General features: G+C 37.0%; 85 protein-coding genes and 1 other RNA gene (1 of these 86 running past the window's edge). 33 read left to right on the top strand and 53 right to left on the bottom strand.

From position 1 onward, the window contains the following. Both K322_RS0103660 and K322_RS0103655 read left to right on the top strand, forming a co-directional pair. Positions 1-61 carry the end of a sensor histidine kinase gene (locus K322_RS0103660; RefSeq protein WP_026625669.1) on the top strand. The gene continues 1,247 nt to the left of window position 1, outside the view, so the window shows 61 of its 1,308 coding nt (coding positions 1,248-1,308); the start codon falls outside the window, past its left edge; its stop codon occupies positions 59-61. Between the two features lie 344 nt (positions 62-405). Then, positions 406-1,536 (top strand): universal stress protein, encoded by a 1,131-nt coding sequence (locus K322_RS0103655; protein WP_026625668.1) that lies wholly within the window; start codon positions 406-408, stop codon positions 1,534-1,536. 115 nt (positions 1,537-1,651) lie between these two features. Here K322_RS0103655 and K322_RS0103650 read toward each other — a convergent pair whose 3' ends face one another. From K322_RS0103650 to K322_RS0103595, 12 genes are all read right to left on the bottom strand, one after another. After that, a complete protein-coding gene (locus K322_RS0103650) occupies positions 1,652-3,658 on the bottom strand; it encodes a glycoside hydrolase family 97 protein (protein WP_035331279.1) in 2,007 nt (668 codons plus the stop codon). Positions 3,659-3,665: 7 nt separating this feature from the next. Next, positions 3,666-4,787, bottom strand: a complete 1,122-nt coding sequence (locus tag K322_RS0103645; RefSeq protein ID WP_026625666.1) for a glycoside hydrolase family 26 protein — start codon at positions 4,785-4,787, stop codon at positions 3,666-3,668. A gap of 9 nt (positions 4,788-4,796) precedes the next feature. Beyond that, positions 4,797-7,115 carry a glycoside hydrolase family 3 N-terminal domain-containing protein gene (locus K322_RS0103640; RefSeq protein ID WP_026625665.1) on the bottom strand — a complete coding sequence of 773 codons (2,319 nt, stop codon included), beginning with the start codon at positions 7,113-7,115 and terminating at the stop codon, positions 4,797-4,799. 144 nt (positions 7,116-7,259) lie between these two features. Next, positions 7,260-8,417 (bottom strand): AGE family epimerase/isomerase, encoded by a 1,158-nt coding sequence (locus K322_RS0103635; protein WP_026625664.1) that lies wholly within the window; start codon positions 8,415-8,417, stop codon positions 7,260-7,262. Positions 8,418-8,423: 6 nt separating this feature from the next. After that, positions 8,424-9,860 (bottom strand): MFS transporter, encoded by a 1,437-nt coding sequence (locus K322_RS0103630; protein ID WP_026625663.1) that lies wholly within the window; start codon positions 9,858-9,860, stop codon positions 8,424-8,426. A gap of 74 nt (positions 9,861-9,934) precedes the next feature. Continuing rightward, positions 9,935-11,101, bottom strand: a complete 1,167-nt coding sequence (locus K322_RS0103625; RefSeq protein WP_026625662.1) for a glycoside hydrolase family 130 protein — start codon at positions 11,099-11,101, stop codon at positions 9,935-9,937. Between the two features lie 213 nt (positions 11,102-11,314). Further along, complete coding sequence (locus K322_RS0103620; RefSeq protein WP_260201748.1) at positions 11,315-13,087, bottom strand: acetylxylan esterase; 1,773 nt, start codon at positions 13,085-13,087, stop codon at positions 11,315-11,317. After that, positions 13,087-14,049: a glycoside hydrolase family 5 protein gene (locus K322_RS0103615; protein WP_026625660.1), complete on the bottom strand. Its 963-nt coding sequence runs from the start codon at positions 14,047-14,049 to the stop codon at positions 13,087-13,089. The genes K322_RS0103620 and K322_RS0103615 overlap by 1 nt, the downstream gene beginning before the upstream one ends. A gap of 87 nt (positions 14,050-14,136) precedes the next feature. After that, entirely contained in the window at positions 14,137-15,267 is a 1,131-nt protein-coding gene (locus K322_RS0103610) for a glycan-binding surface protein (RefSeq protein ID WP_026625659.1), read from the bottom strand. Positions 15,268-15,300: 33 nt separating this feature from the next. After that, positions 15,301-17,073 (bottom strand): RagB/SusD family nutrient uptake outer membrane protein, encoded by a 1,773-nt coding sequence (locus K322_RS0103605; protein WP_026625658.1) that lies wholly within the window; start codon positions 17,071-17,073, stop codon positions 15,301-15,303. A gap of 71 nt (positions 17,074-17,144) precedes the next feature. Beyond that, positions 17,145-20,336, bottom strand: a complete 3,192-nt coding sequence (locus K322_RS0103600) for a SusC/RagA family TonB-linked outer membrane protein (protein WP_026625657.1) — start codon at positions 20,334-20,336, stop codon at positions 17,145-17,147. A 434-nt stretch (positions 20,337-20,770) separates the two neighbouring features. Continuing rightward, positions 20,771-21,652, bottom strand: coding sequence for an AraC family transcriptional regulator (locus K322_RS0103595; protein ID WP_026625656.1), 882 nt, complete (start codon positions 21,650-21,652; stop codon positions 20,771-20,773). Positions 21,653-22,444: 792 nt separating this feature from the next. Here K322_RS0103595 and K322_RS0103590 point away from each other — a divergent pair. After that, on the top strand, positions 22,445-22,870 hold the full coding sequence (locus K322_RS0103590; protein WP_026625655.1) for a cupin domain-containing protein: 426 nt from the start codon (positions 22,445-22,447) through the stop codon (positions 22,868-22,870). A gap of 90 nt (positions 22,871-22,960) precedes the next feature. Here K322_RS0103590 and K322_RS0103585 read toward each other — a convergent pair whose 3' ends face one another. The 11 genes from K322_RS0103585 to K322_RS0103535 all read right to left on the bottom strand — a co-directional run bounded on the left by K322_RS0103585 (position 22,961) and on the right by K322_RS0103535 (position 42,327). Further along, positions 22,961-23,821 carry an endonuclease/exonuclease/phosphatase family protein gene (locus K322_RS0103585; protein ID WP_026625654.1) on the bottom strand — a complete coding sequence of 287 codons (861 nt, stop codon included), beginning with the start codon at positions 23,819-23,821 and terminating at the stop codon, positions 22,961-22,963. 107 nt (positions 23,822-23,928) lie between these two features. Beyond that, complete coding sequence (locus tag K322_RS0103580) at positions 23,929-25,395, bottom strand: RagB/SusD family nutrient uptake outer membrane protein (protein ID WP_026625653.1); 1,467 nt, start codon at positions 25,393-25,395, stop codon at positions 23,929-23,931. 68 nt (positions 25,396-25,463) lie between these two features. Continuing rightward, complete coding sequence (locus tag K322_RS0103575) at positions 25,464-28,529, bottom strand: SusC/RagA family TonB-linked outer membrane protein (RefSeq protein WP_026625652.1); 3,066 nt, start codon at positions 28,527-28,529, stop codon at positions 25,464-25,466. A 300-nt stretch (positions 28,530-28,829) separates the two neighbouring features. Beyond that, complete coding sequence (locus K322_RS0103570; RefSeq protein ID WP_026625651.1) at positions 28,830-31,625, bottom strand: triple tyrosine motif-containing protein; 2,796 nt, start codon at positions 31,623-31,625, stop codon at positions 28,830-28,832. A 229-nt stretch (positions 31,626-31,854) separates the two neighbouring features. Next, positions 31,855-35,115 carry an Ig-like domain-containing protein gene (locus tag K322_RS18430; RefSeq protein WP_051290612.1) on the bottom strand — a complete coding sequence of 1,087 codons (3,261 nt, stop codon included), beginning with the start codon at positions 35,113-35,115 and terminating at the stop codon, positions 31,855-31,857. 61 nt (positions 35,116-35,176) lie between these two features. After that, a complete protein-coding gene (locus K322_RS0103560) occupies positions 35,177-36,133 on the bottom strand; it encodes a fimbrial protein (protein ID WP_026625650.1) in 957 nt (318 codons plus the stop codon). A gap of 16 nt (positions 36,134-36,149) precedes the next feature. Then, the gene (locus tag K322_RS0103555; protein ID WP_260201715.1) at positions 36,150-37,445 is read right to left on the bottom strand and encodes a FimB/Mfa2 family fimbrial subunit; all 1,296 of its coding nucleotides are present in this window, start codon (positions 37,443-37,445) and stop codon (positions 36,150-36,152) included. Positions 37,446-37,475: 30 nt separating this feature from the next. Next, positions 37,476-38,447: a FimB/Mfa2 family fimbrial subunit gene (locus K322_RS0103550; RefSeq protein ID WP_026625648.1), complete on the bottom strand. Its 972-nt coding sequence runs from the start codon at positions 38,445-38,447 to the stop codon at positions 37,476-37,478. Between the two features lie 79 nt (positions 38,448-38,526). Next, positions 38,527-40,110: an Mfa1 family fimbria major subunit gene (locus K322_RS0103545; RefSeq protein WP_026625647.1), complete on the bottom strand. Its 1,584-nt coding sequence runs from the start codon at positions 40,108-40,110 to the stop codon at positions 38,527-38,529. Between the two features lie 168 nt (positions 40,111-40,278). Next, the gene (locus tag K322_RS0103540) at positions 40,279-41,730 is read right to left on the bottom strand and encodes an OmpA family protein (RefSeq protein ID WP_026625646.1); all 1,452 of its coding nucleotides are present in this window, start codon (positions 41,728-41,730) and stop codon (positions 40,279-40,281) included. Between the two features lie 6 nt (positions 41,731-41,736). Further along, entirely contained in the window at positions 41,737-42,327 is a 591-nt protein-coding gene (locus K322_RS0103535; protein WP_026625645.1) for a DUF3575 domain-containing protein, read from the bottom strand. Positions 42,328-42,831: 504 nt separating this feature from the next. Between K322_RS0103535 and K322_RS0103530 the strand changes: the two genes are divergently transcribed. Next, on the top strand, positions 42,832-44,295 hold the full coding sequence (locus K322_RS0103530) for a tetratricopeptide repeat protein (protein ID WP_026625644.1): 1,464 nt from the start codon (positions 42,832-42,834) through the stop codon (positions 44,293-44,295). A gap of 405 nt (positions 44,296-44,700) precedes the next feature. Here the strand turns inward: K322_RS0103530 and K322_RS0103525 are convergent, their stop codons facing one another. Continuing rightward, positions 44,701-45,195: a nucleotidyl transferase AbiEii/AbiGii toxin family protein gene (locus K322_RS0103525; protein WP_026625643.1), complete on the bottom strand. Its 495-nt coding sequence runs from the start codon at positions 45,193-45,195 to the stop codon at positions 44,701-44,703. 231 nt (positions 45,196-45,426) lie between these two features. Between K322_RS0103525 and K322_RS20785 the strand changes: the two genes are divergently transcribed. Then, positions 45,427-46,383 carry a hypothetical protein gene (locus tag K322_RS20785; RefSeq protein ID WP_026625642.1) on the top strand — a complete coding sequence of 319 codons (957 nt, stop codon included), beginning with the start codon at positions 45,427-45,429 and terminating at the stop codon, positions 46,381-46,383. On the opposite strand, the gene K322_RS21325 is transcribed toward K322_RS20785, so the two are convergent. The 6 genes from K322_RS21325 to K322_RS21015 all read right to left on the bottom strand — a co-directional run bounded on the left by K322_RS21325 (position 46,300) and on the right by K322_RS21015 (position 51,453). Continuing rightward, positions 46,300-46,494, bottom strand: coding sequence for a TIGR04149 family rSAM-modified RiPP (locus K322_RS21325; protein ID WP_084158501.1), 195 nt, complete (start codon positions 46,492-46,494; stop codon positions 46,300-46,302). The two genes, K322_RS20785 and K322_RS21325, sit on opposite strands and share 84 nt — an antisense overlap. A gap of 10 nt (positions 46,495-46,504) precedes the next feature. Beyond that, positions 46,505-46,819, bottom strand: a complete 315-nt coding sequence (locus K322_RS0103515) for a S41 family peptidase (protein WP_026625641.1) — start codon at positions 46,817-46,819, stop codon at positions 46,505-46,507. After that, a complete protein-coding gene (locus K322_RS0103510; RefSeq protein WP_026625640.1) occupies positions 46,788-47,876 on the bottom strand; it encodes a S41 family peptidase in 1,089 nt (362 codons plus the stop codon). The genes K322_RS0103515 and K322_RS0103510 overlap by 32 nt, the downstream gene beginning before the upstream one ends. 55 nt (positions 47,877-47,931) lie before the next feature. After that, positions 47,932-48,693 carry a galactosyltransferase-related protein gene (locus K322_RS0103505; protein ID WP_026625639.1) on the bottom strand — a complete coding sequence of 254 codons (762 nt, stop codon included), beginning with the start codon at positions 48,691-48,693 and terminating at the stop codon, positions 47,932-47,934. Beyond that, a complete protein-coding gene (locus K322_RS20110) occupies positions 48,684-49,721 on the bottom strand; it encodes a glycoside hydrolase family protein (protein WP_051290611.1) in 1,038 nt (345 codons plus the stop codon). Before K322_RS20110 ends, K322_RS0103505 begins: the two co-directional genes overlap by 10 nt. Positions 49,722-51,165: 1,444 nt before the next feature. Beyond that, on the bottom strand, positions 51,166-51,453 hold the full coding sequence (locus tag K322_RS21015) for a Mu transposase domain-containing protein (protein WP_051290610.1): 288 nt from the start codon (positions 51,451-51,453) through the stop codon (positions 51,166-51,168). Between the two features lie 583 nt (positions 51,454-52,036). On the opposite strand from K322_RS21015, the gene K322_RS0103490 reads away from it, so the two are divergent. Next, a complete protein-coding gene (locus K322_RS0103490; protein WP_026625637.1) occupies positions 52,037-52,852 on the top strand; it encodes a helix-turn-helix domain-containing protein in 816 nt (271 codons plus the stop codon). Between the two features lie 83 nt (positions 52,853-52,935). Further along, positions 52,936-53,253 (top strand): carboxypeptidase-like regulatory domain-containing protein, encoded by a 318-nt coding sequence (locus tag K322_RS21320; RefSeq protein WP_084158500.1) that lies wholly within the window; start codon positions 52,936-52,938, stop codon positions 53,251-53,253. On the opposite strand, the gene K322_RS0103485 is transcribed toward K322_RS21320, so the two are convergent. From K322_RS0103485 to K322_RS0103480, 3 genes are all read right to left on the bottom strand, one after another. After that, a complete protein-coding gene (locus K322_RS0103485; protein ID WP_026625636.1) occupies positions 53,199-53,732 on the bottom strand; it encodes a hypothetical protein in 534 nt (177 codons plus the stop codon). The two genes, K322_RS21320 and K322_RS0103485, sit on opposite strands and share 55 nt — an antisense overlap. Positions 53,733-53,872: 140 nt before the next feature. Then, positions 53,873-54,269: a transfer-messenger RNA gene (gene ssrA, locus K322_RS20535) on the bottom strand. A 505-nt stretch (positions 54,270-54,774) separates the two neighbouring features. After that, a complete protein-coding gene (locus K322_RS0103480; RefSeq protein ID WP_026625635.1) occupies positions 54,775-59,079 on the bottom strand; it encodes a hybrid sensor histidine kinase/response regulator transcription factor in 4,305 nt (1,434 codons plus the stop codon). Between the two features lie 275 nt (positions 59,080-59,354). On the opposite strand from K322_RS0103480, the gene K322_RS0103475 reads away from it, so the two are divergent. The 5 genes from K322_RS0103475 (at position 59,355) to K322_RS0103455 (ending at position 68,198) form a co-directional block, all read left to right on the top strand. Beyond that, positions 59,355-62,543: a SusC/RagA family TonB-linked outer membrane protein gene (locus K322_RS0103475; protein WP_026625634.1), complete on the top strand. Its 3,189-nt coding sequence runs from the start codon at positions 59,355-59,357 to the stop codon at positions 62,541-62,543. Between the two features lie 22 nt (positions 62,544-62,565). Beyond that, positions 62,566-64,566 carry a RagB/SusD family nutrient uptake outer membrane protein gene (locus K322_RS0103470; protein ID WP_026625633.1) on the top strand — a complete coding sequence of 667 codons (2,001 nt, stop codon included), beginning with the start codon at positions 62,566-62,568 and terminating at the stop codon, positions 64,564-64,566. A 99-nt stretch (positions 64,567-64,665) separates the two neighbouring features. Continuing rightward, on the top strand, positions 64,666-66,069 hold the full coding sequence (locus tag K322_RS0103465) for a glycoside hydrolase family 88/105 protein (protein WP_026625632.1): 1,404 nt from the start codon (positions 64,666-64,668) through the stop codon (positions 66,067-66,069). 363 nt (positions 66,070-66,432) lie between these two features. Further along, complete coding sequence (locus tag K322_RS0103460) at positions 66,433-67,416, top strand: DUF4421 family protein (RefSeq protein WP_026625631.1); 984 nt, start codon at positions 66,433-66,435, stop codon at positions 67,414-67,416. A 206-nt stretch (positions 67,417-67,622) separates the two neighbouring features. Beyond that, entirely contained in the window at positions 67,623-68,198 is a 576-nt protein-coding gene (locus K322_RS0103455; RefSeq protein WP_026625630.1) for a porin family protein, read from the top strand. A 98-nt stretch (positions 68,199-68,296) separates the two neighbouring features. Here the strand turns inward: K322_RS0103455 and K322_RS0103450 are convergent, their stop codons facing one another. Further along, entirely contained in the window at positions 68,297-69,172 is an 876-nt protein-coding gene (locus K322_RS0103450) for a helix-turn-helix domain-containing protein (protein WP_026625629.1), read from the bottom strand. Positions 69,173-69,649: 477 nt separating this feature from the next. On the opposite strand from K322_RS0103450, the gene K322_RS0103445 reads away from it, so the two are divergent. The 10 genes from K322_RS0103445 to dgt all read left to right on the top strand — a co-directional run bounded on the left by K322_RS0103445 (position 69,650) and on the right by dgt (position 82,075). Then, positions 69,650-71,230 (top strand): DEAD/DEAH box helicase family protein, encoded by a 1,581-nt coding sequence (locus tag K322_RS0103445; protein WP_026625628.1) that lies wholly within the window; start codon positions 69,650-69,652, stop codon positions 71,228-71,230. A gap of 20 nt (positions 71,231-71,250) precedes the next feature. Then, positions 71,251-71,649, top strand: a complete 399-nt coding sequence (locus tag K322_RS0103440) for a phospholipase D-like domain-containing protein (RefSeq protein ID WP_026625627.1) — start codon at positions 71,251-71,253, stop codon at positions 71,647-71,649. After that, on the top strand, positions 71,646-72,950 hold the full coding sequence (locus K322_RS0103435; RefSeq protein ID WP_026625626.1) for a DUF3440 domain-containing protein: 1,305 nt from the start codon (positions 71,646-71,648) through the stop codon (positions 72,948-72,950). The genes K322_RS0103440 and K322_RS0103435 overlap by 4 nt, the downstream gene beginning before the upstream one ends. Positions 72,951-73,087: 137 nt before the next feature. After that, a complete protein-coding gene (locus tag K322_RS0103430; protein ID WP_221406994.1) occupies positions 73,088-73,603 on the top strand; it encodes a ParB N-terminal domain-containing protein in 516 nt (171 codons plus the stop codon). A 466-nt stretch (positions 73,604-74,069) separates the two neighbouring features. Continuing rightward, complete coding sequence (locus tag K322_RS0103420) at positions 74,070-75,149, top strand: LacI family DNA-binding transcriptional regulator (RefSeq protein ID WP_026625624.1); 1,080 nt, start codon at positions 74,070-74,072, stop codon at positions 75,147-75,149. A gap of 226 nt (positions 75,150-75,375) precedes the next feature. Continuing rightward, positions 75,376-76,191 (top strand): SDR family oxidoreductase, encoded by an 816-nt coding sequence (locus K322_RS0103415; protein WP_026625623.1) that lies wholly within the window; start codon positions 75,376-75,378, stop codon positions 76,189-76,191. 166 nt (positions 76,192-76,357) lie between these two features. After that, entirely contained in the window at positions 76,358-77,530 is a 1,173-nt protein-coding gene (gene uxuA / locus K322_RS0103410; protein WP_026625622.1) for a mannonate dehydratase, read from the top strand. Positions 77,531-78,255: 725 nt separating this feature from the next. Then, complete coding sequence (locus K322_RS0103405; protein ID WP_026625621.1) at positions 78,256-79,314, top strand: prolipoprotein diacylglyceryl transferase; 1,059 nt, start codon at positions 78,256-78,258, stop codon at positions 79,312-79,314. A gap of 105 nt (positions 79,315-79,419) precedes the next feature. Next, entirely contained in the window at positions 79,420-80,622 is a 1,203-nt protein-coding gene (locus K322_RS0103400; RefSeq protein WP_026625620.1) for an FprA family A-type flavoprotein, read from the top strand. A 124-nt stretch (positions 80,623-80,746) separates the two neighbouring features. Further along, a complete protein-coding gene (gene dgt, locus K322_RS0103395; RefSeq protein ID WP_026625619.1) occupies positions 80,747-82,075 on the top strand; it encodes a dGTP triphosphohydrolase in 1,329 nt (442 codons plus the stop codon). Here dgt and K322_RS20100 read toward each other — a convergent pair. From K322_RS20100 to K322_RS0103340, 11 genes are all read right to left on the bottom strand, one after another. Further along, positions 82,061-82,696 carry a YiiX/YebB-like N1pC/P60 family cysteine hydrolase gene (locus tag K322_RS20100; protein ID WP_051290609.1) on the bottom strand — a complete coding sequence of 212 codons (636 nt, stop codon included), beginning with the start codon at positions 82,694-82,696 and terminating at the stop codon, positions 82,061-82,063. The two genes, dgt and K322_RS20100, sit on opposite strands and share 15 nt — an antisense overlap. Then, the gene (locus K322_RS0103385; protein WP_026625618.1) at positions 82,665-83,006 is read right to left on the bottom strand and encodes a DUF4878 domain-containing protein; all 342 of its coding nucleotides are present in this window, start codon (positions 83,004-83,006) and stop codon (positions 82,665-82,667) included. The genes K322_RS20100 and K322_RS0103385 overlap by 32 nt, the downstream gene beginning before the upstream one ends. 60 nt (positions 83,007-83,066) lie before the next feature. Next, positions 83,067-85,358, bottom strand: a complete 2,292-nt coding sequence (locus tag K322_RS0103380) for an NADP-dependent malic enzyme (RefSeq protein ID WP_026625617.1) — start codon at positions 85,356-85,358, stop codon at positions 83,067-83,069. Positions 85,359-85,769: 411 nt separating this feature from the next. Then, positions 85,770-88,604, bottom strand: coding sequence for an excinuclease ABC subunit UvrA (gene uvrA, locus K322_RS0103375; RefSeq protein ID WP_026625616.1), 2,835 nt, complete (start codon positions 88,602-88,604; stop codon positions 85,770-85,772). 96 nt (positions 88,605-88,700) lie between these two features. After that, positions 88,701-89,675 (bottom strand): lytic transglycosylase domain-containing protein, encoded by a 975-nt coding sequence (locus tag K322_RS0103370; RefSeq protein ID WP_026625615.1) that lies wholly within the window; start codon positions 89,673-89,675, stop codon positions 88,701-88,703. 122 nt (positions 89,676-89,797) lie between these two features. After that, complete coding sequence (gene cdaA, locus K322_RS0103365) at positions 89,798-90,595, bottom strand: diadenylate cyclase CdaA (RefSeq protein WP_026625614.1); 798 nt, start codon at positions 90,593-90,595, stop codon at positions 89,798-89,800. 25 nt (positions 90,596-90,620) lie between these two features. After that, positions 90,621-91,469 carry a dihydropteroate synthase gene (gene folP / locus K322_RS0103360; RefSeq protein ID WP_035331240.1) on the bottom strand — a complete coding sequence of 283 codons (849 nt, stop codon included), beginning with the start codon at positions 91,467-91,469 and terminating at the stop codon, positions 90,621-90,623. Beyond that, positions 91,463-92,647 (bottom strand): M24 family metallopeptidase, encoded by a 1,185-nt coding sequence (locus tag K322_RS0103355; RefSeq protein WP_026625612.1) that lies wholly within the window; start codon positions 92,645-92,647, stop codon positions 91,463-91,465. The genes folP and K322_RS0103355 overlap by 7 nt, the downstream gene beginning before the upstream one ends. A 45-nt stretch (positions 92,648-92,692) precedes the next feature. Continuing rightward, positions 92,693-93,268, bottom strand: coding sequence for a nicotinate (nicotinamide) nucleotide adenylyltransferase (gene nadD, locus K322_RS0103350; protein WP_026625611.1), 576 nt, complete (start codon positions 93,266-93,268; stop codon positions 92,693-92,695). Then, positions 93,265-93,828, bottom strand: a complete 564-nt coding sequence (gene gmk / locus K322_RS0103345) for a guanylate kinase (RefSeq protein WP_026625610.1) — start codon at positions 93,826-93,828, stop codon at positions 93,265-93,267. Before gmk ends, nadD begins: the two co-directional genes overlap by 4 nt. Before the next feature lie 50 nt (positions 93,829-93,878). Further along, positions 93,879-94,751, bottom strand: coding sequence for a YicC/YloC family endoribonuclease (locus K322_RS0103340; RefSeq protein ID WP_026625609.1), 873 nt, complete (start codon positions 94,749-94,751; stop codon positions 93,879-93,881). A gap of 211 nt (positions 94,752-94,962) precedes the next feature. Here K322_RS0103340 and K322_RS0103335 point away from each other — a divergent pair, with 211 nt between their 5' ends. Both K322_RS0103335 and aldA read left to right on the top strand, forming a co-directional pair. Beyond that, positions 94,963-95,460, top strand: a complete 498-nt coding sequence (locus K322_RS0103335) for a hypothetical protein (protein WP_026625608.1) — start codon at positions 94,963-94,965, stop codon at positions 95,458-95,460. Between the two features lie 164 nt (positions 95,461-95,624). Beyond that, positions 95,625-97,061: an aldehyde dehydrogenase gene (gene aldA / locus K322_RS0103330; protein ID WP_026625607.1), complete on the top strand. Its 1,437-nt coding sequence runs from the start codon at positions 95,625-95,627 to the stop codon at positions 97,059-97,061. An 86-nt stretch (positions 97,062-97,147) separates the two neighbouring features. On the opposite strand, the gene K322_RS0103325 is transcribed toward aldA, so the two are convergent. Continuing rightward, positions 97,148-98,341: a saccharopine dehydrogenase family protein gene (locus K322_RS0103325; protein ID WP_026625606.1), complete on the bottom strand. Its 1,194-nt coding sequence runs from the start codon at positions 98,339-98,341 to the stop codon at positions 97,148-97,150. A 1,007-nt stretch (positions 98,342-99,348) separates the two neighbouring features. Between K322_RS0103325 and atpD the strand changes: the two genes are divergently transcribed. The 9 genes from atpD to K322_RS0103280 all read left to right on the top strand — a co-directional run bounded on the left by atpD (position 99,349) and on the right by K322_RS0103280 (position 106,579). Further along, positions 99,349-100,872: a F0F1 ATP synthase subunit beta gene (gene atpD / locus K322_RS0103320; protein ID WP_026625605.1), complete on the top strand. Its 1,524-nt coding sequence runs from the start codon at positions 99,349-99,351 to the stop codon at positions 100,870-100,872. Positions 100,873-100,880: 8 nt separating this feature from the next. Continuing rightward, on the top strand, positions 100,881-101,129 hold the full coding sequence (atpC, locus tag K322_RS0103315) for an ATP synthase F1 subunit epsilon (RefSeq protein WP_026625604.1): 249 nt from the start codon (positions 100,881-100,883) through the stop codon (positions 101,127-101,129). 3 nt (positions 101,130-101,132) lie between these two features. Then, on the top strand, positions 101,133-101,546 hold the full coding sequence (locus K322_RS0103310) for a hypothetical protein (RefSeq protein ID WP_026625603.1): 414 nt from the start codon (positions 101,133-101,135) through the stop codon (positions 101,544-101,546). Then, positions 101,539-102,627, top strand: a complete 1,089-nt coding sequence (gene atpB / locus K322_RS0103305) for a F0F1 ATP synthase subunit A (RefSeq protein WP_026625602.1) — start codon at positions 101,539-101,541, stop codon at positions 102,625-102,627. The genes K322_RS0103310 and atpB overlap by 8 nt, the downstream gene beginning before the upstream one ends. Positions 102,628-102,702: 75 nt before the next feature. After that, complete coding sequence (gene atpE, locus K322_RS0103300; RefSeq protein ID WP_026625601.1) at positions 102,703-102,957, top strand: ATP synthase F0 subunit C; 255 nt, start codon at positions 102,703-102,705, stop codon at positions 102,955-102,957. Between the two features lie 16 nt (positions 102,958-102,973). Next, the gene (gene atpF / locus K322_RS0103295; protein ID WP_026625600.1) at positions 102,974-103,474 is read left to right on the top strand and encodes a F0F1 ATP synthase subunit B; all 501 of its coding nucleotides are present in this window, start codon (positions 102,974-102,976) and stop codon (positions 103,472-103,474) included. A 5-nt stretch (positions 103,475-103,479) separates the two neighbouring features. Next, positions 103,480-104,034 (top strand): F0F1 ATP synthase subunit delta, encoded by a 555-nt coding sequence (locus K322_RS0103290; RefSeq protein ID WP_026625599.1) that lies wholly within the window; start codon positions 103,480-103,482, stop codon positions 104,032-104,034. A gap of 42 nt (positions 104,035-104,076) precedes the next feature. Beyond that, on the top strand, positions 104,077-105,663 hold the full coding sequence (atpA, locus tag K322_RS0103285) for a F0F1 ATP synthase subunit alpha (RefSeq protein WP_026625598.1): 1,587 nt from the start codon (positions 104,077-104,079) through the stop codon (positions 105,661-105,663). Between the two features lie 7 nt (positions 105,664-105,670). After that, a complete protein-coding gene (locus tag K322_RS0103280) occupies positions 105,671-106,579 on the top strand; it encodes a F0F1 ATP synthase subunit gamma (protein WP_026625597.1) in 909 nt (302 codons plus the stop codon). Positions 106,580-106,725: 146 nt separating this feature from the next. Here the strand turns inward: K322_RS0103280 and gap are convergent, their stop codons facing one another. The 7 genes from gap to K322_RS0103240 form a co-directional block, all read right to left on the bottom strand. Then, positions 106,726-107,730, bottom strand: a complete 1,005-nt coding sequence (gene gap / locus K322_RS0103275) for a type I glyceraldehyde-3-phosphate dehydrogenase (protein WP_026625596.1) — start codon at positions 107,728-107,730, stop codon at positions 106,726-106,728. Positions 107,731-108,110: 380 nt separating this feature from the next. Continuing rightward, the gene (locus tag K322_RS18410) at positions 108,111-109,085 is read right to left on the bottom strand and encodes an endonuclease I family protein (RefSeq protein ID WP_157279378.1); all 975 of its coding nucleotides are present in this window, start codon (positions 109,083-109,085) and stop codon (positions 108,111-108,113) included. A gap of 94 nt (positions 109,086-109,179) precedes the next feature. Further along, positions 109,180-110,460: a serine hydroxymethyltransferase gene (gene glyA, locus K322_RS0103265; RefSeq protein WP_026625595.1), complete on the bottom strand. Its 1,281-nt coding sequence runs from the start codon at positions 110,458-110,460 to the stop codon at positions 109,180-109,182. 89 nt (positions 110,461-110,549) lie between these two features. Then, positions 110,550-111,620 (bottom strand): chorismate synthase, encoded by a 1,071-nt coding sequence (gene aroC, locus K322_RS0103260; RefSeq protein WP_026625594.1) that lies wholly within the window; start codon positions 111,618-111,620, stop codon positions 110,550-110,552. Between the two features lie 542 nt (positions 111,621-112,162). Next, a complete protein-coding gene (locus tag K322_RS0103250) occupies positions 112,163-113,044 on the bottom strand; it encodes a hypothetical protein (RefSeq protein ID WP_134437411.1) in 882 nt (293 codons plus the stop codon). A 24-nt stretch (positions 113,045-113,068) separates the two neighbouring features. Continuing rightward, positions 113,069-113,911: a hypothetical protein gene (locus K322_RS0103245; RefSeq protein ID WP_026625592.1), complete on the bottom strand. Its 843-nt coding sequence runs from the start codon at positions 113,909-113,911 to the stop codon at positions 113,069-113,071. Between the two features lie 48 nt (positions 113,912-113,959). Then, complete coding sequence (locus tag K322_RS0103240) at positions 113,960-114,829, bottom strand: hypothetical protein (protein ID WP_026625591.1); 870 nt, start codon at positions 114,827-114,829, stop codon at positions 113,960-113,962. Positions 114,830-115,343: the final 514 nt, after the last annotated feature.

Below are 115,343 nucleotides of genomic sequence, written 5' to 3'. Positions count from 1 at the left end.
TAACTGGCAAATAAAATATCAATATATCGATAATATGCACCGTTTTGAAGTATTGTTTTGATTTGCATTTATATATGTCCTATTTTTCCGACACATTATTATAGATAAAGAAATATAAGCAAAACTAAGACAACAACAAGAAGGCAGTATTCACCTTATCAATAGAATAGCTTGTTCTTTTGAATTCTGAAAACAGAACATTTCAATGGAACTATCTGCATCGCTAAATTATTAATACGGTAATAATTACCAAAGACTGAAAAACCATATCAAATGTCCTATTTTTCCTCTTAATTTAGGCTGAAGTATCATAAAATATTCTATTTTTGTATAGACGAAAGCTAAAAAAACCTACCTTTATTACAGAGAGCTGTAAATTTAATTATAACCAAATTATAAAGAGATATGGAAGATAAGATTATAACTTTAGCTATACATACCAAAGAAAAAGCCTTTAAGCTAAAAGAAGTTCTGGAAAGCAGAAACATTCCGGTTTATCTGGAAGAATTAAGCCAGAATGATTATGTAGGCGATACTGCAAAAGGATATGCTGTAAAGATTAAAGAATCGCAGATCTCAAAGGCATTGACAATTATCGAAGAGAATAAATTATTCAGTTACAATGATATGCAAACCCTGAAAATGGATGATGGGCGTAAACGGATACTTGTAGCTGTCGATTTTTCGACCTATTCGATGAAAGCATGTCAGACAGCCTTCAGCATAGCAAAGGAATTAGATGCTAAGGTAAAGATATTGCACATTTATAACAATATCTATTTTCCGACTCAAATTCCATTCGCAGATGCACTAAAGAATGATGGGGACGTCAGTATTCTGGATAAATCAAGAAAACAGATGCTTGATCTGTGCGTCGAAATAGACAAAAATATCGAAGCAGGTAAATTCCCGTCGGTTAACTATTCTTATTCGTTAAGGGAGGGAATAGTTGAAGAAGAAATAGAAAGCTTTATAGAAGAATATAAACCCATGCTGTTAGTACTTGGTAAAAGAGGTACAAATGACAACAGAACAAATATTTTGGGGAGTGTTACCGCCGATATCATAGAAATGACGGATATTCCCGTTTTGGCAATTCCTGAAAATTCTTCATTTGAAGGAGCAAAAGATGTCAGACATATCGCCTTTTTCACGAATATACATCGTCGGGATATATATTCGTTTGACTATCTGGTAAATCATCTGCTACCTTACAAAGGTCTCAAAATTACCTTAGTTCACATAATTACCGATGCACGCAATGGTAAATGGTCTGAGTCGGACTTATTAAAACTGCAAGAGTCTTTCACTCAGAAATATTCAGATATGAACATTAGCTATAAACTAATTAATGAGACCGACTTTGTACAAGGAATAAAAGACTTTATCGAAACGGAAAAAGTAGACATAGTAGCTGTAAACACCCAACGTCGGAGTTTATGGGGCAGAATGTTTTTACCTAGTAATTCCCGAAAGATACTAGCCTCTTTAAATGTAGTGCTGCTAACCTTGAGAGGAGAAAAAGGATTGTTCTGATAAAGAGCAATAATACTAAATAAAAATAGCTCATAATGTATAGTTATTCATTATGAGCTATTTTATACACTTTACTCCAAACCAGTCACTTCTATTGAGATGAAAATCATAGACTTCAAATCTTCGATATCTTCATGGCATAGCCACCACCGGGAGCCATATTTATCTTCAATTTACGATCGGAAGGCACAGGAATCTCTATCTTTTTATAGTCTGATGCTACCCTATGAGCATTTTTTCCATCCTGAAACACTTCAGCTTTGAAGTTTCCTTCTCCCAGAAAAGACAAATCTAAAATCAGTTCTCTCTGATCCCAATTGGTTAAAGCTCCCAAATACCAGACATCACCCTTTCGGCGTGCTAACGTCAAATATTTAGCTATCTCTCCGTTCACACTTACCGTCTCATCCCAAACTGTCGGGATATTTGCTATAAATCGGGTACACTCATCTTCTTTCATATAATTAGAAGGATTATCGCAAAGCATATTCAATGGAGATTCGAATATAACGTATTCAGCCAATTGACGGGTTCTCGTTCCTTGGCTCATGGGCTCTGAGTTTACCGGAAAGTAATTGTCTTTGGTAGCATTCCTCATAGCCCCCTGAGTATAATCAATAGGACCTGCGACCATACGGATAAAAGGCATAGTAACATCATACGTCACCTGATCGACCGATGACGGAGACCATTTCATCTGCTCAAGCCCGTGAACACCTTCGAAGTTAATAACATTAGGATACGTTCTTTGCAATCCTGTTGGCTTATATGTACCGTGAAAATCGACCAACATCTTATATTGGGCAGCTACCTGTGCCGCCCGATGATGAAAATCCACCATTATCTGATCATCCCTGTCCATAAAGTCGATCTTAAACCCTTTGATTCCCATTTCGGAATAATGTTTGCATACACGTTCCAAGTCTTTATTAAAGGCATAATAACCTGCCCATAGTATAAGGTCTACATTCTTGCTTTTAGCATATGCCACAAGTCCGGGCAGATTTATTTCGGGTACTACCTGAAATAAATCGGACTGAAGATTCACAGCCCATCCCTCATCCAGAATAACATATTCAATACCATATTTCGAAGCAAAGTCAATGTAATATTTATAAGTATCATTATTCACTCCTGTATAGAAATCAACATTTTTCAGATTCCAGTCATTCCACCAGTCCCAAGCTACTTTTCCGGGTTTTACCCACGAGTAGTCTATGCTTTTATCAGATTCAGAGGCCAATTTGTAGACCATATCGCTGTTTGCCAGCTCTGCGTCTTTTTCCGAAACTATTACCGCTCTCCATGGAAACGAGGTCTGTCCTTCACACTTTGCAATATACGATTCATGCGATATAACCTCATCTTGCAACATATTATGCCCTCCTTGCTTTGTAGTGGCGGGATATGGAGCATAGACTCCTATCAAACCATCTGCACCATCTTTATTATACAGGAACATACCCGGATAATTTAAAAGATCTGACTCAGCAATACAGACTTTTTTGCCGTTTACACCCTCCACTACCAGAGGTGAAAAAGCCAGCCGTTTTTTATTCCATTCAGCTAAAGGAATATGTTGATATGTGTTTTCAAAGGAGTTATAATACTGTTTTTCGAATGTATCTTTAGCTCCATTGCGGTCATCTACATAAGGAATATATGCTTTAGAGTCATCAGGAAAGTTAAACTCAGCTTGCTCGTTCTGTACAATAAAGGCTTGTTTCTTATTCGACACAAACCGATAAGCTACACCATCATTATAAGCCCTGAAGATTATCGAATAATCACCTTTAAGACGAAGAGTCAACTCATTATAGTAATCAACAACCTTACTCTTTTTATAAACAGGAGCATCTATAATGGTATTCACTGAACGGGCAGAAGATGCTGCTAATTTAGAATCGATACCAAAAGATGTTCCATCCGCCAAATTCATAGATATAGCAGAAGGTAATAACATTACGTCACCCTGATGCGATACCGAATAATGAATTGTCTTACCAACAACAATATCTGCACTAAGCTTCGAATCCGGAGATTTCAGCTGAAAGTTCTTCTGAGCATGCACTGCCATAAATGACAGAGATAAAAGTAAAAGGAATAAATTAAGTCTTTTCATCATTAATTCACTTTATATCATTGTTCATTAATATATTCTTCTGATCGACGAATTGTTTGAAATCATTTTCCGCAGGATGCCCTTTGAAGGGAACATAATAATGATGAGTACTGTTTCTTTCCCATGCATTACGCCAAAACAGTATCCACGCAATCTTATACTTACTGATAATAGGATGAACCACCTGAGTGAAATAAGTAGTGTCGGGAATGCTTTCCATTCCGGTTTCTCCGATTGTTGGAAGTTTACCCGATTTCAAAGCATAAGACGTTACTGTATTCAGATTACGTTCCATTGCCAGTTTATAACTTTCGATCGATGCGGAATCCTTACCAGGCACATAACAGTCATATCCTACTATATCGACATAATCGTCTCCCGGATATCTTTCCAAAAAATGAGCTTCATCATTTGTCTCTGATGGTGAATATGCATACAGCAGGTTATGCACTTTTTTTGTATCTCGCAGATAATCAACGGTCATAATCCAAAGTTTTTTATATTCTTCAGGAGTACATTGCTTTGCTCCCCACCAAAACCAATCTCCGGTATGCTCGTGATACATTCTGAAGATAACAGGTATAGCATTGCCGTCATCATCTTTTAAACCCAGAAAGAAATCGGCGACCCGATCCAACCATGTCAAATACTTGGCATGGTTAACTCCCTCCAGTAAAACAGACCTCACAACCGAATCCTGAGCACAATCCCACGCTGTATTACCGGTAACAATATTATCGCCGTGCCAGCTTGCTGTGGTTATACCGCCTCGTTTATAAGTCTGTTCAATATACTTTTTCATATCCGAAAAATAAATAGAATCTAGATTTACTTGAGCTCCAATCTCTATGTGTCCGAGTTCCCAACCGATGACTGCAGGATAATCGCCGGTCACATCTTTAACATCAGACCGTCCGTTTTCTTTGTACCACCCATGCCCATATGCCAGATCATCCTGATGCCCGAGCATAATGCCTTTATCCATACCATCAAAAAGTTTGTTGTATAATGCAACCGTTTCGGTTGTAGCATTACTATCAATGGGCTGTTTGGAGAATGTCTTGCCTTGTGGTTTACATGCCATGATAGCAGTACATAAAATCGAGAATATTATTAGTTTTTTTTTCATGCAAATTTGTTATTCAACTGTAAGAATCACTTTATCTTTAATATCATTAGAAGAAGCTCCTATCTGTAGCTCGAAGTCTCCGGGTTCGATTACCCTCTTATTATTCATATCGATATACGATAAGTCTTTCGTTTTCAGTTTGAATGTTACCGTTTTGGTTTCATTCGGATTAAGTGCTATTTTCTCAAAACGTCTCAATCTTTTTGTATCAGGTATAACACTTGCATATAAGTCACTCGAATACAATTGAACTACTTCTTTACCTGCTACTTTCCCTGTATTTGTAACATCGATGGATATGGTAATATCATCGTTAGAATCTTTACCTATGCTTGTACGGTCTATTTTCAGATTGCTGTAACCAAAGGTTGTATAGCTAAGTCCGTATCCGAAGTGATACTCCGGATTAAAATCTCCTTCGTAATTATATACACCTTCACTTCTCTTTTGCTCCTCGGAATGTTTATGATAATACGGTACTAACGAATTAGGAAATGCAGGATAAGTATATGGCAATTTACCCGAAGGATTTACCTCACCCGCAAGAATATTCGCTAAAGCATCTGCACCGAACAATCCGGGCAGATAAGTCTGCACAATGGCATCTACTTTCGATGATATTTTCGAAATCACACGAGGACGGCCTTCACTCAAAACAAGTATCACTTTTTTCCCGGTTTTCAACATTTCTTTGGCTAATTCAGTCTGAAGGTCATTCAAATACAAATCATCCAAGTCTCCGGGCTTTTCGCAATACGAATTTTCACCTAAGCAAAGGACAATATAATCAGCATTTTTGGTAGCAGCAACAGCTTCTTCAAAACGGTCTTTGTATTCTGTAGCATATTCTACAGCATCGGTATAACTAACTCCCGGAACATAACTTACATTTTCTTTTCCGAATTTGGCTTCTACGGCTGATAATATATGATGATAATCTCCGGCAAACTCATCGACTTTTTCTCCTTGCCAAGAGAATGTCCAACCTCCGTTTAATGAACGCTTGCTTACAGCATTAGGTCCAGCAACCAATATTTTAGCTCCTTTGCGGAGTGGTAAGATCTGATTATCATTTTTCAATAATGTAATAGCATCGGCAGCCGCATCATATGATGCCTGTTTGAACTCTTCCGATCCAAAGCGAGGGTAATCCTTTGCATATGTATTAGGAGTGTTAAACAAATCCAGCTTTAATTTCAATACAATAACCCTTGTCACAGCATCATCGATACGAGACATCGGAACCTCACCCTCATTTACCAATTCGGTCAGCAGTGCACAAAATTCTTTATAATCGTAAGGAATCATAGACATATCCACACCTGCGTTTATTGACGCCTTGATGGCTTCTTTAATCGAGGGAACCATACGGTCTCTTGTATATAGCTTATTGATATCTTCCCAGTCTGTAACAATCATTCCATCGAATCCCATATCTTCACGAAGCAGTTTCGTTAAAAGATTATAGCTGGCATGCACAGGTTCATTATTGATAATACCCGAATTGATCATAACAGTATGTACTCCCGCATCTATAGCTGCCTGAAATGCAGGGGCATGATATTCAAGCAGAACCGGCATAGGTATATAAGCAGGTGTACGGTCTTTTCCACTGATGGGAACCGAATAACCGATAAAATGCTTCATACATGCAGCTAGTTTATTCTTGTCGCCAACATTATTATTATCTCCTTCGTATCCTTTAACCAATTCATATCCGAAAACGGATCCTACATAAGGATCTTCGCCAAACCCTTCGTACTGACGAGGAAAGCGAGGATCACTACCTAAATCCAATACCGGAGAAAAATTCCAAGGAACATTACTTGCTCGGGTTTCATAAGCTGCAATTTCGCCCATCTTACGGGCATGAGCAGGATTGAAAGATGCCGCCAATGCTATTTCATGAGGAAATATTGTCGACCCGGCAGTATATGTACCTCCGTGTATCTGGTCGAGCCCGTATATCACAGGAATTTTGACACGCGTATCATTCATAGCCATATGCTGAATCTCCTCAATAGTTTTAGTCCACCACTGGGGTGTACGAGCACGTGTATTAGGAGAATTGAGAATAGAGCCTATGTGATAATTGACAATCACATCATACAATTTGTCTTTGTCTAATGCCACTGTACTGCCTTGGGGTGTATCTTCACCTTTACATACAGCATCGATACTTACTTGCGACATTTGACCTATTTTTTCGGCTAAAGTCATTTTAGCCACTATTTCGTGTGCCCTTTTTTCTATTTCAGCCTTAGTCTGGGCATGTACTCCGGCTACTAATCCGATTGATGTTGCCATTATTACCAATGTTTTTTTCATACTATTTCGTTTATAAGTAACTCTGATTGATTTCAATTATACAGGTATAAGTAACTGAAAGTATTTAATGATACGTTTCTAATTTATAACTGGCTTTGGTTGTTATGCTTACCAAAGTAATAAATAGGTCTGAGACCTTAAAACCTAAAAATGTTCGATCATTTCCATACACATCCGGCTATTGTGATAAGGACATTTCCAAAATCCGGCTTTATCATCCTTCCTATTGATGCTTCCATCCGGAAGTCGGCTCCATATCCATTCGCCGTTTTGGGTATCAACCAGATTGTGTTGTATATAGTTCCACAATTTAGCTGCTTTTTCGTGATAGATGTGATCTTCCGAATTTCGGTAGGCATACATGTATCCGACAACTCCTTCGGCCTGAACCCACCAATGACATTCTTTATCCAAATGACCTCCTTTAGATTCATATATCATACTGCCATCGGGCTGTAATCCTTCTGCGGCTGCATCAGCAATTTTAATAGATATTTTTTTTATTTCATCCAGTAAAGACTTATTACCTAATACCTCTGCTGCCTCAAACAACAACCACGATGCTTCGATATCATGACCGTAAGATATTGCAGGAAACTTAACATTCCATTCTTCATCGAAAAACAGGTTGAGATGACAATTACCTTTATCTAATATCTTATCCGTAAATATCCTAATCAAACGTTCCTGAGCAATCTTAAGCGCATCATCATCCCATACACGGCACAAATTTGTATAAGGCTCAAGAATATGCAGATGCGTATTCATAGTCTTCTTTTCGTTCGCATCCTTATCACTCAGTCTTACATCATCAATAGGCTTCCAATCGGCAGTGTAGGCTTCGAGATATCCACCAAATTGCTGATCATAACATTTTTCGAGCAAATAGAAAAATTCTTTAGCTAGTTCCAGTGCTTCTTTATCACCTGTAGCCCGATAGAATTCCGAAAAACCATATAAAGCAAATCCCTGAGCATACGTTTGTTTTTTAGTATTTACAGGATTTCCTTTGCTGTCCAATTCCCAATAGATACCACCGTTTTCCTTATCTATGAAATATGTCTTTATATATTCATATGCCCTTCGGGCAACCATGAGGTATTTCTCGTCTTTTAAGATTCGATATGCAGACGAAAATGTCCACAATATACGGGCATTCAATACCGATCCTTTGTTACTTCCGGCATGCAAAACTTCAGTCCCATCTATACGACCATAAAAACCGCCGTTTTCGTGATCCTGCATCTTATCCATCCAATAAGGAAGAATATTGTTTATCAGTTCTTCTTTAAATCCCTCCATAATTGATTATTCTTCTAATTTTCTTCGTCTTTCAAGTTCTTCGGTTACCTCTTTTACTTTCTTCTCTGATAAAGGATAAGCCATCATACCAAAGAAGGCAATAATACAACAAACCGCTGGTATAAGGCTTATCATGATACGCTCGCCAAAAATAGTATCGGCATTTTGCTGAACAACCTCTGGATTATACTTAAAATAGAAAAGAATCCATCCTGTAATGGCAGCCCCCAATGCCCATCCTAACTTCTGAGACATGGACGAAGACGAAAAAATAAGACCCGATGCCCTACGGTTTGTCTTTAATTCCTGATAATCTACGATATCAGCAAACATACTCCACAAAAGAGGTAAAACATAACCCGCACAAAGCGATGTAATTATTTGCAGCAGAAATATCAATCCGAGCTGATTCGGGACAAAAAAGAAAAGAACACTAAATAATGCAGCCATAGCCATAGCTATCATATATGTTCTTCTTTTTCCGTACTTCGCCGACAAAGATGGAGCTAATATTACCCCAACCAGATTGGCTGCCTGCCCCAACAGAAAATAAACTGTGGTAACATCCCACCCGATAAACGGAACACGATAAGCAACCTGTACATAATCTTTAAAATAATAAATGGCAACACCATCTCTCACTGCATTGAACAACAATGCTGCTAATCCAGTTCCTACTAGAATCCACCATGGAGCATTATGAAATAAGTTTTTCAGATCCTGTTTTACTGATGTATTTTCTTCTTTATTTACAGGCTGAACACGCTCACGAGTCCATCTGAAACAAAAGAAAAATAAGATTGAACAGATAACACCGATTGTAGCAACCCCCAAAGTCCATCCTATAGGAGATGTACTGACTGTCGTTTCAGCGACATGCTCGGCTGCCGAAAGTTCAGGTAGATTACCGAAAGCTCCGGCATAAAAATCGATCAGGGGTTGAAGCAGCATAAAAGTAATAAAGCTGCCGATAAAAGCAAATGACATCCGATAAGACGACAAAATGTTACGTTCTTGCGGATCGGGAGACATTACTCCCAGTAATGAAGCATAAGGTACATTGATAAGAGAATACACAATCATCATCAACGAATATGTAATATAAGCATATACAAGCTTACCGGTACTTCCAAAATCAGGAACAAAGAAGGTTATCACACCCATTACCGAAAACGGAATGGCAAACCATAATAAATAGGGTCGATACCGTCCCCAGCGAGTCTTCGTACGGTCTGCGGCTATGCCTACAAACAGGTCGAAAAACGAATCCCATACACGGGCTACCAGAAACATAGTACCGGCAGCAGCGGCTGTTATACCAAAAACATCTGTATAGAAAAATAAGGAATACATGCCGAATATCTTCCAAAACATAGAAGAGGCCATATCTCCAAAGCCATAGCCTACCTTTTCTTTAAGAGTTACTTTGTCTGCGTTTATCATCAGGTATTTTTTTTAGGATATAAGGGATTGTCTAAAAATAACATCAGACAATCCCTTTATTATAGATGTGTCTTTTATTTCAGGTTTTTCTTTATCAGGCGATTTAAAGTTTGTACAGATGCCGCCGAACGGTAACCGTCCGGTTCTGTATTGAAACAATAGTCGAGCAGCCTGTCAATCGAAGATACCGCCACATGCATGCGGGTATCGCATGATGCATAGTAAATATAAACAGTACCATCATCATCAGCTATCCAGCCATTTGTAAACAATACATTCGAAACATCTCCTACTCGTTCTTCACCCATCGGAGCCAGAAAATGTCCGGCAGGTTCGGCTATTAACTTATCGGGTTGCTCCAAATCGGTCACATAAAGATATAAAACATATCGTAATCCGGCAGCACATGCACGAACTCCATGTGCTAAATGCAGCCAGCCTTTAGATGTTTTTATCGGATGAGGTCCCTCTCCGTTTTTCAACTCCTTGATAGTATGATAATAACGATGATTTATTATTTTTTCGTCTTTAACCTCTGCATTAGTTATATCTTCAACCAATCCCCAACCGATACCTCCACCGCTTCCGGCATCAATAAATCCGTCTTGCGGACGAGTATAAAGAGCATATTTTCCGTTTACAAACTCAGGATGTAAAACCACATTACGCTGTTGGCTTTTAGATTTGAGGTCAGGAAGACGTTCCCATGTTTTAAGATCTTTTGATCGTACGATACCAGCCGCAGCTACAGCCGATGATAAATCTCCGGCAGGAGCATCCGGATCTTTCCGTTCAGAACAGAACACCCCATATATCCATCCGTCTTCATGAGCTGTTAAACGCATATCATATACGTTAATATCCGGATTCTCGGTTTCGGGAATAGTCAAAGGATATTCCCAGAACCTGAAATTATCTACACCATTTGGACTTTCGGCTATAGCAAAAAACGATTTGCGATCATCACCCTCAACTCGTACCGCCATCAGGTATTTCCCCTGCCATTTGATCGCACCAGCATTGAATGTACCGTTAATGCCAAACCTCTGCATAAAATAAGGGTTGGTTTCCGGCGAAAGATCATATCTCCAGAATACAGGAGCATGCTCGGCCGTGAGTACAGGATATTTATATCGTTCGTATATTCCATTTCCGGGCAATACCGGTTCGTTTTTACGTGAAATCAAATTTTCATATTCTGCCGTAACAGCTTTCAGTCGTTTATCGAATAGTTCATTCATCATTTAATAAGTATTAAGATCGTTAGACCTATTATTATTTTTTCTATCTATTATCAATTCCAACAAGCAGCAAACACGACTTATAAGCCACAGTATATTATGAATAGTAACTCTTACCTAGGTATTTAATGTCGTATTTTAAAGTAATAACAGGCTGTTGCTGTTATGCTTGGATGGACAAATAAAAAGTTTCAAGCCTTTGTATTTGTTTCTTTATGGTTTTTCTACATTTAATTTTTCTCTGAAGAGCTGCATTGCTGCTTCATTAAATTCACGTCCGACACTATGCCCGAATTCAGGAAAAGCCATCCACCGTTTTTCTGATTTTACCTGATTGTATGCTGCAAAATTTATATGCGGAGGACAAACGTTATCTTGTACTCCAATGCCCATTATCAAAGGACATTGAATCCACTGAGCAAGATTCTTTATATCGAAATAACTCATCAGTTTATATACATCATTCCATTTTGCCTGAGGATGTTCTTTCATATATACATCAAAATCACTTTTAGGCCATGGAGCTATTCTGAAATAATCGGGATAATCTGATAAGAACGGAATATTAGGAGCTGCAACTTTTACCCGTTTATCCAATGAAGCCGCAACAAAGGAAAGTGCTCCCCCCTGACTTCCCCCACGAACAGCTATTTTATCGCTGTCTATTTCGGGACGGGAACAAACAAAATCCAATGCTCTCACAACATCCATAAAAGCTCCACGGTAATAATAGTCTTCTTTTTTATCAAGCCCGTAAGTAATCCATGTACCAAAACGGTTTGTCGGTTTATTCAAAGCCTGTCCTCGTATGGATAAAACAAAGTAGGCGAATCCGTCCCACCATTGATTAGGCGGATAAGGAGATGAGCCATATCCCATATATTCTACGATCACAGGAAACTTTCCTTCACGTTTGGGTTTGGCATAATATCCGCTAATCAATTCATTTTCGAGAGAACGCATTTCTACCAGATATACATCGTAGTCTAATTTCGAGTATTCGGGCTGTAATGTTAGTTTATAATCGGGAGCTATCTTAGCTAACTCTTTCAAACTATTATCCCAGAATTTTTTGAAATCGGCTTGAGCATCAATTGGCGAACTTATCTTTTCGGGTTCATATCCGACATTTAGTTTCTTCTCACAAGCTAGTTCTCCGTTTCTTCTGAACTGAACTGTATATCTGTAAAATCCGGGAACAGGCTTTGCATATTCAAAGGTGCCTGAATAATGCTCATCGGCCGGTATTACTATTTCCAGCGAATCCACTTTAACAGGCTTATAATCATCTGTTGTTAATGTTACGATCAGTCGGCCTTTTACATCCCAAGTGTTTTTATTTTGAATCGAAGGAGTAATACGTATAGGAGCATCACCTATAAATATATAATCGGGATCGGCAACAGATACTTTCAGAGACAATTTATCATTGGTTTCCGCAGATGATACCAACAGATGACCTCCACCTAGAAATCCACCAACTCCCCATCCATCATGAAATTTTACAGCAATAAGATTTTCTCCTTTTAAATTTATATCGTCAGCTGTTACCAGATATTTTCGATCATTGTCGAAATATCCCATATAATCATGAGGAAACTGTCCGGTTTTACCGACTAGTTTTCCGTTAAAATACACTTCGTCACAAGCAGCCAATCTTCCGAGATTCAACACCACCGCACCTTTAGCCTTTATATCCGACTGTAATTCTTCTGAGAATATAATATTCTTTCGATACCAACCAAAGCCACTAAATATTACCCCCTGATCTTTAAGCAGCTTATCCATAACCACTTCCTGCCAGGCACTGTCATTATACGAACTCTCCATCCATAAACTATCCACACCTTCTCCGGCATGAAAACGCCATGCTGAAGAATAAGTATCAGTTACCGCAGCAGACTCCTGCGCACCACATACTCCAGTAATAAAAATGAATATAAAGCTTGTCAATAACAGCTTTACTGTCATGCCTTTTGTTTTCATTATTTTTCGTTCCTTAATGTTTTCCTAACCAATTGACCCCACTCTTTCAGGTCTTTTTCACCCCATTTATTTATAGCTGAATCTGTATTTTTTATCATCGAACACGTTTCGTTCTTATCTGCAATCGACCATGCCACCCAGCTGATATTGTTCTGCTTCATCCATTCAGTCCATAGATTCCATTCAGCAACATCAACAGGTCCATCACCTGTAGCCTCCATACCAGCACATTCCGAAACGAATATAGGCAAGCCTTTAGAGAGAGCATAGTCTGCTTTATCGCGAAAATGCTCTTTATGTGTCGCCGCATAAAAATGAAGGGTGTACATTATGTTCTTATATCCTACAATCGGAGAATCAGCGGCAACATCCACATCCTGATCCCAATTGGGAGTTCCGACCAATATTATATTTTCAGAATCAATACTCCGTATCACACCTATAACTTCTTCTGCATATTTTTTAATCTCCGCCCATGAAAGGTCTACCGGCTCATTAAATATTTCATAGATAATATTAGGATACCCTTTGTACTTTTGCGCTATCTGTGTGAAAAACGCTTTTGCTTCTTCGCTATGGATATGATGGCTATGCCAGTCTATAATAACATACATGTCATTTTTTATAGCAGCATCTATAGCCTTTGTAGCACACTCAATTCCAAAATCGGGATTATCCAGATAAGCACCTTCCGGCTCAACACCTACAGCTACACGTACAATATCGGTTTTCCAATCTTGATGCAGCCAACTGATCGTTTTGTTATTAAAAAATCGAGGCCACCAATTATGCCATCCAAGACTAACACCTCTTAGAGTTATATTTTCGCCCTTATTATTAACAAGACTCGTTTCTCTTACAGATAAAGATCCGTTCCGGGTAACGACACCCTGCCCATATACAGGAATGACCAGTAACAGCATCAAAAAAACAGCAATATAATTATGATATATTCGTCTCATATTTCATATTGTTAAAATATTGTTGAAGTAAACCGAATAGTAACAGGCTGCAGCCAATGTTACTATTCAATTTACTTGTGCCATTATTTATTTTTTTACTATACGGTAATTACAAATACTAAAGTCGGCATTCACTTCTGCATCAGGTTGATATGTCGAAGTAAAATCATTGTTTCCCTCAACCAGGTATGTTCCGTTTGTATTATCGTGAAACAGATCAGTAAGTTCGAGTCGTATAGTACGCCATTTACCGTAAGTGTTCAAAGCCCCGTCTGCACCCGGATTCCATCTATTATCCTGCCGATTACCTCCAATAATTATATTGCCGGAACTTATAGATGCTGAAGATTTAGTATTTATCTCAAACTTGACATAATAATTTTGCGGATTATTTTTGACATCAATATCCGGAAGATTAAATCCTGACCAGAAAATACTATTCCACGACCATGCAGAAAGCTGACCTTTGATTCTAAAGAATTTACCTATCAATGGTTTCGGGTCTCCCGAAGCTTTTCCATCGGTTACATAACCGCCCGACATGCTCTCGATATCAAGGATGGAAGTTCCAGCTTCCCTGAATTTTGCAGTAATCGGAGTCGCAACTTTAGGACTTGACATAGAAAAGACCGATCCATCGGGAGTACCTGTAGGCATTATAAACACAATTGTATCAGCACTTGTACGTAATGGAGTTATAGACGTTCCTCCCACCGAGAATACACCTTTCTCTACTGACAATTCATACAAGTCTAGGTATTTACCCATAATCTGAACAGTATCTCCTGCCTGAGCAAATTCGTTATAAAAACCTTCTACTTTCAGATCAGGGATTGTTACTGTCAGAGGAAATGTAGTCGTTCCTTTTTCTGTTACCACAGTTACCAGATTGTTGATATTGTCGGGAACCATACGAGGAATAGGCAATGTTATTTGAGTCCTCACCGCATATACAGTAGATAAATCGACCTCCACATCATTAATCTTGATAGACTGTACACCAGCCAGATTATCCCCCTGTAATACAATCATATCAGTAAGAGCTCCTTCAGTTATCGCCGATTCTAGATCCCCGGCCTTGCTTATTTTAGTGATAGAGGGTGGTCCATACGATGTTAGTTGATCGTCGTATCCGTCATTATAATTGACAACATCGCTACATGAAGCACAGCAAAGAGCTATGGCCAATAATGCATATATTATTTTTGATCGTTTCATGATTATTTTTCCTTATTTGATTGTTGATTAAGGTTAATTCCAACCAGGATTATTGGATGTTATAAAAGGATTGGTATCCATTTCTGATTTTGGTATCGGGTACAATAAATGTTTCTCAGATCTAGCCTTATTTACATTTACCTCATCATATCCGCCTATCTTATTCATTACATCGATATAAATTCCCCAACGGATCAAATCCCATCGCCTGTCTCCTTCCAAAGCCAATTCCATCGCTCTTTCTTCCAGAACTGCAGAACGGAATGATTCTTGAGTATCAATATTGCCTGCACCAGTCAATGATTTAGGTGTTGCATTGCTCCTTACTCTCACTTCATTCAGCTTAACTAAAGCCGCAGCCCTAGCGGCACCGCTGTTTTCCACTTCATTTGCAGCTTCGGCATAAATCAGTAAAACATCAGCATAACGCAAGAACGGCCAATTGGCATCGGTTCTTTCCTGAGTATTATCGGTTACATACGAATATTTGGTAAGGAAAGCAATCCATGCAGAAGATACCCCGCTGCGATACTGTTTTCCATCATTAAACGGAGCTACAGGAGCAACCCACTCACCATTATCATCGGTATATCCTTTTGCTTTCTTTTCCCACTCTTCAGTATTCGGATAGTACGATCCGCCATCACCCCACGATGTGTCATCAGGTTCTCTTACCCAACGGTGCATAACTCCTTTGGTTATACGATAATCTTTACTTTCGAATAATTTGTACCAATGGTCACGACACCCCCACCATAGACCTGTGGTAATATTACCTTTTGCATTGTACATTCCGGTATAAGCACGAGAAAAAGTCATACCATATTTATCATCTCCGGATATAGTTTGAAGACTCCATATATGTTCAGTTTTATTTTTTGAAGCCTGAGTCCACAAATTATCATACGCTAATAGAGCATAACTGCCATAAACACCTGTAATTACTTCGTTGGCTTTATCACGTGCAAGTGTGAAATATTCTTTCGAATCGAATTTATCGTACCCTTTTACCTGTTGTTTCGAAACAACAAAAGATACAGGATTAGTAAGTACCTTGTCATTACCATTCATTGTATATGCTGTACCTCCTTTCACCGTAACATTGCCACTTGCCAAAGACGCGGAACCGATAGTTACATATACTTTAGCCAAGAGTGTAGCTGCCGCTCCGGCAGAAGCACGACCTTCAGTAAATCCCGAATCGGTATTTTTATACATCATAGCTTCGGCATCTTTCAACAAACTGATAATGTGAGCATAAACTGTTTCGATGGGCTGGCGGGGTTGGAATACATCTCCTCCATTGTTTACTGTTTTTTCATGAATCGGAACATCACCAAATGCTCTTACTAACAGAAAATATGAATAGGCTTTTAAGAAATAGAGTTCACCGAGAGCATTACTTTTTACTCTTTCGGATACATTCTTCATTTCATTTATATTCTCGATTGCCAGATTAGCCCGATGGATTACCGAATATGGCTTAGTCCACATAGCCTCGGTATAATCGTTGTTCTGGAAATTACCGGCACCCAATGAACCAAACGACCAATCGGGCCCCGTCATATAATCGCAGTCGAATTCGATAGCCGGAGGAAATACATTCCAGCGAAACATATCGTCGGATAATTTACTGTATGTACCTATTACCCATTGAGCCGCACCATCGTCGGAATCCTCTATATCTTTAGGTTCTATAAAATCAAACTTCTTTTCGTCCAGCATATCTTCACATGAAGAAAAAGCGGTGATCAGAAAAACAGCCAGACTGACCGATTTTATTATATTTAGATAGTTCTTTTTCATGTTTTTGTTTTTTGATTTTGTCGATTAAGGTCTCAGACCTGTTTTTTATCGCTTTCAAACACAGTATTGAATTAAAAATCAAGTTTCAAACCTATTGAATAAGTTCTGCTGCTTGGATAAGAATAAATATCAACTCCACGGCGTGAAGAATCGCTACCGAAAGCATTTACATCCGGGTCGAACCAGCTGTAATCTGATATTGTAAACAAGTTTGTAGCACTTCCATAGATATAGATATTGTCGACACCCTTAAATTTAGGTTTAAACGAATATCCTATATTTAAGTTCTTTAATCTTAGATAAGATCCGTTCTCTATATATCGATCAGATACCAGCATGGTTCTGTTGTACGATGCGACAGCTTTAGGCCACAATGCACCTTCTTTATTTTCTTCTGTCCATCTACTATTATAGATATCGGTAGGGATGTTAGCGATATTACCCATCTTTACGTCAAGCAAGTTTCCGTTGAAAATATCGTTTCCGACTGATCCCTGAAAGAAGAAGCTCAATGTAAATTGTTTCCATTTAAAATTATTAGTTAACCCGAATATAAAGTCGGGATTAGTATCTCCGATTATCACACGGTCGCTTTCGTTAACTACTCCATCGTGATTTACATCTCTGTATTTGATTTCGCCAATCATCGATTTTACCTTGGCATCACTAGCGTTGGCATATTGAGGGTCGGCTCTCACTTCGGCCGCATTGTCATAAAATCCGTCTTCCACATATCCGTATATAGCTCCGATAGGTGCTCCATTACGGCGGATAAAGATGTTATCTGCCCCGTACCACAGGCGTTCGGAGAAGCTATCGCCGTTCAAACCTCCAATTTCATTTTTATTGAAGGAAATATTAGCATTAATATCCCAACTGAAATTTTTATTCGAATAAGGATAGAATTGACCTGTGATTTCCAATCCCTTATTAGTTACCCAACCCGAATTCATCCACATATTAAGGAATCCTGAACTCGATGGGATTGCTACATTCTGTAACAAATCATTAGTCTTCTTATAATACGCGTCTATCGTGAAGTTAACTTTGCTGTTTAATACCGAAATATCAAGCCCGGCATTATACTGATCTGTTCTTTCCCATTTAAGAAGTCTGTTCAGAGCTCCACGCCAGTCTACTTCGGCAAATCCACTAGTCAGTGCTCCTCCTACAGGATAGTTAGCCGGAGTCAGATACTCCATTGTTTGGTATGAACTTACACCCTGGTTACCGGTTTGTCCGTAACTCAATCTCAGTTTCAGGTTATCAAATATCTTCAGATCCTTAATAAGCTTCTCGTCTGAAATTCTCCAAGCCAATGCTCCTGAAGCAAAGTTGGCAAACTTATGACCGGATGTTAACTTGCTTGAACCATCGCGACGAAAAGATACAGTTGCTATATATTTACCATCGTATGAATAGTTAACACGTCCTAACAACGAAACCATAATAGCTTGTCCGCGATTTGTAACTAAAGCTCCTTTATTTAATCCTGCCGACAAGTCGTAATATTCTGTGATATCATTCGGAAAGTTAGTTGCAGTCATCGATTTACCTCCATAATTAGATTGCTCATAAGTAAATCCGCCAACAGCATTTAATGTATGTTTTGTATTGAATGTTTTATCGAATGTAAGCAATGATTCGGCAGTAGTACTGTACCACCAATTGTCACTCTGTCCGCCCTTTCCTTTGGCATCACGTCCTTCTTGAGTCTGCCTGTTATAATAAGTGAACCTGTTATTTCCGGAATATCCCAATCCCAAATTCTGACGGAATTTAAGACCATCCATAAATTTAATTTCGGCATAAGACGAGCTGAATACATTGTTTGATTTCAATTGGTCTTTAGCTGTATTTACATATATAAGCGGATTAGACGCAAGCCAATTAAGTTCATCCGATTCGGTACGGGTCATGTTCGGTCCATAAGTTGTAGGAAATAATAAGGCTGAACGGATAATACTATAGTCATATGCATTTGACTTGGCAAAATCGGTAGTGGAATTAGTATAATTGATATTTGTTCCTATTTCCAACCAGCTTCTGAGCCTGCGTCCGATGTTCGTACGCAAAGCATACCGTTTGTAACCCGAATTTTTAATAATACCGCTTTGGTCGGTATAATTTCCTGAGAAAGCATACCAACCGGCTTCATTAGCACCTGATACACTAAGGTTATATTCTTGAGATGCTCCGGTCTGATAAATTTCATTTTGCCAGTTAGCTCCTTCTACCAAAGTTTCATTTCCATACTGGTCTTTTCTTATTCCATAATTATTAAAATCTTCGGGAGAAGGGTTATAAACACCCGAACTTGTTATTATCTCTCCATTCAGATATTGATATTGCCATGTTCCTGAATAAGGAAGTGTAGTATAAGGTATACCTTCGTAATTGCCGCTATTTACAGTTTGTTCATTTATATAACGTGCATAAGTAACCGGATCTAGCATTTTTACTTTTTTACCGATCTTCGATACACTGAAGTTGGAAGTAAACTCGATTTTGTTACTCCCCTTTTCTCCTTTTTTAGTTGTGATAAGTACAACCCCGTTTGCTCCACGAGAACCATAAATCGCTGTAGCAGAGGCATCCTTCAGAACTTCCACGGATTCAATATCATGCGGATTTATAGCAGCTAAAGCATTCGCCGTCTGATTATTATTATCATTAGCAGAACTGGTTGGGGTAGCAGCCACATCGTAAGGTATTCCATCCACGATATAAAGAGGTTGTGAATTTGTCGAGAAAGAGTTTGTACCACGAATGGTAATCGAAATTCCAGCTCCGGGAGCTCCATCATTCTGGCTTACCGATACTCCGGCCAATCGTCCTTGCAGAGCCTGATTGATACTCGATGTAGGATTTCCTTTCAGCAGGTCTTCACTCTTTATTTGTCCTACAGAACCCGACAAATCTCGTTTTTTCATTGTACCGTAGCCAACAACAACAATTTCGTCGAGTATTTTATCGTCATCACTCAATGCTATGTTAATATCTTTAGCCGATTCAACTTTAACAGTTTGAGTAGTCATACTAAGAAAAGAAAAAGAAAGGATATCTCCTTTTTGAGCATTGATAGTGTATTTGCCATCAAGATCAGTCATAACCCCTGAGTTCTTCTGGGTTTTGACTGTAACTCCAACCAAAGGAGAACCATCCTTTGCATCGGTCACTTTTCCCTTAATTTGCAGATTTTGAGCAAATACCAAAGCTGGTATCACACAAAAAAAGAATAATAAATTAAAGATTTTCTTCATGATTCATGGTTTAATAATATGTAATATGAGATTTAAACTTAACATTAGTTTATTTATGACAAAATTATACACAAAGTGCATAAAAAAACAAATACTATTTTATCTATTAGCGATAGTTTCTTTGCAAAAAAACACAACTTAAAAATAAGAAAAAGCACGACAAAGAAAGTAAAACCAATATTTTCAGGAATAATACAGAATAAACATTGCAATAAATACAAAACAAAGAACAGATACTTTTTTATCTACTACTATGTCAAAAAAGTATCATTTACTTTAATCACTATTCACTAAAAAACATACTGAACTATAGCTAAAGACTAGATTATCTTCAACTCATAAAATAAGCACTCATCATATACAAGTGGATAGATATATAATTTCTGTATAAGTTTGTTTTCGAATAAGACACCGATATGGTAGTTCTTATATTATCAAAGAAAATATTTAGACTCTTTATAATTTTCCCTGAACTCACGGGGAGTACAGCCTTTCTTCTTTTTAAAAATACGGTTAAAATTCGACAAGTTATTAAATCCACAGTTTGTGCAGATTTCGGAAATACTGTAAGTTGTATCAATTAGCAAACGGGCGGCATGCCCCAATCGGATATCATTAAGAGAATCTATGAAATTCCGACCTGTACGCTTTTTCAAAAAACGGCTGAAGGCAACCTCCGTCATACCTATAAGGTCAGAAATGTCTTTTAACTTTATTTCTTTTTCATAGTTTTCTTTCATATAATTATAGACACGTTCGACCCGTCGGCTGTCATATTTTTGTTCCCCGTCATTAAAAGTACGGCTCGACAATTCCCTCATTGACGGAGAAAGAGACAAATCATATAAAATCCCCCATAATTTCAAGACAGAGTGTACACCATCATTCTCGGACGCCAAAGAATACAAACGGTCTTTTATCCCTTGTATAGTGTCGGCTGAAAAAGTTATCCCGTAAGAAGCCCTGTCAAACATTTCCTTAATCGACCTGAACTGATTTTTCTGTAACAACTGATCATTCAGCAAATCTCCATGAAACTGAATGGTTATTTCTTTTATTTCGTCCGACTCACATTTATGGTTCAGCCAGGCATGTTCGAGTTGTGGATTGGCAATGAGAGCAAGTTCGAGATTTTCTATTAATTCGATACTATCACCAACAATGCGTTTGGTACCTTTTCCGTTCTCTATGAAGTTAAGTTCATATTCGGCATGAGTATGTATAGGGAAAGTAAACTCTTTCTTTACCCGTGAAAATATCATAAAACAGTCTCGTTCCGATAAGGGAGTAACTTCTCTTAAAACCGATGTTTTCATAATTGAATTATTTTAGATAATGAGACCTGTATTTTGAAATATCCGTCTAAATTACGAGAAAGTATTAAAACGACAAAAGACCATTAAGGTCTCAAATATTTCCATATTCTTTTCAAACACCTAAAAAAACAATCAATTACAGCTTTCTAATTATTATTTGAGAGAGAAATAACTTTCAACAGATTTTATTACATTTTTTATCTATAGTGAAAGAGTTTTGATAGAAATGTCTTTTTATAAAAAAACAGATGAGATCTTTGAATGACAGATAACATATAATCACGAAAAGAAGAAAAAGCCTCGATAAAAAGTTACAGTTTCAATGTTACCTTTGTTACCTTTTTCGACATGCACCCAAACTCCTAAAGGGGCTTTCCGAGCGACAGCAAAAATCCCCTTTAGTGGATAAGGGTAAAATATAAACAACAGAAGGTGTACATAAAGTATGTGACTTTTGTAACCTTTTTAGAGTTCATTATTAGTTTTTTCTTTTCGACTCTCGGTATGTATAAGTAACAGAAAGTATATAATAATATGTCTTCTAATTATAACAGGCTCTCTATTTATAATTGTTACCTAGATGTAACCAACTTACCAATCTGTGCCTTCTTGTGTGAATAAAATAAATACAATACCTTTGATATATAAAAGTAAGAAAGTTACATATAGTAAGCAATAGTAAATATTTAATAATATACTACACATCAACAACTTACTTTTGTCAGTTTACTTGTAAAACCAATAAATAGGTCTGAGACCTTAATTATTATCAATAATTAAAACATTACAAAAATGAACAGCACTAAACAAATTACGGAGAGTAAAAACTTTACAGCCATAGATTTTGGTAAACTCGATCTAGTATTAGAAAGAGCCAATGGAAAAATATTTCTGAAAGATGCAACAAAAGCTTCCGGAACAGAGATTTCTATTAGTATTTTACCTCCTAAAACAGATCTTCCGATTTTTCATTCACACAAACAGAATGAAGAAACATATATTATCTTAAAGGGAGAAGGGAAATTTCAGGTTGATGATCAGTGTTTTGATATTTCGGAAGGAAGTGTTATCCGTGTAGCACCTGCCGGACTTAGAGGTATGACTAACACTTCTGAACAACAGATGATCTATATTGTGATCCAGTCCAAAGAAAATTCGATTCAACAATGGACTAGTCAGGATGGAGTTATACAAGATGCTACTCCGCTCTGGAAATGATGCTTTGAAGAGACTACTTATAAGAACAAATTACCCTAAGATAGGATAAATAAACGCTCTATCTTAGGGTAATTTACAGATTCTGTGACCTTAACGAAAATTGAAGCTAACCAAAACAGGATCGTGATCGGATAGAAAACCATCATCAGGTGTATCCTGAATTACACGATAACGATCAACCTGAGCACCTTTGGTAACAAATATATAGTCAAGAAGTACACGTTCGTTCTGAGGTAGACGACCAAAATCATGAAAAGACCATGACGGCCCGTAAGTTATGGATGCAGTCTTCGACGTGTTTTGCATTCCTCCTTTTTCTAAGGTATTAAGCGGTGCTTCATTGGGAGTACAGTTAAAATCGCCAGTAATAATGGCCTGCATATCAGGTGCAATCTCTTTGATTTTATCCAAAATAAGATGAACACTTTTGTCTCGGGCTACTTTTCCATCATTATCAAGATGTGTATTAAAGAAAATCATTTTCGAGCCATTGCTCTTTTCCTCTAATATTGCCCAAGTTGTTATCCGATTATAAGAGGCATCCCAACCTCTCACACCAATCGAATCAGGGTGTTCGCTCAAAGCAAAGTTGCCATATTTTATAAGTGAAAATCGTTGCGAATAAAAAAATATGGGACAGTATTCTCCCGCTTCTTTTCCATCATCACGCCCTACGCCTAACGCTGTATATTGAGGCAAACCCTGCTTTAAATCTTCCATCTGATTATGACAAACCTCCTGCATTCCCAGCAGATCGGGCTGATAGTAGGTAATCATCTTACAGACATTGTCCTTACGGTATTTCCAGTTATTGAGACTATCCGATGGTGCATCCAATCTTATATTAAAGGTCATTACCTTCAATGGATGATCGTCTTTAACAGGCTTCCCTTTACTACATCCAAGCAGTAAAATACTACAGGTACAGAAAAATAATATTATATATCTCATGTTCAATTTATTTAGACATTTAATTTACCTTATCAATATAAGATGAAGGATCCTCAATATAACCAGAAGGTATACTATTCAGACCCTTCATCCTATCAACAAACTAGCTATTCATTTTTAGGATCAAGCAATAAATCCGGAATTTGGGTATATTGATTGAATGGCAATGGCAGATATTGTTTATCCTTTGTCCAACCAGTCAAGGCTGTTGCAGCCAAACCTGTGCGCACAAGATCATTATAGCGTTCGCCCCATTCACAGAGCAGCTCCATACGACGTTCGTCCAGAACCTGATCGGCGGTAACATTGGTAAGTTCAGGCATTTTCGCACGCTTTCTTATTTCATTGAATGGAATATCTCCGCTTTTACCATTTCTAACTTTAGCTTCTGCATTCATAAGAAGGACATCTGCATAGCGAATGATACGGACATTATTGTTTGTTCCATATCTCGTACGCCCCGGAGTAAGCTGGCTTAGCGGAGTATAAGCTTTGCCGTTCCAGCAGTCAGTATTTGCAGGGTTAATCTGGGCACGTATATAATCGCCATCGGGAGTTGTAGAATCTGCCAATAAAAACGAAGTAGTAGCACGGATGGTCTCTCCACGGCCGTATGCCCAATCCCTGAAAGATTTCATTATACCACAATCTCCCCATCCCGAAATATTACTCCCCGAATTATTCGGTCCTTGACAAACAAACCATTCGCCCGAATCAATCAAATCACCCGAACCATTACCGAAATCAGTACATTGAACTTCGAAAATGGATTCATCACAAAGTTTTCCGGGTATCTTAAATAGCTGGTAAAAATCGGGATAAAGGGAAAAATTACCATTCTTGATAATATCGTCGGTAAGCTCTTCAACTTTAGCGTAATTACCTTCATTCAGATGAATCTTTGCAGCCAGTGTTGCAGCCGAAAAAGCAGTTACTGCTCCAACATGCTCACTTTGGTTAGGGCGGATACGCGGCATATTATCGATACCATATTGCAAATCCTCCAACGCATATTTGTTTACCGCAGCGGCAGTAGAGCGGCTCAGATCAAGCTGGTTATTATCCCGAAGAATCGTAACCGCGCCAAAAGCCTGTACTAGACGATAATAAGCATAAGCACGCATAAACATAACTTCGCCCCTATATGCTTTATACTTTTTCATGTCACTGTCACTCGTGATATTAGCCGCATACAAATCCAGTGTTTCAATTGCTGAATTAGCAACCTTGATTATATTGTAGTACTGTTTCCACAATTCATCAAAGCCCCAGAATGAATCGTTGTATTTGTATATACTCAGATTATAATAATCGCTGCCATTAAATTGTCCACTGAATACATCCTGATCACGGATTGTGGTAATCTCCCAGATCACCCAGTGTAAACCGCTGGTTCGTATCTTTGCATACACTCCGGATACAGGTTGATACATATTAGCTGTATTTGTATAATCTACTTTTTGTTCGGGAACTTTACCCTCCGGCTCTTTGTCCAGAAAGTCATTACACGATACCAATGATAATACCATTGATACGGACATTATATATATTAAAGATCTTACTAAAGTTTTCATCATATCTAAATTTAAAGGTCTCAGACCTATTTATTAAAAATGCTTATTATTCCTTTAAGATTTACTTCTTAGAAATCGAGTCTCAAACCAAATGTATAAGTCGATGTCAAAGGATATACTTCTGTATCCCAGCCTTGACTGTCTGATAATTCGGGAGAGAATGCGTTCGCTTTGAATGTTGTAAACGGACGGTCGGCTGTCAGACTCAAACGTAATGCCGACATGGTGTAATTTCCCAATTTCAGATTACGCAGGGTGTAACCCAATGATATATTCTGGATACGGAAAAAGTCAGCATTTTCGACAAAGTACGAACTATATTTCTGGTCACTCACATTCCAAGACTTCAATAGAGCTGCTGCAGATGGATCTGAATTCGTAGAACCGGGACCTGTCCATCGGTTTTTATATTGAGCTTTGTCGAAGTTATAGTTTTGAGACGAATAGCGAAGGGCACGTTTACGATTGAACATCTGGGCTCCTGTCTGTCCGTAAGTAGTCAATTGAAAATCAATATTCTTATAATTGAATCCTAGATTAATACCATAAGTAAAATTAGGAATATAAGACCCCAGGCATGTACGGTCGTTACCATCCAAAATGTTATTTCCATCCAAATCGGCATATTTTAAATCTCCGGGTACTAATCCATTAGCTACAGCGATAGGGTCCGCTGCAATCTCCTCAGGAGTCTGATAAACCCCGATCATCTTGAATCCATAAAAAGAATTCATCTCCTTACCTACAATATTAACAGTCTTACCTCCTTTAATAATGTTATGTCCATTCAAATCTTTCACCCGATTCCTCAATGTCGAAATATTTGCCCCAATGCTATAGCTAAAGTCTTTTCCAATCTTATCGCTCCAGTCGGCACTAACATCTACACCTGAATTAAGAATCTTTCCATAATTACCTGCAAGAGTAGTCGTACTAAAAGGAAGAAGTGGTGAGATTACAGCATTTTTGGTCATTCGATGAAAATAGTCGAAGTCAATATTCAGCCGGTTATCGAGGGTAATAATGTTAAAACCTGCATTTGATTCTTCAACAACCTCCCATTTCAGCCAACTGAAGTATGTACTGTTCTGAAAACCTGCAACTGTACTACTACCGAATACTCCCGATGAAGCATTACCTGTGCTTATTGAAGCGAATCCATCACTAGCCTTAACCATATCGTTTCCGAGTCTGCCCCAACTTGCCCGTACTTTCAGGAAGTTTGCCCATTTCTGTTTTTTCATGAACGGTTCTTCCGATACTACCCAAGCAGCACCTACAGAAGGGAAATATCCCCAGTGTTCCTGATATTTGCTCGAACCATCGGCGCGCATAGTGAACATCAACAGATATTTATCATCATAGTTGTAATTCAAACGGGCAAAATAAGAAAGCCCTCTATAGCAAAAACCATCATCGGTTACAGTAGCACCAGCTGCATTTCCGTTTTTAATATACCAATATTCATCTGCTCCATCAGGGACATTATTAGCCTTTCCCTCAAAGTAACGCCACTGTTCCTGACGCATCGAATAACCCGCCATTGCTCCGAATTTATGCTTTGCCCATTGGTCATTATAAGTCAATGTATTATCCCAAATATAGTTATAGTATTTATCTTCAGTCTTCTTCAATTGGGTCGTAGCGGATTGCTGCCAACTGCTTACATAATAAGCAGGAGTAAACTCGCGTCCCTGAGTAGAAAGAAAGCTATAAGAGTAGTTTGTCTTAAAATTCAGTTTAGTAGGGATAAGTTCTAATTGAGCATAAAAATTACTCAACACCTGATAGTTTTCCTTACTCGAGTCGAAATACTTGGCTGTTGCTATGGGATTATAAAAGTTGGATGTGTAACCAATAGCATCTGGAGAACCATATTTATCGGGAAATCCTTTTTCATTAGTCTCATCATAAAGAGCCACAATAGGAGGACAGTTAAAAGCTTTCTGCCATGCCTGATTATTCGGTACTTGCTGTGTAGAATTACTGAATACGCCACTAAAACCTACTTTCAGCCAGTTTGTTGCATCATAGTCTAATGAACTGCGTAAGTTAAGACGCTTATAGTTATTATCCACATCCATAATACCATCCTGATATATATAACTCGCACCAATAGCATAAACAGCATTATCGGAGCCTCCGCTTATATTCAGACTGTGATTTGTTATAGCAGCAGTGCGAAGGAGGTGATCGTACCAATCATTATCGGCTCCAAATGTCCAGTTATGAAAATCAGAATCGGCATAACTACCTCCATATTTGTCAACAGACTGTTTGAAATGAGCTTGATATGCATTGTAATTCCCCTCCAGAAGCATAGTTGCATACTCTTTTGCATTAGCCAGTTCCAGTACATTCGCTGCTTTCTGAATACCTATATAACCATCATATGATATTCTTGCTTTTTGGTTACGGGAACCTTTCTTGGTTGTGATAAGCACAACACCATTTGCAGCCCGTACACCATAAATAGCAGCAGCCGAAGCATCTTTCAATATAGACATCTCCTGAATATCAGCGTTGTTCAGAAAGTTGATGTTATCATAGAACATACCGTCCACAACAAACAAAGGTTTGCTGTCGGAAAATGATCCGACACCACGAATCTGAACGATAGGCCCTTCTCCGGGAGCTCCATTATTGATGACATTCACACCGGCAACTTTACCTTGCAGTGCCGTCATTGGAGAAGTCGATGGAACGGATGCCAGAGCCTCTCCCTTTACAACAGTAATAGGTGCTGTAAGATCCTTTACTTTTGCCGAACCATAACCGATAACAACAAATTCTTCTAACTGTTGAGAGTCCTCTTTCAAAGTTACATTTATTACCGCTCTGCCATTTACCTTTATATTCTGAGGCAGCATACCAAGATAGCTAACTATGAGAATTCCGTTTTCAGGTACATTACTCAACGTATATTTCCCATGTAAGTCGGTAACGACTCCGTTTTCGGCTCCTTCCACCATAATGGATACACCAATCAGCGTTTCACCCGCACCATCTGTTACGGTTCCTGTTACTGTCTTTGTTTGAGAAAATGCTGGTATTGTAATCAATAGCAAGCATACCATCAAGAATAGACTTTTAAGTCCTGACGGCTTTTTTAGAAGATGTGTGTTCCTCTTCATTGTATTAAATTTTAATGGATAACTTGGTTTCATTGAACCTTAAGCTCTATCGAGTGCTTATATTTCAACTTGGATGCAAATCTATGTATTTCGAAAAGTGAAGAATAAAAAACACATTCACCATCAATACATATCCCGAATATTCATCAAATCACCCACTACTTATTTACTACTCAATAAGAATTTACCCATTGTATATCAATAGAATAACACACCTGTAAAATATTTCGGCTCCTCTCTAAAAATACCATTAACAAACCTGACACTCAGATAATTTTACAACATCATCGTACACAAGGACTATTCTACATCTAAGAAAAATTCATTGAGATTCTGGGTAGGCTTTAAGTCTAGTTTTTTACGGAGACGGTAGCGGTTATTTTCGACAGCCCTGACAGAAAGATTCATAAGCGAAGCTATGTCTTTGGTATCCATATTCAATTTCAGGCACGCGCAAAGCCGCAAGTCATTATTAGTGAGTAAAGGATAGTTTTTCTTCAATGTCCGGAAAAAATTGTGATGCTTTTGTTCAAATTTGATAAGAAACATCTTCCAGTCATCATCTGTATCAAGATTATTCGCAAGCAGATTATTTATCCTTTGATAAAGAGGAATAAGCCCTTTTTGGGTGTTTTTATCACAAATCTCATCCACTATCTCTTTTAGTTTCAGAATAAGTTCATTCTTACGGATTATAAATGAAGTTTGAGTAAACATCTCCGCATTCTTTTCTTCTATTTCATATTGAAGCTGTTCATTCATCAAACGTAAATGCCTATTTTGTAAACGTCTTCTCATAAACCAAAAGACTGCATAAAAAACAAACAGCGTGAGTAAACAACAAGAAAGATACCACCAGGTAGTATTATACCAAGGAGGAAGTATCTCAAAATGAACAATAGTATCAGCAGAATAATTGTTTAATTCGTCTGTCGAGCGAATGTGTAATGTATATTTACCTTGAGGCAGACGGGCATATGTAATGCTGTTTCGTCGTACAGGCTGGCTCCAGCTGGTATCAACTCCTTCAAGCTGATATTCTACATATAAGTTTTCAGCGAGGGCATTGTTTACCGAAAATCCGATTGTTACTGTATTTTCTTTATATGGAATCCGAATATCTTTTTCTATGTCAACATAGCCATTATTCAAATCTCTTCCGGTATGTATATACTCCAAACTAGGAGGTGCAAGTTCTACAATACGAGGTTTACTTTGACGAGAATTATGCAAAATTCCCCCGACATCGAGACAGATCAGAGAAAGTGAATCATCCAAAACGGAGATATTCTCAGAATCCGTAACAAGTGACAAATTATCAGCTTCTACTTTGTATGCTTCAGTAATACGTGCTACGTAACCATCATAGATAAAGCGATAAACGGAAGATTCGGTTACAGCCCAGCTTTCTTCTCCATTGATAGGTATAATACGTTTAAGATTGTTTATATTTTTGAAACACTGATTTAAAAGAGGATTAGGTTGTAAATTATCCTTACCTTCATTGTATGTATAAAAGTGATTTTCGCCTAAAAAGATGATGCGTTCGCTTGATTTGAAAATCTGCAGATGAGCAGGTAATGCCTTATCCGTCTCGCTCCCATAATACGTATAATAACGGAAGGCATCCAATTGTTCATTTAACCTGCATTTATACACACCACGCCTAACGGTTTCGAGCCATATATTACCTAAATGGTCTACTTCGGCATCGTAAATATGATCTGTAATCTGACTCATAATATTTATTTTCCCAGTTTCTTTATTAATAATATACAGATCGCTGTAGGTAATAATAACCTCGATTTTCTTTCCATTAATAGTCGCTTCGAGAGTTTTAAATACTCCATTATTGATCTGGTAAGATTTCCGAACGCTGAAATCGGGACAGATCTCAAGCAGTCCATTATTATGACAACAGAATAATTTTCCGTCAATTTGACTGAAAGACCAAACTTGCCCCTGCGTACCCTCAATGAATTTTAGCGACGAATACATTTCAAGGTCGTTCACCTTTTCTCTTGGTGTATAGAAAACACCTTGATTTGTACCTACTATCAGATATCCGTTCCATAGGGTTGCGGCATATACCGAGCTCGAATTTCCCGACATCGTACGATAATAGCTCAATCCGTCTGTATAACGGATACAGGCAAGTCCTCGATCCATGGCTATCCAGATATTATTGCTTTCATCTTCATATAAGGACAGAATAGTATTGTTTTGCAGGGAATTAGCCGCATAGAAATGATTCAGAATATTTGCATGGATGTCTACTTCATATATTCCGTTCAGCTGTGTTCCCAGATAATAAGTATTACGTTTTGAGCAATATATAGCACAATTTAGTTCCTGCCCGTTTAACTGACGTGAAAGAACACTGTTCCACGGGGTAAAACTTTTTTTATCGTATATATATAATTGCCCTGTAGACGTACCTATTAAATATCGATTTTTTCCATAAGGCAAAATAACCCGGGTAATAGTACCATTCAGAAATTCGCTGCCTTTAATTTTATTCAGCTGCCCATTTTTAAGTTGATAAAGAGGTCCGTACATTTCCTGTACCCAATATTCATCGTTAACTTTCAACAACAGCATAAAGCCCTTTGAGGTGGTTAACCTCTTTATGGTATTGTTGTTATATACATAAATATTCGTAAATGATTGGAAATATACGTTATCTGCATCTATCCAGATACGCCAGATACTCTCATTATTCAAGCTTTTGGTTGGTAATAATTCTTTTAGGGAGGTATATTTTAGACTGCCAGAAAGATCCCTATCCCATCGTCCGAATTCGTCTAAACCTCCTGTATAAATAGTGTCATGCGATTTAACAGACAGAGCCCGAACAATAGGCGAATTCGGCATCGGGTAAAGTTTCCACCCCATCCCATCAGATTCAAGTAATCCTCTATCATTGCCAAAATACATAAACCCTTTTTCGTCTTGTCCTATAGACCAATTTTTACTGGCTGCACGATATTTATCTCGAGTAAAGTTTACCACATAGGGTTTCTGATTGGTAAAAGAATAGCATACTATTACTGCTAATAACATGCAAAGTAGAGAGAAGTGTCTTTTAGTGGTCATTGTATTAGAATATAAGGTCGTTATTGCTTCAATTTATCACAAATATACATTAATTAAAATAAGTTAAAACAGTAGCCTTTATTTTTTATCAATAGATGAATATAAACATAAAGAATCAGTTACTAAGTATTACTTAATAACTGATTCTTTATGAAACTCAGCCTACAAGTACATTCTCAAAAAAGGTAACATGCAGAACTGAAGATTTTCAATCTATAATAAAATTCCCCTACTTAAGTAACACCCTAGATACTTTTCCATTACCTCCGTTTATCCCAATCGCTTTTACGATATACACACCTTTTTCAAGTCCATAATTATGAATAAGGGTTTCACCTCCACGAATATATTCCTTAACTATTAACCGTCCCATTATATCATAAACAGTTGAAATATAAGTTTCATTAGTCTGATTATCTACAACAATAGCATTATTTTTTACATAAATATCGACAGGAAGAACCTGAGATATATCTTCCGAAACCGACGATAAAGGCGATATAATCTTGAAGGTTCTAACCTCGTGTGCATCAACCTTAGGAATAACATACTCGGCATTATCCACAATAGAATACGTACGTCCTGTAAGCATATCCTGCAAACACAGTCCACGAGACTCTCCTTCGGTATTAACGGATATATTCAATACAAAACTTTCATTGTTTCGCGACTCGATACTGACTTGCTGGCATAGGCTGGGGACTGTTGCAATCTGATATTTTTCATTATCACGTCCTTGAATATATGCCTGAATAATTCCTTCTTCCTGTATTTTATATCCGTCCCATCCATTATCAAAACCTGTAGAAGCATCTTCATTTTCAAATAGCCACACCCGGTCTGCAGATTTAGAACCTATTACATCTATCACCACATAAGGAAGCTCGCTTTGACTGCTAAGTGATCTCCATGCTATTTTATCATCCGGCAGTTCATTCTTTACAACCTTGTCATACATCAAAGTAATATTTCCTCCGGATTTAGCATTTAACATAAATGTATACATCGATAAAATTCTATCGGGTAACCCTGCTTTACCTGCAAGATTAATCGGCACTGACTGATATTGACCGCTACTGACTCCAGAAACAGATCCTCCATTCAATTTACGCCACTGATCTCGTGTTCCCGTATTAAATAGATAAACAGTTTCATCTTCCAGCTCATTCGAATACACTATAGCATCTTTAGTGATAGGTACTGCTGCTGTAAATGAATTACTTATAAGATTCATTCCCGAATAATTCACGGCTGATGTTTTAGTTAGCGGCAACAAAGCATTACCAACATTCAACGTTCCGGAAAAACTATAGATATGTGAGGGTTCTGTATCAGAGCTGTTTGTCATCTCATATCCTTTGAATGCCATCAACTGAGTGTCAGGTGCAAATGGAGCCGGACGCCATTTGTTTCCATTATAAGGCTCTGCCCATTGATTCACGGTTTCAACCTGAGGCGATAAATAAGGAAAATCTGAATTCTGAACCGGAATACCAAAATATTGCCACTGTTTGCGATAATACCCACACGTAGCACATTCGTATGCTTTATTATAAAATTCAACAGTCGCATTGACCGAGGTATTCAATTCGGGTTTTGAGAAAATCAATGTTCCGGTAGATTCAGTAGGTGATGATTTAATAATAATAGTTCCCGATTTACCAGGATCATCAACAACCTGTCCATCAATTATCAATTGCTTATCCGTTGGGATAATTAAACTTTTATCCGACTTGTTTATTAAGTCTCCAATAACACGATCGGTATCCAGTTGTAAATCTCTTATCGCAGGTTTCCCATTATTATTTTCATCTGTAGCAAATTCTACGTCTTCCTTATCTACGGGAATAACCTGCTCTGTCCAATTTACAGATTTGCCCCAATCGCTATCTTCTGTCCCATACCAGTAATTTTTCGGGGTTGCAGTATCAGCTATCGTTATACTTACTTTTGCTGGATTGGAAGTATTTCCATTATTGTCTGTAAAAGTATATGTAATAGGAGTAGGTGTACCAGTAAATCCCGACTGGGGGGTAAAAGTTAATTGTCCATCGACATAATTCCAGACACCTTCACCATCAACAGTCATGGGCTCATTGCTTACAGGAAGAAGGGTATAAGGATTAATCAAAGTAACTTTATTCACCTTTGCCGGATCTACAGGTGCCAGTGTTCCTTCTGCGGGTATATCATTATCAAATATATTCACAGTGACCGGTTGACCCGGAACTATAGCCGCAACAACTTTGCTGTCATCTATCGCTCGAGGGTTACATTCGCTGTATATATAGACAAACGTTCTTCCTGAAGTTCCTCCTGTAGAACGTTTATACAAGCGATAAGATATCGGAGTAGGATTCCCTGTAAATCCCGATTTAGGAGTAAAAGTGAAAGTTATATCTGTATATGTGTATGAAACATTCGGCCAGCCACTCCAGTCTAGTGTTCTATTCTCTACTAATTGCCATATACCTTCATTCTTTACTTCTATTGTTTCCTTTCTTATTGCTGCACTCTCATTATCTTCGACATTATATGTCGCCCCTACCGGAACATCCAATCGTATACCAAAATCAGAAGGAGTCACCCGATTTCCATTTTCGTCAACATCATTTTTTAAAACATCCAAAGTTAATGCTCCTACATGATTACAATCCATAAGTACCTCATCATTAAAAGCAACAGGCTCTTCTATTCCGCAATTAACAATCGCAGTTTTAGGTAGATTATCTTTTACTGATTGATCTACTTCATCCGGTTCATACATTTCAAACAAAAAATCATCTATAGCAAAATCATTTCCCTGATCAGCTCTATTCGCATTCTCAACCGAGATTGTGTAATTTCCAGAAGAACAGGTCTCAGGCATAAAAAACCAGTAGTCCTGCTGTTTCCAACTACCCGTTCCTGATCCTTGACCATTCTCAACGCCTTCATATACAGCGACCGAAGTTCCCCCATTGGCACTTAAAACATGATGGTTAATTTTTACGGTTGTGTTTTGAATGAATAACTGATAACGAAGACGATAATATTTCCCGGCCTGTAAATTGGCTATACGCACATAAAATGCAGCCATAGTAGTTCCGGCATTAATGACCATTGCTCCTCCATCTCCATTGTGTCCGGGAGTAGCATCCCCTTTAGCTTCAAGATCAGTCCATAAACGATAAACATCCGCTGTATAAGGAGGTACAGCAGATAGATTTCCCGCACTCTCATAAATTTTCTTAGGACTGACTACCGCATAAAAATTATTCTCAATAGCCTTAGCTTCTGAAAAATTCTTATTCCCTACATTTGGAGCATTTGGGTCTGCAAATACAAAGGTATTGAACCCAGTAGGCATATATGGCCATATTTTTCTCTTCTGAACCTCTGTACCTGGAGCCCCAAAATCATCGTAAAAGATACGAGTCTGAGCGAAACTCTGTCCGAGAAAATTAAATAATAAGAGAAATATTATAATATATGTAAACCTTAATTTCATATTATTTTATCCTGATAAAAGAATGTATTAATGCTGTTTAGTTCATCATTCAATTATGTATCTAATTATCTGATGACAGAGAAATATCATATCTGTATAAATGATTGCGTTCAATATGCTGAGGCAATTGCAACCTATACGTTTCGTCTCCGAATTCGGGTGGTGGCAATGAGCCTGCATCATGATATGGCAAGCTTATTTCAATAGAACCCGAAGAGGGGACACTCTCATTCAGATAAGTAACAAGACTCATCCCAATAACTTTTCCATCTGCATTACGTCGATAAGAAGTTACGTTCCCCGATTCACTCCACCCCAGCCAGTCTGAGGAACTGATCAAAGAGTTGACTTTATTTCCCGTTTGTAAAACATATGTATTTTTGTCGAAGTTGATAAACTTGTATTTGTATTGAGGTTCGTTATCTATTGTAGGGTAAGTCTGATGCTCCTTTGATAATGTAATATTCAATTGCAGTTTAGCTACAGCGCGAATCAAAGATATATTATCCAAACGCGCAGCAGTGTTGAAATCGTGCAGCTTATTTCCTGACATCAATAACGGAGTAGTAATATTTTCTGACCAAGGTTCCTCGGTTGTTTGCAAAACAGTCTCCAGATCACTCTCCGAGGTTACCTCATCAAGTTTTGATTTGATTGAGAAACAATTTGCAACAATATACACATCCCTATACCCTATATCAGATTTATTAGCATTTAGCGAAATTTTATTATCTGCAGTACTCCATGTCCCTGCACTAAAAACCGATGCTGAAACATAATATTTGACTACAGCCTGATTATCTGTTGTGGGAAATAGAAATACATACAAGTTTTCGACCACTTGCTCTTCTTCTGTTTCATTTTCTATGACAGTTGACGTTGCTCTTGTATAATTATTTACATCGAAAAACAATTCGATTTTGTCATTATCTGCACCTGCTTCGATGATCTTATCTTCGGAACAAGACAGCATCAAAAGCAGATTAACCGACAACAACATATATATTATTCGACTCATGCGACTTTTGTTTTAATTATTTACTGAATGTTTTTACCAGATTACCGTTGTAATATACCTTCATATATGTACCTGAAGTTGGAACTGGAGACAATACATATTGAACTGAAGACTGAGGATCTGCATCTGTAAATGTTTTAGTTGTCGTTCCATCCGAAAATTTAAAATCACCTACAGTTTCGAGTGTCACTTTATGTGGATCACAAGCTTCAATCGTATTGCTAATGGTGACATTTCCATCTTCGCCGACTTCTACATTGTACCCATATCCCATATAAGTAGAATTTTCGACAACATGCCAAGGGTCTATAGTATATACAATTTCGAGCGTTTCTAATTTCTTTATTGTATATAAGTAATATCGATTACGGTAAACATTGTAGTCGGGCTTTTCGGTTGTATTTCCCATAGCAAAAGACAGATAATCTTTTTCGGGAATAGTACCATCGTATGTTACAATAGGTATCTCATATTGAGTACCATCAAGTGTTTCGATTACAAAATAATTAATAGGCCGATGATTCACCGCAGTCGGCCAACTCGGTGAAATCATCAGAGCCTCTGGAATATAGTAGAGATAAGTGTTGTTTACTTTTTTCAATGGTTTGTCTTCGTAATAAACCTGAACACGCCCCTCCAAAGAAGATGTCAGACTAAACTGCCGTGAAGCATTTTTATAGTAAACATTCTTCACGTCCAGATTATTGCCGGATGTATCAATCCTTACATCAAGTTTAGCAACCACCCGAATTAACTTCACCCGATCTTCATTATCAGGACAAAAGGGTTGAGGTGAATAAAGACTTCCCCCTTCTGTTATTATTTGATTACGGTACACTCTGGACATCGGAAAACCTTTATCTTCGGATGCACTCAGATAAAGATCGGTATCTAGATCCGAAAAAGTATTCATATATACATCCATATCCGATTGTGTCGTAATCTTCTTTAATTCGTTAACAGGCATATTCGCAACAAAATAAAAATCCCGCTTCCCCGGAGTCAATTGAATTACAAAACTTTTATCCTTCTCCGATAAAGCTATATGTTCATCAAAGTATTCACCGACTTTGGTTCCTGTAGATGAGTCAAAAACCAGCATAGCCATATCATGTACACGATCCTCATAATCCTCATCATCGGCATTGAATGTTTCTAGTCCGTCAACCTGAGCTCTCGTTACCGAGAGATAAACAATCGATTGAGGATCGGTAGTAGAGGAATCATCATCAGTCTGAGATTGACACCCCGAAAATGCAATCAGAATACTGATCAGTAATATATATAATAATTGAATTCTTGTCATATTCATATTGACTGTTTTAAGCATACAAGCCTATAATTACAGTTCGGTACTGTAGCTATGTACAAACCAGTCGTTTACATAAACGGCACAACTAAAATTTGTCCCGCATTCGGCACAATAGTCTTTCAGTACGAATTTTATGGTAAAGTCATTCTCACAATTCAGATTGATACCTCCACTGACTGTATTTAATAGAATACTGCCGATAAGATCTCCGCTAAATACCTGCTGCCCTGTTTTGGGATAAGTTATTGTGAGGTTATTATGATAGCCAGTTGCTAATTCGAGCAACGAAAAGTCCCAGGCTACGGTATTCTCGGTATATTTTGTATTTTGTATCGGATAAGACAATATCGGAGAGTTGAGAGGCATAGAGCCATCGATATTTATTGTCCCGTTAGCAGAGGATACTGCTACATTGAGATCACGAGGTGTGAGAGCTGTTATTGAAGCATCAAATTCAACAATCACTTTAACCCGGTTCGTTAATTCGTGTAGATTTATTGCTGTATGTTTGTAAAGAGACCCTGATTCTTTCGGATCAGGCAAAAAAACAGAGGCACTTTCTCCCTGCCAGATTCGCTGAGCATTAATTAGAGCAACAACATTTTTCTCAGACGACTTGATGGCTAACATCACATCCTTCTTTGTGGTCACACCTGATGAAAAAGTATTTCTAACAAACTTATCATCTACACCTGTCCACGCGATAAAGGTAAAATTACCATTCGAAACAGGTATTAAAAGTTCAAAATTGCGATTAAGGTCAACATTCTGCCGGTTAACTGTTGATACCAATTTGCCTTTATCATCGAAAGCAAAAACTGTAAGTGAAGTGACATCTCCAATAAAAGTCGAATCAACATCGCAAGGTGTCAACGCAAAGAATTTCACATATACCCCTTGAGGACAATCCGACAAATCGTCATAAATCAAAGAATCGCATCCCCAAAGAAACGCTCCCAGGGTAAGTATCACTATGAATATCTTAATTCGCAAAATTTTCATTTGTTGCATTGTAATTGATTTTTATAAAACCGGAGGAGAAAAAGGGGTTCCCCTCCGGATACACTTACTGACTGTAAAATCAAATGCCTAAGTCAACACTATAAGAGTGAAGTTTCCATGGCAACACTTTTACATCCACACTCATCCATGTTTCAGGAGTAGTTAAAGGGTCAGTAGGGGCTATAGGATTTTGGGGTTCATTTATACCCGGTACAACAGGCTTCGGATCAGGATTGGCGGGAGTAGAACTATTCGGATCTTCGGGATAAAGCGGATTCCAGTTTGTTCCCAGATTTTTAAAACCTGAAATATGTACATGATATATATTGTTTCTAACTACCGGAGAGTTATACCAGGTTGGAATATTATCAGGATTGACCCATGCATAATATAACACTTTACCTCCTACATATTTGGCAACTGTCTGGCCTGCAACTCCTCCTTTGGCTGGATCAACAGCATTTTCGGCAGAAGCAAAAAATTTACCATTAGCTCCGAGATAAAAATCTTTGCCTGCAGTATAAGTTCCGCCATCAGCTAAAGCGGCAGGAGTAAATTTGGCTCTGACCAGAACATAGGCAGTATTCCCTTTTTTGTAACTCGACGCATCTGCTACACCTGTCGCATGTGTTGTCGGCAGAATAAACTTTCCTGATAATTTAGCATTTAGTTCATCAGTAATTTGTGTCTGAGCAGAAGCTGCTGCATAATCAGCCATTGTCGGAACAGGAGTTCCTCCAAACAGTGCAGAACCATTATATTCTTCGAATAATCCTGAATAGTCATACTTATTTCCCGCATTACCGAAATATTCGGCATTAGTAGTAGGAATCCATCCATAATTGGGTGTTACATAGTCTGATTTACGTTGAATATATACCGAGTTTTCACCTTGAGCCAATACCCATGTTATATTCGAAATTGTACCCAGTAAATCTGCTCCGGATTTTATTTCATATGTTGGGGCTGCAGTGGTAACCATTACCCGGGCAACAGCCCTTTCAACCTGTACACTCGCTCTATTCAACGGATTAGCATCTCTCAGGGCATCTTCGGCACTTACATTCGGCGCTACATTAATAGAAACTTCCTGCACATTTGTCATAACAATAGTTTCGTCTGCTGTACCATTTTTCGCTGCCAATTTATCGGCAGATGTACTTACAGTAAGGCTTGTTCCTGAATTTACAAGGTTTAACGCTGCAGTTTTATAAGTGTCCTCAAATGTATTTGCGGGTGTTGCAGCTAATGCAGCCTCAATATCAGAATTACCATTGATCAGCACATAAACTTTTTTTATGCCGGCTGATGTCTTAATTGCTTTTTTAGGTTTTAATACAACCTGATTAGAAGTGTTTGACACTTCCTGAGTATATCCGTCATCAACTGTTGTACCAACTGTATATGCAGCAGTAGTGACAGTAGAACCATCCACTAAAAATATGGCCACCTTTTCAATCTTATCTTTTCCTGCCCACTCCCCTACATCGTTATAATCCGAAGGTAAGGCCCTCAACGATAAGTTTTGAGGCAAACTAAGGGTTATACTTACGTTTGTATTTGCATCTGTCTCTGCAGAGGTTTGCAAATCATTATCATCACTACAAGCGATAAACCCAAGAGCTGAAGCTAATAGTACTAATAATAGTTTTGTCTTTTTCATTCTTTTTTAATTATAATTTTGACATCTATTTTCTTTCATAAAATTTTCTAATCAAATTTTGCCTTTAATTAAGCCAGTGTCAAGTTTATATTTTTCTCTTCTGATCAAACATAACAAGGGAGACATGTAACGTATAAACATGTCGAAAAAGCCTTGTTACCGAATTATCTATTCAGTGTAATTATCTAAATTGAATCGAGCTTCAGCATTACCATTTGCTGCCGCTTTGGACAAGTATTCCCGAGCTTTGCCATAATCGCCTTTGTAGAGATAAGCTACACCCAGATTATTCCATATTTTAGGATTATTCTCTATTTTCAGGAGTCGTTCTATGGCTGCATCAAAATTTCCACCCTCAATGTCAGCTCCTGCCGAATTGACAATCGCAATATCACTCTGTGGATATAATCTTACGGCTATATCAAAAACTTCTCTGAATTCCTTTGTATCAGACGGATAGCTATAAGCAACCAAATACATTTCGTTTAAACTTAACAGTTTAGGATTAACTTTAATGAGTTTCTTCGCTTCTTCTACATCAAAAGGCCTCACAATGTATGCTATTACATATTCTGTACGACGCAATGGAGGATAATAGTCATTCAACAGTATTTTATACGTATTCCCATTGGCAAGCTTCATCAGTTCCCTATCTCGAGCGTCCGGACTTCCTATTTTATCAATAATGCCCAATACTTCTAGCTTATCCTTCAGTGATGATTGGGAAACCGACTTATATAAACCAGTCCAATCTTCTCCAAATCCGTTGACAATAAATTGATTTCTTCTAACTCCAAATTTCGACACAAGATAATCGGCAAATGAATTAGCTCTGTTTTGAGATAATATCCGGTTATGTTCAAATCCTCCTTCCGGTGATGCATAACCGGCTATATTAAATTCAGTAATTTTTAAGTCCTGATTTTGTTGTATTTCACCTATTACACTATCCACCTGCGCAAATTCTACTGAATTGTTCTTAAAATTGCGTAACAATTCGTAACGGTCTACGATATAATTAAAAGTTGCAGTATGTCTGTCGCTGCGAGTTTTTACAGGTTCTACTTCGGGAACAATAAATGTCAGCTTATAAGAAACAGGAGCCTGCTTAGGTAATATATTTTGAGCGACCAAACGTTCTTCTTCAGTATCGTAACAGCTGGCACATCCGGAAACTATTTCTGAAATAGACAATGAAGCATTATCCATCCACAATTTATAAGGTACTATAACAGCATAATTAACAGATTGAACAGTACCGTTTTTTCTGGTTATCACAGTTTGTGGTTCTCTATCGAATGGAAGTTGAGAACCTAAACTCTTCTTTCTATTCAATATCTTATTTCTCAAACTACCGGAGACAACTACCGGAGAGAGCTTAAGACTGTCATTATCTTTCCCATTAGATTTTAAAACCGGAGTAAGAATAAGCATTTCATTTCGACGAACAGATATCTCATCCAAAACAAAAGTCATAGATACAGATACTTTGTCGTGCTGTTTAATAAAATGCTCTTCTGTTATTTGTATTTTTCCAAATTCAGATTGAGCATGAGTAGATAGAGTAAATACTATCAGAATTGCCGATAAGCATACTCTCAATATCATTGATTTTTTCATTACTTATTATTTTAAGAAATAGACTAAAGACAAACCTAATCGTGTTATACCCCAGTAATTATAATTTCCTTCATCTGACTTTGTTCCACAATCCTTACACGGGTATTTATCATAATGGATACGGGCATATCCGACACCTACATTTAACTCAAAATTTAAACGATTTGATAATATCCACTGATATCCATAGCTTAAGCCTCCTCCATATAGATAACCTTCGTACCGGCTGTCTTTAAAAACATCTAAGCGTCCGATAGGGATATCCCATCCGCCCACATTAAATTGACCGCCCAATGCATGCAAACCTATAAAATGCCCATTGAATGTCTCACATAACCACCAACGATATTCGGGTTCAATAAGCCAATGTTTTAATGTTTTATTATCTGAAAACGAAAACACATTTATGCCTCCTCCAAGTTCCAAGGTAGTCCTGTCGGTCAATGCTAATTCTAGTTGTAAATTAGGAGTTGTTGTTGCCCAATAAGCAAGATTTGTTTTTATAGCTACCTCCTGCGCATGAAGTAGAAATGAAGATGTGCAAGCGGCTAATAAAAAAAATAGTTTTAAGCCTTTAAATTTAAAATGACAATTCATTTTTATTAATAGTTGTATTATTTTATTGGTATAAATTTCGTTTCGAACCACCCAACAGAAATCGTAAATCTAAAAATATAGAACACTATAAATTTTAGACAAAACTATACTCTTATAGCATTTAAAGGACTATAAACAGATACAACATACATACAACATTTCTACAAACCCGCCATTAGCTTACTATTTTCCATAAGCACATAGAAAATTCACTTAACATAATTTTTGAATATAAGGAGTGTTCAATGTTAATAAAGTGCGTCTAACAATGTTAATGAAATACAAAATAACAAAATACGTCTAAGAAGAAATATATACTTAGATATACGTCCGAACACCAAACCTGAATATAAATGAACAAAACAAAAACAACTCAAATCTTAGTAGCACAAACGGTTTTTATCGCAAATTTTACTTAATTTTGTTCTATGAAAGGCTATATTAATATATAGCTTATATTATAAAAACAGCTAGCACTAATTCATTTATTCTTACAATACAGAAATGAGATACAGACATATATTGTGTTGCTTTATTAGTTATATCTTCACAATTATTCCATCAGATGCATTTAGCAGAGATTTAAAACATTCCGACAAAGCAGTTGTAGATAGTATCTTATCTGTATCTTTCCAACATTTTTTGAATATTAATATTACAGAGAATCTTAAGACAGCAAAACAAGCTCTGAAGAAAAGTCAAGAAATTAATTACGGGGCAGGCAAAGCTAAATCATATTTTTATATAGCAAGAGCATTAAGTTATGTCGGAGAATATAACATGTCTTTAGAATATCTGGATCGATGTGAAAAGGAAGAATACAATGAGGATAAAGCATCTATAAACTCCGAAGCTCACAGAATAAGAGGTCAGGTATATATGTATCTGGGACTTCCTTCAAAATCTTTGGAAGAATTCAGAAAGGGGCTTCATTGTGTAAATAAAATGGATGAAGGAGGTGTCAAAAACCGGCTAAAAAGTTTAGCTTATGAAAATCTCAGCATAGGATATATAGCTATTGTCTCATATGATTCTGCTTTTTATTATCTATCAAAAAATAGAGATTTACTCCACAAAATGGATTCCGAAGAACCTTATATATATAGTAATTGGGTAAATCTATATACTCTATTCGGCGATTACTATTCTAAGACAAATCAATACGATTCTGCAAGCTATTATTTCAACAAATCAATAGAAACAACTCAAAAATCAGGAAGTCCTTATACTTCATGGACCTATAAACATTGGGGGGATATGGAATTAGGCCGAGGGAATCCCGATTCTGCTCTAAAGTACTATAATCTGAGTTTAGAAGATATAAAAAGAACAAACCTCAACAACGAGCTTCCTGATCTTTATAAACAAATTTTCCAAGCTTATACAGAAAAGAAGATGAATGATAGTGCAAAGTTCTATCAGAATAAGGCGATTTCTGCAGAAAACAAACTCCTCTTATCTAAAAACCAAGCGGTAGAAAAAGCATTAAACTTGATACTTGAAGAAGAGAGTGCAACACATAGTCTCTTTCAGGAGAAAGCCATCCGGCTCATCTCTGTTTTGACTATCTTCGTTATTATCATACTTGCAGCATGGGCCAAATGGAGATATACACACCAGAAAGAACTAAAGGAAGAGAAAAGGATGGTAGAAACCCTTGAATTCAAATTAAATGACAAAACACAGGATCTGATAGAGTTGGCAAAATTAAACGACAGTTCTTTTATTACAAATTTCAAAGATATATTTTCTGAATTTACAGAAAACATTTATAACAGATATCCTGATTTGATCAACTCTGAATTTTGGTTATGCTCAATGATCTTTCTGAATTTCACATCCAAAGAAATTGCGCAGTACAGTTTTGTAGAACACAGATCAATCCAAATAAGGAAGAGCAGGTTAAGAAAAAAGCTAAAAATCGATGCCAATATTGATTTATATGTATACATTCGATCTTTTGCTTAAAAAGAAGAACTGCTTATATTTCTTACATGTTTTCTAATCCGCAATAGTCCGTGTTCACTATAGTGGCATTCCTATTTTTTCCTATTCTCTAAAAAAGGCACAAAGCCGGAAAATAAGAAATACCTATATTTCTATAAGTGTTATTGTGGAGCTGGAGGGAACGTTACATATCCAAACAGCTATTGATTTTCAATATCTTATATGCTATAAATTAGAACTGTCAGCATTTATGCACATGCTGTAATTCTGCGAATCGCTTCGGGTTTCGATTGAGACAAAGTTAGGTATAATTCCCTACTTCAGTAATTTTATATATAATTAGATATTAATATTTTATTCGGTTCAAATATTTATTAGGGACGAGTTCATCCCCAATTTTTCGGGGGAACTGTATTTTTTCTATTTTTAGGGCTCTAATAATTCAATAAAATCGAATTTTATCAGGTCCCAATATTTACCTCTTAGACAGTTTGGATCAGCATCGTTATCCGCATATTCAAATTCTATAATATTCTGTAGAATTTGATCTTTACTTGCGCCATATGGATATCGTTCAAAATAAAATTCCAACATTTGGCAAAGGTCTGTATAATATAAATCCAGTTTGACATAGTATGATTCCAAGTCCCCAATATAGAATGATTCTTCAAATCCGGCCAAGTCAATATTAGATGTGGAAACATAAGAGAAATTTAGCGTCAAATATTCTTCAATGGCTTTAAAACCCACTGTATTGTACACCATATCTGTGAATAAATCAATATCAACAAATTCTCTATAAGCAAGTTGTAAACTGAGTGATGTACCACCAACCAATCGGAATGATTTTAAAACTTCTACCAGCATTGGTTTCTCCAAAGCATTCTGCAGTAATGGAGTTACTGTATTATAATACAACATGCCTATATGGTTTCTAAGAGTTTATTTGCGCTTTCTTTTATTGACGGAGCTAAATCCCGATAATATCTCAGAACTTCATTTGCTTTTTCCTTCTTTAATAATATACATCTACTAAGGACGACGTAAGTTCTTTCTCTTGCAAACGATCTTAACAACGAAATATTCGATGATTTCAATATCATCCCGTTTGTCTCCCTGGAGTATATTAAAGACTGGGTTTATGACAGGATAATGCATGATCAGCTCAAACCGGTCTATGATTTAAATGAGGCTGTCAATACAAAATTATCGGCGACCAAATGTGAGCATCCTTTTGTCTCAAAAACGATCAGTTCTATTATAACAAAAGAGCTGTATGATAATTTTCTCGATCATTTCGGCAATTCGTTCTTTCCTAGTTCGGAGAACTGGGCGTTCATGAGCATCTCATTAAAGAATAAGCTGGAACTGAAAAAATTGCGTTATGCCCTGAAAGAATGTGAAAAAGAACAGGAGATATTTGATTATCTGGAGTACAGAAATATCCCTAACCTTGAACGGCTGAGATATGACATCGGTAACATAAAGATAAAATTTAAAGACGACGAATATATTGATTTTATTATAGAATATATCCAACAGAACCTGTCAGAGTTTAATTTTGAAACACAGGAACTGCCAGAGTCAAAGCCATTTTTCTATGATGATAAACTCGGCGTATATAAAAACGAGAATCTCATACAGTTTTCGTTTATTGATTTTGGCATTGGCATTGTTAAATCGTTAATGAAGCAATACCGGGCGGACAATAATATACCCGAATCGAACTTATTTACCCAGATAGATGATGATGATGTTTTAAGATATGCCTTCAAACACGCTTCTTCCTGCAATCCTATTCTCGATAAGTTCGATAAGGTCAACAATTACATTCCGCGGGGCTTGTTTGATTTACTGGTCATCGTAAAACGATACAAAGGCTTATTGATAGTCAGGAGTAATCATGGCAAGATCCTTTATGATTTTTCGGAAACGGATATCATCGAGGAAGCTGTCGTTCCTATTAATAAAGGGAAGAAAGAATATTTCCCGGGGACGTATGTATCGATTTCCCATCTATATACATTAATGACTTGTACATGTACATTCACAGCCGCTAACAGAATTGCTATTAGTCAGAGAAAGACTATTGTTTTTATAGGTACATGAGCATGTTGAATGTGAGTTATTATTACTAATATCATACCCTCCGACTAACATTTTTAACTCATCTTCATTAAGAAGTTGTTCATTTAATTTTAATTTGTTTAATTTTTTCATAATATTCTTTTTATTTTAAAATTGATATCGCTTTTTGTAAAGCGATATCGTTATTATTTAGATAATCATTTATGTTTTGCTTTATTTTGATATCGGGTGTAATACTGTTTTTTACATATGGTTTTTGACTAATTGGATACATGTCTCTCACTGTTGTTATTCGGGCTATAGCTCCATGAGGTAAATGGATAACTAAAGGAGCACCTGTGGAGCCGGCAGTAGATTCTCCGATGAGAATTGGGCGATTAAAGATTTCATATAAGTTGACTAAAAAATCCTCACAAGCAGAAAAGCTATATTTTCCTATTAATATAACAATAGGCATTGAGAATCTTTGTATTAATAATGCGTGGCTCTACTGTTTTATATGCACGATAATTATAGAAATCCTTATATTCATCCCGATAATTACCTTGAGCCCTACCATATCCATCATTTATTCTCATTTGTGCTCCAAAGCTCAAAAAACTATCTTCTTTCATTATATATTTGAGTAAATGGTTTGCGACATTAGTGCTACCTCCTCCATTGTAACGAAGATCAATTACAAGACCTTTTGCTTTTTGGTTAATGAGCAAGGACAAAGAATCAATGTCTTTCATTATACTTTCTGGACTGAAGGCACGAATATCAAGATATGCTATATTATCTATCCAATCTAAGCTTATGCTTCCCTTATGCTTAAAAGAAGCCCCCCATGAAATATCATTTTTTGTCCTTGTTGCTTCTCCATTTCTTAAAATAGAGAAATCAACAATTTCTCCGTTTAGCTTTTTTGCTTTTCCATTCAAAGAAGTACCTTTGCATCCTCCAACTACTTTTGATGCCGCAATAGTCCACTTAAAATCAGTAGTTGAGGATGAAATAAACGGAAATATGTATTCTTCCAGATATTTATTGGTTGATTTTCTTTCTATTTCAATTATTTCTGCACCTAATAACGTTGAATCAATAGCAGCATTTTTTCGAATAGAGGTAAAATACAGTTTTCGGTCTAATTCAGTTACACTTGCCGGAATATAATCATTGTATTCATTCCACCCATAAGTCCGTCCTATAAGTTCTGTATGCCCATCATTAAAAGATGCCATAAAGCGCTGTAGTTCATCATAAAATTCAATATCATTCTTTGTATCAACCACTCGAGGTAAAGTTATCTTGTACAAGCTATCAATATCAAATTGTAGTTGATCTATATTCACAAAATTATATTTTATCTCTGACCATATCTGACTCAATGCATATATTTTGTCGTCCTCCGAATTTATAGACGGAACTTCCATTTTCTTAGAAATAGAATCTTTAGATTGCTCTACAGTATACCCATAACATAAAGATATGTTGTGAAATATGATAAGTATAATTGTTGCATAAATTTTCATGATGATATTAAGTCTAATTATTTGTCTATTATATAACAGTCTCTGAATCTATTGTTTACCGAAGTTTTTCCACTTCCTCTTTCGAACTACTTTCCATTTTAAATCGCTCTAAAGAAGAAATCTGTTGAAATATATCTGAACGAAATTGGCTGTTGTTTCCTCTGGGATGATGTAGGTGAAATAGCGGGGTATTGATCCGATGTATTTTGTAATTTAATGCGACAAACCGATAATATCGGTCAAAATCATCATTCCCCCAACCGTAGTGAGTTTCGTTCTCCATTCCGGCTTGTATATATTTCTCCCGGTTGACAACAACAGCTCCTCCTACCATTGGTTTATTATATAATAATTTGAGTTTATTCTTGTTTCTATATAAAACCCTGATATCTTTTGTTTTTAAATAATATTTCCGCATTATATCAGATGTTTCCAGAAAAATACCATTATACGGGTAGGAAATATCGGCATTATAAGTACGTATATTATTTACCGATTCTAAGATTGCTTTTTTGTCTATTACTACATCTGCATCCCATAAGGCGATTATGGGACTTTTAATCTCGGAAGTCAACTGGTTAAAATATTTTGTCCGGTAAAATACATTGTCTTTATCTTCTATAAATATATATGTTACTCTTTTATATAATAATGATTTCAGAATTCCATTACAGCAATCTGCCACTTCTGCAAGGATTATATTTGTATCAAAATACTTACATATTTGGGCTATAACAGCCAGAGTGTTTTCCAAACGTTGAATAGAATCCAATCTTACGGCTATAAGAAATGTTGTGTCTTTCAGGTCTATTCGCATATCGATTGATTTATTGCATTTAAAATCATTATTACCCCACAATAACCGGTTAATCCAATATGAGCTTTTAAGTATTCAGTATTTGCCGATAATTCCCATATTGAGGAATTTTCTATCTTTTCTTTGGCTTTAATGTAAAATTTATTCAGTTCAAGATTTTGTGTTATATTATTCTCCATTGTCAGCAACAGCAGGCATATTCCGGCTATACCATTATTGAGGAAAATATTTTTATTCTTAAATTCGTCAAGTAAATTATTAATATTGATCTGAGAAACTAATAAATTGCAAAATTCAGTTAAGCGGTTATCTCTTATACAACTATTTATTTGATTAATACCCCATAATAAAAGAAGTTTTTTAGAATCGAGGTATGCATATTTTGATAAAATGAATGGACTGATCTCCTGTATTATCTTTATTATCTTGTTATTATATATATTCAATTGGTATATTTTACTCAAAGTAAAAAGGAGTAAAGGTAGATGGGTATTAATATTAAAAACTATGGTGTTTTCATGTAATATCTGTTCTGTTTTTGAGTGTAGATCATTGATTATTTGTATGGCAAATTCATTAAAAAGAAAGTCTTGTTCATTCTTTAAAGATTGTTTTCTTATGTAAATATAATATAGAATTTGAATAAGAACAGAAATATTTTCCTCTAGTCTGTTGAAACTGATTTGTTTGAAAATCTCATCATCAATGTCTTTTAATAAGCTATTTTCATCTCCTTGAACATAACCATTTTTGATCAAATAGGTTATGCCTAATGCTATACCCGACAGACCATTTTCTATGTCGATGGCAGAAATTGTACCAATTTGCACAAATATCTCATCTATTAGTTTTTCTGCAATCTTACCATACACTTCATTGTTATTAGATCGTCCTAATTGATAGAAATAAATACATAACCCCATCTTTCCGGATAAAAGTCCGATAGGCAGGTCTTTTCTGTCTTGTATAATCGTTAATTGATGATTTAATTTATAGATATATTCATCTATATTGATTGTTTTATTCATTAGTTGTTGTAAGGTTATGTGCTAATGATACAAATGAAAACAAAAAAGGTGAAAAATAGAGGTAAAAAATCATTCAAAAAGGACGAAAAATCATTCAAATAATAAAAAAGATCATTTTCTTGTAGCTTTTTAGTTACAAAAATTTTAAGAAAGGGAGATCTCTGATGTTTTCTCTAAGACAATGTTTTTTGCAAATAATTTTAACATATTTGTGGCAGTTCAGAGTTAATCATTTATATATCAACCAAACAAAGTTTTTTGGGTAAAAAATGTAGTAGAGAAGTAAGAATAAGGCGCTTAGGCATACTTATTGTTCCATGCACTCAAATAGCTCTGTTATCTGTTTTCAACAGATAAGATTTCCATATTAATTAGCAAAGGATTAAAATAGTTTCCTCAACTATATACAAACACAAAGGTTTATCGTTAGGTAAGCTTTTTATGTTCATTAGCACACAAAAAGGTATAGATAACCAAGTGTTTTTATTTTACGACACCAAATAATCGAATCTTCACCCTTAGCAGATATTTTATCTGCTTTTGAATTTTCCGACAGAAAGAAAGAGGATGAATAGACAATCTAGATTAAATTAAAGAACACCTAATACCTCATCGGAAAAACCTAAAGTCTATTTTTCTGTGACTTACTTTAGTTTATTAATATACAGGTCTGTTATTAAGTCAGTAACAGAATCTATGCATTTACTGTATCTAAGAATATATGATGGTTGCTGAATGAGATCTAATTTCAAGAATAAAATCAAGACGATATTTTATCAAAAAGAGAAACAAATAGCTTAATAAAAGTTTGTCATATAGTGATATTTCTTTAACTTTATACTCGTAAAGAGTTCTTTGATCATTGCAGAATAATGAAGCAAATATGAGCATTCCACTCGTTTCTATACTGTTAACTATTAAGAAAAATATTCTTATAATTTACTCTTTATCAATCGGTAAGGATAATTAATATGCCTAGCTACATGAATAGTAAAGTTACTAAGCAAAACATAGCAAATCACAGCAAAATCTACAAAAACAGGCTTATATTCTAAAAATCAACCAAGTAAAGATAAGAAAAACGCAGAAAAACAATAGTTACCTTTTTGTAGATATACTACAAGCAGTAAATCTACGAAAATAGTAGAATCTCAATCTCTACCCATTTATATAAAGGCTTGATAACAGAAAAGCCAGAAATACAGAAAAAGATGTAGTTGAAATATTGCAAAGTTCGTGGCCAAATCGTTATCTATTGAGGAATGAGTATTTTATAATCCACTGATTAATAGCCGATAGTCCTTTTTGTTGTACCTTAAGCAATACAGAACGATCCAAATCTACGAAGAAGGTCAGTTACCAAATGAAGTTCAAATTCCTATAATGTAAATCACAGCAAATCCACGACCCTGATTTTTTTTTAATAGGTTAATAATTCGCTGTTTTACTTCACTTTTCTATACTTGAGTGTAAACGCTAGATGATAGATGCGCTCATGCACGACTACTTTTTGATTATTATAGAGCATAACAACTTTTTCAAAGTAGATTTTTACATCTACCAGCTTACTGACCAAGGTGTCAGGAACTGAATAATGAGAGACTTTCATACAGATAGTAGACCATTTATCTACCTTGTAAGTATCTAACTCAAAGCATCCCATCTCATTATGACATGCTCTAAGAGCAGCTAACTCCGCTTCCAATTTAGTCTGCTTACCTACGGTAGACAAGCTGCCTTCTTCGGTATTGATATGCTTGCAAGTAGTAGGGAGTTGGTTTTGAACTTCCTCTAAACTGTCGAAGTGCAGAAGGACGCTAAAAGCTTTGCGGCGAACATATTTCGCTTTTTCCCAACCTGCACGAGCATTACAAAAGCGATAATGACATTGGTAGAAGTTGCTCAGACGAAGTAGGGCCTCTGTAGGCCTTTTCTCGGCTCCTACAAACTCTTTGATGGCTACCGCATATCGTAAACCGTCATGGAGAGAACACCTGTGACTTCACGGAAGGAGTTACGATGCGACTCCATAAAAGCCTATGTGTTTTGGTGACAAAAGAGCCAAGCATAGCGACCATTACTGTGAATGAAGGTAAAGACAGCTATATGGAAACGTTATGACTTTCTTAAAACCGTATCTTATGAGTATCTAACTACAGATCGATTAGTACCTATATAGTTTGTTTTTTTGTCAAAATACCTATAAAAAGGGATTGTTGAGAAATTACTTTTTTGTGACCTTTGTTCACAAAAGTTAACGTGTATTACAAAAGTATCTGACTCTTTTCAAGTACCGTTATTCAATTCTCAAATACGTGAATAAAAAGATTATACATGATGATTTTATAGGGATAACTCCAATTGAAGAATGTCGAGAATATGATCGCCAGAGCATTCATCAACATGATTATTTTGAAATTATCTGGTTTACAGAGGTACAAGGAGAAGATACAATTCTAATCGACTTCGGAGAATTTCCTATTTCCGCAAATTGTTTCTATTTGGTTGCCGCTGGACATTTGCATCGTATCGACCGGACCAATAAAAAAGGATGGGTAATATCCTTATCCAAGAGTTTTTATTATGCTGTAACTCCTGTTGAAATACAAGCCAGGTCTACTTATGTTATAAATTCGATTATTAATCAACAGAAGTGTAATATGTGCCGGACACTTATTCAAATGATAATTGACGAATATGATATGTCGAGACGTTATGCTTTGTTAGAAGCTTATTTCAAAGCTCTCTTTATCCATTTTAGCCCTATCTTCGAAAAATGTCACTGTGCTAAAAATGAAAAAAATAGGGTTTCGGATTTGCTCAATATGATTGAGGAAAATTATACCGTCCATAAAGAATGCGGCTTTTACGCTCAACAACTTTCCCTCTCGGAGAAAGCGGCAAACGAGTTTTCAAAAAAGACAACAGGCAAAACTATAAAATCCCTGATACAGGAACGATTAATCTTAGAGATCAAAAGGGAGGTTGCCACCAACAATCTTTCATTCAAAGAAATCGCAAACAAATTAGGTTTTAGCGAACCCACCTACTTCAGTCGTTTCTTCAAAAAACAAACCGGATATACCCCCGAAGAGTATAAAATCCACTTCAACGAATTCTTAGAGGAATAAAAGTCCCATTCAAAGTCCGTTTTGTGTCAGTCCTATTCCATCAAGCAAGGGTAACTTTGCAATGTAAACGAACAGGACGTTGAATGACATCTTTATGTACCATATGTAAATATTTACTGCTTATAGCATTCTTATCAATACCCTTAGTCATCTATGGACAAAAGCAGCGTATCGAAGGAGTTGTTACAGACAATCTTGGACTGCCCGTATCCGAAGTAAAAGTTGGAATAAAAATACCCAACATAAATACTTTGACAGATAATTACGGATATTTTCAATTTTCCGTACCCAATGGAACTCATTCAATACAGTTTGAACATATTTCCTTCGAAAAAAGAGTAATAATTTACGATACCAATAAGCCTGAACGATTACAAATAATACCCTCACTTTTTAAATAAGCGTCAAAATCGACTACATTTTCATAAGTAAAATCTTTGAACGTCTTAAAGCGTCCAAATTCAATCATCCGTTTTATTAGTGATTTATTTTGTGATAGAACCGTTAACGAGGGGTTACGGCGTTTTAATTCATCCTCAATAAATGAAATAACGGAGTGTGTTTTAGTCTCCTCTTTTTTATTCCACTTCTTAACATCTTCTATTGTTTGACATTTGTCTGATAGAGCAAAGGCCTCAATTTCTCGCATTATCCGTTTTGCTTGTCCGTTTTTGCTTACAGCATTAGGATGATTCTTTATAATGCCTATTTCTCCCTTTTTTTGTTCAAACTGATTTAATAGCAAATCAATCCCGGTAGAAATATATACTTTCTTTCCGGTTAATTTATCATATACATAAACCTCCAAAGCAGCCTGTTTATCAGTCTTATTAGCGGTCTTTTTCCTATTGAAAACAAAGCGTAATTTTAGGCTATCCATTTTTCTACCAATTTTTCTACTTTTCGCAAATATAGTAGAAATACTTTTGATTTTTCTTGTTTTCGTCTGTTTTTAGATGTTTTGTAATGTGCTTTACAATTGGTATAGAATAAGAAAAACCGCTAAAATAGCGGTTTATTCTGTGGAGCTGGAGGGAGTCGAACCCTCGTCCAAACAAGGAACTAATTTGCTTTCTACATGCTTATCTTTGCTTTGATTGTCGGGAATGAGCAAGACCAAAGCCACCAACTCAAACCTTAGCTTCTTAATTTAAGACAAGAGCCGAAGCCTCCCCTATCCTATCTCCGATTTACCTACACCACCGATTCGGAATGCTTCGAAGCCACAGCTTCCGGGTGATGTCTTGTCCTCACACCTGTGCAAGGATTAAGCTATATCTACTATGATTCGATTAAGCAGCAAGAGCGTAATTTTCTTCGCCAGTTAAAAATTTGACGTCTAAGATTATAGTGCCAGCCGACTATGCACTGCATGCTTACAAACCACTTCATCTCGCTGTCAAAACCAGTCAGCCCCATGGGTTTATTACCATCTGATATATAACGCTTTAATATCAAAATATAGATATTGAGTAACAAAAAATGGTGAAAATTTGTCTAAACAATATCTGAATACAAAGATAATTCTTTTTTAGTATACCGACCAAATTCAATAGAGATTATTGCTATGTTACGAATTAAAGACTCAGATATATTAAACAATAAAAGATAAGATTCTCAAAAAAAAACGATCAATCATTAGAATCTGACCGGCATACCTATCTTAATATACTTTTACTGTTTTTTCAACTAACTCCTTTATTTTTTCTCTTTACTATTTTCTTTGAAAACTTCATATAACTCATCGAGATAAGCATAAAATTCCCCCTTTCAGACATTAGTAAAGGACTTTAGGCATTAATTAAGTATGACCCGGAGAATCCTTAGGGAATGTAACCATAGCATTGTATATACCAAAGATTAATAATTTTAGCTTCTTATAATTGCCGTCAGAAAATAAAGGCTTTGATAGAAAAAGATTTTTATATGTCTACTCTTCCTTTTTTATATTGAGAAGGGGTACAATTAAAATGAATCTTAAAACATTTACTAAAGTAAAAAGGATCTTCAAAACCAACTTTATAAGATATTTCTGAAACATTGAATCCACTATTCTTTAGCAATATGGCACTTTCTGTTAAACGTTTTATTTTGATTAATTCATTTGGGGCAAATCCAGTAATACCTTTTACCTTTTTAAAGAAAGTAGTTCTACCATAGCCAGACAGTTCAACAAACTTCTCAATAGTGAATAGACTGTTATGGTAATTATTGTCTAATATTTTTTCTATCTTTTCATAAAAAGTTTTATCCTCTTCGGTAGTATTAATAAGAGTTTCATCAATAACAAACTCTTTAGAGAAACGCTTTTTCAGCAACTCCCGTTGTTCTATCAATTTTATTACTCTTTTTTGTACATACTTCAGGCTAAAAGGTTTTGTAATATATGCATCTGCACCGCTATCTATTCCTTCGAGTTGATGTTCGATAGAAGAATGTGCAGTAACCAGAATGATTGGGATATGGCATGTTTGAAATTCTTCTTTGAGTTGACGGGTCACTTCAAATCCATCCATTTCGGGCATCATTACATCACAAATTATAATATCGGGATTTGTTTCAATAGCTTTATGTAAGCCGTCTTTACCATCCACAGCACTATCAACTCTCAGTCTGTCACGAAAACCATCCATTAGAAAGTTTCGTATATCGTCATTATCGTCTATAATCAATAATCTATAGTTTTCAATAATACTGCTATTTATTGTATCTATCGGCTCTAGCTCTAATATCGATTGATAAATGAAATGTTCGGCATCAGTATGCGATTCAGTTATATCTAAGTCTTTTTTATCGGTAAGAAGATTTTCTCCGGTATAAATATTTTTATCTGTAGATAATTCAATTTTAAAAATAGAGCCTCCACCTACATTATCCTCAAAATATACCTTACCCTTGTGTACTTCTACAAACTCTTTTACTAGAGAAAGACCAATACCTGTTCCTGAATCAGAATAATTTATCTGACTAAATCGACTAAACAATAAATGTTGTTTATCTTTCGAAACCCCTATTCCACTATCTATAATTGCAATTACACATTTTTGAGCAGATTGTTCTTCAGTAAGCAAGACTTCTATTGTTCCTTCTTTGGGCGTATATTTAAAAGCATTTGATAGCAGATTGTAAATAACTTTATCAAGTTTTTTTCGATCAACCAGTAAAAATAATGATTCGACAGCATTAGTAAATAAATAATTAATTGCTCTTCGTTCGGCTAACTCTCTAAATCCCGTATATATATTATATGAAAAGTCAACTATATCAATTTCCTCAAGATCAAGCTTGAGTACATCATTCTGCAATTTTCGAAACTCTAACAATTGATCGATTAGTCTTCTTAAATTTAGCGAGTTGCGATTCAACACCGCCAATTGTTTGTATGCGGCTTCAGGAAGACTGTGTAGTTCGCTCATATTCTCTACAGCACCTTGTATTAGAGTGAGAGGTGTTCTGAATTCGTGAGATATATTTGTAAAAAAACGTAATTTATGGTTAGTTAGCTGCTTTTCTATTTCAATGGCATTATTTAAACGGTTAAATTTAATTATGAGTCGAAATACAATGTAAAATAGTAATAGAATCATTAAAGAATAAAGAACATATGCTATTGACGACTTCCATATCGGAGGAGTTATTGTTATTTCCAGCGAAGTATATTCTTCATTCCAGATTCCGAAAGAGTTTGTACCTTTCACCTTAAATATATATTTACCGGGAGGTAAATTTTTATATGTTGCAATATTGCTATGAGAGGGAGTACTCCATGCTCTGTCATAGTTTTCTAAAATATAAGTATAACAATTTTTTTCGGGGTTCCGTAAGTCCAATGTAGCAAACTCAATTGTAAAGACATTTTGTTTGTTGCTGAGTTTGATATTATCAGTGTAGGTTATAGACTTATTTTTTGATAATGAATCTATATTTCTCCAATCTATTTTATCTATTTGCAATCCAGTTATTAAAGCCTTTGGAGTTAGAGTATCCGGTTTAAATTTCTGAGGATCAAACATCATTAATCCATCTAAACTACCCCATAGCATAGTCCCGTTTTTACGCTTAAAAGCTGCACCTTCATTAAATATATTACCATATATATTTTGGGCAAACTGAAAAGTGACCACAGAATAGTCTGTTTTATTAAAGCGAGATAAACCTCCTTCGCTGCTGAGCCATAAATAACCGTTGTACTCCAACATCCCTACAACATAATTCTCTGGCATTCCTTTATTTATGACAAATGACTGAAAATGTTCGGGATTTTTTTTAGTTGCTTTCACATATTTGTTCAATCCTCCACCCGCTGTACCTATCCATATCACTCCTTCCCTATCCTGAAAAATTGTTTTTATATCATTACTGCTCAGAGAATTCAATTGGTTCGGATTCATTTTATAAGATGTATAAGCATCTGGATTCTGTATAAGTTTATCCGGATCAAATTTAATTAAACCATCGCTACTGCCAGCCCATATCATACCTTCTCTGTCTTGCAAGAGATAGCGAAACATACTTTGATTTCCTTTATCAGAAAGAAAATTTCTAAATATAAAATTCTTACCTTTTTCATTTTCGATAATAACACTGATTCCTCCTTTGAAAGATGCAACCCATATTCTCTCTTTGTTGTCTTTTATCAAATGGAATATTTCTTTATCATGCAACGATGTAGGGTCGTTATCTTTATGTGTAAAGTAATTTATTTTTTTGAACGTGTTTATATCAAACAAATAAATACCTCCTCCTTTTGATCCGACCCACATTCGCCGTTGTCCATCCTCGACCAATGCATAAGGATTCAAGTTCTCGGCAATACACCTTCCTTCTGTTATCATTGAATTATAAACATATAAGCTACCGTTTTTAAGCCCTATCCAAATGTTACCATTCGAATCTTCGCAAATAGAACGTACATTATTCGTTTTACCAACAATATTATTGATCTCGGGACGCATTATATGAACATAATCCGGATTTTTCACAACACGTATAAGCCCTGCATATTCACTCCCGATCCAGATATTACCAAATCGATCTTCGGCAATCGAGAGAAGATAGTTCGATGGTAAGCTATGTTGATTCGATTGATTTGTATAATTAGTTAATTTTTCAGATTTTGGATTATAACAATATAGTCCATAACCATAAGTCGCAATCCAGAATATTCCCTTCGAATCTAAAAAGATATTATCTATTGCAAATGAGTGGTGCATTGATTTTATTAAAACAGCCACATCTGTGGTCAAAAGACTCATCTTACGTATTTTAGAATCTATTCCGTTACAATACCATAATACTCCTGATTGATTGTAAAACCAAACTGCATTTTGTTTATCCCGTACAAACCAGATTTCTCCTTTCGTATAATCAATGTCATTATTCAAATCAGACAGATAAAACTTATTTTCCGGTATATTATAGATCCATAGTCTCTGAGTTTCGGTCAAAACAAGTAATTCTTTAGCAGAAAAACGATAAAGACTAATCAATGGATCGCCAAAAGTCGTAACTATTTCCTCGAAACTATTTTGTTGCATATTATAGATAATTAAGGTCGATTCGAGTGTCGAAAAGAAAATCTTCTTATCAATTTCAATAGCGTGAGTAAAAGAATATTTGTCGTTATAATAAATTTGAACGGCACCTTGCTTTGTAATCTTTTTTAATCCTTTGCGAGTTCCAATCCAGATATTACCAGAACTATCTTCCTTAAAAAAACTACAACCTTCAGAAGGTGAAGAATATACTGTTTTATCAAATTTTTTATTTTGTTTTTCTTGTATACATATAGCACCATCAGTTGGTCCCCATAACCATATTTTGCCTTTAGACGATTCGTTGAAATTAGTGTATGTCAATAATTTTCCGGTTTCATCCTCTATATGCGTAAATGTATCAGCAACCGGGTTATAACAACTAAATTCGTTTTTATACGTTTTTACCCAGAGATTACCATTACTACTCACATATAAATCTCGGATTCGATGGTCGCTTAAAGCATTTTCCGGCTGATAAGAACGAATGTTGTATCCATCATATCTATTCAATCCATCAAGAGTTCCCGACCATATAAATCCATTTTTATCTATAGTGATGGCTCTAACCGTATTTTGAGATAAACCGTTTTTCGTACTGATTTGAGAAAAGTTAATATTATCAGCATCAAGTGTAGGAAGGTCGACAAAACCAAATACTACTATTAATAATATTTGTAATTTTTTTTTCATTTAATCAGATTCTTAAGGATATTAATATAACAAATATATAAATATTTACTGTGAAATAGTACGTTTCAAACATTAGCTTGACGCATCTACAAGAAACTCGAAATAATAATATATTATTGATAATAAAATACATACACATCAATAGAATCGAGTCCGCGTATTGTAATCCATCATTTTGAACTGATTTGCATTTTAATCCATATCGCTCGATTATAGATTTGCTACGTTAACTTTTATAATACAAAATTGTAAAACATTGTTAAATGGATTATTGCATGAAAAACTGTAAAAAAAGACGGAAGTACCACTACCTCAAAGGTAAAGCACTTCACCTATTGTTTGTAATGTTATTATTAACGATAGCAATACATTCTGCTGCACAAGGCAAATCAATAACAGGAGTTGTTATTGATAACCAGAACGAGCCGATAATCGGAGTAAGTGTTTCTATTGATGGAACCACTAATGGAACAATAACCGATATCAATGGTAATTTCTCTTTATCGAATGTTCCCCCTAATTCCAAACTTCAATTTAGTTATTTAGGATACATCAGCCAAAAAGTTGTAGTCGGAAATAATAATACGTTGAGAATTACATTAATTGAAGACACACAGGCTTTAGACGAAGTAATAGTGGTTGGTTACGGAACACAAAAAAAATCAGATGTTACAGGTGCTATGGTAAGCGTAGGTGCTGATGAGTTAAAAGCACGCCCCACGACCAATGTATTCGAGGCCTTGCAAGGAAAGGCTGCAGGCGTGGATATCCGAACCAGTGACCGTCCGGGAGAAATGGGTGATGTATTGATACGCGGAGTAAGGTCTTTAACTGCTTCAAGTTCGCCACTTTATGTGGTAGATGGTGTACCATTGAATAGCACAATAGGTAAAACACCGGAAGAAAGCCGGGATAATCTATCTCCTAGAGGAGGAGCTTTAGAGTCTATAAATCCTTCCGATATAGAATCTGTCGAAATACTAAAAGATGCTTCTGCAACAGCTATATACGGTTCGCGCGGAGCAAATGGTGTTGTTCTTATTACAACAAAAAAAGGAAAAGAAGGACGTTTTGTTATCAATTACAATGGATCTCTTTCAATAGAGGAACTCAAAGATCGCACTACATGGATGTCGGCAGGAGAATATCTCGAATGGAGACGTTGGGCATATTATTACCGCGATCCGAGTATTTATCCCCGAGGAGATCAACCTACTATCGAAAATGATAAAGCAATATTCAATGGGAATAACGACCCTTATGCCTGGGCAAATATATCGAAAGGTTGGAATAACGGAACTTGGGATGGTTCGAAAGTAGCAACTACAGATTGGACTGATTTTGTGACACAGACAGGGATTACCACAGAACATACAATCAGTGGGTCGGGAGGCACTGAAAAAAGCCGATCTTATGTATCTTTCGGATACCTCAATAATAAAGGCACAATAAAAGGTCAAGATTACGACCGATATACAGCTAAGTTGAGTAATGACCTGCAACTTACACCCTGGTTATCTTTAGGATCATCTATAAATACCACATACAGTATTCAAAACTACGGAATGTCTAATGATGGAGGTACTACTTCAGGCCCTAACAGTGCTTATGCAGCTGCTCAGAGAAACCTTCCTTATGCTGTTCCTTATGATGATAACAATAATCGTATTGAATATCCCGGAGCTGACTCTAAAATTAAAACAGTAGTTGATGAATGGAAATATTCTACTGATGAGCGTAAAGTATTCAGAGCATTAGGTAGCTTTTATGCGCAGTTTAATGCCGGCAAAATATGGTCTCCACTCGAAGGATTGGCATATAAGGTTAATTTTGGTCCCGATTTTCGTTATTACCGTCGGGGTATGTTCAATGATGAAAGCAGTGTAAACCGTGAAGGTGTAAATTACGCATCACTTACCAAGAGTACTGACTTTTCGTGGACATTAGATAATCTTATTTACTATAATAAAAGCATTGGTAAACATGACTTTGGTCTTACATTCTTGCAAACAGCTACAAAATACGAATACGAATATAACTACATGGCAGCAGAAGGTATTCCATTGTCAAGCTCCCTGTGGAATGCATTGAATACAAATAATATCAGTTCTTTGAAAAGCTGGGATTCTTCTTTAACTGAAAAACAACTGCTTTCATATATGGCTCGTATAAACTACACATACAACAGCCGCTATATGCTTACAGCATCTGTGAGACGAGACGGAGCTTCCCAATTAGCAGAAGGTCATAAATGGGCTACATTTCCGTCTCTGGCTTTAGGCTGGCGAATCGATCAGGAAGATTTTATTAAAGATGTTTCGTGGATCAGCCAATTAAAGCTGCGATTAGGATATGGCGTGACGGGTAATTCAGCTATTGATCCTTATCAAACAAAAGGAGGTATTGTAAGCCTGTTCTATCCATATGGCAGTTCTGCTACTCCGGGATATGTCGGTTACGAGTCGTTAATCGGAGGTGGAGCTGTGGCAATGGCTAATCAGAATCTGGGATGGGAAAAAACAAAGCAATGGAATGTCGGTTTGGATTTCAATTTCCTAAACGGACGTGTTAGCGGTATTTTTGATATTTATACTTCACGTACGACTGATCTGTTGATGCAACAGTATATTCCGTCTCTTACAGGCTATATGACCACTTACAATAATATCGGTGAGACTAAAAATTTCGGTTATGATCTGACCCTAAACCTTGTACCGGTCAGAACTCGTGATTTTGAATGGTCGATAGGTGTTAATGCCGCATATACAAAAAATGAAATTGTATCACTGTCTAACGGCAAAGAAGACGATATAACCAATGGTTGGTTTATTGGTGAATCAACAGGAATAATTTATGGGTATGAATCAGCCGGTCTTTGGAAAGAAGAGGATGCTGCAGAAATGGCAAAGTTTAATGCCAACGGACATAACTTTCAGGCTGGTATGACCAGACCGGTGGATCAGAATGGAGACTACAAAATAGATGCGAATAACGACCGTAAAATCATAGGGCATACCGATCCGCGTTGGACACTCGGACTGAATACTAATTTCACCTATAAAGGGTGGGATTTGGGTGTACAACTTTATGGACGCTTGGATTACACTTATAATAGCGGAGGTGTTTGGGTTGGAGGACGTTACAATGTACGTCACTACGATTATTACAACGAAAACAACAAAAATGCAGAGTATCAAAAACCAATATTCGACGAAGGAGGTATAGATACTTATTATAATATTTTAGGGTATAAGAACGGCTCTTATTTGAAAATCCGTAATATATCTTTAGGTTATACACTCCCCAATAAATTATTAAAGAGTACAGGTATGTCAAACCTCAAGATGTATGTTCAATGTAAGAATCCGGGTATGATTTTCAGTCATATAGATTTCTTGGATATGGATACTTATACGAATACCTATAATTCAGGTTTTACATTCGGGTTAAATGTATCGTTTTGATAATAATAAAAGCATTAAGAATATGAAAATACATAAAAATATATTTATCAGTCTAGTAGCCGGATCTCTGACATTAGCCTCGATAACCTCATGCAGTGACTTTCTTGATGAAGAGCTGTCAACAAAGCAGAATACCGATTACTTCGATACAAACGAAGGTATAGAGTCGTTAATGACCGGTATTTATTACAATTTACGCTACCATTTTTCTTTCGAGTGGGGATATTCCACAACCAATTACGGAACTGATGAGTTTATTGTTGGTGGAGATGGTGCCAATGCCATGTGGAATACATACAGCTCGAGTTTGAATTCAGATGTACCCGAAGTCAATATAAATACAACGCATGCCTATGATATATGGGATAATATGTATACAGGCATTGCATCAGCTAACCTTTTGATTCAGAAATGTGAGACCAAGTATACAGGCTCAATGACAGATGAAATATTAGGAACAGCTCATTTCATGCGAGGTTTCAATTATTTAAAACTATTAAGACAATACGGAGGTGTCCCTCTAAAATTAACACCATCGACTACTGTCGAACGCGAATTTGTGCGATCTTCTGCTCAAGAAGTAACAGAGCAGGTACTTGCTGATTTATTAGAAGCTTATGCTAAATTACCATCAACGAAATCGGTCGAAGGGAAGCTTACAAAATCGGCAGCAGCGCATTTTCTGGCTAAGACCTATTTGTGGCGTGCATCGGAAATCAACGACAGCTGGAATTCTGGAACGAAAAGTTCCGATTTGGACAATGTAATTAAATATGCCTCGGAAGTGATTTCTGCACATCCGCTAACAGCCAACTACAGCAGTCTTTGGGCATATACCGGACCTGATGGTGCAAATGAAAAACTTTCAGAAATAGTATTAGCTGCACAGTTTACATCAGCAGATGCTACTCAGGGTAGTTATGGCAATCAACAACACTTGTATTTTCCGAGTATTTATAGAGATTTGCCGGGTATGGCTCGTGATATTTCAGGAGGCCGTGAATATCAACGTCTCCGCACAACCTATTATACGTATAATGTGTATAATCATGAGACTGATTCTCGCTTATGGAAATCGTTCCGTACTAAGTTAAACTGTACTCAAGCATCCGTAAAAGGGACTAATGCCACTTATATAGCCGGAGACAGAGGGGTAATGTACATATTAAACAAACCGGGAGATACCCGTTTCTCAGAAATATGGAATAAAGAAACTGTTAAAGACGGAGAAACAGACAAGTTAGTACCAACGGTTTTTGCTATCTATCCGAAAGGAACTGATGCCACATCTAAGCCTATGGAGACCGATACTTATGTGAAGTACTACGCTCCGTTGAACAAATACTCCGACGGATCGCGTAAAACAGTATCTCAGGAAAGTGGCTACAGAGACGGAATATTGGCTCGTTCGGCCGAAGATTATCTCTTCATTGCAGAGGCTTACATCCGTAAGGGAGAATATGGACAGGCTGTATCGTACCTTAATCAACTTCGCAATCGGGCTCAATGGAAAGCCGGAGAAGATCGTGCCGGATATACTGATGGAGGAGCTGCATGGAACGAGAATGCATTAGGTTGGTCAGTGTATACGGCTGTGGCAGGTAAAGGTACATTCTGCGACCGAAATTCGTATTACGAATCGAACAACCTTCAGATGGGATCACTAAATGCTCAAGCATCCGAACTGTCAATAACAGACATTACTTCTATAGGTAATCTGCCTAAAGAAGATCAGGATATTTGTTCAAAATTAGGATATAGTTCAGCATACGATGTAGCAATGTGCTTCTTACTAAACGAGAAAACGCGCGAAATGTGCGGCGAGTTTCAACGATGGGAAGACCTCGCTCGTACAAAAACTCTTGTTAACCGAGCTAAAGCCTTCAATAAAGATGCGGCTCTTAATATACAGGATTATCATATGCTGCGTCCTATCCCTCAAACTTATTTGGATATCATTCAAAAAAATGGAAAAGCTTTAACTGCTGAAGAAAAGAAAGCCGAACAGAACCCCGGATATTAATGATTCTGATCCCTTTATATACTTAATAGAACAAAAAAAATTGAAGACTCATTCAATATACTAATTTGTTGAATGAGTCCTCTTAAACCGTTATAGATTATGAAATTTTTTTTAGTTATCGGATTCGTATCCATATTAGGGCTTACATCCTGTAAACAACCAAAAACATCAACACCTGAGGTTAACGACTCCAATACACCATTGCACTTACTTGATCCCGATTACAAGTTTGCATATAAAGAGTGGAATACTGAGGAGATTAAGCAATTTTTGGATCGAATATATATTTATCTCGATAAATCGACTCCGACTCGGGTAATAGATAAAGAATCGGGAAAAGAAATTTTGGATTACACACAGATCGACCAACACTCGCAATTAGAACAAGGAGATTTCAGGCTGGCAAGTTACGAATGGGGCGTTACTTATACGGGGATGATAGAAGCAACCCGAGCCACCGGTGACAAGCGTTATCAGGAATATGTAACAAAACGTTTACGTTTTTTAGTCGAAATGGTTCCTCACTTCTCTAAATTAATCAAAGAATACAATGTCATTGATGGACAAATGCGCCAGATTATACAGCCCCGAGCATTAGATGATGCCGGAGCCATGTGTGCTGCTATGATTAAATTAAACCGGATTTATCCTGATCTCAACTGCAACGATATGATAAACAATTATATGGATTTTATCGAAAATAAAGAGCATCGGCTCGCCGATGGTACGTTTGCACGTATGCGCCCGCAAGCCAACACTCTGTGGTTGGATGATATGTATATGGCTATTCCTGCTCTTGCTCAGATGGGAGCATATACTGGCAAGAAACGGTACTTCGATGAAGCTGCCCAGCAAATAAGTCTGTTTAGCAAACGAATGTTTGTTCCTGAAAAAGGATTGTATATGCATGGATGGGTAGAGAGTGCTGAAAGCCATCCAGCTTTTCATTGGGGACGCGCTAATGGCTGGGCATTGCTTACGATGACTGAAGTATTGGAGGTTTTGCCACAAGATCATCCGGAAAGACAAAATATACTGAACCTTTACAAAGCTCATGTCAAAGGCATTGCATCCTATCAGTCCGGTACAGGATTCTGGCATCAGTTACTCGATCGAAATGATTCTTATCTGGAAACATCAGCTACTGCTATCTTTGTTTATTGTATTGCTCGCGGAATTAATAAAGGGTGGCTTGATGCCGTATCGTATGGTCCTGTAGCTCAACTAGGTTGGAGTGCCGTCTCTACAACAATCAATGATAAAGGTCAGGTCGAAGGTACTTGTGTCGGAACAGGTATGGCATTCGATCCTGCATTCTATTATCATCGCCCGGTGAATGTATTTGCTGCTCACGGTTATGGTCCTGTACTTTTGGCTGGTGCAGAAATAATTAATCTCATTAATAAGTTTTTTCCTCAGATGAATGATAGTGCCATTCAGTACTATTCAACTAAACCAAATACGACCAAACCGATATTCGGTGTTGATGGTCAAACTTATTAATAGGCAATTTGATCTTGTCTGAATATCTCGAATCTCATCTTATTAAAATACGATCAATAATCAGCTATAAGTAACGATTTAAGTTACTTATAGCTTTAATAGTTATACTACCTTATTGTTAAAAATTAAAATTATAAATAAAACATAAACTTGTTTTATTTTAATACAAAGAGAGTATATCAGGCCGGAAATTTTTTGTTCGATAAAGACCCTTTTACAAGAAGACTACCGATACGAAGTCATTTTAAGCTTGAGAAAATGCTAGTTAGAAATACATTTTGGAACAAAAAAAGACACTTATTGAACAGTTAAAAAAAAGGAAGAATAATTAATCTTTGTGTTTTATAAAAAACTCTCTCAAAAATGTTAAACATCCGTTTATTATTTCTTCTTCCAATTTTATTATCCAGTCTTAACGTTTATTCTCAGGTAGACAGTACATACATAAGCTCTTTTAATCAGGATTTCTCTGCCCGCTCTTATATAACAACAAAGATTTCGGGTCTCGATAAAATGACTAAACAAGAATACATCGGGCTCATATACCGGATCAATGCTCCGGTAGGAATAGGTATAGGTGCATCATGGAAGAATTATTCATTTGCCTTCAGCCGCAGGATTGGGTTTCTAAGGGATCCTGAAAAAGGAAAAACAAATTCACTCGAACTTCAGTATTACGGTTATAGGCGGAAGTTTGCATACACTTTATCTTTACAACAACATACCGGATTTTATAATGAAATAATGAATCCCGATGGAGCTTATACAACATACCCAAAAATGAAACTTCATATGTATGGAGGGACTTTTCAATGGGTTTTTAATAATAAGAAATTTTCCTACAAAGCGGCATTCAATCAAAACGAGCAACAACTAAAGTCAGCGGGGAGCTTTCTTCTGGGAGCAGCTGTTTATTACACAAAGCTTAACACTGACACCCTGAAATTATTTTCTAATATGGAGAGTCTTCATGAAAATATACAATTCGGAATCACCGGAGGATATGCATATTCATGGGTATTGGGCAAATCATGGTTTGTTACAGGGTCTCTCGATCTGGGAGTCAATTTGGGACATAATAATCCCAAACAAATATTTAATGAGAAGATGAAGATCTATCCGACACTAAACAGCCGTATCGCTGCAGGCTATAATCTGGATTCATGGTCTTTCGGTCTATCTTCTTATTATAACCGCGTGTATCTATTTATTGATGGAAAAGATAACCTGAGTGTAAATGAGTTCAACATACAACTTACATTTATAAAACGATTTAACTGGGGTAATAAGTTCGTTAATAAAACATTAAATGAGACTAAACAGAAACTGGACAGATTCGGGTTCTAATTTATATCCGGATAATTGAATTAGAGGAAATAGTACTTATTGAATATTTTCAATTTATTTAAAATGTCTTTTTGGAACAAAAAAGGACATTTTTAGAACGAAAAATATCGGGCAAAAGGGTTGATCTTTGTAATCAGGAAAAGATATAATTTTTCTGAAATAGATTGAGTCCAATATCAATAAGTAATTAATAAAAAAGAGATGTTATGAAAAAAATTCTTTTAATTCTTTTAGTAATAGTATCAACCGGAGCTTCAGCTCAGAGTATTTTGAGCCGTCTCCATTTCGGAATTAAAGCCGGTGGTAATTACAGTAATTTTACCAATGCAAATTTTGACACAGATCCATTGATGGGTTTTCATGCAGGAGCTATAGTTGGCTTTGATTTGATCAAAGGCTTATCGGTTCAGCAGGAGTTTCTCTTCTCAACACAAGGTGCAGAAATTAAAGGCGACAATAGTCTTTTCGATAAAGATAAGCTGGAACTGTCATATATCTCAGTTCCTATTCTATTAAAATATAAAACCAGCATCGGTATTTATATTGAAGCCGGACCTCAATTCAATATGCTGGTCTCTGATGTAAAAGATACCGGGTTTGATGAATTTGCAGATAAGGTAGATGCCGGCATTGCCGGAGGTATAGGTTATCAATTTAAGAACCTTGGGATTGGAGCAAGATATTATACTGGGCTAACTAAAGTTGGAAAATTTGACTCCTCTAATATAAAGCCGGACTTTAAAAACAGTGTATTACAAGCAAGTATATTTTATATTTTCTGAGAATATTTAATTAGAAGTCATAAGACAAGACAAAAGATTAGTTGTTCTGCAACTTAATCTCTTTGTCTTCTTTTTCTTAGAAAACCGTGGTATAAAACTCAACTATGCCTGAAATCATTAGGAGTCAAACCTGTATGCTTTTTAAAGAATCGTCCGAATAAAGATGGAGTAGGAAAATTATACTCATCTGAGATTTGTGTAGCCGTCAGGTTGGTTGTTCTTAATAAAACTTTTATTTTAGTTATGACAAAATCATTAATCCAAACTAAAGCTGTCCTCCCTGTTGCCTTATAAACATTTTGAGAAAGACCACGTGCTGTCATATTCATTTTATCTGCATAAAAATTAACCGTTCGATCTTCTTTGTGGTATATTCCAATCAAGTCTATAAATTGCTTCATGACATTGTTCTTATCTACCTGGATTTTAGATTGATTTAAGTCGATAGACATATATAGGCTGCTAATCTTAGTCAAGTATCCGGATAATACCCCTTTTATCATGCTCTCTCGAAGAGTTACATCATCGCTATCACTGTCATATAAATGCAATATCAGTGAATGGAATTCTATCAGGATATACATATCCTTTTGTGAAACTTTTAAACTAGGGGTTCTTAGCGTTTTTTCAATAATCCCATAACGGTTATGTAAATTAAGGTCAGATATAAAATCAAAAGAAAAGAATAAAGTTTTGAGCTCCAGATCATCACTTTTTGATATCAATTCTATCAAATGGTCAGATGGGATAATAAGGATAGACTCTTCTTCTATCGCATATTCCTCCATATTTATTTTGATACTTGCATAGCCTTTTGTGCACAAAGCAAAAGTAATCTCCTCAAACACGTAAGGTTCATTTACTCGATATTCCGCGTCCGGATTTTTTAATAAAATAAAATTATTCAGATAACCTAGTTTCTTTAAATCTAACCTAGTTGTTTGTTTCGACTTCCATATTTCTTTTTTATTCATAATCAATTATAAATATTAAATATTCAGTTTGCGGCTTACTAAAGTATAAAAATAAAAATTTGGAACAATTCAGAATAATATAAAAAGATAAAAACAATACAATTGACCACATAATAGAACTATCAAAGTGCTTTTTTGAACAATTCCGGACAATAAGAATCTCTAAATTTTGGAATTCAATTTAAAGAAAACCTGCAGAAAATATACAGACACATCTTTCCGAAAAAAACAGAAATAGATCCTATGGATACATCAACCAGATTAGACAATATGGATTACAGGATTGCTAATAAATTATAAAAAAATCAAACTTCACCTGAATATTTATTTTTAACAAATTGTATTTAAATAAAAAATTCTGTAAATTTGATTGTCTACCAGAACACAGAACACAAGATAAAATCAATGATAGTACCACCGATTCTCATAGAGTTGCTAAGCAGAATAAGAGGGGCCAAACTTTATCATAACGCTTATATGGGTTGCCGAGTATATGTACCCCTTTTACTTAACTATGCTCCTTTTAAAGTAAGAACAAAGCTTTATTTTGAAGTTGTCAATGACAGCCTAAGGCTAAATGTTAACGTCTCTTCAAATGATTATACGGCTATGTGGTGCAGGCAGGAAACCGATCGTATCAGATCAATGATCGAGGATCAGTTTCATGAAATTATATTCAATTGTGAATTGATATACCGAAATATCCCTTTAGCAATTAGGCTCAAAGACAATCTTTTTCCTATTTTGAGAAATATAACACCTCACCTGGCTGGTGCACTTCGGTTCCTGTGCAAGATGAAAGTATCGATATTGTTATCCGGAAACTGGATGGACAAATGGTTCTTGTCGATCACTCTGGCTTTGATACGTTATAGGAATAAAAGGATTAAAAAGTTATACATCTTCTTGTCTAATGCTCGAATTCCCGATCTTGAGAAGGATCTGAATACCCAATGGCCTGATATTAAGCTTCCCGTCTTTCTGGTATCAGTAGAAAGTTTGAGTTTTGATATCATTACCCATGAGGCACTACTTGAATCTGTTGATTCACAGACAATGATTATTATTGATGACTGCCACCTATTCAAATCACCTGAAGCTGTACGCTCATTGCGGATGATGGAAATAGCAGACAAGTGTAATTATAAATTAATGATGACGGATTCTCTGATTTTAAATAATATCCATGATATTTATATGCAGTATCGTATTCTCAATAAAGATATACTCGGTTATTATCATTGGGAGGATTTTTCTAAAAAGCACATAATCTATGGAGGAATAGGCGGAAGTCAAATACTGGGATATAAGAACCTGGCTTACCTGACCAGTCTGGCTGAACCTTATACGTACTCTATGCAGGAAGAAGAAAATATAGAGACAGACCTGATAATCAAAACATATATATGTGAGTTAACCGCTATACAAAAGGAGCTATATAAAAAGAAAAAAAACGAATTATTAACACTTATCGAAAGATATGAAATCAGATTATATGATATTTTTCGAATAATGGGTGAAATGGAACGGATTGTATGTGGTTATATTCCCACTAAATTAAAGGGCGGTAATTATGTGACAAATAAATTATCGCTTTTTGAAAAATTCACATCATATAAATCCCAGGTTGTTGTCTTTTGTAAATATCTTTTTGAGATTGATTTATTAATCAACTTCTGGGGACGAAAACAATGTGCTGTTTTTTGTGGTAAAAACAAAAAGGAAAGAGCAGCTGAGAAAATGCAATTCATTCGAAATAATAAAAAATATCTTATTTCAACATTGAATGTCAGGGAGCTTTGTTTGAGAGGAATTAATAAACCTTGTGAAATCATATTCTTTTCACTTTCCTTTAAATACAAAGGTTACAAAAGAGAATTGTCTTATATCAGGGATAACGGAATATCCCGTAACACCTCGATTAAACGTTTTATAACGAATAGTGGAATTGACAAAAACATCATAGAGAATCTGGCAAGGAAAGAAAAACTGGTTAATCAAATCAACCGGTTATTCGCAAATCGCCAGATGCTGAAAGAATTTGTTGAAGATCTATAGATACAAAAAAATATGATACGATGGATAGGAATGGGGATACAAGAATAGAAAAAATCTGGGGTACAGATCACCGTTTATATGAATTAATCGCGCCATTTGTTATGAATCCGGAAGTTATTCGCTTAAATGGCGGTTATCCTTTCAAGAACACGGAAGACCATCTTTGGTATATTTCCATTAAGGGAAAGAATATGGTAACCGGTTTTATTTCTATTGTGAATAACCGTTTATGCAATGATTTTACATGGCAGGACAAGGATGTATTAAAGCAGCTCTTAGAACGGGTTTTTAATGATATTGAAAAGGGAACACTCATCACCTTTGTAGCAGACAACTCTGATATGGGACTTCTCGAAGAAATGGGATTCTCTATGGAAAAAGAAGGAACTAAATATTTTAAAATGGCTAAGGTTATATGAAAGAATATACGAAAAATGTATATGAGATAACTCTGGATCGTATCGAATATATCTTTTCTGAATTTGAAAATATATACCTGGCTTTTTCCGGAGGTAAGGATAGTGGTGTAATGCTGAATATAGTTCTGGACTATATGCGCAAGCATGATATAAAGCGGAAAGTCGGAGTATTATATATGGACGTGGAGGCCTCATATAAAAGGACTGTCGAATTTATCGAACGGATGTTTCTCGGCAACCTTGATTTAATAGAGCCTTATTGGGTATGCCTTCCTATGATAACAACGAATGCAGTTTCTATGTATGAACCTTTCTGGATCTTTTGGGATCCAGACAAAAAAGCTAAATGGGTACGTCCGATGCCCGAACATAATTTTATAATTAACAGTAATAACCATTCCTTCGATTTTTACAAAGAGAATATGACTTTTGAAGAATTTGCTTTGCATTTTGGGGATTGGTATGCTCATAAGCATGGAAGCAAAAGAACCGCCTGCCTGATAGGCATACGTGCCGACGAAAGCCTGAATCGTTATCATGCCATATCCAGAAGAGATAAAGTATCTTATAAAAGCCAAAGGTATTCGACCAGAATAACAAATACAACTTATAATTTTTATCCTATAAGCGATTGGCGCACAGAAGATATATGGACTTATAATGGTAAATTCCGTAAGCTATATAACACTATCTATGATTTGTTCTATAAGGCTGGAGTTCCTTTATCTAAAATGCGGATTTGCGAACCCTATGGTGACGAACAAAAGGCTGGGTTAAATCTTTTCAAAGAACTCGAACCGGAAACATGGGTAAAGGTAGTCGATCGGGTCAGTGGTGCTAATTTTGGAAATATCTACTGCGGAACCAAAGCATTGGGCATGGGGAAAATAAAACTCCCCCAAGGACATACATGGAAGAGTTATTGTAAGTTTCTGTTAAAAACACTTCCTGATGAAACAAGAAAAATATATACAGTCAAGTTTATAAAGTTTATTCGTTACTGGAACCAAGTAGGTTCCCCTGTTAGCGATGAAGATATTCTTGAACTTGATCCAGACATGATTATTAATACCCATAAATACAGTAAGCGAGGAAAAGGAGATAAGGATGTCGTTCGTTTCAAAACGATACCCGACGTATTGCCCGGGCTGGATAATAAAACAGATTTCCTTTCCTGGAGACGGATGTGTATGGCCATTCTTAAAAATGATATTACATGCAGAACTCTGTCATTTTCTTTGACTAAAAAGCAGATACTGAAACAACAGGAATTAATCAGGAAATACCAGGAAATATTATGAACCATCAGAACTATCCTAAAGAAGCTTTTTTACAGACAGTAGAAAATATTTGTCAGTATATTGAGAGAATTGAGAATGTGAATGACAAAATCGATACTTTAAATTATGTCAGGTCTATGCTACATGAAATTAGTCCGATGAAGCATCACCCTGTAGATTTTGTCGCTTGGGAAAAATCAGAAGATGTGGAAGGGAATGATTACAATCCCAATAGTGTAGCCCCTCCTGAAATGAACTTATTAATTACCTCTATAGAAGAAGACGGTTATACAATGCCTATTGTCGGCAGTCCCGAAAAAGGAACAATCCGTATTGTGGACGGATTTCACCGCAGAAAGGCGGAACAGAGTTCAAAGAAAATAAGCGGGAGTACACTCGGCCGGCTTCCGGTTACTTATATACGCGAATCTAAACGGGAATTAAGTCAAAGGATGGCATCAACAATACGCCATAATAGGGCAAGAGGGACTCATGATATAACGCTAATGTCAGAAATTGTACGGGAATTAATTACTTCAGGAAAATCAGCAGTCTGGATTTCCAAGCATATAGGCATGGATATAGATGAGATCCTACGCTTGAAACAACTCACAGGAATTGCAGAATTGTTTAAATCAAGGGAATTCTCAATAAGAAATATTAACGATAAATAATAATATTATGATTAGAGTTTTGATGATTCTCAAAAACATCTGATTTTGATATCAAAATAAAGTCAGTGAACATCGAGCCTAGTCTCAAAACTTTAGCTTTTTTTGATGAGATACAGTTTAAGAAACTCATCACAGAAAACATAAAAGATGAGTTCAACAACGAAAAACAGGAAATTATAGAAACAATATCATTTAAATATAATCACCTACTATTCAACATCTTTCTTTAATTTTATTTGACTTTCTATTTTAGAAGAGTTAATGCTTTAAAATCAAAGCCAGTTCTCCTAAGTGTTTGTTTTTAAGATGATCATTATTTATGATTTTACAGTATAAAGGTCTCTTTTCGAAAATAAATAATATATTTGTAATAAATATTCTCAGGGAAATTACCTTCTTTTATTATATATAATACATATATTTGCCCTTCTTATGTGTGCGTACACATAACTGGTTAAATAATTTTATGGAAAAAGATCAAAAAGGAAATATACGAATTGTTGATATAGCAAAGCTTGCCGGTGTATCAGCCGGTACGGTCGACAGAGTATTACATAAAAGAGGCTACGTTTCGGAAGAAAAGAGAGAAAAAATAGAGAAGGTTCTTAAAGAGATCAATTATGAACCCAATATGGTCGCTCGCTTTCTCGCTTCTAAAAAGGTATACAATCTCTGTGTAATTATACCTAAGTATACCAGTGGAGATTACTGGGAACAGGTATATGGCGGTATAAACCTTGCCATTTCCGAATTAAAAAGTTTTAATGTATCAGTTGAATACCTGCTCTTCGATCAGCAGGACACCAAATCTTTCATGGAAATAACGAAAGATATGATGGGGAAAGGATACGACGGAATACTTATAGCTACATTATTTGGAGACAAAGTAACGGATTTAGCGAAATCACTCGATGAAAAAGAAATACCATATGTTTTTATAGATTCCAATATACCGGGGCAGAATAATCTCGCTTATTTCGGGGCAGACTCTTTTATCAGTGGATCCATTGCAGCCAAATTGATGGTGAAAGAAATAGGCAATAATGCTGATATAATTATCGCCCATATAAAAAATACGGATAAAGGCACATCCACTCAAATGCAGGGGAGAGAACAGGGATTTATGGATTATTTAAAGAAAATCCAATTTTCAGGTACATTCCATCATATAGAAATAGATCCGGAAGATTATATAAAGGCAATAAGAATAATAAAAGAAATATCACAGAGCTCTGCATCTTCGGTAGGAGGCATAGTCTTCAACTCTAGAATATATGAACTTGCATTTCTTTGTAAGAAGCTGAGTGACCCTCAAAACAAGATCATACTGCTTGGATATGACTCTATTGAAAAAAACATGAATGCTTTAAAAGAGAATCTTGTCTCATTTCTTATTGCTCAACGACCAGGTTTGCAAGGCTATGACGGCATCAAAGCTTTAAGCAATTATTTATTATTCAAACAGTATCCCGAAAAATTAAACTATATGCCCCTTGATATATTAGTAAAAGAGAATATAGATTATTATAATAATTTCAGACTATAAGTATTATAATTAAGGTCACATACCTATTTATAGCTTTGGCAAGTGTAATGATCTGAGGCTGTTATAAACTAAAAATATATCATTAGATACTTTCATTTACTTATAAGGTAAATATCAGAACGTCTTCTATGATAGAAACAAGCTTCCTTTATTTTACTTACCAAGTTAAAGACTTAATAAGTCTATTGCATAGAATATCAAATCATACAATAAAAGCTCTCTACAAATGGAAAACAATTTATTTGACATCAAAGGAAAAGTAGTAGTTATCACCGGAGGATATGGTGTATTAGGATCCAGCATGGCTGAATACCTGGCATCGAACGGAGCCAAAGTAGCAATACTGGGACGCTCTCTGGACAAAGGTGAAGCATTAGCTAAAAACATCAGAGAAAAAGGATATGACGTTACATTTTTCAAATCGGATGTCATGGATCAGGCAAACCTTGAATGCTGCAAAGAACAGATAATCAAAAAATACAACAAGGTAGATGTACTGATCAATGCAGCCGGAGGTAATATGCCAGGAGCAACAATTCCTCCCGATAAAACAATCTTCGATATAGATATCAATGATTTCCGTAAAGTTGTCGATCTCAATCTTTTCGGAACAGTAATCCCTACTCTGGTATTTGCCAAAGCAATGGTTAAACAAGGCAAAGGCAATATTATCAACATAGCCTCAATGTCTTCATTCCGACCTCTGACAAGGGTTATGGGATATGGCGTAGCCAAATCAGCAGTAGCAAATTTCACTAAATATATGGCAGGCGAACTTTCTCTGAAGTTTGGAGACAAATTCAGGGTAAATGCAGTAGCTCCGGGATTCTTTATTACAGAACAAAACAAAAATCTGATGCTAAATCCCGATGGATCTTATACCGACCGTGCAAAATCGGTTGTAGCCCATACTCCATTCAAGCGCTTCGGTGAAGCTAACGAACTGCTAGGATCTATTCATTATTTGGTTAGTGAGGCTTCAACATTCGTCAACGGATCCATTGTTGTTGTTGACGGAGGATTCGATTCATTCTCTATCTAAACTTGTATTATCAACAATTGACTAATATAAACACTGTAATCACTAAACACTTTTAAGGTCTCAGACCTGTTTATTGACTTTGTAAGCATAACAGCAGGAGCAGAGTATTGCTTCAGAACATGTCTTTAAATACGCTCTGTAACTTATCTATAATAAACAATAAATCATGATACTAAGCGAACAAACATGGAGATGGTACGGGCCTAACGATCCGGTAAGCCTGCTTGATATAAAACAAGCAGGAGCAACAGGTATTGTTACCGCCCTGCATCATATAAAAAACGGAGAAGTATGGACTATTGAAGAAATTCAAAAGAGAAAAGTTGAAATAGAAGCAGCCGGACTTACATGGTCGGTTGTCGAAAGTATTCCTGTACATGAATATATTAAAACACAAGAAGGAAACTACAAAGAGTTCATCGAAAATTACAAGCAAAGTATCCGCAATCTGGCTCGATGCGGTATAATGATTATAACCTATAACTTCATGCCGGTGTTGGATTGGACTCGTACCGATCTGGCGTATACCATGCCGGATGGTTCGAAAGCTTTACGATTCGAAAGAGCAGCTTTTCTAGCTTTCGACTTATTTATCCTTAAACGACCAAATGCCGAAAAAGATTATTCGCAGGAGGACATAGCTAAGGCGAAAGCTAGATTTGAAAATATGGACGAAGCCGAAAAGGATCTGCTTGTTCGTAATATGATAGCAGGATTACCCGGAGCGGAAGAAAGCTTTACCCTTGAAGAATTCCAGAGACAGTTGGACAGATACAACGGTATAGATGCTGAAAAGCTTCGCTCCAACCTTATATACTTCCTTAGCGAAATAGCACCTGTTGCTGATGAAGTAAACGCTAAACTTGCCATCCATCCTGATGACCCTCCGTTTGCGATACTAGGACTGCCACGCATACTCAGTACAGCCAGCGATTTTTTCAAATTAGTTCAGGCAGTACCCAATGATTCAAACGGTCTATGTTTTTGTACGGGATCATTCGGAGTAAGAGCTGATAACGATCTGCCTAAAATGATATTACAGTTCGGAGACCGCATCAATTTTGTACATCTTAGATCGACACAAAGGGATGAAGAAGGTAACTTTTATGAAGCCAATCATCTCGAAGGAAATGTTGATATGTACAATGTAATGAAAGGCTTTCTTGAGATTCAGCAAAAAAGACATATTTCGATCCCATTCCGGCCTGATCATGGTCATCAAATGATAGATGATCTAAACAAAAAAACAAATCCCGGATACTCGTGCATCGGACGCTTACGCGGACTTGCCGAACTGAGAGGGCTTGAGTTAGGTATAGCCAATAGTTTGTATAAATAAGGTCTCAGAGTTATTTATGGCTTTGACAAGTATAGTATCCTAAACTTATTATAACTTGAAAATATATCATTAAATACTTTCATTTATCTAAATAACAACAAAAGCAATCTTTATATGATTGCTTTTGTTGTTATTTAAGCGGATATTTTTCTTTCTATTTTATCTATAGAAAAACGATCTTTAAATAGCTGGAAAATTTTAAAAAAAAGGTATTATCCGAAAAAATGCAATTTCACTGTAACCTTTGTAACCTTTTTCGGAATCTTTTTGTAGAGGCGTAAATTATACGCCAGAAATAAAAACATAGCAGGCTATCTTATCTAACAGGTAAAAGTACCATTCGAAGAGTGAACATAAAAGATGTGACCTTTGTTACCTTTTCAAAAGAAAATATCCTATAAACATTTAATAAAAAACAAATTACAAGGAGAACCATCGAAATTCATTTCCCATTTCTGATTGTAACCTTTTGTTCCCCTCCAGCCATAACCTACTGATTATTTTATAATCTATTCTGCTTTTCGGATAATACAATAATGCTATATTTATCATTCTTAATCAGAATGATTCTACATAATTTTGCTATCTTTGCCTAACATTGAGGGCTTTTTGATAATAGGTCGAATAGGTTTCAACAATCAACTTTAGCTATTGATGGATTCAACCCTTAAAACGACACTGGTATTTGAGTAACAATAGTAGTAATGATTAACTGAAAAGAAAATATGCTTGCATTTGTCAATTGGGATGTTAATCCTGAACTAGTGAATCTATTTGGCCGAGAAATCCGTTGGTATGGCCTTTGCTGGGCTGTAGGTATTCTCTGTACATCGTATTTCATCCGAAAAATGTATGAGTATGAAAAACAACCGGAAAAATTATTCGACCGGCTGTTCTTATACGTAGTTATCGGACTTATTGTCGGGGCTCGTCTCGGACATTGTTTATTTTACGACCCAGTACACTACCTGTCTCATCCTTTGGAGTTATTTAAAATATGGGAAGGCGGACTTGCCAGCCACGGAGGAGCTATCGGAATGACTTTGGCCGTTTGCTTTTACGCACAGTCTATTAGTAGACAAAAGATCAACTGGAAGCAGTTTTCAATTTTTGGTCTTATAGGTCTTTTATTAGGTGTCCGATTGGGTTATTGTTTCTTCGATGCACCTGAAGTGTATCTGCAAAATCCACTGAAGATATTTATGTTATGGGATGGCGGATATAGTACAATAGGCGCATTCTTAGGACTACTTCTCGGATTATGTGTGTATATGGTATACCTCACCCGCGAAATGACTATAAGTGTTTTGGATCGCTTAGTCGTAGGTGTTGCTATCGGGGCAGCTTTTATACGTATCGGTAATCTTATGAATTCGGAAATTTACGGTGGACCAACCTCTATGCCATGGGGATTCAATTTCGTAAGGGATAGAAATTGGCATTTACCTCTGGAGATGGGAGGAGCAGGAGAATTACCTTGTCATCCGACCCAACTCTACGAAGCCCTTATCTATCTTATTATATTCGGAGCCACTATGTACTTGTTTTATAAAACCAATGCCAAAGAAAAACGAGGGCTGATACTAGGCATTTCCCTGATAGGAATTTTCTTTTCGCGTTTCCTGATCGAATACATTAAATATGTACAAGAACCTTTCGAAATACAAATGAGAGATACAATCGGGATGAATATGGGACAGCTGCTTAGCTTACCGTTTATAATCTGGGGAGTATGCCTCATATACAACTCTTTGAAGACGAATAAACAAAGCACTCAAAAATAACACCGGATCTCAGATCCGTTTACCGCTATGGTAAATTCATATACAATTTGATCGCTATAACTTTAGAATACATTATAAATTCTTACTTTTACATATAACAGTATTATGTTAAAACCTATTCAAATAAAAGAAGATCTTTACTATATTGGTGTAAATGACAGGACAAAAGCATTATTTGAAAACCTATGGCCTCTTCCTAAAGGAGTATCTTACAATTCATACTTAATAGTAGATGAAAAGACCGCTCTGTTTGATACTGTGGATATCTGTTATTCTGATGTATTTTTTCAGAAATTAGAATCTGCACTGAACGGGAGAGCTTTAGATTATCTGATTATAAACCATATGGAACCCGACCATTCGGGATCGTTAGGCTTACTCAGATCTAAATATCCGAATGTAGAGATTGTCGGCAATAAAAGAACAGCCGATATGATTACCGGATTTTACGGTATTACAGAAGGTATTAAAATCATAGCCGACAAAGAAGAACTTGCTTTAGGCAAACATAATCTGGTATTTTACCTTACTCCGATGGTTCACTGGCCTGAAACCATGATGACTTACGACTCGACTGATAAGATCATCTTTTCGGGGGATGCTTTCGGTACTTTCGGTACATTAGACGGAGGCGTTGTTGACCAACAATTACATGCTGAACGCTATTATGATGAAATGATTCGCTACTATTCAAATGTTGTTGGTAAATTCGGATCTCCCGTTCAGAAAGCCCTTGAAAAACTGAGTGGTTTGCAAATAGATTACATCTGTTCTACACACGGTCCTGTATGGACAATGCCGGAGCAAATACAAAAGGTTATTTCTATTTATGACAAACTAAGTAAATACGAAGGAGACGAAGGTGTTGTTATTGTATATGGCAGTATGTACGGAAATACAGAGCAGATGGCCGAAACAATAGCTCACGAACTTGCTCAGCAAGGCATTAAAGAGATTGTAATGCATAATGCATCCAAGCGCGCTCATTCTTATATCATCCGTGATATATTCAAATACAAGGGTTTAATTATCGGATCACCTACATACAACAACCGCCTGTTCCCGGAAATAAGTGCTATACTGGAAAAGATAGAAGAACGGGATATGAAAAACCGTTACCTTTCTTATTTTGGTTCATTTACGTGGGCAGGAGCAGCAGTTAAACGCATTGCTAAATTTGCGGAAACAACGAATTTCGAAATTATAGGCGAACCGGTTGAAATGAAACAAGCCATGAATATTCCAACATATGAAGGCTGTATCAAGCTCGGTAAAGCAATGGCAGACAGACTGAAACAAGACAGATAAAGAGATAAATCAGTTATATATGATAAGGTCAAAGCGATATTCTTTGACCTTATTTTCTGAAAGAACTGAATCTTTTCTGTATTATAAAGATTATCTTTGATATACAAAACAGACAGTCTAAAATATGGAGTGGCATAAACTATTATCTTCAAAGAGATTCGGCATGGAAGAATACCATGACGACAGGCAGCACGATCGTTCTGATTTTCAGAGAGATTATGACAGGCTTATCTTTTCATCTCCATTCAGACGACTACAAAATAAAACTCAGGTATTTCCCCTTCCGGGAAGTGTATTTGTACACAATAGACTCACACATAGTCTCGAGGTTTCGACTGTCGGACGATCAATCAGTTTAATCGTATCCAAAGCACTCAACAAAAAGTATCCCGAATCGGATGCTGCTTTTGACGAATTAGGATCCATCGTTGCCGCAGCATGTCTTGCTCATGATTTAGGTAATCCTCCATTTGGTCATTCCGGAGAAAAAGCCATTGCGACGTATTTCTCTGAAGGAAAAGGACGTCCTTTATATCATGATATAATCAAAGAAGAAGGACGTTGGGAAGATTTTACAAACTTCGATGGTAACGCCAATTCCATACGGTTACTGATTCATCAGTTTGTAGGCAGGCGAAAAGGAGGCTTTGCTATGACGTACTCCATGCTGGCATCCATCATCAAATATCCGTTCTCATCGGAATTAGCTCATAACAAAGGTAAATTCGGCTTCTTCCAGTCTGAAGAAAATGCAGTAAAACAGATTGCCAAAGAATTGGGAATTCCGATTTTGCAGGAACAGCCGCTGAAACTGGCTCGTTATCCATTGGTATATCTGGTCGAAGCCGCCGATGATATCTGCTATAAAATCATGGATATAGAGGATGCTCATAAACTGCATATACTTACAACCGAAAAAACCATTGAACTATTCATGAACTTCTTCCCTTCTGAAAAACAGGAGAAGATGAAGAAGGTTATGGAGCACGTAAATGATGTAAATGAGCAATTGGCATACCTAAGATCAAATGTCATAGGACTACTTGTTAACGAATGTGCACAGGTCTTTATCAACAATGAAGAAGCAATATTGGAAGGTCGTTTTAGCGGTTCTTTAATCAAGTATATTTCAGATTTACCCTCTACGGCTTATAAAACCTGCACAGAATACAGCATCAAATATATATACCGGGCTAAGGATGTTTTGGATATAGAACTTGCCGGACATCGCATCATAGGAATACTTTTAGACGCTCTGATGGATGCTATCCTGAATCCGGATAAGGCATATTCTCAATTACTCCTCAGACGTGTTCCCGAACAATATGAGGTTCACGATAAATCACTATATATCAAAACACTCGCTATACTAGACTATATTTCGGGTATGACTGATGTTTATGCGCTGGATTTATACCGAAAAATAACAGGCATGAGTTTACCTGCTGTTTAAATTATCTTCGTGATGCTGGATAATATTCCTCATTTGAGGAATCATATAAGTATCATCTACAGCAAAATAGACTTTCTTCCCCAAATGTCCATTCGCTTCAATAAGATTTCTGTGCATAACCTTATTTATAGACAAGGCGATTAATTCCGTACAGTAGATTTTAGAATCATCATCACTATTGAAATCAAAGTCAAACTGTCTGTTATCTGACAAATATTTTAGTGCTGTAATAACAATACTGTCTCTGACCTCTTTAATTGTATCGAGGCGATATACACCCCAAGTAGTAATATCTTTCAGAAAGAACTGTAAACTTTCCTTTTTCACCCCGCCTATACCGGTGAATTCACTAGCCTCAGAATGAATGACAAATATACTATCACCGGAAACAGAAACTATACCGGCATGAGAATATAGCTGTTCTTTCTGAGATGTATTCTTGAAATACCCCGAGAAGAAACCATTTCCATGCCGGTATATTATATCTCCGTTTTCGAGCAGTAACACCTTACGTTCTTCAACTCCGTTTTTTTGAGTTGGAGAAGAAGTGCAGCTCGATATACAGATTAAAAAAAGTACAACAAACAGGTTATTTACCCATCGATACTTTCCACTCACCATCTTGTTTCACTAAGTTTAGGACATCTTCATCACCTTTAGGTGTTTTATAAGTAACCCAGGCGATGCTGTCTCCTTCGATAGAGTCTTTTACCATTTCGAACTTGTAATCAGGAGTTGTCGGCATTTTATCGGCTCCTCCCATACTGCTAACCATATCTAGTAATGCTCCGGTCTGAGGTGTCGTATATTTCTTAGCTTCAGTAAAGTCTCCTTTAGCCATTCCTTCAGTAAATCCTTTGGCTGCACTTTCAGGCCCTTTACTACATGCCACAAATACAAACGGTAATAATAGAATAAATAGTTTTTTCATTTTATAGTTATTAAAGAGTAATTTCTCCGATTAAAGCGACAAAGATAATACTTACTATTATCATTGCTGCTTTTTCATTTTACTTTCATAGACAATAGCATCCACAGCCGCAACCGTAGCCAAGTTTACAATATCACGCACAGAGCTCTCAATATCGGTAAAATGCAACGGTTTGTTCAACCCCATTTGAATAGGGCCTATTGTTTCTCCGGAAATTCCCAGATCAACTAACAAACGGCTTATTATATTAGCAGAACTCAAATTCGGAAAAATGAGAGTATTCACATCTTTGCCTTTTATCTTATTGAATGGGAACATCTCGTCTCTAAGTTCTTTTCTTAGAGCAAAATTCACTTGCATTTCTCCATCAATCGCAATTTCGGGATGATTTGCATGTATATAACGAACAGCATCCGCAATACTCTGGGGGCTTCCATTGTTATCTGCACCAAAATTAGAGAAAGACAGCATTGCCATGACAGGATCGTGATTAAAAAACTTCACTGCATAATTGGTTAATTTAGCAATATCAATCAATGCATCTGTATCCGGCCATCTATTAATGAGAGTATCTGCCAGAAAGAAAGTCCCCTTTTTTGTTTGCACAATGTGCATGGCTCCAAAGTGTTTTGTTCCAGGACGTAAACCAATTACTTCAATTGCTTTCTGAGCAAAATCCTGATAATGACTGTAAACTCCGGTTATAAGAGAATCTGCATCCCCGGTTTCTACCATCATCATTCCAAAATAGTTACGATCATTCATCTTCTCAAATGCTTCGAGATGAGTAACACCCTGTCTTTCGCGCTTATGAGACAATATAGCAGCATAATCCTCTCGTCTCTTATCTTCACTTATCGCTCTGTGGTTCACAATTTCAATACCCTCCAGATTCAGATCATGTTCTTTTGCTATATTCAGAATACGTTCGGGGTTACCGATCAATATTGGATGACAAATTCCGTCATGAGCACAAATAACTGCCGATTTTATCATGTTGATATGGTTGCCCTCGCAAAAAACAATACGTTTTACATGCTTCTTAGCCAAAGATGTAAGTTGCCGTACCATCTTATTACTGTAACCCATCATCTCTGTCAACCGATTTTCATAAACAGCCCAATCGGTTATAGGTCTGCGAGCCACTCCGGAATCTATCGCAGCCTTAGCCACAGCCATAGAAACACTTGTCAGCAATCTCGGATCAAGAGGTTTTGGTATAATATAGTCCCGCCCGAAAGTTGTCCGTTGTAAGCCATAAGCTGCATTCACGACATCCAATACCGGCTCTTTCGCCAGATCAGCGAGCGCACGTACAGCGGCCAGTTTCATTTCTTCATTAATACCTTTAGCTCTTACATCTAAAGCACCTCTGAATATATAAGGAAAACCTAGTACATTATTCACCTGATTGGGATAATCGGAACGTCCGGTTGCAAAAATAACATCTTCACGAGCCTGCATTGCATCCTCATAACTGATTTCGGGATCGGGGTTAGCCAAAGCAAATACAATCGGGTTGCTGTTCATAGATTTCAGCATATCAGGAGTAACAACACCTTTTACCGAAAGCCCTAAAAAGACATCAGCATTTTTCAGAGCATCAGCAAGAGTCGCAAGGGGTTTATCCGTCGCAAAAAACTTTTTCTGTTCATTCAGGTCTGATCTTTTTGTAGAGATAACACCTTTACTATCGCACATCACTACATTTTCTTTCCTTACCCCCAAGCTCATATACAACTTAGTACAAGCTACAGCTGAAGCCCCTGCACCATTTACAACAACTTGTACTTCTTCTATATTTTTACCAACTATACACAAAGCATTTAACAAAGCTGCTGACGATATAATTGCTGTACCATGCTGATCGTCGTGCATAACAGGAATATCCAGTTCCTCTTTCAGGCGGCGTTCTATTTCGAAACATTCAGGAGCTTTTATATCCTCCAGATTTATTCCTCCAAATGTGGGAGATATAGCTTTTATGGTTTGAATAAACTTATCAGGATCTTTCTCATCAACTTCAATATCAAAAACATCAATTCCGGCAAAAATCTTAAACAGGAGACCCTTTCCTTCCATTACAGGTTTTCCGGCTAAAGCACCAATGTCTCCTAAACCTAACACGGCTGTACCATTGGAGATCACAGCAACCAAGTTGCCTTTAACTGTATAATCGTATGCTGTTTCGGGATTCTTCTCTATCTCGAGACAAGGTTCAGCTACTCCGGGAGAATATGCCAGAGCCAGATCTGTTTGTGTACTGTATGGTTTGGTCGGAACCACCTCTATTTTTCCGGGTTTACCTTTCGAATGATAAATCAAAGCCTCTTCTTTTGTTACTTTTCTCATAATCCGTTATTTGAAATTGAGTTTTAAGGTCTCAGACCTTTTGTTATTTTGGAAAGCTCGAATGCAACTGAGGAAACGAATAAATTCCTGACGGTTACTAAGTACGAAGATAGAAAAAATAGGAGCACCCTACCCCATTTCCAGTCTCTTAAATATAGATAAAATCAAAAAAATAGAAAGTCCGCGAAATCACTTCGCAGACTCTCCTTCTTAACACAAACTTTACAAAACTACACAATAGAGTTGATTGTGGTCTGATATAAAATCAGGAACCAACTCAGTGTTTCTTATATATCTTTAAATTGAATAACAATTATTTTAAAGTCTAATTATTATATCAATGTTTTCTCTTTTTTTATACGGGCAAATTTAATACTGTTTTTTTAATTCATCAAGAAAATCTCTCTTTTTTCACTTTTTTAACTCACTTTTTAGAAACTCTGACGTTATTCCTATATTTTTAGTAATAATTTCTTCAGGTTTCCCTTGTATCAACAACTGACCTCCACCAGAACCACCTTCGGGTCCCATATCTATTATATAATCTGCACACTTTATAATATCCAGATTGTGTTCGATAACAATCACGGTATTACCTCTCTCTACCAACTGATTAAGCACCCCCAACAATACTCTTATATCTTCGAAGTGCAGCCCTGTTGTCGGTTCATCCAAAATATACATGGTATTACCGGTCTCAGTACGGGCAAGTTCAGTAGCCAGTTTTATACGCTGTGACTCTCCTCCGGATAATGTGGTCGAAGGCTGCCCCAACTTAATATAGCCGAGCCCTACTTCCTGCAAGACTTTTATCTTATGCAGAATGTTAGGTGTATTTTCAAAAAACTCTACAGCAGCATTAATTGTCATATCGAGAACATCCGCTATAGACTTACCTTTGAAACGTACTTCCAAAGTCTCTCGATTATATCGTTTACCATGACAATCTTCGCAAGGAACAAATACATCGGGCAGAAAATTCATCTCTATAGTTTTATAACCGTTTCCACCACAAGTTTCACATCGTCCGCCCTTCAGATTGAAAGAAAAACGTCCCGGCTTGTAACCTCGGATTTTCGCTTCAGGCAGATTCACAAATAAATTGCGAATATCAGAAAATACGCCCGTATATGTTGCTGGATTGGATCGTGGAGTACGGCCGATAGGCGACTGATCGACACTGATTACTTTATCAACATGCTCTATTCCATCAATCGATTTGTAAGGAAGTGGATCTTTTAACGATCTGTAAAAATGCTGACTTAGTATCGGCAATAATGTTCCGTTTATTAAACTGGATTTACCACTGCCCGATACCCCCGTGATGCACGTAAGAGTACCTAAAGGTATTGAAACATCAACCGATTTCAAGTTATTTCCGGTTGCTCCCTTCAATTCAAGGAGATGACCATTACTTTCTCTTCTAACCGTTGGAATCTCTATCTCTTTTCGACCATTCAGATAATCCGAAGTAAGGGTGTTCGCCTTTAGCATTGCGGCTGGGGTTCCCGCAAAAACAATCTCTCCGCCTCTCCTACCGGCAAAAGGGCCCATATCAACAACATAGTCGGCTTCGAGCATCATATCTTTATCATGCTCTACCACAACAACAGAGTTGCCTGTATCGCGTAATTTTTTCAATGAATTGATTAACCGAACATTATCTCTCTGATGCAGCCCTATACTGGGCTCATCTAGAATATACAACACATTAACCAACTGAGAACCTATCTGAGTGGCAAGACGTATACGCTGACTCTCTCCTCCCGAGAGTGTAGCCGAAGCCCTGTTTAGTGACAGATAGCTCAATCCTACATCAAGAAGGAACGATAATCTGGATAAGATTTCTTTCTTAACCTCTGCTGCTATATGACGCTGTTTCTCAGAAATGTGTTCATCCATAGTCTGAACCCAATCGTATAGCTGCTGAATATCCATTGCTGCCAGTTCCGCTATATTTTTGTCATTTATGCGGTAGTTAAGAGCTTCGATATTCAACCGCTGTCCTTTACACTCGGGGCAAAGCGATGTCTTTATAAATTGGTTTGCCCATTTCTGAGCTGTTGCAGAGGCATCACTATCCTGCTGCATGGTAATATATTTGGCTACACCTTCGAATGCTACTGTATAAGAGGATGTACCTAAAGTATCATTTTTAATCTGTAGTTTTTCGTCTGTTCCGAACATAATTTCGTCCAGAGCATCCTGCGGAATATCTTTTATAGGGGTTTTGATTGTCACATCATACTTTTGGCAAATGGCTTCTATCTGCCAGAAGAACAGCGAATTTTTATATTTGCCTAAAGGGGCTATTCCTCCCGAATAAATGCTGACTTCGGGTTTCGGCACAATCTTATCCATATCGATTTGGTTGACTTCTCCCAAACCCTTACATTTAGGACAAGCACCATAAGGGGAATTAAAGGAAAAATTATGAGGAGCAGGTTCTCCATACGAAAGTCCTGTACTCGGACACATCAGCTGGCTGCTGTAATGCCGCACATCACCACTTTCGACATCTTGTATCATAATGAGCCCGTCACCTTGTTTCATTCCCACTTTAACACTGTTTCTCAACTGATCAGCAAATTTGTTGGAAACAGCCATTTTATCCACAAGGATTTCTATGCTGTGGTTTTTGTAACGATCGACCCTCATACCGGGAAGTATTTCCCTTATTTCGCCGTCTACCCGTACATTAAGGTATCCCTTTTTTCGTATCTGCTCGAATAACTCTTTATAATGCCCTTTACGATTACGTACAACAGGTGCTAATATATATATCTTTTTACCCAGATAACGAGTCAGAATCAGATCGAGAATCTGCTGTTCGGTGTACTTTACCATTTTCTCTCCGGTAAGATACGAATAAGCATCTCCTGCGCGTGCATACAGCAAACGAAGAAAGTCATATATCTCGGTTGTAGTTCCAACAGTCGAGCGAGGGTTACGGTTTACGGTCTTCTGTTCAATAGAAATAACAGGACTTAACCCCGTTATTTTATCTACATCAGGACGCTCCATTCCTCCCAAAAAGTTACGGGCATATGCTGAAAACGTTTCTATATAACGCCTCTGTCCTTCGGCAAAGATAGTATCAAATGCCAAAGAAGACTTTCCGCTTCCGCTCAATCCCGTAATCACCACCAACGAATTACGAGGTATTTCTACATCTATATCTTTCAAATTGTGTACACGAGCTCCGTACACTTCAATTTTTTCAGTTTCTTCAACCTTCTGGTCCATTCTATATTTTAACCTAACTTTTTTTGATCAAGGTCTCAGACCTGTTTATTATTCTGTAAGTAAACACTTACTTCTACTTATTTTTGCGATTGTCTTTTAGTCGGCAATCCATTTTTTATCATACACTTCAATCTTTTCACCTTTTTTGTAATACAACGATTCCTGTGTCGGAATCAGAATAGTATATGAACTCTGACTTTTTGCTGTAATAGTTAATTTACGATCTCTTAACCACAAATTGAAATCCTTTAATTGAGCATAACTAATTCCGTTTTCTTTTGCGAAAGATGCCAGATCGGGAATACTTTCCGAAACCTCTATAGTCTTAAAGTTAAATGGTTTATACAATTGATCGGAAGTAATTACAAATCCGTACTTATAAGGAGCTTCGAAAATCGTTTTAATTGCGAGCATCCTGAAATAATAACGAGAAGATTCTTCGACCAGCCACAAGTCAACACCGTCCTCTGCCTGTTGCTTTTCCAATTCTCCGCTTACACGTCCCATACCCGCATTATATGATATAGCTACGCTAGACCAGCTATTGTATTTATTATAAGCACTCTTCAAGTATTTACAGGCGGCTCTTGTAGCCTTTTCGACCGAATAACGCTCGTCTACTTCAGGGGTCACCTCCAACCCGAACTGAGTACCGGTAGCAGGCATCAATTGCCATAAACCGGCCGCTTTCGCCGATGATATAGCTCTGGTATCAAGCATACTTTCTATCACTGCCAGATACTTAAAATCTTCTGGAATACCATTTTCTTTGAGTATCGGAACTATTATCGGAAATAAGCGGTTTGCTCTTTTTATCAATAACATTGTTGTAGAATGAAGATATGCAAAGCTATTCAGTTCACGATCGAAACGTTCGTAAAGATCATATCTTTCCAATTGTATATCTTCTCCTGCAAATTTTACTTTATCAGGAATTTCTATCGAGGTTGTCATTGATAATACCTTGGGATTTTTCTGTTCCTCAACGCTTTTTTCAGATGTTGACAAGAAAAAGAATCCCATAAAACAGATTAAAACAAACGAACATGATAAGACAATATATTTTTTCATACTCTTCACCTTTAGTTTATATTCCGGGGTCGCAGACCCTTATTTATATGTTAGCACATGTATAATTACAAATTTATCATTTATTTCATTCACAGGAAGCAACCTTAATAAGCATACATATATCATTTACGCTTTTTATCGGTTTTTTCATTCTTTTTTATTAATGGTTCACTAAGCAGCTCCTGTAACTTTTCGGCTGTAATATTCGGATGGATATGACCTCCGCTCATATAAGATATACGCCCCCGTTCCTCTGAAACAATAATCACATGGGCATCAGTTTCCTGACTTATACCCAATCCGGCACGATGTCTCAATCCAAACTGTTTCGGTATATTCGGATTTTGCGATACAGGCAAAATACATCCCGCAGCTTTTATCTTTTCATTCGAAATGATCATAGCACCGTCATGCAACGGACTGTTTTTAAAGAAAATATTCTCGATAAGCCGTGTACTTACATCAGCATTCAATACTTCTCCGGTTTGAACATAATGCCCCAACGACATTTCACCTTCAATTACAATAAGAGCTCCGGTATAAGTTTTCGCCATATTCATACAGGCCAGCACCATAGGAGTTATCACCGTATTGGTCACATTGTTTTCGCTTTTTGCGCCAAAGAATTTAGCCAACACCCTGAATGTGTTATTAGAACCCAGAGACATTAGGAAACGCCGTATCTCATCCTGAAACAGAATAATGATAACAAACATACCAATACTCACAAACTGACTGAGAATAGCACCTAACAGTCTCATCTGAAATACATGGGTAACTACAATCCATAATATCAGAAAAGCGAATATTCCTTTGAATATAGTTGTGGTACCTGATTTTTTCACCAGATAATACAGCTGATACATAATAGATGCAACCAGCAGAATGTCAATTATGTCTTTTATTCCGAAATTTTCCAAAACAGAAGATTTTTAGGGTTCAGCCTTATTCAGTTAATGCCGCAACGATCTTTACCGCCTCAACCGCTTCTTTCACATCATGCACTCTCAAAATATCCGCACCGTTCAACAGAGCATAGGTATTCAATACAGTTGTACCATTAAGAGCCTCTGATGCAGGAATATCAAACAATCGGGTAATCATCGATTTGCGGGATATGCCTACTAACAAAGGTAATTCAAAATTTTTGAAGAAGCTCAAACTACGCATCAATTCATAGTTTTGTTTTACATCTTTAGCAAATCCAAAACCAGGATCGAGTATAATGTCGTTCACTCCCAAAAGGTGTAATCTACGCACCTTTTCTGAAAGATATAAAACGATATCTTCCAGCAGATCGCCGTAATCGGTCTGTTGTTGCATATTTTGGGGCGTACCCTTCATATGCATCAAAATATAAGGCACATTGAGGTCTGCAACAGTCTCGAACATCCGGGAATCCAATTCTCCGCCAGATATATCATTTATAATATCTATGCCATGCTCCTGTACTGAAAAGCGGGCAACATCGGCATAAAAAGTATCTATGGAAAGAATCACATCCGGAAATTCTTTATTAATTGCCGACAATACCGGTTTCAGCCGCCTGATTTCCTCTTCCGCCGACAAAAATTCAGAAGTAGGACGAGTCGATTGAGCCCCAATATCTATAATATCGGCACCTTGCGAAACACACTCCTCCACTCGTTTTAGGGCATCAGATACTTCAGTTTTACGGCTACCCGAATAAAAAGAGTCGGGAGTTACATTCAGAATACCCATCACTACAGGATGAGATAAATTGAATAACTCTCCTTTTATATTAATTGTTTTTGATACAGCACGGTTCAGCATAAGTCTATAATATTTTCGTCAAAAACAGTCAGGTTTTCCAACCCTTCGTCTTTTACCAGATATGTGTTCTCATACCCAACAGCCCCAACTTCGGGAATCACAAATTTGGGTTCCAAAGCAAAAACAGTATTAGTCAGCAAGAGTTCTTTTGAACGTGGAGCTAACACAGGCGGTTCATTTATTTCCAAACCGACCCCATGACCTATAAATTTGGCCTGCTGTTTTGTACCCATGAAATAATCACTTAATCCATTTCTTGAAACGATTTCAAGAGCCATATTGTACAAATCGGCACATGCCGTTCCGTTTTTTGCCACGGATATTATATGCTGATGTATTTCACCGGATACCGCATGTGCTTTATATGCCAGATCAGAAATTTTTCCGACAGAAAAAACACGAGTCATATCCGTCATCCAAGGCGAATAGTTTCCCGCCATGTCTACCATAATTGTATCTCCGTGTTTTATTTTTTCGCCACATGCCCCTAATGGTAATATAGGACTACCGCCTTTTCCTCCTAAAGCAAAATCGAAAGGCGAAGGGCTTTCTGCATTTTCTCCGACCAGCAAACTTCCCATATAGATATCCATATTAGCACCATAGCTGCGGAAAATACCTAAAGACCCATGCTTGCGCATGAGAAATTCTATTGCGAACTGTAAATCCAAGTCTGTCATTCCTTCTTTATATATCGAAGGGATTTGCTCATAAACTTCCACATGGCGGGCAGCACAAAGACGCACCTGCTGTAATTCAAATTCCGATTTAACAGACCGTAATTTTCTAAGCAACACAGATGCATTAGAAATATCCGGAAGGTTTAAATTCAAAGAAGAGATCAATCTGTTGGCATCCGTAAGTGACAAAGCATCCACTTCGAGCAAAATTTTAGACGGAACATTTATTCGCGCCTTTCGTAATTCTTCGACAATTTGCTCGGGCTTACGAATATGTATAACATTGTCCAGATGAAAATCAATCGTCCTTTTAATAAAGTGAGTGGGCTCACCTGATGCAGGAAGATAATAATATCCGTTATAAACACCTCCCACCATATAAAAGACATTGACGCTTGTAGTCAATATACAAGCATCAATACCACTCTTCTGCATCTCTTTTTGCAAACGTCTGCGACGGACAACCAAGTCGTCAGACAAAGCTGTATTATAGTCCATTGTATTTTTATATTTTATGCAACAAACAATTGTTCACTACCCAATTTATCGATACAAATTCTTTTCTTCGATATAATTATAGACCGATTCGGAAAGAAAAGCTTTCATATTTTTACCTTCGGCAATACTATCCCTGATAAACGTAGACGATATTTCAATAATCGGTGATTCGAGAGCCTCGACACTGCTTCTCAACCCCTTAGCAATAGTTAATTTGGCATCCAGCCGGGGATATACATATATATGATACTTGTCGAGTATCAATTTATAATCTTTCCATTGATGAAATGTATCCCAGTTATCAGCTCCTATTATCAGAGAGAATTGATGTTCCGGATATTTTTCATTCAGAGCGTCCAAAGTATTTACTGTATACGAAGGACGCGGCAATTTAAATTCGAAGTCTGAACACTTAAACTGCGGATAAGATTCTAATGCCAATCGAGTCATTTCAAGCCTTAAATCCTCATTGATCAATTCAGCATTCTCCTTCAATGGATTCTGCGGTGTTACCAAGAACCAAATTTCATCAATTTCCGTAAACTCTGTTATATAGTTTGCCAGAATTAAATGTCCTACATGAATAGGATTAAAAGATCCGGAAAAGATGCCTATCTTCATTGGCTTAAAAATTCTTGAATTACAGATAATGCTTCGGCCTTTGCTTTCTCTAAATCCTCATTATGAATAACAACATCAAACTTAGAGGCAAAAGTAAGCTCATATTCAGCTTTAGATACCCGGTCATTAATCACCTCATCGCTGTCTGTGCCTCGTTTTATCAGCCGTTGCCTTAATTCTTCTATCGAGGGCGGCTTTATAAATACAGCCAAAGCCTGCTTTCCGTAATAATCCTTAATATTACATCCTCCAACAACATCAACATCGAAAATCACATTATTCCCATTATCCAGAATACGTTGAACTTCACTTTTCAGCGTTCCATAATACCGGTCTTTATAAACCTCCTCATATTCTAGAAATTCTCCATTATCTACTTTTTGTCTGAACTCATCGGGAGCCAAAAAATAATACTCTACCCCATTCCGTTCCGTTCCTCTCGGAGGACGGCTTGTTGCAGATATGGAAAATTTAAGATCTAGATGCTGATCTAACAAATAATTTACTATTGTGGATTTTCCTGCTCCCGACGGAGCAGAAAATATGACGAGTTTCCCCATTCTTTATTACCTTAATCTATATAGTTAACAAACGAAAACGATCAGTCAGATCATAACACGTTTAATACCTGCTCTTTAATCTGTTCCAATTCGTCTTTCATCTGTACAACAATCTGCTGCATCTGGGCATGATTAGACTTCGAACCCATAGTATTAATCTCCCGTCCCATTTCCTGAGCTATGAAACCAAGTTTCTTTCCTTGTCCGCTTGCGCTTTTCATTGTTTCAAGAAAATATTTCAGGTGATTTGTCAATCGATTCTTTTCTTCGTTGATATCTAGCTTTTCAATATAATAGATCATTTCCTGTTCGAAACGATTTTTATCATAATCAAACTTCTCTATTTTTTCGAGAGCTTCTATAATACGACTCTTTACTTTTTCTACGCGCTCAGTTTCATAAGGCTCTACATCTGACTGCAAAGTCGTAATATTAGATATCTTTTCAGTAAAAAGCTTTTCGAGCATAGCTCCTTCCTGCCTTCTGAATTCTATTAATTGATCTATTGCCTTATTTATAGTTTCCAAGACTTTACTCCATTCTTCCTCATCAGCTTCCTGAGCCTCATATTTCAAAACATCTGGCATACGAAGAAGTACCTGAAACCAATCTGCAGGCACATCAACACCTAATTTTTCAGAAGATTCTTTTATTTGGTTATAATACGATTCCAATACATTCTGGTTTATCTGAGAAGTAGTCTCTTTTCCTGTATTTTCGACATAGATTGCGAAATCAACTTTCCCTCTTTCCAGACGACGACCAATCAAGCCGCGTATATTTAATTCCTGCTCTTTATAAACGCTAGGAATACGTGCAGATAAATCCATCTGCTTACTATTCAACGATTTTACTTCGATGGTTATCTTCTTTGTCGACAACTCCAATGTTGCCTTACCGAACCCGGTCATTGATTGTATCATAATATTTCTTTCATTTTTACAAAAGTACACTTTTTTACACGAATATATAAACCTTGTATCAGAATCGTAATAGTCCGTAGATTTATTTTCATTTTTATAACGAATACTACCCCCCTCAAATCGGCCTAGAAAAATTATTAAAAACTACTGATTTTTTTCTTTGGGAATCTCAATACGTTCTCTACATTTGCATAGATAAAATTTAGTCAAAATGAAGCCCAAATTATACGCTCTTTTCCGTTTCGAAACCGTTGTTATTTTAGTTATACTGATTGCTTTTTCCCTTAACTGGATTCATCTGGGAAAAGTACTGAACATTTCAGGATGGGGCTTGCCCGATTTATACCGTAAGTCAACTAATGTATCAAATGCGATCTTATTCTTCGCCAAAAAAGATTCTCCTCATTTGGCAAAATTCATATACATCGTTCCCTTACTTGGTATTATCTCGATACTATTTTTCTACAATCTAAAAAAACGAATTGCCCGTATCTTTCTATTCCTTACGTGTACTTTCGGCATAGTAGTTTCTTTGTATATGTATTACTACTTCCTATCTTCCAAAATATTCAAATTATCCAATGCCGGAGCAGGTGTACACTTATTATTAGCTATATCACTAACAGGAATTTTGTACATAATCATGTATTCCCGTAAAGCAAAAAAAGAGGATGTTCCGGTATTAACAGGGGACAAACTGACTTTTTAATTTTATTTATACCTTTCAGGCTTTCATAAAGATTATAGATACCGGTATTTTTTCTTAATTTTGAGAAAGGTCAAATATACAGCACCTAAAGCTAAACAGCAAGTCTGACACCTTAAAATTAAGAACTTTATATAGAACTATAATCTTTAAATAAGAAAAACGCCATGAAAGAATTAAAAATGTTCATCGATGGAAAATTCATCGATAATACTTCCGGAAAATGGATAGATGTCCTTAACCCCTCTACCGAAGAAGTGATCGCCAAAATGCCCGACGGTACTGTAGAAGATGCAAAAAAAGCGATTGATTCAGCAGAGACTGCACAAAATGCATGGGAGAAAATCCCTGCTGTAGAACGAGCCTCGTATCTCATAAAGATAGCAGCCGGAATAAGAAAAAGAGAAAAAGAAATAACCGATACAATAGTAAAAGAAGGAGGTAAGACTCAAGCTTTGGCAAATGTAGAAACACTTTTCACCGCCGACTATCTTGAATATATGGCTGGATGGGCTCGCCGATACGAAGGAGAAATCATACAGAGCGACCGTCCTAATGAAAACATCTTTTTATTCAAAAAACCGCTGGGTGTTACAACCGGAATACTCCCCTGGAATTTTCCATTTTTCCTGATTGCCCGCAAAGCGGCACCTGCATTAGTTACTGGAAATACGATCGTTGTCAAACCAAGCCAACAAACTCCTATCAACGCTTATATTTTTGCTCAGATAGTAGAAGAGGTTGGTTTACCGAAAGGAGTATTTAACCTTGTGAACGGGCGTGGTTCTGTAATTGGAAACGAATTAGCAGCCAATCCCAAGGTAGCGATGGTAAGCCTTACCGGAAGTGTATCTGCCGGACAACAAACAATGGCAGCGGCGGCGGCGAATGTCACCAAAGTATCTTTGGAATTAGGAGGAAAAGCTCCTGCGATAGTGATGCCCGATGCAGATATCGACCTTGCAGTTAAGTGCATTATCGCCTCAAGAGTCATTAACACAGGTCAGGTATGTAACTGCGCAGAACGTGTATATGTACATTCATCCATCAAAGATAAATTCATGGACAAACTTGTTGCGGGAATGAAAGCCGTTAAAGTAGGTGATCCTAATCAGGTAGCAGACCTTGATATGGGACCCCTGGTTGAGGCTAATGCTCTAAGATCCGTTCAGGAAAAAGTAGACAAAGCCGTAAAACAAGGAGCACGCCTTGTATGCGGAGGAAAACGTATCGGTACAAAAGGGTACTTCTTCGAACCTACTGTCTTGGATAATGTCACTAATAAAATGGACATTATTCAGGAAGAAACATTCGGACCGGTATTGCCGATTGTTGAATTTACAGATATAGATGATGCTATTGCAATGGCTAACGATTCGGAATTCGGATTGACATCATCCGTTTATACTCAAAACCTGAATACAGCTTTCAAGTTAGTGAGAGCTCTGAAATTCGGAGAGACTTACATCAATCGTGAAAATTTCGAAGCGATGCAAGGATTCCATGCAGGATGCCGTAAATCGGGTATCGGTGGCGCTGATGGAAAACACGGATTAGAAGAGTACTTACAAACACATGTTGTATATCTCGAAACAAAAGGATAAACAAGAAAAATATCCTGTACTATAAACTAAAGAAGTCCGGAAATTAGCCGGACTTCTTTTTATAATGATCAAAGATTGACAAAATCTCACATTTCCAGATCAATATCGAACAATTCATGCCAAGGTAATCCTTGCTTGTTTAATTCATCCATAAACGGATCGGGATTAAATTCTTCGACATTATATACTCCGGGCTTTCTCCAGAGCCCTTTCATAAACATAATAGCTCCTATAGTAGCAGGTACACCTGTTGTATAACTTACCCCTTGAGCTCCGGTTTCTTTATAAGCGGCCTCATGCGAACAGTTGTTATATACATAATATGTTCTTTCTTTTCCGTCTTTAATACCTTTTATGCGACAACCGATAGATGTTTCTCCGGTATAGTTTTCTCCCAGTTCGCCCGGATCAGGCAACACTGCTTTCAAAAATTGAATGGGAACGATTTCTACTCCATTATATATAATGGGATCGATACGTGCCATACCGATGTTCTGAATAACTCTCAGGTGAGTCAGATATTCCTGCCCGAAGGTCATCCAGAAACGGGCGCGATTTAACGATGGAAAGTTCTTAACAAGAGACTCCAATTCTTCATGATAAATCACATACGATTCTTTGGCTCCGATATTCGGATAATTCAAAGGCTTATGTATTTCGTGTGGCTCGGTTTCCACCCATTCTCCGTTCTGCCAATATTTACCTTTTTGAGTAACCTCACGTATATTAATCTCAGGATTGAAATTAGTAGCAAATGCTTTACCGTGATCTCCGGCATTGCAGTCTACGATATCGAGTTCATGCATCTCATCAAAATGATGCTTTGCTGCATAAGCGGTGAACACACTTGTTACACCCGGATCGAAACCACAGCCTAAAATTGCAGTCAATCCTGCTTCTTTAAATTTATCCTGATATGCCCATTGCCAGCTATATTCATATTTAGCTTCGTCTTTAGGCTCGTAATTTGCAGTATCCAGATAATTAACTCCGGCAATAAGACAGGCATCCATTATTGTAAGATCCTGATAAGGCAATGCAACATTGATAACTAACTCGGGTTTGAACTCATTAAAAAGTTTAACCAGATCATCTACATTATCTGCATCAACCTTAGCTGTCTTTATCTTATTACCGCCTATAGCTTCAGCTATTGCATCACACTTCGATTTTGTGCGGCTCGCAAGCATTATATCTGTGAAGACATCTGAATTCTGAGCCACTTTATGTGCGACTACAGTGCCTACCCCTCCGGCTCCTATGATCAAAACTCTACTCATTGTATATCTAATTTTTATATTTAAGGCCTCAGACCTATTTATTATCTAATGTGAATAGTTCGTTATCTATAAAAACACGCTAATTAAGTGCTTACTGTTATTTATAAACTGACTACGCTTACAAAAATAATACATTAAAATAACATTCCCACATAATTAAGCAGTCAGACCTACTAAATCTTTGTTAAGGCTGCAATTCAATTATCTGCCGTTTTTTTCGAGAGTCAACATCGTATAATTAGAAATATTTTGAGTCTTAAATAAAAAGGTGACAAAAGTTACAACTGAATTACATTTCTGCAACAACACTTTTCTCTTCACCACCCAAATAAAACTTTACAAATAGGAGTATCTGTCTCCTTTCCTACAGATAAAAATTGACAACAGGAAAGACGGAAGTCTTGTAAACGATACAACTACAATTTAAATATATCATAAAATGCTTCTTTTTTTCAGTTTAATATCCAATTATCATACTGTGTGCGAAAACAGATTTAACAATCTAAAATAGAACGACATCTGTAACGACCAATATTTACAGATAAAATTATGATTGTTAATTAATATTTAAAATATAGTAAGTGCACTTATTTTTTTCTCCAAATAAAATTTTCCAACTAAAATAATATATTACATTTGCTTTACAATCATAAGAGAGTTATCATATCTGTAATAATTTAAGAACGCATATTTCTCTATTGAGCATTTGCATTATAAACCTTTCTCCGCTGTGATTGTTGTATTAGGATAGTTATCTAGACAATCAATATTCCTTAAAGTAGGAATTATTAATATAACTGTGAATAAGTAAAAAATTTAAAGAGTATTTTACTGCGAACATCGAGTCTCCGTCATAAGTAAGACAACATATTTAATGACGTTTCAAAGCAATAACTATCTATAGTTGTTACGCTTGGTTGGTCAGCAAATGGGTCTGAGCCCTTGCTTTTGTACCGGAATATCCCTGCACAGTAATAAAAACAGGAAAATAAAAAATTATATAAATTATGTCACAATTAGTAGGTCGTATATCTCAGATAATTGGTCCAGTAGTGGACGTCTACTTTGAGAACATAGACGGATCTTCCAGTTTACCGAAGATATATGAAGCATTACACATCAAAAGGCCGGATGGCAGAGTATTAATTGTAGAAGTTCAACAACACATCGGAGAAAACACTGTCAGAGCTGTAGCGATGGATAGTACAGATGGACTGAAAAGGAATCTTGAAGTTGAGGCTACAGGCGATCCCATTACAGTACCCATAGGAAATCAGGTAAAAGGTCGTTTGCTTAATGTTGTCGGCGAATCGATCGATGGGATGAAGCAACTCGACAATAATGGCGGACTGCCAATCCACAGAGAACCTCCCAAATTCGAAGATCTTATTACTTCTCGTGAAGTATTATTCACAGGTATAAAAGTTATCGACCTGCTTGCTCCTTATGCTAAAGGTGGTAAAGTCGGGCTATTTGGTGGAGCCGGTGTGGGTAAAACCGTACTTATTATGGAGTTGATCAACAATATCGCCAAAAAACACAATGGTTATTCTGTATTTGCCGGTGTAGGGGAACGTACCCGTGAAGGTAATGACCTGCTTCGCGAAATGATCGAATCTAATGTAGTACGTTACGGTGACGAATTTAAGAAAAGCATGGAGGAAGGTCATTGGGATCTTTCGAAAGTAGATGAAAAAGAACTAGAAAACTCTCAGATATCGCTTGTCTTCGGACAGATGAATGAACCTCCTGGTGCACGTCAGTCTGTTGCATTATCAGGTTTGACTGTTGCAGAATCATTCCGTGACAAAGGCGGTGAAGATGGACCTAAAGACATTTTGTTCTTTATAGACAACATCTTCCGTTTTACACAAGCCGGATCCGAAGTATCGGCTCTGCTTGGACGTATGCCTTCTGCAGTAGGTTATCAGCCAACACTTGCAACCGAGATGGGTGCGATGCAGGAACGTATTACTTCAACCAAAAACGGATCTATCACATCAGTACAGGCTGTATATGTACCTGCCGATGACTTGACTGACCCTGCTCCCGCAACAACATTCTCCCACTTGGATGCCACAACCGTACTTAGCCGTAAGATTACTGAGCTTGGTATCTATCCTGCGGTAGATCCTCTGGATTCGACTTCACGAAGTTTGGATCCGAATGTTGTAGGTCAGGAACATTACGACACAGCTCAACGTGTAAAACAAATATTGCAACGTAATAAAGAACTTCAGGATATTATCTCGATACTTGGTATGGAAGAGTTATCAGATGAAGACCGCCTGACTGTTAACAGAGCAAGACGTATTCAACGTTTCTTGTCACAGCCTTTCAATGTGGCTACACAGTTCACAGGCGTACCCGGTGTGATCGTTGATATCAAAGATACAATTAAAGGCTTCAAGATGATTTTGGACGGAGAAGTGGACTACCTTCCGGAACAAGCATTCCTGAATGTCGGAACAATAGAAGATGCTATCGAGAAAGGTAAAAAACTTCACGAACAAGCATCCGGAGCGAAATAAGTCAGATAATGAAAGAATTACATTTAAAAATAGTATCTCCCGAGAAAATCTTATTCGAAGGCAGTGTCCAATTTGTGAAACTGCCCGGAACAGAAGGCGAATTCAGTCTTTTGCCCGATCATGCACCTCTTGTATCTTCACTTTCCAAAGGCGAAGTTGTATATGAGGTACAGAGGGGTATTGATGCCGTAAAAGTTCCTATCGGAGGTGGATTTATCGAAGTAAATAAAAACAATGTAACAGTTTGCGCTGAATAATTTATGGATGTTTTTAAAACCAAATTAATCACGTATACTGTAGCATCAGGTCTTTTAATTAGTGGATGTATCGGTTTAGGATTGTATTATTTCTTTCCTACTCTTATTGATTGGGACTGGTATACAGGTATCGTTTTATTTTTCCTTATCATCGAAACAGGTATTATGTTGTATGTCAACAGTGCCAGCCAAACTAAGGAAAAAAAACAGATGGTAAATGTGTACATGCTTACCAAAGTGGTGAAAATGCTGATATCATTGGTAGTAATTGGTATTTTTGCATTCAACGACAAAGAACATCTCAAAGGATTTATTGCTGTTTTTATATTATTCTATTTATTGTATCTGGCTGTTGAAACATCTCTTTTTGTAAAAATAGAGAAGCATATCAAAGAAAAAAAAAGTAAAGATGAATAGTCGACTAAAATACATACTTGCATTTATATGCATATTTGTTCTGGGTGCTGCTCCAACTGTTGCAGCAGCAGAATCGTCCGAAGGGGGCGGTGAAGAAGTCAACGTGAAAGAGCTGATACTTGATCACATAGCAGATGCATACGAAGGGCATATCAGTATATTCGGATTGAATGTATCGATACCTCTTCCGGTAATCGTTAAGGGTGAAAACAGTGGATGGCATGTATTTTCGTCTTCTAATTTTCACCACGGAACGGCAGAACACAATGGCTTTTATATCGCTCAATCAGGTGAATACAGAGGAAAAGTCGTAGAAAAGGACGCTTCGGGAGCGGAAATCCGCCCCTGGGATTTTTCTATTACAAAAAATGCATTCGGACTGTTATTGAGCAGTGTAATATTAGTCGTTATCATCCTTTCTGCTGCCAACTGGTATAAAAGACATTCGAAGGAAGACGATCCTAAAGTACCCAAAGGGTTTTTCGGGTTCATGGAACTCTTCATTATGAATGTCAATGACGACATCATCAAACCTTGTGTGGGTAAGAATTATAAAAAATTCGCTCCTTATTTATTAACAGCGTTCTTTTTTATCTTTATAAATAACATAATGGGATTGATTCCTATATTCCCGTTCGGAGCAAATGTTACGGGTAATATATCGGTCACTCTGGTTTTGGCATTATTTACAATGGTAATTGTAAACATCTTCGGCACAAAAGAATACTGGAAAGAAATTTTTTGGCCTGAAGTTCCAACCTGGTTGAAAGTGCCTATACCCATTATGCCCGCTATCGAGTTTGTAGGTATATTGACTAAGCCATTCGCATTGATGATTCGTCTTTTTGCAAATATCCTTGCCGGCCACTCTATAGTATTGGGGCTTGTGTGCCTGATCTTCGTTACCGTTCAGCTAGGCACAGCAATCAATACATCTATGACTGTGGTATCTGTAGTACTTACCATATTTATTGATTTGGTAGAAATACTTGTAGCTTATATTCAGGCATACGTATTTACGATGTTATCGGCTGTATTTATCGGCTTGGCACAAGTAGAACCTCATCATGCAAAACATTAAGGTCTCCCGACTTTCGTTCATATCATCAGAAAATCAAACAAGAATAAATAATTAAACAAACTAAAAAATAAAATTATGTTACTATCTACTATTTTACAAGCAGCAGCAGAAGCTGGTGCAGGATTGGGAACTCTAGGTGCAGGTTTAGGAGCAGGACTAGCAGCTATCGGTGCTGGTATCGGTATCGGTAAAATCGGTGGTTCGGCAATGGAAGGTATTGCTCGTCAACCCGAAGCTAGCGGCGACATCCGTATGTCTATGATTATTGCAGCAGCCCTTGTTGAAGGTGTGGCTCTATTTGCTGTGGTAGTTTGCGGATTTATCCTTTAAAAATTTAAATTAAACAATTATGCTTTTACAACCTGAAGCTGGTCTTTTATTTTGGATGCTTCTATCATTCGGCATCGTGTTTTTCGTGCTTGCGAAATTCGGATTTCCGGTGATTACAAAGATGGTCGAAAACCGCAATGCGTATATCGAGAAGTCTTTGGATGCAGCCAAAGAAGCCAATAATCAATTGGCTCATATAAAAGAAGAGAGCGAAGCTATTTTAGCTTCAGCTCGTAATGAGCAGGTGAAAATCTTAAAAGATGCTGAAAGCACCAGAAACCGTATAATCAGCGAGGCTAAAGATCAGGCCAGAGCCGAAGGACAAAAAGAATTGGATGAGCTTAGAAAGCAAATTCAACGTGAAAAAGAAGATGCGATCAAAGACATTCGTCGTCAGGTTGCACTACTTTCGGTTGATATTGCAGAAAAAGTAATCCGCAACAATCTGACTAATCCTCAAGAGCAAATGGCAATGATAGACCGTTTGATTGACGAAACTATGGTATCTAAATCTTAACGAATATGAATTCAGGAATGGTATCTATGCGTTATGCGCGGGCTCTCTTTAACTATGCTTTAAAGAATAAAGTAGAGGATGCAGTTTATGCCGAAATGAAAACTCTTTCGGAAAGTTTTGTTAAACAGCGAAACCTTCGGGCTACACTAGATAATCCTGTTCTGAGGACAAAAGATAAATTCGAACTTATCAAAGCTGCCGGAGGAAATACGGTTAGCCAAGAGTATATTCGGTTTATAGAATTAGTATTGCATCAGAAAAGAGAAAAACATCTGCAAACGATTAGTCTTGGATACTTAGACTTATACAGAAACTATAAAAACATAAGTGTCGGCAAACTGATCACAGCATGTCCTATAGATCAAGCGACTGTAGATAAAATCAAACAACTGGTTTTGCTAAAGAAAACCGGAGTCGTAGATTTTGTAACAGAAGTAGATCCAACTATTGAGGGAGGCTTTGTCTTGTATATCGATACTTATCGTTTAGACGCGAGTGTTGCTTCACAATTGAAACGCATAAAGAATCAATTGTTAAGCAGAAATAAAAAAGTAGCATAGTTTCCACAACGGAAACCCTTTTTTAAACAAGGAAAAATATATATGTCTGAAAATATAAAAGCAAGCGAAGTTTCTGACGTGTTACAGATGCAATTGAGCGGTATTGACAACCGTGTTCAATTCGACGAGGTCGGGGTTGTACTTTCCGTTGGTGATGGTGTAGCCCGTATCTATGGTCTGAACAACGCAGAAGCAAATGAATTATTGGAGTTCGACAACGGCGTGAGAGCTGTTGTAATGAACTTGGAAGAAGACAATGTAGGAGCCGTACTTCTTGGACCGAGTAACCTTATTAAAGAAGGTTATAATGTAAAACGCACAGGAAAGATAGCTTCTATCAATGTCGGAGAAGGTTTGTTGGGACGTGTGATCACTCCTTTGGGCGAACCTATTGACGGTAAAGGAGATATTGCCGGTGAACTATTAGAAATGCCCTTAGAGAGAAAAGCTCCGGGTGTTATTTACCGTCAGCCTGTAACTCAACCACTGCAGACAGGTTTGAAGGCTATTGATGCCATGATTCCTATCGGTAGAGGACAACGTGAGTTGATCATCGGAGACCGTCAGACCGGAAAAACAGCGATTGCCATTGATACTATTATCAGCCAGCGAGCTAACTATTTAGCTGGAGACCCTGTATATTGTATCTATGTAGCAATCGGTCAAAAGGCATCTTCGGTCGCAAATATCGTTGATACGCTGAAAGACAAAGGAGCTCTCGATTATACTATAATCGTATCTGCTACAGCTGCAGAACCGGCAGCCCTTCAATACTTCGGTGCTTTTGCGGGAGCTGCTATCGGTGAATATTTCCGTGACACAGGTCGTCATGCATTGGTTGTTTACGATGACTTATCGAAGCAAGCTGTTGCATACCGTGAAGTGTCTTTGTTGCTTAAACGTCCTCCGGGTCGTGAAGCGTATCCCGGTGATATATTCTATCTTCACTCACGTTTATTAGAACGTGCAGCAAAGGTTATTAATCAGCAGGAAATTGCAGAGCAGATGAATGACCTACCCGAAAGCCTTAAAGGTAAAGTTAAAGGCGGAGGTTCTTTAACAGCTTTGCCAATTATCGAAACTCAAGCTGGAGACGTTTCCGCATATATTCCGACCAATGTGATTTCAATTACCGATGGTCAGATATTCTTGGATATCGACTTATTCAACTCGGGATCCCGTCCTGCGATTGATGTGGGTATTTCTGTATCTCGTGTAGGTGGTAGTGCGCAGACCAAAGCAATGAAGAAAGTGGCTGGCACTCTGAAAATAGATCAAGCTCAGTTCCGTGAATTGGAAGCATTTACCAAATTTGGTGGAGATATGGATCCGGTAACAGCACTGACTATCGATAAAGGGCAGAAAAACGCAGCATTGCTAGTTCAACCTCAATACTCTCCTGTACCTGTTGAAAAACAGATTGCAATACTTTATTGCGGAACAAACGGCTTGTTGAAAAATGTACCGATCAATCAAGTACACGAATTTGAATCTGACTTTTTACAAATACTCGAAACTCAATACAATGATTCAGTACTGGATCAATTGAGAAAAGGTATTATTAACGATGATGTAACCAATATCTTACGGAAAGTTGCAGAAGAAATTTCCGGCAGGTATAAAAACTAATTGAGATATGGCATCTTTGAAAGAAGTTAAGGACAGGATAGACTCAGTAAAAAGTACGAAAAAGATCACTTCTGCGATGAAGATGATTGCTTCGGCCAAGGTACGTAAGTCTCAGCAAGCTATCGCTGCTTTTTTGCCTTACTCAACAAAGTTGAATGAGATTCTGACTAATCTCTTAGCTTCTGATACAAGCTTTGACTCACCGTATGCACAGCAAAGAGAACATAAGAAGATTGCTATTGTTGCTTTTTCTTCTAATTCTAGTCTTTGTGGAGGATTCAATGCTAATATCATAAAGGAGCTTTCAGCGACAGTTGCCTCATACTCAAAATCGGTAGGAAAAGAGAATGTGTCCATCTATCCTATAGGCAAAAAGGTTCTTGATTTTGCAAATAAATCGGGATTACAACCTGTACATAATCCAACATTTCTGGAAATGGCCGATAAACCGGCTTTTGCACTAATTTTAGAATTATCGAGAGAGCTGATAAGTAAATTTCTTTCCGGAGAATTAGATCAGATAGTACTTATTTATACGCATTTCAAATCGATGGGTGTACAAGAAGTTACGAATAAGATCTACTTACCATTCGATCTACAAGGAGCACAAGATAAAGCTCAGCAAGATGCTGTTTCAGAAAAGATATCAACTGCAACTGATTATATTTTGGAACCATCTAAAGAGATACTCCTGTCACATCTTATACCTAAGGTCCTAGCATCGAATCTGTTTGCTGCATTACTTGACTCCAATGCTTCCGAAAATGCAGCACGAAGTCTAGCCATGCAGATTGCAACAGATAATGCAGAACAGCTTGTAGCAGATTTGACTATCGAATACAATAAGAGCCGTCAGGCTGCTATTACTAATGAGCTATTGGATATTATCGGTGGAGCATCTGCTTTAAATCAGTAATTTCAATATCCTATAATATAGAAATAAGGCTAACCTTTTCAGGTTAGCCTTATTTCTTATCTTTAGTTTGATCAAAAAATATAATATAGAAAAAGTCCTGCTTCCAAAGGAAACAGGACTTTCGTATATAATTCAGGGATTCTAAATTATCCGTTGATTTTAGCCATTTTAGCGATCAAATCAAGACATTTGTTTGAATAACCCCATTCGTTGTCATACCAAGATACAACTTTCACGAAAGTATCAGTCAAAGCGATACCAGCTTTAGCATCGAAGATTGAAGTACGAGCATCTCCTAAGAAGTCAGAAGAAACTACTGCATCTTCAGTATATCCAAGGATACCTTTCAATTCGTTTTCTGAGGCAGCTTTCATTGCAGCACAGATTTCGTCATATTTAGCTGGTTTAGCCAAGTTAACTGTCAAGTCAACTACAGAAACGTCCAAAGTAGGAACACGCATTGACATACCAGTCAATTTACCATTCAACTCAGGAATTACTTTACCTACAGCTTTAGCAGCACCAGTAGAAGAAGGAATAATGTTACCAGCAGCAGCACGTCCACCTCTCCAGTCTTTAGCTGAAGGTCCGTCAACTGTTTTTTGAGTAGCAGTTGTAGCGTGAACTGTAGTCATCAAACCGTCTGTGATACCGAATTTATCATTCAATACTTTAGCGATAGGAGCCAAACAGTTAGTAGTACAAGATGCATTAGAAACAAATTGAGTTCCTTTTACATATTTATCATCATTAACACCACAAACGAACATTGGGGTATCATCTTTTGAAGGAGCTGACATTACTACATATTTTGCACCAGCGTCGATGTGACCTTGAGCTTTTCCTTTTTCTAAGAAAAGACCTGTTGATTCAACTACGTATTCAGCACCAACTTCGTTCCATTTCAAGTCTGCAGGATTTTTCTCAGCTGTTACACGGATAGCATGTCCGTTTACAACTAATTTACCATCTTTAATTTCGATAGTACCTTTGAATTGTCCGTGCATTGTATCGTATCTTAGCATATATGCCATATATTCAACATCGATAAGGTCATTGATACCTACAATCTGAATATCGCTTCTACCTTGAGCAGCACGGAAAACTAAACGACCGATACGACCGAAACCGTTAATACCTACTTTAATCATTTTGTTTTATTTTTATTGGTTAAAAAAATTTATTCCTTAATCAAACTTACTTTAGACATCTTATTTGCTAAAGTAACATGTGTTTGCAACCTTAATTTTTTGCATGACAAAAATAAGAAAAAAAAATATCTTTTGCTAATTATCCAACTGCATTTTTAGCTCTCTCAGACCTCCTGTTCCGAATATTTACCATTGAAATATAAGAACTTCCGATTATGTCATGTCGACTTTACAAATAAAGAATTAAACTGATACAAGCATCTGAAGACATTAGATCTGATACCTTTTTATTTCTACTAACTGGTAGAAAGAGTAAAACCTGACACAAACTAGAAATATGTTATTACATCCTTCCTTTTTACTTCTAGATAAAACCTTTCTCATTTTTTCGGAATATGGTTTAGCACATAATTAACTCCTTCATTCCAATATATATGAATAAGATCCGATACAGTCGGCTGATACTTTATTTTTCCGTTTTCAGATAGGGCAAAAGACTCATCTGTCTTATTACCCCAAATATACTCTGCAAGATCAGGATAATCGACAAAAGGGTTCCTATTTTCCTGCAATATATATACCTCATCATTACGGGCTCTTTCTTTTTCGCTCACAGGATCATCCCGATGCCATTTCAGCAACATATCCAATGCCCAAGGTTGAAATCCCGGATAAGTTCCTTTAGTCAGCATACTTTTCAACCCTTCGGAACGCCAATCGTATGCATAATCTTCGTAACAGGTAATCATATAAAAATAAACACGGGCAAAATCACCTTTGTATTCATCCGCCGGTTCAAAAACCATTCCTCTATATCCATCAGAATAAGTATTCATACCCACTCTCGACATACCATTATCAAACTTAGTGATTCCGACTTCGCCTAAAGGCAGATTACTCTTTGCCTGATTGGCTTTATAGTCTGCAGGGAAAAGATTTATGAGATCACCATTTGCATCATATGAAGAATACTGCTCTCTCTTACCCCACCAGCTGCGGGGCATACAATGTTCTCGGCTTTGCACCGAACCATCTATATACTTATCATGCTTTTCCGACGAATACATATCCCAGAAATAACCATCGGAATGCCAGTCGGTTTTTGGGAAGTAATTATCCCACCAATAACGTGCGGTTGTATTCTGATCAAAATTAAGATATTTATGCTTACGGATAAGGTCGTGCATTGCTGTTTTGAGAGCAGAACCGTTCAACCCCTCCTGATCTTTATAATAATCGATCTGAATGTCCTTTACAAAGAAGAAAGAAACTGCACACACCACAAACAGAAGCAACAGCAACTTCCTCTTAATACCACTACCCTTCTTCGACCTTTTTTTTCTTCTTTTAGCCACTAACTTACAATGTACCGAGATAATTAAAGAATGTGCCAATAAGCCTTGGTAATCTCATTGGCACATCAATATATTATCACATTAGAATTCTCCTTTACCAGGCAAACAACGGATAATCTTTCATTATACCGTTCACTTTCTCTCGGACAGCTTTAATCGTTTTCTCATCTTCATGATTTGCCAATACGGTATCAATCATCTCGACAATATCACCCAGAAGTTCTTCTTTTACACCACGGGTTGTAATCGCAGGTGTACCAAAACGCAATCCAGATGTTTGGAAAGGACTGCGGCTATCAAATGGAACCATATTTTTGTTTGTAGTAATATCAGCCTCCACCAATACTTTTTCAGCAACCTTACCTGTAAGTTCAGGGAATTTGGTACGAAGATCAACCAACATCAAGTGATTATCTGTTCCTCCCGACACAATTTTATATCCTTTGTCGATAAATGCTTGAGCCATGACTGCTGCATTTTTCTTTACCTGAGCCTGATACACTTTATATGACGGATCAAGAGCCTCTGCAAACGAAACTGCTTTAGCAGCAATTACATGTTCCAGGGGCCCGCCCTGTATTCCTGGGAACACAGCTGAATCGAGCAATGCCGACATCATTTTGATCTCACCTTTTGGAGTAGCTTTTCCCCAAGGATTTTCAAAATCTTTACCTAGCATGATAACACCCCCACGAGGGCCACGCAATGTTTTATGTGTAGTAGTAGTTACAATATGTGCATGAGGCAGCGGATTATTCAATTGTCCTCCGGCAATCAGACCTGCAGTGTGAGCCATATCAACCATAAAGATAGCACCTATCGAATCGGCAATTTTACGGATACGGGCATAATCCCACTCACGAGAATACGCTGATGCTCCGGCTATAATCAATTTTGGTTTTTCGCTCTTAGCAACAGATTCCATCTGATCGTAATCTACAGTTTCAGTATCTTGAGTTACATTGTATTCTAATGCTTTATACAAAAGCCCTGATGAATTCACGGGTGAACCATGAGATAAGTGACCTCCGTGTGAAAGATTCAAACCTAAAAACTTATCGCCTGCTTCTAAGCAAGCCAAGAAGACAGCAGCATTGGCTTGTGCTCCCGAGTGAGGTTGAACGTTGGCCCATTCGGCTCCAAATATTTCTTTCAAACGATTGATTGCCAGACTTTCGCTCAAATCCACAACTTCGCACCCTCCATAATAACGTTTCCCGGGATACCCTTCGGCATATTTGTTAGTAAGGCAAGAGCCCATAGCATCCATTACCTGCTGGCTAACAAAGTTTTCTGACGCAATCAGTTCAATTCCTTTTAATTGACGCTGATATTCTTTTTCAATAATATCAAAAATTGCAGTATCTCTTTTCATATGAAGATTTTGAAGGTCACAGACCTATTATTTAATATTGGCAAATTTAGTACAATATTGTTAGTTTCAAAGACTATTATCTGTCATTTTTACAGTTTACTCGCTTTATTCAATAAATAATAATCGAATATAGTCATTGCCGCCATAGCTTCAACAATAGGAACCGCACGAGGTAAAACACAGGCATCATGACGCCCTCTGGCTTTCAGATGAGTATCATTACCATCTTTGTCTATCGTTTCCTGTTCCATTAAAATAGTTGCTACAGGTTTGAATGCCACCCTGAAATAAATATCCTGACCATTTGAGATGCCACCCTGAATTCCTCCTGAATGATTAGTATGTACACCGATAGCACCGCCTTTATTATAGAAAACATCATTTACTTCCGATCCTCTGTGATTAACATCAAAACCGTCTCCATATTCAAAACCCTTCACGGCATTGATTCCAAGCATGGCGGCACCCAAAGCGGCATGCAGTTTTCCGAAAACGGGCTCACCTAATCCTATCGGTGCACCTTTTATTACACATGAAATAATTCCTCCGATGGTATCTCCTTTCGCTTTCACTTCGCTGATCAGATCAATCATTTGTTCGGCTTTATCTAAATCAGGACAACGCACAGCCGTTTCTTCGATCTTAGTAAGATCATACCCCGTATATAATTTTTCGAGTTTGATATGACCAACCTGTGAAGTATAAGCCGTAACATCAATGCTCAATTGCTTCAATGCCAGTTTTGCAACAGCTCCTCCGACACAACGGGCAATGGTCTCCCGAGCCGAAGAACGTCCTCCTCCCCTATGGTCTCTGATACCATATTTCTCTTGATAAGTATAATCGGCATGTGACGGACGAAAAAGGTCTTTCATATTATCATAATCCGAAGAATGCTGATTTGCATTCCAGACAACAAAACCAATAGATGTACCAGTGGTTTTGCCATCATATATTCCCGACAAGAATTCTACCTTGTCTGCTTCCTTTCGGGGAGTAGTTATTTTCGACTGTCCGGGACGGCGGCGATCCAGTTCCGATTGAATGAAATCCATATCTACCTCTATTCCTGCCGGACATCCGTCTATTACTCCACCGATTGCCAAACCATGAGATTCACCGAAAGATGTCAGCTTAAATATATTGCCAAATGTATTCATATTCTGATTTGAATTCTTGTTTGTTTCACAAATATACATAAAAGTGACATAATTATACAAAAAGAGAATGCTCATGTATTGTTTTGTAACAAAACTGTCACCCTGATAATATCTTAAAATACAATAAATAGATACTCAAAAAGTAACAAAAGTACCACTGAATGTTTAATTTAATCTCTTACGTTTTATATGTGTCGGTATTTCCAACTATAGCCCTATCCAGACGACTTGTATCTGATGATTCGGGTGCCAAAAGTCGATTTTCACACAACATATTGATTATCAATTATTTCAAAACTATCATCTTCAGATTTAGTATAAGTGGTTTTAGTTTCGATCTGCATATATCCACCCTCTCTGGACATTATAGATTTTCCAGACCGATGAAACAACCGCTCATCACGAACCACATACGTATCTTCAACAGCCTGCCTATGTTCATGTCCCGCAAATATTAGGGTTTGGTATTTTTATATAAAAAACGCATATAACTGCTTTCGTTCAGGTATATGCGTTTGTTTTTTTAATTACAATTTTTTTTATCAGTTGTAATTCTTCCAATAAATTACAGATGTTTTATTCGCATTTAATCCGGGAGTAGCTCTAAGCGTCCACCTTACATTTACTTCATTGGCTGTAGGCAAGTGCGAAATTTTAAATACAACTTTGTCTCCTGCTGTGAAATTTGCACCTAAAGTTGCCGTTGCAGTGATCGGTACACCTGTTGAATATACAGGCAGGTCTAGTTCTACTACATCTTTGGGAGTATATGTATTGGTAGCTGAATTGTAGGTCATACACCAAAGATAGTATATCCCTACAAAAATGCTCGTAGTTGTATTGGATGTTGATCCATACATTCGGAAAGAAAAGTTATATCCTCCTGTTTCCGGAATATCTATTGGTCCTCCGAAATTCATGAGTATTGTATTTTCCGGTTGAATAGCATTTGCCGTAACAGTTGTAACGGAGGTTTGCAAATCGCGGTACGTCAAAGACATATTTGAAAATCCCGAATTGTACAGATAGTTCCATTTCACTCCATCATGTACATATAAGCCGGGTATAACCATATTAACTCCTGATGTTGTGGCTGTATTGTATACTATCATACCAGCAACAGGTGTTGCTACTGTTACTGCATCATATACCGATGTTAATGCAACTTTATTAGGCAAAAATGCCGATTGTGTACCTCCCAATTCTAGTTGGGCTCCTGTTGTTGTATCGGGTAATTTTCCTAATGCAACTTTTATATGTCCGTTAGACCCGGATAAAGTCCAATCGTTACTCAGAAGATTATCTCCCTGACCGTTGATATGAAAAAATGATTGAGGGGAATCGGTAAAAACACCAATTTGGGCACGTGTTGGAATCATCAGGTATATTGCATGAACCAGTATTAATATATATTTCTTTTTCATAATAGCTTTTTTTGAATCAATCATTTAATTTTTCCAATAAATCAACGATGTTTTGTCGGCTCTTAATCCCAGATGAGAAATAAGAGTTATCGTTGGGGATCCCGAAGGGGTTGCTAATCTTAACGTAATCTGATCGCCTGCCGATAATATAGGGGACATCAGTACAATGGTATAAGTAATAACCGCCTGACTGGGAGCAAACGGTATTATTACTTCTTGAAAATCGATCAAACTCGAATTGTTTTTAACAAGATACAGGTAGCCGACTCCCCGGATATATGTACTGGTAGTATTTGATGATGTACCATACAATCGAATAGAAAAAGTGTATGTTCCTGCTTTATCTATTGAGATGGATCCGATAGGTAGTATTTTTGCATTGCTCCATTGTGCCTGAGCACTGGATGCTGCTACCGCATTGGATATTGTGTTTGATTGTAGGTCTAACAAACGTACTTCTTGCGAGGTCTGTGGGTCTATATCGGATATACGCCACCAGATGTTTTCACTCATATAAAATAATCCGGGTACTACATTATCGGGGTATGTACCTGCTGTATTAGTATTATAAGTCATCATCCCTTCTTTAGGATCAGGAATGGTTACTCTGTCTTGGACAGAAGTCAGTTTTACCCTGTTTATAAGAAAGGCTTTATTTGTGGCAGCCAGTTCTATCTGGGCCGATGACGTTGTTGATACCGCCTTTCCGATATTCCATACTGTCTGGTTATTATTATTGCTGCTGATTTCGAATTGATTGACCGAATTTATAATAAACTGAGATTTACTTGTATCTTTATTTATGATAATCTGAGCTTTTGCGATAGATGTAAAAACCAGAATTATTAGAATTATATATATTTTCATTGTTCACGATCATTAGTAAATATTACAACTATTTTGCTATCTGTGATATTATACTTTCCAGTAGCTGGTAAATGTATATGTTTTGTTTAGCTTACCTGTGGTATAACTTGTTGTACACCCTACACGTATTTGTATCTGGTCTCCGGCGTAAGCTGTACATCCCAATATGATACTGGCTGTTATCCGTGTAGTACCTCTGTAGATCGGAGTATTTAATTCCGCAACATCCACTTTTGTAAAAGAAGTTTCACCATCAGACTTCTTATATATAAACAGGTATATTTGAGGCCTTAGAATCGTGTTAGACGCATTCCCCCCCAATTCTGTGCCCGAAGTTGCCGTTATATCGAGATTTAATGAGAATGCATATCCGCCATCTTCTTTGATGATAATATCTCCAAAATCCAAAGTTGAAGATTCTGATGCACTGGCTGCATTTGCTGCTTGAAGAGCCAAATCCGTCTTTAACAGAATCTTTTCTCTTAATCCCGTGTAGCTGTTGGTTTGCATTCGCACCCATTTAGATCCATTATAGGTATAAATACCGGGAATGACATTGTTTGGAAATATCCCGTTTCTCCCCGTATTATAAACCATCATACCTCCCTGAGGGTTTGGTACTGTGGTTTGATCCGTTATAGATGTGAGGTTTACTCTATTGGGTAAAAAACCTTGGTTGGGGTCATTCAAGGATAAAGACGCATTTGTTGATGGTTGTGCTCCTAATGCAGCACTAACACCTCCCGATCCATCGTTTATTACAATGAAATCGTCTAATAAGTTTGTATTGCTCGTGGAGTTGTCGAGGTAGTCGATGTGGAATATTCCCTGCGGATTTTGGGTATTGATTCCTACTTGTGCATGACATATCTCTTGAGATAGTATGCTCAAGAGCAAGATAAAAATTTTTCTCATCATTCTTTTGTAGATTGTTGTTTTTGAGGTCAGAGACCTTATTGTTGTTTATATTTCGAGTTGCTAGGGTTGCAGCCCCATTTGTTGTACATCTTGCAGAGGTGTATTGCATACACCCGTCTATAAATATGTTGTAATGATAACCATTGGGCATATGCAATATGCTCCAATGCCTATTTTTTATTTTTAAATAATTATTGAAAACTATTGACTGCAGACTATTAGCTGAAAAATGCAGTAAAGTGCATTCACTGCACTCTACTGCATAATGAAACCGACTATTGGACAGGTATATGCAAAAAGCAGATCCAGAACGACAACAAAAAAACAACAAGACTGCTTTACACAGTTGGTCCCGTCGGTTTATAAATAAATTGGTATATATTAGCTGAAGTTTAGATGCAAGAAAAACTACTCCGTCGTTTTGACACAATAGAAATTTTGTTTTGTTAAAAAAATGATTAGTTACGCAAGGTGCGTCTCTCTCTCTCTCTCTCTCTCTCTCTCTCTCTCTCTC

This window comes from Indolivaga capnocytophagoides DSM 22835 (assembly GCF_000426485.1).
In the GTDB taxonomy this organism is placed as follows: domain Bacteria; phylum Bacteroidota; class Bacteroidia; order Bacteroidales; family Dysgonomonadaceae; genus Dysgonomonas_A; species Dysgonomonas_A capnocytophagoides.
The sequence above is the reverse complement of the archived record's forward strand: the minus strand, read 5'-3'. Positions and strand labels throughout refer to the sequence as shown.

What these genes read in the sequence shown, in the direction of transcription:
- aldA (WP_026625607.1), top strand. Translation starts at nt 95,625, where the DNA reads ATGAAAGAATTAAAAATGTTCATCGATGGAAAATTCATCGATAATACT.
- K322_RS0103650 (WP_035331279.1), bottom strand. Translation starts at nt 3,658, where the DNA reads ATGAAAAGACTTAATTTATTCCTTTTACTTTTATCTCTGTCATTTATG.
- nadD (WP_026625611.1), bottom strand. Translation starts at nt 93,268, where the DNA reads ATGAAGATAGGCATCTTTTCCGGATCTTTTAATCCTATTCATGTAGGA.
- K322_RS20785 (WP_026625642.1), top strand. Translation starts at nt 45,427, where the DNA reads ATGCATGATCAGCTCAAACCGGTCTATGATTTAAATGAGGCTGTCAAT.
- atpC (WP_026625604.1), top strand. Translation starts at nt 100,881, where the DNA reads ATGAAAGAATTACATTTAAAAATAGTATCTCCCGAGAAAATCTTATTC.
- K322_RS0103630 (WP_026625663.1), bottom strand. Translation starts at nt 9,860, where the DNA reads ATGATAAACGCAGACAAAGTAACTCTTAAAGAAAAGGTAGGCTATGGC.
- K322_RS0103405 (WP_026625621.1), top strand. Translation starts at nt 78,256, where the DNA reads ATGCTTGCATTTGTCAATTGGGATGTTAATCCTGAACTAGTGAATCTA.
- dgt (WP_026625619.1), top strand. Translation starts at nt 80,747, where the DNA reads ATGGAGTGGCATAAACTATTATCTTCAAAGAGATTCGGCATGGAAGAA.
- K322_RS0103615 (WP_026625660.1), bottom strand. Translation starts at nt 14,049, where the DNA reads ATGAGACGAATATATCATAATTATATTGCTGTTTTTTTGATGCTGTTA.
- K322_RS0103420 (WP_026625624.1), top strand. Translation starts at nt 74,070, where the DNA reads ATGGAAAAAGATCAAAAAGGAAATATACGAATTGTTGATATAGCAAAG.
- K322_RS0103440 (WP_026625627.1), top strand. Translation starts at nt 71,251, where the DNA reads ATGGATAGGAATGGGGATACAAGAATAGAAAAAATCTGGGGTACAGAT.
- K322_RS0103585 (WP_026625654.1), bottom strand. Translation starts at nt 23,821, where the DNA reads ATGAGATATATAATATTATTTTTCTGTACCTGTAGTATTTTACTGCTT.
- K322_RS20100 (WP_051290609.1), bottom strand. Translation starts at nt 82,696, where the DNA reads ATGGTGAGTGGAAAGTATCGATGGGTAAATAACCTGTTTGTTGTACTT.
- K322_RS0103415 (WP_026625623.1), top strand. Translation starts at nt 75,376, where the DNA reads ATGGAAAACAATTTATTTGACATCAAAGGAAAAGTAGTAGTTATCACC.
- K322_RS0103445 (WP_026625628.1), top strand. Translation starts at nt 69,650, where the DNA reads ATGGGTTGCCGAGTATATGTACCCCTTTTACTTAACTATGCTCCTTTT.
- K322_RS21325 (WP_084158501.1), bottom strand. Translation starts at nt 46,494, where the DNA reads ATGAAAAAATTAAACAAATTAAAATTAAATGAACAACTTCTTAATGAA.
- K322_RS20110 (WP_051290611.1), bottom strand. Translation starts at nt 49,721, where the DNA reads ATGAATAAAACAATCAATATAGATGAATATATCTATAAATTAAATCAT.
- K322_RS0103590 (WP_026625655.1), top strand. Translation starts at nt 22,445, where the DNA reads ATGAACAGCACTAAACAAATTACGGAGAGTAAAAACTTTACAGCCATA.
- K322_RS0103250 (WP_134437411.1), bottom strand. Translation starts at nt 113,044, where the DNA reads ATGAAAAAGAAATATATATTAATACTGGTTCATGCAATATACCTGATG.
- K322_RS0103595 (WP_026625656.1), bottom strand. Translation starts at nt 21,652, where the DNA reads ATGAAAACATCGGTTTTAAGAGAAGTTACTCCCTTATCGGAACGAGAC.
- K322_RS0103545 (WP_026625647.1), bottom strand. Translation starts at nt 40,110, where the DNA reads ATGAAAAAGACAAAACTATTATTAGTACTATTAGCTTCAGCTCTTGGG.
- K322_RS0103400 (WP_026625620.1), top strand. Translation starts at nt 79,420, where the DNA reads ATGTTAAAACCTATTCAAATAAAAGAAGATCTTTACTATATTGGTGTA.
- K322_RS0103450 (WP_026625629.1), bottom strand. Translation starts at nt 69,172, where the DNA reads ATGAATAAAAAAGAAATATGGAAGTCGAAACAAACAACTAGGTTAGAT.
- atpD (WP_026625605.1), top strand. Translation starts at nt 99,349, where the DNA reads ATGTCACAATTAGTAGGTCGTATATCTCAGATAATTGGTCCAGTAGTG.
- K322_RS0103430 (WP_221406994.1), top strand. Translation starts at nt 73,088, where the DNA reads ATGAAGCATCACCCTGTAGATTTTGTCGCTTGGGAAAAATCAGAAGAT.
- K322_RS0103380 (WP_026625617.1), bottom strand. Translation starts at nt 85,358, where the DNA reads ATGAGAAAAGTAACAAAAGAAGAGGCTTTGATTTATCATTCGAAAGGT.
- K322_RS0103290 (WP_026625599.1), top strand. Translation starts at nt 103,480, where the DNA reads ATGAATTCAGGAATGGTATCTATGCGTTATGCGCGGGCTCTCTTTAAC.
- gmk (WP_026625610.1), bottom strand. Translation starts at nt 93,828, where the DNA reads ATGGGGAAACTCGTCATATTTTCTGCTCCGTCGGGAGCAGGAAAATCC.
- K322_RS0103510 (WP_026625640.1), bottom strand. Translation starts at nt 47,876, where the DNA reads ATGAAAATTTATGCAACAATTATACTTATCATATTTCACAACATATCT.
- K322_RS0103610 (WP_026625659.1), bottom strand. Translation starts at nt 15,267, where the DNA reads ATGAAACGATCAAAAATAATATATGCATTATTGGCCATAGCTCTTTGC.
- K322_RS0103550 (WP_026625648.1), bottom strand. Translation starts at nt 38,447, where the DNA reads ATGAAAATTTTGCGAATTAAGATATTCATAGTGATACTTACCCTGGGA.
- K322_RS0103475 (WP_026625634.1), top strand. Translation starts at nt 59,355, where the DNA reads ATGAAAAACTGTAAAAAAAGACGGAAGTACCACTACCTCAAAGGTAAA.
- uxuA (WP_026625622.1), top strand. Translation starts at nt 76,358, where the DNA reads ATGATACTAAGCGAACAAACATGGAGATGGTACGGGCCTAACGATCCG.
- K322_RS0103645 (WP_026625666.1), bottom strand. Translation starts at nt 4,787, where the DNA reads ATGAAAAAAAAACTAATAATATTCTCGATTTTATGTACTGCTATCATG.
- K322_RS0103245 (WP_026625592.1), bottom strand. Translation starts at nt 113,911, where the DNA reads ATGAAAATATATATAATTCTAATAATTCTGGTTTTTACATCTATCGCA.
- K322_RS0103480 (WP_026625635.1), bottom strand. Translation starts at nt 59,079, where the DNA reads ATGAAAAAAAAATTACAAATATTATTAATAGTAGTATTTGGTTTTGTC.
- K322_RS0103530 (WP_026625644.1), top strand. Translation starts at nt 42,832, where the DNA reads ATGAGATACAGACATATATTGTGTTGCTTTATTAGTTATATCTTCACA.
- K322_RS0103535 (WP_026625645.1), bottom strand. Translation starts at nt 42,327, where the DNA reads ATGAATTGTCATTTTAAATTTAAAGGCTTAAAACTATTTTTTTTATTA.
- K322_RS0103385 (WP_026625618.1), bottom strand. Translation starts at nt 83,006, where the DNA reads ATGAAAAAACTATTTATTCTATTATTACCGTTTGTATTTGTGGCATGT.
- K322_RS0103505 (WP_026625639.1), bottom strand. Translation starts at nt 48,693, where the DNA reads ATGCGAATAGACCTGAAAGACACAACATTTCTTATAGCCGTAAGATTG.
- K322_RS0103605 (WP_026625658.1), bottom strand. Translation starts at nt 17,073, where the DNA reads ATGAAAAAGAACTATCTAAATATAATAAAATCGGTCAGTCTGGCTGTT.
- K322_RS0103310 (WP_026625603.1), top strand. Translation starts at nt 101,133, where the DNA reads ATGGATGTTTTTAAAACCAAATTAATCACGTATACTGTAGCATCAGGT.
- K322_RS0103460 (WP_026625631.1), top strand. Translation starts at nt 66,433, where the DNA reads ATGTTAAACATCCGTTTATTATTTCTTCTTCCAATTTTATTATCCAGT.
- K322_RS0103340 (WP_026625609.1), bottom strand. Translation starts at nt 94,751, where the DNA reads ATGATACAATCAATGACCGGGTTCGGTAAGGCAACATTGGAGTTGTCG.
- K322_RS0103575 (WP_026625652.1), bottom strand. Translation starts at nt 28,529, where the DNA reads ATGAAGAGGAACACACATCTTCTAAAAAAGCCGTCAGGACTTAAAAGT.
- K322_RS0103655 (WP_026625668.1), top strand. Translation starts at nt 406, where the DNA reads ATGGAAGATAAGATTATAACTTTAGCTATACATACCAAAGAAAAAGCC.
- K322_RS0103635 (WP_026625664.1), bottom strand. Translation starts at nt 8,417, where the DNA reads ATGGAGGGATTTAAAGAAGAACTGATAAACAATATTCTTCCTTATTGG.
- K322_RS0103540 (WP_026625646.1), bottom strand. Translation starts at nt 41,730, where the DNA reads ATGAAAAAATCAATGATATTGAGAGTATGCTTATCGGCAATTCTGATA.
- K322_RS0103570 (WP_026625651.1), bottom strand. Translation starts at nt 31,625, where the DNA reads ATGACCACTAAAAGACACTTCTCTCTACTTTGCATGTTATTAGCAGTA.
- atpA (WP_026625598.1), top strand. Translation starts at nt 104,077, where the DNA reads ATGTCTGAAAATATAAAAGCAAGCGAAGTTTCTGACGTGTTACAGATG.
- K322_RS0103355 (WP_026625612.1), bottom strand. Translation starts at nt 92,647, where the DNA reads ATGGACTATAATACAGCTTTGTCTGACGACTTGGTTGTCCGTCGCAGA.
- K322_RS0103525 (WP_026625643.1), bottom strand. Translation starts at nt 45,195, where the DNA reads ATGTTGTATTATAATACAGTAACTCCATTACTGCAGAATGCTTTGGAG.
- K322_RS0103515 (WP_026625641.1), bottom strand. Translation starts at nt 46,819, where the DNA reads ATGCCTATTGTTATATTAATAGGAAAATATAGCTTTTCTGCTTGTGAG.
- K322_RS0103640 (WP_026625665.1), bottom strand. Translation starts at nt 7,115, where the DNA reads ATGAAAAAAACATTGGTAATAATGGCAACATCAATCGGATTAGTAGCC.
- aroC (WP_026625594.1), bottom strand. Translation starts at nt 111,620, where the DNA reads ATGAATACATTTGGCAATATATTTAAGCTGACATCTTTCGGTGAATCT.
- K322_RS0103335 (WP_026625608.1), top strand. Translation starts at nt 94,963, where the DNA reads ATGAAGCCCAAATTATACGCTCTTTTCCGTTTCGAAACCGTTGTTATT.
- glyA (WP_026625595.1), bottom strand. Translation starts at nt 110,460, where the DNA reads ATGAAAAGAGATACTGCAATTTTTGATATTATTGAAAAAGAATATCAG.
- K322_RS0103580 (WP_026625653.1), bottom strand. Translation starts at nt 25,395, where the DNA reads ATGAAAACTTTAGTAAGATCTTTAATATATATAATGTCCGTATCAATG.
- K322_RS0103560 (WP_026625650.1), bottom strand. Translation starts at nt 36,133, where the DNA reads ATGAGTCGAATAATATATATGTTGTTGTCGGTTAATCTGCTTTTGATG.
- K322_RS18430 (WP_051290612.1), bottom strand. Translation starts at nt 35,115, where the DNA reads ATGAAATTAAGGTTTACATATATTATAATATTTCTCTTATTATTTAAT.
- K322_RS0103470 (WP_026625633.1), top strand. Translation starts at nt 62,566, where the DNA reads ATGAAAATACATAAAAATATATTTATCAGTCTAGTAGCCGGATCTCTG.
- K322_RS0103325 (WP_026625606.1), bottom strand. Translation starts at nt 98,341, where the DNA reads ATGAGTAGAGTTTTGATCATAGGAGCCGGAGGGGTAGGCACTGTAGTC.
- K322_RS0103555 (WP_260201715.1), bottom strand. Translation starts at nt 37,445, where the DNA reads ATGAATATGACAAGAATTCAATTATTATATATATTACTGATCAGTATT.
- gap (WP_026625596.1), bottom strand. Translation starts at nt 107,730, where the DNA reads ATGATTAAAGTAGGTATTAACGGTTTCGGTCGTATCGGTCGTTTAGTT.
- K322_RS0103370 (WP_026625615.1), bottom strand. Translation starts at nt 89,675, where the DNA reads ATGAAAAAATATATTGTCTTATCATGTTCGTTTGTTTTAATCTGTTTT.
- K322_RS0103280 (WP_026625597.1), top strand. Translation starts at nt 105,671, where the DNA reads ATGGCATCTTTGAAAGAAGTTAAGGACAGGATAGACTCAGTAAAAAGT.
- K322_RS0103240 (WP_026625591.1), bottom strand. Translation starts at nt 114,829, where the DNA reads ATGATGAGAAAAATTTTTATCTTGCTCTTGAGCATACTATCTCAAGAG.
- K322_RS21320 (WP_084158500.1), top strand. Translation starts at nt 52,936, where the DNA reads ATGACATCTTTATGTACCATATGTAAATATTTACTGCTTATAGCATTC.
- K322_RS0103600 (WP_026625657.1), bottom strand. Translation starts at nt 20,336, where the DNA reads ATGAAGAAAATCTTTAATTTATTATTCTTTTTTTGTGTGATACCAGCT.
- atpE (WP_026625601.1), top strand. Translation starts at nt 102,703, where the DNA reads ATGTTACTATCTACTATTTTACAAGCAGCAGCAGAAGCTGGTGCAGGA.
- K322_RS0103625 (WP_026625662.1), bottom strand. Translation starts at nt 11,101, where the DNA reads ATGAATGAACTATTCGATAAACGACTGAAAGCTGTTACGGCAGAATAT.
- K322_RS0103620 (WP_260201748.1), bottom strand. Translation starts at nt 13,087, where the DNA reads ATGAAAACAAAAGGCATGACAGTAAAGCTGTTATTGACAAGCTTTATA.
- folP (WP_035331240.1), bottom strand. Translation starts at nt 91,469, where the DNA reads ATGCTGAACCGTGCTGTATCAAAAACAATTAATATAAAAGGAGAGTTA.
- uvrA (WP_026625616.1), bottom strand. Translation starts at nt 88,604, where the DNA reads ATGGACCAGAAGGTTGAAGAAACTGAAAAAATTGAAGTGTACGGAGCT.
- K322_RS0103485 (WP_026625636.1), bottom strand. Translation starts at nt 53,732, where the DNA reads ATGGATAGCCTAAAATTACGCTTTGTTTTCAATAGGAAAAAGACCGCT.
- atpB (WP_026625602.1), top strand. Translation starts at nt 101,539, where the DNA reads ATGAATAGTCGACTAAAATACATACTTGCATTTATATGCATATTTGTT.
- K322_RS0103435 (WP_026625626.1), top strand. Translation starts at nt 71,646, where the DNA reads ATGAAAGAATATACGAAAAATGTATATGAGATAACTCTGGATCGTATC.
- K322_RS0103465 (WP_026625632.1), top strand. Translation starts at nt 64,666, where the DNA reads ATGAAATTTTTTTTAGTTATCGGATTCGTATCCATATTAGGGCTTACA.
- K322_RS0103455 (WP_026625630.1), top strand. Translation starts at nt 67,623, where the DNA reads ATGAAAAAAATTCTTTTAATTCTTTTAGTAATAGTATCAACCGGAGCT.